General features: G+C 71.5%; 86 protein-coding genes, 3 pseudogenes and 1 riboswitch (1 of these 90 cut by a window edge). Of the genes and pseudogenes, 46 read left to right on the top strand and 43 right to left on the bottom strand.

Features of this window, described 5'->3' with window-relative positions; translation table 11 throughout:
• Positions 1–9 precede the first annotated feature (9 nt).
• Positions 10–561, bottom strand: coding sequence for an HD domain-containing protein (locus tag ACFZCP_RS21630; protein ID WP_391428923.1), 552 nt, complete (start codon positions 559–561; stop codon positions 10–12).
• A 282-nt stretch (positions 562–843) separates the two neighbouring features.
• On the opposite strand from ACFZCP_RS21630, the gene ACFZCP_RS21625 reads away from it, so the two are divergent.
• Both ACFZCP_RS21625 and ACFZCP_RS21620 read left to right on the top strand, forming a co-directional pair.
• A complete protein-coding gene (locus ACFZCP_RS21625; RefSeq protein WP_391428921.1) occupies positions 844–3,180 on the top strand; it encodes a Tat pathway signal sequence domain protein in 2,337 nt (778 codons plus the stop codon).
• A gap of 155 nt (positions 3,181–3,335) precedes the next feature.
• A complete protein-coding gene (locus tag ACFZCP_RS21620) occupies positions 3,336–4,385 on the top strand; it encodes an endonuclease/exonuclease/phosphatase family protein (protein ID WP_391428919.1) in 1,050 nt (349 codons plus the stop codon).
• A gap of 76 nt (positions 4,386–4,461) precedes the next feature.
• Here the strand turns inward: ACFZCP_RS21620 and ACFZCP_RS21615 are convergent, their stop codons facing one another.
• Positions 4,462–5,343, bottom strand: coding sequence for an IS5 family transposase (locus ACFZCP_RS21615; RefSeq protein WP_391428979.1), 882 nt, complete (start codon positions 5,341–5,343; stop codon positions 4,462–4,464).
• A gap of 159 nt (positions 5,344–5,502) precedes the next feature.
• On the opposite strand from ACFZCP_RS21615, the gene ACFZCP_RS21610 reads away from it, so the two are divergent.
• Positions 5,503–6,264: a methyltransferase domain-containing protein gene (locus ACFZCP_RS21610; protein ID WP_391428977.1), complete on the top strand. Its 762-nt coding sequence runs from the start codon at positions 5,503–5,505 to the stop codon at positions 6,262–6,264.
• A 76-nt stretch (positions 6,265–6,340) separates the two neighbouring features.
• Here the strand turns inward: ACFZCP_RS21610 and ACFZCP_RS21605 are convergent.
• Positions 6,341–6,487 (bottom strand): annotated as a pseudogene (locus ACFZCP_RS21605) (transposase); the annotation flags it as partial.
• A 181-nt stretch (positions 6,488–6,668) separates the two neighbouring features.
• On the opposite strand from ACFZCP_RS21605, the gene ACFZCP_RS21600 reads away from it, so the two are divergent.
• Positions 6,669–6,872 carry a cold shock domain-containing protein gene (locus ACFZCP_RS21600; RefSeq protein ID WP_391428917.1) on the top strand — a complete coding sequence of 68 codons (204 nt, stop codon included), beginning with the start codon at positions 6,669–6,671 and terminating at the stop codon, positions 6,870–6,872.
• 398 nt (positions 6,873–7,270) lie between these two features.
• On the opposite strand, the gene ACFZCP_RS21595 is transcribed toward ACFZCP_RS21600, so the two are convergent.
• The 3 genes from ACFZCP_RS21595 to ACFZCP_RS21585 form a co-directional block, all read right to left on the bottom strand.
• Positions 7,271–8,950, bottom strand: a complete 1,680-nt coding sequence (locus tag ACFZCP_RS21595; RefSeq protein WP_391428915.1) for an Imm49 family immunity protein — start codon at positions 8,948–8,950, stop codon at positions 7,271–7,273.
• Positions 8,951–9,175: 225 nt separating this feature from the next.
• Complete coding sequence (gene argG / locus ACFZCP_RS21590; protein ID WP_391428913.1) at positions 9,176–10,627, bottom strand: argininosuccinate synthase; 1,452 nt, start codon at positions 10,625–10,627, stop codon at positions 9,176–9,178.
• A 174-nt stretch (positions 10,628–10,801) separates the two neighbouring features.
• On the bottom strand, positions 10,802–11,320 hold the full coding sequence (locus ACFZCP_RS21585) for a MarR family transcriptional regulator (protein ID WP_391428911.1): 519 nt from the start codon (positions 11,318–11,320) through the stop codon (positions 10,802–10,804).
• Between the two features lie 94 nt (positions 11,321–11,414).
• Here ACFZCP_RS21585 and ACFZCP_RS21580 point away from each other — a divergent pair, with 94 nt between their 5' ends.
• Entirely contained in the window at positions 11,415–12,719 is a 1,305-nt protein-coding gene (locus ACFZCP_RS21580; protein ID WP_391428909.1) for an MFS transporter, read from the top strand.
• A 247-nt stretch (positions 12,720–12,966) separates the two neighbouring features.
• Here the strand turns inward: ACFZCP_RS21580 and ACFZCP_RS21575 are convergent, their stop codons facing one another.
• The 4 genes from ACFZCP_RS21575 to ACFZCP_RS21560 form a co-directional block, all read right to left on the bottom strand.
• Positions 12,967–13,128 carry a hypothetical protein gene (locus ACFZCP_RS21575; RefSeq protein WP_362695424.1) on the bottom strand — a complete coding sequence of 54 codons (162 nt, stop codon included), beginning with the start codon at positions 13,126–13,128 and terminating at the stop codon, positions 12,967–12,969.
• An 86-nt stretch (positions 13,129–13,214) separates the two neighbouring features.
• A complete protein-coding gene (locus ACFZCP_RS21570; protein ID WP_391428906.1) occupies positions 13,215–14,000 on the bottom strand; it encodes a helix-turn-helix domain-containing protein in 786 nt (261 codons plus the stop codon).
• 682 nt (positions 14,001–14,682) lie between these two features.
• Positions 14,683–16,341 carry an amino acid permease gene (locus ACFZCP_RS21565; RefSeq protein ID WP_391428904.1) on the bottom strand — a complete coding sequence of 553 codons (1,659 nt, stop codon included), beginning with the start codon at positions 16,339–16,341 and terminating at the stop codon, positions 14,683–14,685.
• Positions 16,342–16,389: 48 nt separating this feature from the next.
• The gene (locus tag ACFZCP_RS21560) at positions 16,390–17,628 is read right to left on the bottom strand and encodes an FAD-dependent oxidoreductase (RefSeq protein WP_391428902.1); all 1,239 of its coding nucleotides are present in this window, start codon (positions 17,626–17,628) and stop codon (positions 16,390–16,392) included.
• Positions 17,629–18,202: 574 nt separating this feature from the next.
• Here ACFZCP_RS21560 and ACFZCP_RS21555 point away from each other — a divergent pair.
• A complete protein-coding gene (locus ACFZCP_RS21555; protein ID WP_391428975.1) occupies positions 18,203–19,327 on the top strand; it encodes a SpoIIE family protein phosphatase in 1,125 nt (374 codons plus the stop codon).
• A gap of 118 nt (positions 19,328–19,445) precedes the next feature.
• A riboswitch (guanidine-III (ykkC-III) riboswitch) is annotated at positions 19,446–19,513 on the top strand.
• A gap of 12 nt (positions 19,514–19,525) precedes the next feature.
• Complete coding sequence (locus ACFZCP_RS21550; RefSeq protein ID WP_391428900.1) at positions 19,526–20,404, top strand: MBL fold metallo-hydrolase; 879 nt, start codon at positions 19,526–19,528, stop codon at positions 20,402–20,404.
• Between the two features lie 59 nt (positions 20,405–20,463).
• On the opposite strand, the gene ACFZCP_RS21545 is transcribed toward ACFZCP_RS21550, so the two are convergent.
• The 4 genes from ACFZCP_RS21545 to ACFZCP_RS21530 are packed head-to-tail and all read right to left on the bottom strand — an operon-like array spanning position 20,464 to position 25,352.
• Complete coding sequence (locus ACFZCP_RS21545; protein WP_391428898.1) at positions 20,464–21,609, bottom strand: XdhC family protein; 1,146 nt, start codon at positions 21,607–21,609, stop codon at positions 20,464–20,466.
• Positions 21,602–23,734, bottom strand: a complete 2,133-nt coding sequence (locus ACFZCP_RS21540; protein WP_391428896.1) for a molybdopterin cofactor-binding domain-containing protein — start codon at positions 23,732–23,734, stop codon at positions 21,602–21,604. The genes ACFZCP_RS21545 and ACFZCP_RS21540 overlap by 8 nt, the downstream gene beginning before the upstream one ends.
• A complete protein-coding gene (locus ACFZCP_RS21535; protein WP_391428894.1) occupies positions 23,731–24,723 on the bottom strand; it encodes an FAD binding domain-containing protein in 993 nt (330 codons plus the stop codon). Before ACFZCP_RS21535 ends, ACFZCP_RS21540 begins: the two co-directional genes overlap by 4 nt.
• Positions 24,720–25,352: a 2Fe-2S iron-sulfur cluster-binding protein gene (locus ACFZCP_RS21530; protein ID WP_391428892.1), complete on the bottom strand. Its 633-nt coding sequence runs from the start codon at positions 25,350–25,352 to the stop codon at positions 24,720–24,722. The genes ACFZCP_RS21535 and ACFZCP_RS21530 overlap by 4 nt, the downstream gene beginning before the upstream one ends.
• Positions 25,353–25,764: 412 nt before the next feature.
• Here ACFZCP_RS21530 and ACFZCP_RS21525 point away from each other — a divergent pair, with 412 nt between their 5' ends.
• The 4 genes from ACFZCP_RS21525 to ACFZCP_RS21510 all read left to right on the top strand — a co-directional run bounded on the left by ACFZCP_RS21525 (position 25,765) and on the right by ACFZCP_RS21510 (position 33,444).
• Positions 25,765–26,343 (top strand): TetR family transcriptional regulator, encoded by a 579-nt coding sequence (locus ACFZCP_RS21525; RefSeq protein ID WP_391428890.1) that lies wholly within the window; start codon positions 25,765–25,767, stop codon positions 26,341–26,343.
• 280 nt (positions 26,344–26,623) lie between these two features.
• Positions 26,624–28,276: an FAD-dependent monooxygenase gene (locus ACFZCP_RS21520; protein WP_391428888.1), complete on the top strand. Its 1,653-nt coding sequence runs from the start codon at positions 26,624–26,626 to the stop codon at positions 28,274–28,276.
• 459 nt (positions 28,277–28,735) lie between these two features.
• On the top strand, positions 28,736–31,963 hold the full coding sequence (locus tag ACFZCP_RS21515; RefSeq protein WP_391428886.1) for a BTAD domain-containing putative transcriptional regulator: 3,228 nt from the start codon (positions 28,736–28,738) through the stop codon (positions 31,961–31,963).
• 68 nt (positions 31,964–32,031) lie between these two features.
• Entirely contained in the window at positions 32,032–33,444 is a 1,413-nt protein-coding gene (locus ACFZCP_RS21510) for an FAD-binding protein (RefSeq protein WP_391428884.1), read from the top strand.
• A gap of 23 nt (positions 33,445–33,467) precedes the next feature.
• On the opposite strand, the gene ACFZCP_RS21505 is transcribed toward ACFZCP_RS21510, so the two are convergent.
• The 9 genes from ACFZCP_RS21505 to ACFZCP_RS21465 form a co-directional block, all read right to left on the bottom strand.
• Complete coding sequence (locus ACFZCP_RS21505) at positions 33,468–34,790, bottom strand: hypothetical protein (protein ID WP_391428973.1); 1,323 nt, start codon at positions 34,788–34,790, stop codon at positions 33,468–33,470.
• A gap of 247 nt (positions 34,791–35,037) precedes the next feature.
• Positions 35,038–35,649, bottom strand: a complete 612-nt coding sequence (locus ACFZCP_RS21500) for a TetR family transcriptional regulator C-terminal domain-containing protein (protein WP_391428882.1) — start codon at positions 35,647–35,649, stop codon at positions 35,038–35,040.
• A gap of 47 nt (positions 35,650–35,696) precedes the next feature.
• The gene (locus ACFZCP_RS21495; RefSeq protein ID WP_391428880.1) at positions 35,697–36,599 is read right to left on the bottom strand and encodes a 3-hydroxybutyryl-CoA dehydrogenase; all 903 of its coding nucleotides are present in this window, start codon (positions 36,597–36,599) and stop codon (positions 35,697–35,699) included.
• Between the two features lie 208 nt (positions 36,600–36,807).
• Positions 36,808–37,980 carry an acyl-CoA dehydrogenase family protein gene (locus ACFZCP_RS21490; protein ID WP_391428878.1) on the bottom strand — a complete coding sequence of 391 codons (1,173 nt, stop codon included), beginning with the start codon at positions 37,978–37,980 and terminating at the stop codon, positions 36,808–36,810.
• Between the two features lie 70 nt (positions 37,981–38,050).
• Positions 38,051–39,223 (bottom strand): acyl-CoA dehydrogenase family protein, encoded by a 1,173-nt coding sequence (locus tag ACFZCP_RS21485; protein WP_391428876.1) that lies wholly within the window; start codon positions 39,221–39,223, stop codon positions 38,051–38,053.
• Between the two features lie 61 nt (positions 39,224–39,284).
• Positions 39,285–41,339 (bottom strand): acetate--CoA ligase family protein, encoded by a 2,055-nt coding sequence (locus ACFZCP_RS21480; RefSeq protein WP_391428874.1) that lies wholly within the window; start codon positions 41,337–41,339, stop codon positions 39,285–39,287.
• 1 nt (position 41,340) lies between these two features.
• The gene (locus ACFZCP_RS21475; RefSeq protein WP_362695384.1) at positions 41,341–41,532 is read right to left on the bottom strand and encodes a ferredoxin; all 192 of its coding nucleotides are present in this window, start codon (positions 41,530–41,532) and stop codon (positions 41,341–41,343) included.
• A gap of 238 nt (positions 41,533–41,770) precedes the next feature.
• Positions 41,771–43,054: an NADH-ubiquinone oxidoreductase-F iron-sulfur binding region domain-containing protein gene (locus ACFZCP_RS21470; protein ID WP_391428871.1), complete on the bottom strand. Its 1,284-nt coding sequence runs from the start codon at positions 43,052–43,054 to the stop codon at positions 41,771–41,773.
• On the bottom strand, positions 43,051–43,749 hold the full coding sequence (locus tag ACFZCP_RS21465; protein WP_391428869.1) for a hypothetical protein: 699 nt from the start codon (positions 43,747–43,749) through the stop codon (positions 43,051–43,053). The genes ACFZCP_RS21470 and ACFZCP_RS21465 overlap by 4 nt, the downstream gene beginning before the upstream one ends.
• A 446-nt stretch (positions 43,750–44,195) precedes the next feature.
• Here ACFZCP_RS21465 and ACFZCP_RS21460 point away from each other — a divergent pair, with 446 nt between their 5' ends.
• From ACFZCP_RS21460 to ACFZCP_RS21430, 7 genes are all read left to right on the top strand, one after another.
• On the top strand, positions 44,196–45,410 hold the full coding sequence (locus ACFZCP_RS21460; RefSeq protein WP_391428867.1) for an SRPBCC family protein: 1,215 nt from the start codon (positions 44,196–44,198) through the stop codon (positions 45,408–45,410).
• A 171-nt stretch (positions 45,411–45,581) separates the two neighbouring features.
• Positions 45,582–46,706: an extracellular solute-binding protein gene (locus tag ACFZCP_RS21455; RefSeq protein ID WP_391428864.1), complete on the top strand. Its 1,125-nt coding sequence runs from the start codon at positions 45,582–45,584 to the stop codon at positions 46,704–46,706.
• 1 nt (position 46,707) lies between these two features.
• On the top strand, positions 46,708–47,610 hold the full coding sequence (locus tag ACFZCP_RS21450) for an ABC transporter permease subunit (RefSeq protein ID WP_391428862.1): 903 nt from the start codon (positions 46,708–46,710) through the stop codon (positions 47,608–47,610).
• On the top strand, positions 47,607–48,488 hold the full coding sequence (locus ACFZCP_RS21445; protein ID WP_391428860.1) for an ABC transporter permease subunit: 882 nt from the start codon (positions 47,607–47,609) through the stop codon (positions 48,486–48,488). Before ACFZCP_RS21450 ends, ACFZCP_RS21445 begins: the two co-directional genes overlap by 4 nt.
• A 3-nt stretch (positions 48,489–48,491) precedes the next feature.
• Positions 48,492–49,562, top strand: a complete 1,071-nt coding sequence (locus ACFZCP_RS21440; RefSeq protein ID WP_362695370.1) for an ABC transporter ATP-binding protein — start codon at positions 48,492–48,494, stop codon at positions 49,560–49,562.
• Positions 49,563–49,589: 27 nt separating this feature from the next.
• Positions 49,590–50,909, top strand: a complete 1,320-nt coding sequence (locus ACFZCP_RS21435) for an FAD-dependent oxidoreductase (protein WP_391428857.1) — start codon at positions 49,590–49,592, stop codon at positions 50,907–50,909.
• On the top strand, positions 50,902–52,335 hold the full coding sequence (locus ACFZCP_RS21430; protein WP_391428855.1) for an aminobutyraldehyde dehydrogenase: 1,434 nt from the start codon (positions 50,902–50,904) through the stop codon (positions 52,333–52,335). The genes ACFZCP_RS21435 and ACFZCP_RS21430 overlap by 8 nt, the downstream gene beginning before the upstream one ends.
• Before the next feature lie 59 nt (positions 52,336–52,394).
• On the opposite strand, the gene ACFZCP_RS21425 is transcribed toward ACFZCP_RS21430, so the two are convergent.
• Both ACFZCP_RS21425 and ACFZCP_RS21420 read right to left on the bottom strand, forming a co-directional pair.
• Complete coding sequence (locus tag ACFZCP_RS21425) at positions 52,395–52,805, bottom strand: SRPBCC family protein (protein ID WP_391428853.1); 411 nt, start codon at positions 52,803–52,805, stop codon at positions 52,395–52,397.
• Entirely contained in the window at positions 52,802–53,269 is a 468-nt protein-coding gene (locus ACFZCP_RS21420; protein WP_391428851.1) for a MarR family transcriptional regulator, read from the bottom strand. Before ACFZCP_RS21420 ends, ACFZCP_RS21425 begins: the two co-directional genes overlap by 4 nt.
• 171 nt (positions 53,270–53,440) lie before the next feature.
• On the opposite strand from ACFZCP_RS21420, the gene ACFZCP_RS21415 reads away from it, so the two are divergent.
• The 3 genes from ACFZCP_RS21415 to ACFZCP_RS21405 all read left to right on the top strand — a co-directional run bounded on the left by ACFZCP_RS21415 (position 53,441) and on the right by ACFZCP_RS21405 (position 57,522).
• Positions 53,441–54,232 carry an SDR family NAD(P)-dependent oxidoreductase gene (locus ACFZCP_RS21415; RefSeq protein WP_362695360.1) on the top strand — a complete coding sequence of 264 codons (792 nt, stop codon included), beginning with the start codon at positions 53,441–53,443 and terminating at the stop codon, positions 54,230–54,232.
• A 130-nt stretch (positions 54,233–54,362) separates the two neighbouring features.
• Complete coding sequence (locus ACFZCP_RS21410; protein ID WP_362695358.1) at positions 54,363–54,563, top strand: DUF6229 family protein; 201 nt, start codon at positions 54,363–54,365, stop codon at positions 54,561–54,563.
• Positions 54,564–54,690: 127 nt separating this feature from the next.
• Positions 54,691–57,522, top strand: coding sequence for a type 2 lanthipeptide synthetase LanM (locus ACFZCP_RS21405; RefSeq protein ID WP_391428848.1), 2,832 nt, complete (start codon positions 54,691–54,693; stop codon positions 57,520–57,522).
• A 24-nt stretch (positions 57,523–57,546) separates the two neighbouring features.
• Here the strand turns inward: ACFZCP_RS21405 and ACFZCP_RS21400 are convergent, their stop codons facing one another.
• The 3 genes from ACFZCP_RS21400 to ACFZCP_RS21390 all read right to left on the bottom strand — a co-directional run bounded on the left by ACFZCP_RS21400 (position 57,547) and on the right by ACFZCP_RS21390 (position 62,197).
• On the bottom strand, positions 57,547–58,503 hold the full coding sequence (locus ACFZCP_RS21400; protein ID WP_362695354.1) for a hypothetical protein: 957 nt from the start codon (positions 58,501–58,503) through the stop codon (positions 57,547–57,549).
• 349 nt (positions 58,504–58,852) lie between these two features.
• Entirely contained in the window at positions 58,853–61,237 is a 2,385-nt protein-coding gene (locus tag ACFZCP_RS21395) for an ATP-binding cassette domain-containing protein (RefSeq protein WP_391428845.1), read from the bottom strand.
• 180 nt (positions 61,238–61,417) lie between these two features.
• Positions 61,418–62,197, bottom strand: coding sequence for an SDR family oxidoreductase (locus tag ACFZCP_RS21390; protein WP_391428843.1), 780 nt, complete (start codon positions 62,195–62,197; stop codon positions 61,418–61,420).
• A gap of 200 nt (positions 62,198–62,397) precedes the next feature.
• Between ACFZCP_RS21390 and ACFZCP_RS21385 the strand changes: the two genes are divergently transcribed.
• Both ACFZCP_RS21385 and ACFZCP_RS21380 read left to right on the top strand, forming a co-directional pair.
• Positions 62,398–63,276 carry an aquaporin gene (locus ACFZCP_RS21385; protein WP_391428841.1) on the top strand — a complete coding sequence of 293 codons (879 nt, stop codon included), beginning with the start codon at positions 62,398–62,400 and terminating at the stop codon, positions 63,274–63,276.
• 720 nt (positions 63,277–63,996) lie between these two features.
• Positions 63,997–64,152 (top strand): DUF6131 family protein, encoded by a 156-nt coding sequence (locus ACFZCP_RS21380; RefSeq protein WP_362695346.1) that lies wholly within the window; start codon positions 63,997–63,999, stop codon positions 64,150–64,152.
• Positions 64,153–64,201: 49 nt separating this feature from the next.
• Here ACFZCP_RS21380 and ACFZCP_RS21375 read toward each other — a convergent pair whose 3' ends face one another.
• Complete coding sequence (locus ACFZCP_RS21375) at positions 64,202–64,675, bottom strand: carboxymuconolactone decarboxylase family protein (protein WP_391428839.1); 474 nt, start codon at positions 64,673–64,675, stop codon at positions 64,202–64,204.
• Between the two features lie 325 nt (positions 64,676–65,000).
• On the opposite strand from ACFZCP_RS21375, the gene ACFZCP_RS21370 reads away from it, so the two are divergent.
• From ACFZCP_RS21370 to ACFZCP_RS21335, 8 genes and pseudogenes are all read left to right on the top strand, one after another.
• A complete protein-coding gene (locus tag ACFZCP_RS21370; RefSeq protein WP_391428837.1) occupies positions 65,001–66,701 on the top strand; it encodes an AMP-binding protein in 1,701 nt (566 codons plus the stop codon).
• A complete protein-coding gene (locus ACFZCP_RS21365; RefSeq protein ID WP_391428834.1) occupies positions 66,698–67,564 on the top strand; it encodes a ferritin-like domain-containing protein in 867 nt (288 codons plus the stop codon). The genes ACFZCP_RS21370 and ACFZCP_RS21365 overlap by 4 nt, the downstream gene beginning before the upstream one ends.
• The gene (locus ACFZCP_RS21360) at positions 67,561–68,112 is read left to right on the top strand and encodes a PaaI family thioesterase (RefSeq protein ID WP_391428832.1); all 552 of its coding nucleotides are present in this window, start codon (positions 67,561–67,563) and stop codon (positions 68,110–68,112) included. The genes ACFZCP_RS21365 and ACFZCP_RS21360 overlap by 4 nt, the downstream gene beginning before the upstream one ends.
• Positions 68,109–68,384, top strand: a complete 276-nt coding sequence (locus ACFZCP_RS21355) for an acyl carrier protein (protein ID WP_362695336.1) — start codon at positions 68,109–68,111, stop codon at positions 68,382–68,384. Before ACFZCP_RS21360 ends, ACFZCP_RS21355 begins: the two co-directional genes overlap by 4 nt.
• The gene (locus ACFZCP_RS21350) at positions 68,381–69,250 is read left to right on the top strand and encodes a class I SAM-dependent methyltransferase (protein ID WP_391428830.1); all 870 of its coding nucleotides are present in this window, start codon (positions 68,381–68,383) and stop codon (positions 69,248–69,250) included. The genes ACFZCP_RS21355 and ACFZCP_RS21350 overlap by 4 nt, the downstream gene beginning before the upstream one ends.
• Positions 69,247–70,119, top strand: coding sequence for an acyl-ACP desaturase (locus ACFZCP_RS21345; protein WP_391428828.1), 873 nt, complete (start codon positions 69,247–69,249; stop codon positions 70,117–70,119). The genes ACFZCP_RS21350 and ACFZCP_RS21345 overlap by 4 nt, the downstream gene beginning before the upstream one ends.
• A 24-nt stretch (positions 70,120–70,143) precedes the next feature.
• Positions 70,144–77,094, top strand: coding sequence for a type I polyketide synthase (locus ACFZCP_RS21340; RefSeq protein ID WP_391428826.1), 6,951 nt, complete (start codon positions 70,144–70,146; stop codon positions 77,092–77,094).
• Positions 77,095–77,161: 67 nt separating this feature from the next.
• Positions 77,162–83,233: pseudogene (locus ACFZCP_RS21335) on the top strand (type I polyketide synthase); the annotation flags it as partial.
• A gap of 60 nt (positions 83,234–83,293) precedes the next feature.
• On the opposite strand, the gene ACFZCP_RS21330 reads toward ACFZCP_RS21335, so the two are convergent.
• From ACFZCP_RS21330 to ACFZCP_RS21320, 3 genes are all read right to left on the bottom strand, one after another.
• Positions 83,294–84,484 (bottom strand): cytochrome P450, encoded by a 1,191-nt coding sequence (locus tag ACFZCP_RS21330; protein WP_391428824.1) that lies wholly within the window; start codon positions 84,482–84,484, stop codon positions 83,294–83,296.
• A gap of 128 nt (positions 84,485–84,612) precedes the next feature.
• Positions 84,613–85,347 carry a hypothetical protein gene (locus ACFZCP_RS21325; protein WP_391428822.1) on the bottom strand — a complete coding sequence of 245 codons (735 nt, stop codon included), beginning with the start codon at positions 85,345–85,347 and terminating at the stop codon, positions 84,613–84,615.
• Positions 85,348–85,482: 135 nt separating this feature from the next.
• Positions 85,483–86,700 (bottom strand): MFS transporter, encoded by a 1,218-nt coding sequence (locus tag ACFZCP_RS21320; protein WP_362695322.1) that lies wholly within the window; start codon positions 86,698–86,700, stop codon positions 85,483–85,485.
• A 216-nt stretch (positions 86,701–86,916) separates the two neighbouring features.
• Here ACFZCP_RS21320 and ACFZCP_RS21315 point away from each other — a divergent pair, with 216 nt between their 5' ends.
• Genes ACFZCP_RS21315 through ACFZCP_RS21305 form a run of 3 tightly spaced genes read left to right on the top strand, consistent with a single transcriptional unit; the run spans position 86,917 to position 88,835 of the window.
• The gene (locus ACFZCP_RS21315) at positions 86,917–87,978 is read left to right on the top strand and encodes an alpha/beta fold hydrolase (protein ID WP_391428819.1); all 1,062 of its coding nucleotides are present in this window, start codon (positions 86,917–86,919) and stop codon (positions 87,976–87,978) included.
• A gap of 42 nt (positions 87,979–88,020) precedes the next feature.
• Complete coding sequence (locus ACFZCP_RS21310; RefSeq protein WP_391428817.1) at positions 88,021–88,593, top strand: ABATE domain-containing protein; 573 nt, start codon at positions 88,021–88,023, stop codon at positions 88,591–88,593.
• On the top strand, positions 88,590–88,835 hold the full coding sequence (locus ACFZCP_RS21305; protein WP_391428815.1) for a Smr/MutS family protein: 246 nt from the start codon (positions 88,590–88,592) through the stop codon (positions 88,833–88,835). The genes ACFZCP_RS21310 and ACFZCP_RS21305 overlap by 4 nt, the downstream gene beginning before the upstream one ends.
• A 41-nt stretch (positions 88,836–88,876) precedes the next feature.
• Here ACFZCP_RS21305 and ACFZCP_RS21300 read toward each other — a convergent pair whose 3' ends face one another.
• The 3 genes from ACFZCP_RS21300 to ACFZCP_RS21290 all read right to left on the bottom strand — a co-directional run bounded on the left by ACFZCP_RS21300 (position 88,877) and on the right by ACFZCP_RS21290 (position 94,171).
• Positions 88,877–89,626, bottom strand: coding sequence for a transposase family protein (locus ACFZCP_RS21300; protein ID WP_391428813.1), 750 nt, complete (start codon positions 89,624–89,626; stop codon positions 88,877–88,879).
• 150 nt (positions 89,627–89,776) lie between these two features.
• The gene (locus tag ACFZCP_RS21295) at positions 89,777–92,473 is read right to left on the bottom strand and encodes an NB-ARC domain-containing protein (RefSeq protein WP_391428811.1); all 2,697 of its coding nucleotides are present in this window, start codon (positions 92,471–92,473) and stop codon (positions 89,777–89,779) included.
• 429 nt (positions 92,474–92,902) lie between these two features.
• Positions 92,903–94,171: an alpha/beta hydrolase family protein gene (locus tag ACFZCP_RS21290; RefSeq protein WP_391428809.1), complete on the bottom strand. Its 1,269-nt coding sequence runs from the start codon at positions 94,169–94,171 to the stop codon at positions 92,903–92,905.
• Positions 94,172–94,745: 574 nt separating this feature from the next.
• On the opposite strand from ACFZCP_RS21290, the gene ACFZCP_RS21285 reads away from it, so the two are divergent.
• From ACFZCP_RS21285 to ACFZCP_RS21275, 3 genes are all read left to right on the top strand, one after another.
• Positions 94,746–96,665, top strand: coding sequence for a cellulase family glycosylhydrolase (locus ACFZCP_RS21285; protein ID WP_391428807.1), 1,920 nt, complete (start codon positions 94,746–94,748; stop codon positions 96,663–96,665).
• Positions 96,666–96,784: 119 nt separating this feature from the next.
• Positions 96,785–97,582, top strand: coding sequence for an SAM-dependent methyltransferase (locus ACFZCP_RS21280; RefSeq protein WP_391428805.1), 798 nt, complete (start codon positions 96,785–96,787; stop codon positions 97,580–97,582).
• A 551-nt stretch (positions 97,583–98,133) separates the two neighbouring features.
• Positions 98,134–99,927 (top strand): coagulation factor 5/8 type domain-containing protein, encoded by a 1,794-nt coding sequence (locus tag ACFZCP_RS21275; protein WP_391428803.1) that lies wholly within the window; start codon positions 98,134–98,136, stop codon positions 99,925–99,927.
• Positions 99,928–100,090: 163 nt separating this feature from the next.
• On the opposite strand, the pseudogene ACFZCP_RS21270 reads toward ACFZCP_RS21275, so the two are convergent.
• Positions 100,091–100,578, bottom strand: a pseudogene (locus ACFZCP_RS21270) (class I SAM-dependent methyltransferase); the annotation flags it as partial.
• Between the two features lie 101 nt (positions 100,579–100,679).
• On the opposite strand from ACFZCP_RS21270, the gene ACFZCP_RS21265 reads away from it, so the two are divergent.
• Complete coding sequence (locus tag ACFZCP_RS21265) at positions 100,680–101,171, top strand: peptidylprolyl isomerase (protein WP_391428801.1); 492 nt, start codon at positions 100,680–100,682, stop codon at positions 101,169–101,171.
• A 108-nt stretch (positions 101,172–101,279) separates the two neighbouring features.
• Here the strand turns inward: ACFZCP_RS21265 and ACFZCP_RS21260 are convergent, their stop codons facing one another.
• Both ACFZCP_RS21260 and ACFZCP_RS21255 read right to left on the bottom strand, forming a co-directional pair.
• Positions 101,280–101,609 carry an AzlD domain-containing protein gene (locus ACFZCP_RS21260; RefSeq protein ID WP_391428799.1) on the bottom strand — a complete coding sequence of 110 codons (330 nt, stop codon included), beginning with the start codon at positions 101,607–101,609 and terminating at the stop codon, positions 101,280–101,282.
• Positions 101,602–102,351 (bottom strand): AzlC family ABC transporter permease, encoded by a 750-nt coding sequence (locus ACFZCP_RS21255; protein WP_391428797.1) that lies wholly within the window; start codon positions 102,349–102,351, stop codon positions 101,602–101,604. The genes ACFZCP_RS21260 and ACFZCP_RS21255 overlap by 8 nt, the downstream gene beginning before the upstream one ends.
• Before the next feature lie 62 nt (positions 102,352–102,413).
• Here ACFZCP_RS21255 and ACFZCP_RS21250 point away from each other — a divergent pair, with 62 nt between their 5' ends.
• Both ACFZCP_RS21250 and ACFZCP_RS21245 read left to right on the top strand, forming a co-directional pair.
• Positions 102,414–102,872, top strand: coding sequence for a winged helix-turn-helix transcriptional regulator (locus ACFZCP_RS21250; protein ID WP_391428795.1), 459 nt, complete (start codon positions 102,414–102,416; stop codon positions 102,870–102,872).
• A gap of 167 nt (positions 102,873–103,039) precedes the next feature.
• Positions 103,040–103,831 (top strand): ribonuclease BN, encoded by a 792-nt coding sequence (locus ACFZCP_RS21245; protein ID WP_391428793.1) that lies wholly within the window; start codon positions 103,040–103,042, stop codon positions 103,829–103,831.
• Positions 103,832–103,928: 97 nt separating this feature from the next.
• Here the strand turns inward: ACFZCP_RS21245 and ACFZCP_RS21240 are convergent, their stop codons facing one another.
• Together ACFZCP_RS21240 and ACFZCP_RS21235 are read right to left on the bottom strand one after the other, a co-directional pair.
• Positions 103,929–104,819: an NmrA family NAD(P)-binding protein gene (locus ACFZCP_RS21240; protein ID WP_391428791.1), complete on the bottom strand. Its 891-nt coding sequence runs from the start codon at positions 104,817–104,819 to the stop codon at positions 103,929–103,931.
• A gap of 277 nt (positions 104,820–105,096) precedes the next feature.
• Complete coding sequence (locus ACFZCP_RS21235) at positions 105,097–106,548, bottom strand: cytosine permease (protein ID WP_362696400.1); 1,452 nt, start codon at positions 106,546–106,548, stop codon at positions 105,097–105,099.
• 254 nt (positions 106,549–106,802) lie between these two features.
• On the opposite strand from ACFZCP_RS21235, the gene ACFZCP_RS21230 reads away from it, so the two are divergent.
• Complete coding sequence (locus ACFZCP_RS21230; protein ID WP_391428789.1) at positions 106,803–107,690, top strand: serine hydrolase; 888 nt, start codon at positions 106,803–106,805, stop codon at positions 107,688–107,690.
• An 87-nt stretch (positions 107,691–107,777) separates the two neighbouring features.
• Here ACFZCP_RS21230 and ACFZCP_RS21225 read toward each other — a convergent pair whose 3' ends face one another.
• A complete protein-coding gene (locus ACFZCP_RS21225; RefSeq protein ID WP_391428786.1) occupies positions 107,778–108,488 on the bottom strand; it encodes a DUF4232 domain-containing protein in 711 nt (236 codons plus the stop codon).
• A 248-nt stretch (positions 108,489–108,736) separates the two neighbouring features.
• Between ACFZCP_RS21225 and ACFZCP_RS21220 the strand changes: the two genes are divergently transcribed.
• The 3 genes from ACFZCP_RS21220 (at position 108,737) to ACFZCP_RS21210 (ending at position 111,532) form a co-directional block, all read left to right on the top strand.
• Complete coding sequence (locus ACFZCP_RS21220; RefSeq protein ID WP_391428784.1) at positions 108,737–109,810, top strand: NAD(+)/NADH kinase; 1,074 nt, start codon at positions 108,737–108,739, stop codon at positions 109,808–109,810.
• A gap of 193 nt (positions 109,811–110,003) precedes the next feature.
• The gene (locus ACFZCP_RS21215) at positions 110,004–110,579 is read left to right on the top strand and encodes a hypothetical protein (protein WP_362696392.1); all 576 of its coding nucleotides are present in this window, start codon (positions 110,004–110,006) and stop codon (positions 110,577–110,579) included.
• A gap of 149 nt (positions 110,580–110,728) precedes the next feature.
• A complete protein-coding gene (locus tag ACFZCP_RS21210; RefSeq protein WP_391428782.1) occupies positions 110,729–111,532 on the top strand; it encodes a maleylpyruvate isomerase family mycothiol-dependent enzyme in 804 nt (267 codons plus the stop codon).
• A 221-nt stretch (positions 111,533–111,753) separates the two neighbouring features.
• On the opposite strand, the gene ACFZCP_RS21205 is transcribed toward ACFZCP_RS21210, so the two are convergent.
• Together ACFZCP_RS21205 and ACFZCP_RS21200 are read right to left on the bottom strand one after the other, a co-directional pair.
• On the bottom strand, positions 111,754–111,987 hold the full coding sequence (locus tag ACFZCP_RS21205) for a hypothetical protein (RefSeq protein ID WP_391428780.1): 234 nt from the start codon (positions 111,985–111,987) through the stop codon (positions 111,754–111,756).
• Positions 111,974–112,264, bottom strand: coding sequence for a DUF6400 family protein (locus tag ACFZCP_RS21200; RefSeq protein ID WP_362696386.1), 291 nt, complete (start codon positions 112,262–112,264; stop codon positions 111,974–111,976). Before ACFZCP_RS21200 ends, ACFZCP_RS21205 begins: the two co-directional genes overlap by 14 nt.
• 343 nt (positions 112,265–112,607) lie before the next feature.
• Here ACFZCP_RS21200 and ACFZCP_RS21195 point away from each other — a divergent pair, with 343 nt between their 5' ends.
• Together ACFZCP_RS21195 and ACFZCP_RS21190 are read left to right on the top strand one after the other, a co-directional pair.
• Positions 112,608–115,190, top strand: coding sequence for a Pls/PosA family non-ribosomal peptide synthetase (locus ACFZCP_RS21195; protein ID WP_391428777.1), 2,583 nt, complete (start codon positions 112,608–112,610; stop codon positions 115,188–115,190).
• A gap of 18 nt (positions 115,191–115,208) precedes the next feature.
• Positions 115,209–115,343 carry the 5' portion of an amino acid adenylation domain-containing protein gene (locus ACFZCP_RS21190; protein ID WP_391428775.1) on the top strand. It continues 3,117 nt past the right edge of the window, so 135 of the gene's 3,252 nt are visible here — the first part of the coding sequence; the start codon lies at positions 115,209–115,211; its stop codon lies off the right edge, out of view.

The following is a 115,343-nucleotide window of genomic DNA, read 5'->3' as shown; positions in this document are numbered from 1 at the left end:
CGAGCTGTCTCAGCGGGCGGCTGCGGCGACGCGCTCGACGACGGGGCGCCAGGACTCCAGTGCCGCCACCCGCAGGCCCACCACCTTGCCCGCGTCGTCGGCGCGGCGCAGCGCGACCGCCGCCCCGAAATCGGGGTCGGCCTCGAAGTCCGCGACCTCCTGCCGCGTCATCGGGCCGCCCTGGCAGCCGAGCGTGCGGGCGCTCTCCGGCGACAGCACGAGGTCCGGATCGGCGGCGGCGAGATAGCGCTTGGCCGGAATGTGCAGGGCGACCAGACGGGCCACCCGCGTCCCCAGCAGGTCTTCGACCGCCTTCGCGGCATGCGTGCCGTGGCCCGCCTCGTCGTCGGGGACGAGGTGGTGGCCGATGTCGTGGACGAGCCCGGCCACCTGCAGCGGTTCGTCCTGCGGGTGGCGCTCGGCCAGCACGGCGGCGACCTGGAGGCCGTGGTCGAGGATGTCCACCGGGTCACCGGAGCGGTCCGGGCGGTCCCAGACGTCCTCGCAGTCGGCCAGCAGCGCCATCAGCGCGTCGACGGAGGGAATACGGTCGTGCGTCATGCCGCCACCGTGCCTCAACCCGGGATACGGCAGGTAACGGCAAGGTGTTCTCTTCTTCCTGCCGCCGCCCTCTCAGGTCATCACCGCCCTCCTCATATACATCGGATGAGTCCTCGGACTTAATGCACGCATTCCCACAGGAAGAAGTCTGAATTCGCCAGCAAATAAGGCCATAGCGGACCTCTACGCTCGCCGCCGGAGTCGTTGACAGGTGTACGCGGCAACCCTAGGTTCCCCGATACACCCGATGTCTCGACGATCCGTCAGCTCTGGAGGACGATGATGACCTCGCAGTCGGGGAAGCGCTCGCCGGTGCCCCGCAGAACGGTGCTCGGCACCGCGCTCGGCACAGCGACAGCGGCGGCCCTGCCCGGGACGGCTCATGCCGAACAGCCCGCGCAGACGGCCCGCGGCGACGGCACCGGCCCCGCGGCCGAGGCCGGCAGAAGCCCCTGGACACTCCACGACACGATGACCGGCGACGGTGCCTGGGAGCGGTTCCTGCGCGACCAGGACCTGTTGTGGGCCAGGCTGCCCACCCTCTGGTACGAGGGCCCCTTCCTCGGTGACGGCCTGCTCGGCAGCATGATCTACCAGGAGCCAGGCACCCACCAGGTCCGCTTCACGGTGCAGCACGGACGTGTCCAGGACCACCGGCCCGAGTTCGGAAGCGGCTGGGGCACCTGCCGCCTGCCGGTCGGGCATCTCACCCTGGAACCGGCCGGTACCGTCACCGCCGTCGACTGGCGGCTGAGCCTGTGGAACGCCGAACTCACCGGCACCGTCACCACCACCGCGGGCACACTCACCCTCGCCGCCCTCATCCACGACGAGGTCCTGGCCGTCCGTGTGACGGCCGACGGCGGCGAGCAGGTCGTCTGGACGTTCCATCCCGAGGAAGCGGTCAGTCCCCGACGGATCAGCGAGGCCCCGCCTGCCGGTTACACCCCCCATCCGCCCTGGACCACACGCACCGCCTCCGACGGCACCCGGCAGGTGCTCCAGTCACTCACCGGCGGCGGCCAGACCGCCACCGCGTACCGGCACACCGGGGACGACCTGCTCCTCAGCGTCGGGCACAGTTCGCCCTCCGGCACCGCCGCCGAGGCCGCCACGCTGCGCAGTGTCCGGCGCGCGGCGTCGTACACAGCGCTGCGGCGGCGGCACACGCGCTGGTGGCACGACTTCTACCGCAAGAGCTTCGTCTCGTTCCCCGACCAGCGGCTGCAGAGCTTCCACTGGATCCAGCTCTACAAGGTCGCCTCGGCCAGCCGTGCGAACGGCCCCGTCATGGCCACGTCCGGGCCATGGCTGGAGCCCACGCCGTGGCCCGCCGTCTGGTGGAACCTCAACGTCCAGCTGGAGTACTGGCTCATCCACGGCTTCAACCACCCGGAGCTCGACTCGCTCGCCACCACCCTGCGGCAGAGCCAGGAACAGCTCATGGCCAACGTTCCCGCCCCCTACCGCTCGGACAGCTCCGGCATCGGCCGCAGCTCCGACATGTTCGCCGACCGCGGTGTGGGAGAACCGGGCACCGGCGCCGAGACCGGCGACCTCACCTGGGCCCTGCACAACGTGTGGCTGTCCTACCGGCACTCCATGGACAAGAGCCTGCTGCGCGACACCGTCTTCCCGGTGCTCCGCCGGGCGGTCAACTACTACCTGCACTTCCTCACCCCGGGCAGCGACGGAAGGCTCCACCTGCCGAGCACGCTCTCGCCCGAGTACCCCGTCGTGCCGCCGCAGGACACCAACTACGACCTCGCCCTGATCCGGTGGGGCTGCCGGACCCTCGTCGAGTCGGCCCGGCTCCTCGGAATCGACGACGAGTTGCTGCCGCGCTGGCAGGAGGTGCTGGCCAGGCTCACGCCGTACCCGGTCGACGAGAACGGCTTCATGATCGGCGCCGGCACCCCGTACGCGCAGTCCCACCGGCACTACTCGCACCTGCTGATGGTGTATCCCCTGTACCTCGTCAACTGGGACCAGCCCGCAAGCCGCGACCTGATCGCGAAGTCGGTGGCCCACTGGCACGCGCTGACCGGCGCCCACCGCGGCTACAGCTACACCGGGGCCGCCTCGATGTACGCCATGACGGGCGACGGCGACACGGCGATCACGTACCTGCGGAAGTTCTTCGACCCCGCCGGCCGCTTCCCCTGCCGTGCCAACACGCACTACACCGAGGCCGGTCCGGTCATCGAGACGCCGCTGTCGGCCTCACAGTCCCTGCACGACATGTTCTGCCAGAGCTGGGGCGGTGTGATCCGCGTCTTCCCGGCCGTCCCCTCCGCCTGGGCGGACGTCACCCTGCACAACTTCCGCGCCCAGGGCGCCTTCCTGGTCAGCGCCGTGCGCAGGGCCGGGACGACCCGCTTCATCCGGATCAGAAGCCTGGCGGGCGAGCCGCTGGCGCTGCGGCACGGGCTCGGCGGGACGCCCACCGTGCTGCTGGACGACGGCACCCCGGCCCGCACCCGGGACCTGGGCGAGGGCACCCTCGCCATCGATCTGCCCCGGGGCCGCGAGGTGCTCGTCCACTCCGGCTCCCGGCCCGCTCTCGTCATCGCGCCCGTCACCGTCAGCGAGCCGGGGCCGGCCTGGGGCCTGCCCTAGGACGTGTCTGATAGGACGCATTCGTGCCAGGAAAGCCGCGCAGGGTATCACGACCGGACACTGCGTGCGCCACCTGCGCCCCTGTGAGGGTGGTTTTCATGATCCTCCTGCGGCCCATGCTCAGGACAGACGTCTCTGCGCAGCAGGAGGAACCCATGCTCGTACGTACTGGTATCGCCGCAGTCGCCCTGATGACGGGTATGGCGGCTGCCTCCCAACACGCCGTCGCAGTCTCGGAACCCGCACATGCTTCAGCCGACAGTTTCAAGGCCGTCAACTACGACACGATGCTGCTGTCAAATCTGATGCAGGTGGTCACCGGGACCAACTCCGTGAACACCGCGCGGGTCAAGGAAATGCTCAGCCAGGACTTCCTCCGGGACGAGGACGTCGACGTCATCGTCTTGGAGGGTTTGTTCCACATCGATTCCTCCAAGCAGCTCCTGAACGGCCTTCTCGACCTCGGCTACATCTACCAGACCAGGGTGGTCGGTGCCTCTGAGTGGGGCGGAACCTATGCACAGGACTGGGACGCAGAGCACTGGCACAGCACCGGGACCGAGCCGGAGAACGGCGGCGTGGCCATCGTCAGCAGGTACCCGATCCAGGTCGCGGAACAGACAGTGTTCCAGGACGGCTGTGGCTCAGACAAACACGCTGCCAAGGGCTTTGCCTATACAAAAATCAACAAGAACGGGCGGCAGTTCAGCATCATCGGCACGCACCCGCAGTCCACCGACTCCGGCTGTGGAAGCAGCAAGGGCGCAGCCGACATCCGTGCCAAGCAGTTCCGGGAGATCGACGAATTCCTCACCTACAAGGAAAAGAAGAACCAGATCTCCCAGGACGAACCGGTCCTCTTGCTCGGTGACATGAACGTCGACCGCAGTACCGCCGAATACGAGAACATGCTCCGGCTCCTCCAGGCTGGCGACGGCAGCCGCAGCGGCGAGCGATACTCCTTCGACACTCACAACAATGACATCGCACGACTGCGATACCCCACCGATGCAGCTGAGGATCTCGACTTCGCCCTCCAGCGCACCAGCCACACCAGGCTGACCGGCTGGGCGAGCCAGGTTGTCCGTCCCCGCGGCAGTCAGCCGATCAGGCTCACAGCCGGCGGGCGCCAAACCGACACCACCGACCTCAGCGACCACTACGCCCTCACCGCCAGCGGGGCGTTTCCGCAGGATCGCCCCTGACGCACCATCAACGAGCGTCACTCCCGACGACGCCTCTGACGGACAGATACGGAAGTGCTGCTGGAGTTGCAGCGAGTCAGGAGCGGAGCCAGAGACGTACGGCGGCAACGGTCACGGTGCCGTGAAAGACGTACGCCCTCCTGTCAAAGCGTGTGGCGACGGCCCGGTAGATCTTCAAGCGGTTGATCAGGCGCTCGACCTCGTTCCTGCGGGCATAGCGTGCCGGGTCAAAGCCGATGGGCCTGCCACCGCAGCTGCCACGGCGTTGGCGGTGAGCCTGTTGATCACGGCGTTCGGGGATGGTGTGTTTGATCTGTCGACGCCGCAGGTAACGGCGATTTCGGCGTGATGAGTACGCCTTGTCTCCGCTCAGGTGGTCCGGCCGGGTGCGAGGACGGCCGCTAGCCGGACGGGGCACACGAATGCGCTCCAGGACCGGGATCATCTGCGGGGCGTCGCCCCATTGTCCGGGCGTGATCAGCATGGCCAACGGTCGTAACCCGCCCTCACCGGCCAGGTGGATCTTCGTCGTCAGCCCACCGCGTGAGCGGCCAAGGGCTTCATCTGGACGATGCTGGGCGGGCTGGGCGCGCTTCCCAACATTGCGCGGCGCCTGCTTGCGTGCGACAGCAGCGTGCTGGTGAGCACGGCACACAGTAGAGTCCACGCTCACCATCGACCAATCGATACGGCCTTCCGCGTCGGCATCGGTCTGGACGGCTCGCAGAATTCTGTCCCACGTTCCATCCGCCGACCAGCGGCGATGCCTATCGTATACCGTCTTCCACTTCCCGAATCGAGTCGGCAGATCCCGCCATGGGATTCCGGTCCTTAGCCGGAACAGGATCCCGTTGATCACCTGACGATGGTTCTTCCAACGCCCGCCACGGCCAACATTCTTCGGTAGGCAGGGCCCCAGCCGAGCCCATTCCTCGTTCGATAAGTCGCCCCGTCCCACGCCGACTGGAACGATCAGCACGCTCAGCAGTCACGCGACTCGTCGGACAGGGCCTAGCTCCAGGGTGTATGGCGGCGCGGCAAGGAAGAGGTTTCCTGACGCGGCGCTACCGTCATGAGGGTGGCAGGAATCAATGCCGACCGGCGATGGTCCGAATCCATGCCGGCGGCCTATGAGCGGTACCTCGTGCCGGTGGTCTTCCGGCCGTTTGCCGAGGACCTGACCGCCCGGGCGGCGGCACTCCATCCTCGGCGAATCCTCGAGCTCGCTGCGGGGACTGGCGTGTTGACAGCGGACCTGCTCGCAGCGGCACCCTCGGCCGAGGTGACGGCCACCGACCTGAATGAGGCCATGGTCGCTTTCGGGTCGACCCGGGCTCCGGGCGCGGTGTGGCGGCAGGCCGACGCGCAGCAACTGCCGTTCCCGGACGGAGGCTTCGACCTGGTGGTCTGCCAGTTCGGTGTGATGTTCTTCCCCGACCGCATCGAGGCCTTCACCGAGATCCACCGGGTGCTGGCCCCGGGCGGCCGATTCCTGTTCAATACCTGGGGCCCGCTCGGGACGCACGCCTTCGAAGTCGCGCTGCAGGCTGGGCTGGAGCGGGCCTTTCCGGTCGACCCGCCACGGTTCTTCCAGACGGTTCCGCACGGCTATGCCGACCCCGCTGTCGTGGCCGCTGATCTGGTGGCCGCTGGGTTCGCCGTCGAGGACGGGCAGGAGTTGACGCTTCAGGGCTGGGCCGCGTCGACCGTCGACCTTGCCACCGGGTACCTCACCGGGACACCGGTGCGCGCGGCCATTGAGGAGCGCGGCGACGGACAGGCTGTCCGGGACATCGTCATCGAGGAGATGACGGCACGGCTGGGCCCGGGGCCGGTCACCGCCCCGATGATGGCGTACGTCTTCCGTGCCGCGGCCTGAACGCAGGACGCGCCTGCGCAGAGGATGTGCGTGAGTCGATCTCGACGGGGCGCGTCGCACGGACGCCTGGTGCTCATCAGGCAGCGTTCGCCCTGGTGACGACCTTGCGTAGCCGTTCGTCGGCGGCGTGCTTGTTCCGCCAGATGATGCAGCGGCGGATCATGCTGCCCTGCTCTTTGTGGCTGGCGTGGTCGGTGCCGTCGAGGGCGAAGTAGCGGAGTGCGGCGCGGCCCCGGCATGCCCGCGCTGCGCGCACGTGTCGGTGCGTCCGACACATCCGGCAACCCTCTCCTCCCGTCGCGCCCGTTCGGGTGAGTCCCGCTCGGTCACCGACTCAACGGGGAATTCTTCAAGCGTCATCTCAGAAGGCGCCTGAGCGCCACCCAGCAGGAAGACGCACACCTATGGCTCAAGGCACAGTGAAGTCCTTCAGCGCGGAGAAGGGGTACGGGTGGATCACCGTGGAGGACGGAGGCCCGGACATCTTCGTTCACTACAGCGAGATCCAGGGAAACGGCTTCAGGACCCTCGATGAGGGGCAGAAGGTCGAATTCGAGGTCGGGCAGGGGGGAAAGGGGCCGCAGGCTCAGAACGTTCGATCACTCTGAATCCAGGTCGGTCGCACATGTCCACCGGGGAGACCCGGTGGACATTCTCTTGAAGGCGGGTGCAGGGGCAGCGGAGACGAATGCGAGTACGACTGAGGGGCTGGACGCGGTGTGCACGCGTCTGACGACAGACCCGTCGGACAGGTCCTAGCGCCCGTGGCCACCTCGTCGAGACTCTGGAGGGCGTCGGCGGCGAGGAGAAGCGCAGCAGCACCGCCGTCCACCTCACCACCCTGCCCTTGACCCGTGCTGTCAGCGGGTCGACATGTCGTCGTGCCAATGGACTTCGCGCCCGGCGGTTCCAGCGCGCGGGACAGCACCCCGACTCCCAGGCGGCCGGGGCCGGGGTCACCGTCCCTGCTACCGGCCGGAGGTCCACCCGGACCGGACGTGGGGTGTCAGGGGATGTCCTCGATCCGTTCGCGGTTGAGCAGGTACAGGGGCAGGTACCGCTCGTCCTGCGCGACCGGGAACCCGTGGTCGTAGGCGAGGCTCGCCATGGCGAGCGGTCCGAGGGCCACCCGGGCGCGCGGCGCCTCCGATGCGCCCCAGTAGCCGGCGTGGTCCTCAAGGGCTTCGGCGAGTGCCTTGGCGAAGGCGTCGTGGTCGCCCGCGACGAGGCGGTGGAAGAGGGCGGTCGGCTGGTAGTCGACGCGGTTGACGTAGTCCTTCGGCGCGTGGGTCAGGGCCTCGGGCATGGACGTCTGCATCGTGGCGAGCAGCTTCTGCACGACGTCGTCCATGGAGCGGCGGGAGAAGTAGGTCTGCAGCGTGTCGATCCAGTGGAGGACGTACTCGTCCACGGTGTCGTCCTGGCGCAGCGTCTCCAGCGGGACCTGGCACAGGTGTCCGATGCGGTCCTGGCGGCGGCACACGACGGCGAGGTAGAGGGCGTCGAGCCAGGCGCGGGCGTCGGCGGGCGGTTCGGCGGACATGGCGGGCAGCTGCCTGACCAGGTCCTCGCCCAGATGACAGTCCTGAGGCTGAGCGCCGGTGAACAGTGCGGAGCCGAGCTGGACCGCGGTGGCCCAGGCGTCCCACGTGTCGACGTGTGCCGCCCGGGGGTCGGCGGCGCAGCGGGCGTGGGCGAGGGCGACGGCGGAGGCGAAGGCGTCGCCCAGTCCTGCCGGGTCCTGCCCGAGGCGCGCTATCGACTCGGCTGTGGTGCGGGTGAGTTCGGCGGGGTCGGGGGCTGTGGCCCCGGCGCGTGTGGCGAGGCGGCCGGCGCGGTCGAGGCGGACCAGGCCCTTCATCAGGCCGAGGAGCTGGGGCGGCGGCTGGAGGGAGAAGGTGAGGGTCTCGTGGTCGATGACCGTGAGCGAGGTCAGACCGCCGCGGTGCCACCAGTACACCCGTGGTGACAGTGCGCCCGGCCCGTCCTCGTGGGCACCCAGGGCGTATGCGGCAAGGCTGTTGACGGCGTACACGACCGATCCGTCGGCGATGGGATGGTACACCAGGTTGTGCCGCGTCGGGACGACGACGAGGGCGCCGGCGTCCGGCAGCGGCTCGCCGACGGCCTGTCGGGCCGCCGCGGACAGGAACAGTGCCTTGCTCGCGACGAACGGCGAGTCCCCGTACAGGGAGTGGAGTGTGGCCTGCCCCTCGACGGGCACTTCGTCGTGCTCGACCGGTACGCGCATCAGGTTCTCGTAGGCCGCCTGCCCGAGCTGCTCGGTCCCGGCGCGCTCCACGTCGCTGTCGGTGAGGATCCGCACGCTGGTGGGCCCGTCGAGGGCATAGGCGAAGACGAGCCCGTCGGCCACCACGCGTGCGTAGCGCAGGGCGCCGGCCAGTTCGGGGGTGAGCGGCTCGGCGGGCAGCAGCCGGGCGTGCACGCCCCGCAGCAGTTCGTCCGCGCTCTCGCCGCCTTGGCTCGCCTGCTGCAGGCGGGCGAAGTGTGCGGCGACCAGGTCGGGCCACTGTTCCTCGGGCACCTTGCGGCACAGGTGAGCGAGATTGTCCAAGGGGTGGAGGTGGCCGTCCTGGGCGTAGGGGGCAGCGAGTGCCCTCAGATGCGAGGCCTGCGCCGAAGTCAGCATCGTCAGGCCGGAGTCGGGTGCGTCGTCTGCATTCATCACCGCGACTCTACGAGGCGTGTGCGCGACGCCGTGACCGAGGCCGGTCCTCGCGGACCGAGGCGCAGCGGGGCCCGGCGGAACACGACCGCCGGGACCCGCTGCCCACCCACAGGTGACTGCCTGTCACAGGGCCACTCTTTCGGATCTTGCCAGGGCCGCGAGCCCGCCCGGGCCCGCCATCAGGCGCCGTGCCCCGAAGCCGGCCTGATCCGAAAGAAGCACCTAGTCGGTGCCGGACTCCATCGCGGCGCGGTCCAGCATCGTCTCCTCTTCCTCCGCGGACTCGCCGCGCGAGGCGATCGCCTCGGCGCCGCCCCGGTCCATCGCGCCGATCAGACCGGTCGAGGCGGCCTGGGCGGCACCGATCAGCGGCGGGTGACCGACGCCGACCATGCCCAGGACCGCGTACTGTTCGAGCCGCGCACGGGAGTCGGCGATGTCGAGGTTGCGCATGGTGAGCTGGCCGATGCGGTCCGAGGGGCCGAACGCCGAGTCCTCGGTGCGCTCCATGGAGAGCTTGTCCGGGTGGTAGCTGAACGCGGGGCCCGTGGTGTCGAGGATCGAGTAGTCCTCACCGCGCCGCAGCCGCAGGGTCACCTCGCCGGTGATCGCGGCTCCCACCCAGCGCTGCAGGGACTCGCGCACCATCAGCGCCTGCGGGTCCAGCCAGCGGCCCTCGTAGAGCAGCCGGCCGAGCCGCCGGCCCTCGTTGTGGTACTGGGCGACGGTGTCCTCGTTGTGGATCGCGTTGACCAGGCGTTCGTACGCGGCGTGCAGCAGGGCCATGCCCGGCGCCTCGTAGATGCCGCGGCTCTTGGCCTCGATGATCCGGTTCTCGATCTGGTCGGACATGCCCAGGCCGTGGCGGCCGCCGATGGCGTTCGCCTCCATCACCAGGTCGACGGCGGAGGCGAACTCCTTGCCGTTGATCGTCACCGGTCGGCCCTGCTCGAAGCCGATGGTCACGTCCTCGGTGAGGATCGTGACGTCGGGGTCCCAGAACCGCACGCCCATGATCGGCTCGACGGTCTCGATGCCGGTGTCCAGGTGCTCCAGGGTCTTGGCCTCATGGGTGGCGCCCCAGATGTTGGCGTCGGTGGAGTACGCCTTCTCCGTGCTGTCGCGGTAGGGCAGCTGGTGGGCGAGGAGCCATTCCGACATTTCCTTGCGGCCGCCGAGTTCGGTCACGAAGTCCGTGTCCAGCCAGGGCTTGTAGATCCGCAGGTGCGGGTTGGCGAGCAGGCCGTAGCGGTAGAACCGCTCGATGTCGTTGCCCTTGAAGGTGGAGCCGTCGCCCCAGATCTGCACGTCGTCCTCGAGCATCGCCCGGACCAGGAGAGTACCGGTGACGGCGCGGCCGAGCGGCGTGGTGTTGAAGTAGGGGCGCCCGCCCGAGCGGATGTGGAAGGCACCGCAGGAGAGTGCGGCCAGCCCCTCCTCGACCAGCGCCGCGCGGCAGTCGACCAGTCGCGCGACCTCGGCGCCGTAGGTCTTCGCACGGCCGGGCACCGAGTCGATGTCGGGCTCGTCGTACTGGCCGATGTCGGCGGTGTAGGTGCACGGGACGGCGCCCTTGTCGCGCATCCAGGCGACCGCGACCGACGTGTCGAGGCCGCCCGAGAAGGCGATGCCGATGCGCTCGCCGACGGGGAGGGAGGTGAGGACCTTGGACATGGGAAGACTATGCCATGAATTGCATCTTTATGCAAAGCGGCTGGTCGCCGGCCCGGATCCGCCTTTGACGGCCGGAGCCTGGCACCACCGCCGGCCACCGGGTGCTTCGGTCGGCCCGGCCCGCCGGGCCGACCGCGAGTGGTTCGTCGGCCACCCGGGCGTCACGGCCGGGCGTCAGGAGGCGTCGTCGTACGCCTCCGCGGCCAGCGCGACGCGGCGCAGCATGTCGGACAGAGCACGGCGCTCGTCCGGCGAAAGGACGCCGAGAAGCCGGTATTCCTCGTCGCCGACCACGTCCATCGCGCTCAGCCAGGTCGCGCGGCCGGAGTCGGTCAGCTCCACGTCGACGCGGCGCCGGTCGGCCTTCGACGGGGTGCGGCGCACGAAGCCGCGGCGCTCCAGAGCGTCGAGGCGGCCCGTGATCGAGGCGGGAGCGAGGTCGAGATCGGTGGCGAGCTCGGACGGTGTCGCCCGGCCCTCGCGGGCGGCGAGCTTGTGCAGCGTGTCGAACTCGTGGCGCTCCAGGGCGTAGTTGGCCAGCGATCGCTCGCGGACCTTGCCCAGATGCCAGGTGACCTTCTTCATGCGGGTCACCGCGCCCTCGATGTCCGGATCGAGGTCGGGCAGCACCGTCATCCAGCGGGTGACGTGCTCGTCCGTCCAGTCGTGCGCCCCGGGCTCCCTGTGCTTCATGGCTCCCAGCCTACGTCGCGACGCTTCGGCATCAGATATTTCGGAGCCTTATATTTCGTTGACGAATGTTTGACGCCGAAATACATTCGGCGGCATGTCACACCGACTGCTGCGCAACCGCGCCTTCCGGCTGCTCTTCCTGGGGAAGTCGCTCTCCCTTGTCGGCGACGCCGTCGTGCCCGCCGCGCTGTCCCTCGCCGTCCTGCGGGCCACCGGCTCCACGTCCGCCCTCGCCATCGTCCTCGGCTGCGCGATGGTGCCGAGACTCCTGTTGCTGCCTCTCGGCGGTGTCGTCGGCGATCGGTTCAATGCTCGGACCGTGGCGCTCACCACCGATCTCGTACGCTGTGCGGCGCAGCTCTACGTCGGCCTCCAACTCTTGGGCGGAGTAAGCGGGTTGTGGCAGATCGCCCTCGCGGAGGCGGTCGGCGGGGCCGCCTCCGCATTCGCCATGCCGACGCTGCCGCGGCTGATCACCGGCTCGGTGACCGGCGACGACCGGCAGGCCGCCAACTCGGCGCTAGGCGCCGTCAAGAGTGTCACCGGTCTCGGTGGACCGGCCCTGGCCGGCGCGCTGATTCTCATCGCGGGACCCGGTTGGGCGTTCGTCCTGGACGCCGCGTCCTTTGCGGTCAGCGCGGGGCTGGTCGCCGCGATCCGCATCGGCCACGTCCCGGCAGAGCGCCGCTCGCTGCGTGTCGATCTCGTGGAGGGCTGGCAGGAGGTCCGCAACCGGGACTGGTACTGGACGAGCCTCGTCGCGCACGCCGCGTGGAACGGAGCCGCAGCCGTGCTGATGACGATCGGCCCCGCCCTGGCCGTACGTCAGCTGGGCGGCGAACGGACCTGGGTGGCGATCCTCCAGGCCGGAGCCGTGGGACTGCTGCTCGGCTCCCTGCTCGCCGGGCGCGCCCGCCCCCGCCGCCCCGTCCTCGCGGCCAACCTCGGCCTGGCGACCTACGCGCTGCCGCTCGCCCTGTTCGCGGCCGGCACCCCTGCTGTCACCGTCATCGCCGCCTACGGCCTCGCCATGGCGGGCCTCGGCTTCCTCAACCCCGTATGGGAGACCTCCGTCCAGGCCGCCATCCCGCCCGGCGTGCTGGCACGCGTCACCTCGTACGACTGGCTGCTGTCCCTGAGCGCCATGCCCCTCGGTTACGTCCTCGCCCCGCTCGCGGCGAGCGCGTGGGGCCCGCAGGCGCCGCTCTGGGCCGCGGCGATCGCAGTCGGCCTGGCCTGCGCGGGAACCGCAGCCGTCCCGGGAGTCCGCCGCTTCACCGTCACGGACGGCGCAGCCGGCGCCCTCCCACCGAAGACCGCGACCCGCGGCCACGACGGGGACGAGCACTCGACCGAGCAGGCGGACCTGTCGACCGGACGCGACCGAGTGACCAGGTGACCGCCGGCCCCTCATCGACGTTGATCCTGAGGCGCTCGCGAGCCACTCGGCACTGGAACAACAGCATGGCCGACTGCGGTGCTCGACCGGCCGACCGAGGCGGTCGGTCAGGGCGGCCCGACGGCCAGGGGCACCGGCGGGCGCCACCGGGGCCGCCCGGACACCGGCCGGCCCCGCCGGGCCTGCCGGGACGGCCAGGACTGCCGGGGCTTGCGGGGCCGCGGGGGCCGATCAGGTGGTGTCGCGGCTAGATCCTCTGCTGGATCCACCAGAAGACCAGGCCGACGGCTCCCGCGCCGGACGCGTAGGCGGCGCCCCGCAGAGCACTGGAGAGCATCGCGCTCGAACGGCGGCGGCTCCAGGCCCAGGCCTGCCGCGCACGTCCGCGCCGAGGGCTTGGGGTGGACATGGTGATCTCCTCGTTCTCGTGCCGCGCCCGGGAGCCTGGGTCAGGTCTCCCGGCGGGCGCGGCGCCGGCCTCGGCGGCCGAGTCGGTCAGGCGATGATCCCGGCGCAGATCCGGCAGCCGTAGGCACTGGCCACGATGTCCGCGTAGCGGATCCGGCTCACCTGGCGGCACACTCGCCGCCGGCAACGCACGGTCCAGGGGGCCAGCCGGCCGGGAAAGCGTTCCAGAGGGGTGAGGCCGGCCTCGCGCAGATGCTGCGCGGCCTCCGCCGCCTCCAGCCACTGCCGACGGGCCTCGCCCGTGCCGTCGCCCCGGGACTTCGCCTGCCGTACCCGATGCCAGGTGTCGGACCACAGGGGAAACCGCTTCTCCGGCTCCTGACAGGCGACGAGGTAGGCGAACAACTGCTTCTCCGAGGTGACGGACTGGTCGCGCTCGCGGATCCGCCACGCCGTCGACCGGGACAGCGGAACGAAGTCATGGGCGCGGGCTCTGGCCCGCCGTTCCATCTCGTCCGCGGACGGGCAGCCGTTGAGTTCCCAGGCCTGCCGGAGCGCGAGCCCCAGTTCCGCAGTGTCCACGATCTGCGGCAGCGGTCGTGCCCGGGTCAGGGGCTGGTTGCGCCCACGCTGGGCGGCCTTGCGCCACAGTGCTTCGATCCGCTCCACGTCCAGGTGACAGGCAGCCGCGAAGGCCTGTGCCGTCTCCAGTGTCGGCAGGTCTCGGCCCGACTCGGCGCGCTGGACGGTACCGATCGACGTGCCGGCCTTGAGGGCGATCTCCCGGCGGCTCAGGCCCTTTCGGGCTCGTGCCGTCCGCAGCGCCGCGGCCAGCTTGCCCACCGCACTGCCCGGGTTGGGAATGGGCGCCATCGGGCGCCCCGTGCGCGCCACCGGGCTACCCCAGTGGCGGGGCAGGCCGCCGTCCGCCTCCGGCAACGGGGGATATCGAGGAGTGATGCAGCATGAGCGGCCCTTCTTCGTGTCGATGCGCGTGGGCGCTTCGCACCCCACGCGGCGTTCCGGGACGGGACGACCCGGACCTGGCTCCAACCGGCACCGTCGGCGCAGCGGGTGGCTCCGCTGCGCTCTGGTGGACAGAATGGTGCCAGCGATCGGAGCGCGCGAAAGCGGGCCGCGGTGATTAAGTTCGGATCTGTCGCGCGTGCAGGAGACGGGGCGAAGTGGCAAGTGCGCCGCAATGATTGGCCATGACTGAACGCTACGGTGATGCCACCCCGGGAAAACCCAGGCTGCACCCGAGCACCGCACCAGGTCCCGGGAGGAATGCCGCGTTCACCGGCGTTCTTTCTTCAAATCCGTCCCAGATGCATTTGCTGTCGCTCGCATCGGGCTGCGACGATCCGCACACCTACCCGTCCGAACGGCAGGTAGGCCCTGTCTTCTTCTGGCTCCAACCAGCGAACAGGGACCAGTGGACCGGGTGGTGGCTCACCTCTCCACACATGAGCGAAGGCCGGGACCCTGTGGCCCTGGCCTTCGTCCATGTTGTCGTGGCGGGTCCGCCGGCCACCGCGTCCGCGGCCCACCGCCCTCACAGGATGTTCTCCTCCTCGGGGACGACGACATGGTCGATCAGCCGCTGGATCTTCTCCGTCGGCAGGGCGACCGCGAGGGCCCAGTAGTAGATGGCGAGGCTGAAGGCCGCCGTGACGCCGATGTCCCACCACAGCGGGAACCAGGGGTGCGCCAGGGGACCGAAGTCGCTGAGGTAGACGATCAGGCCCATGCCGACCAGGTAGGCGGGCAGCCACTGGGCGGCACGCAGGTCGAGTTGAGGGGTGATCGGGTTCATCCTGAACACCCGGTTGGCCACCAGGACGACGTAGCCGATGAGGATCGCGACGCCGAGCTTCCAGTCGGTCGTCCACCCCGACCACAGGATCAGCAGATTGGCGACGACGAAGGCCAGCGGTGACATCCAGCTGCCGCCGGGCAGGCGGTAGGGGCGGTGAGCCTGCGGCAGCCGGTTGCGGAACACCCCGAAGGAGAGCGGCGCTCCGGCGTACATGAGCACGCTGGCGCTGGTGATCAGTCCGACGAGGGAGCGCCAGCTGGGGAAGGGCAGGAAGCAGACGCAGCCGATCACGAAGGCGGTGACGAGGCCCGCCCAGGGGACACCGCGCCGGTCGGTGACCTCGAACACGGAGGGCACGTAGCCGTTGCGGCTGAGGCCGTAGGAGACGCGGGAGGAGCCGGTGATGTAGATCAGGCCGGTGCCGGCGGGTGAGATCACGGCGTCGAGGTAGAGGACCGTGGCCAGCCAGCCGAGGCCGATGAGGGTGGCGACCTGGGCGAACGGGCCACTGAGCGCGTTGAATGCGGAGGTGGCCCAGTGGCTGCCGATCTGCGAGGCGGGCAGTGCCGCGAGGAAGGCGATCTGGAGGAGGATGTAGATCACGATGCCGAGGACGATCGACCCGATCACCGCGCGCGGGATGTCCCGCTTGGGGTCGGCGCTCTCCCCGGCGAGCTGGTCGGCCTGTTCGAAGCCGAGCAGCGCGAAGATGATGCCGCTGGTGGAGACGGCGGACAGGATGCCCTTGGCTCCGTAGGGGTCGAATCCGTCGGCCGCCGTGAAGTTGCTCGCGTGGAACTGGGCGACGGCGAACACGAAGATCGTCAGCAGCGGGACGCCGACCTTCCACCAGGTGGCCGCGCTGTTGGTGCGTGCCAGCAGCCGGATGCTGAGGAAGTTGACGGCGGTGATGACCGCCATCAGGCCCACCGCGACGGCGATTCCGGGTGGGGTCAGCACGTGCTCGCCGCCCTGGATCTTCTCCCAGCCGCCCGCCCAGGAGTAGTGCTGGGCGTAGGTGATCATCGCCAGCACTTCGATGGGTGCGACCGTCGCCGCCTGCAGCCAGGAGAACCAGCCGAAGGACGCGCCCGCGGCTCCGCCGAACGCGTAGTGCGGGAAGCGAGCGGTGCCGCCCGAGACCGGATACATGCCGCCGAGTTCGGCGTGGACCAGCGCGAGAATGAGAATCGCGAGGCCGCCGATGACCCAGGAGATGATCGCCGCGGGTCCGGCCGCGCCCAGGGCGCCCTGGGCGCCGAACAGCCAGCCCGATCCGATGATCGAGCCCTCCGACGCCCAGATGAGTCCGACGAAGCCGATCTCGCGCCTCAGCCCCGGCCGATGGGATGCGGAAGCGGAGGCCGAAGCGGGCGACGATGGTGGTACGGACATGCCCAACACCCCCTGTCCAGGGTGATGCTCACCACCATCGTGCCACGGTCAGGGCCGGCGGAGGGCCACGGCGGGCGGGCGTTCTCGCAGTGCGCCGTACCCGATGAAGTAGGCGGGCAGACGGCGTGCCCAGCGCGACCGGGTGAGCAGGCGCGCCAGGCGTGCGGCCCGCTGTGCGCTGCCGAACGGTGGCCGGCCCTGCAGGACGGGAGCGATGACACGGGCATGGGCCGCCCGCTGAAGTGCCTGTGTGGCAACCGTGGTGGGACGGCGGCGGCGCTGGATCCCCCGCAGGTCGTACGGGGTCACCGTCCCGCGGCGCAGCGGCCCGGCGAGATGGCGGGCGGCGGCCACGGCGTCCTGGACCGCGAGGTTGATCCCGATGCCGAAGACCGGGGACATCGCGTGCGCGGCGTCGCCGATGCACAGCAGGCCGGGGCGGTACCAGCGGCGCAGGCGGTCCAGGCGTACGTCGAGGAACCTGACGTCGTCCCACGAGTGCAGGACGTGGACGCGGTCGGCGATCCAGGGGACGGCGGCGGCGAATTCGGCCCGGAAGCGGTCGAGGCCCGCGGCTCGGCGCTCGGCGTCGGTGCCCTTGGGGATGAGCACGGCGCACTGCCAGTAGTCGCCACGGTCGATCATCGCGGTCAGGAAGCGGTCCCCGGCTCCGCCGACGAGTCCGCGCGGGTCGTCCTCGTTGCGCGGCAGGCGCAACCACCAGGCGTCCATCGGGCAGGTGAAGCCGTGCAGTGCGAGTTCCGGACGGGAGCGCGCCAGTGATCCGCGGCCGTCGCAGGCGACGGTGAGGAGGGCGCGCAGCTCGCCGGTACGGCCGTCGCAGGTGCGGTAGCGCACCCCGGTCACCCGTCCGGACTCGATGAGGAAGGACGTCGCCTCGGTGTTCATTTGCAGCTGGAAGGCCGGTTCGCGCCGGGCCTCCTCGGCCAGCAGGTCCAGCAGGTCCCACTGGGGCACCATCGCCACGTAGTTGTAGGGGCCGGGCAGCACGGAGAGGTCTCCGACCGTGGCCATGGAGCGGCCGGCTCCGACGGGCAGCTGGACGGTGCGCACGCGGCGCTGCGGCAGCCGGGCGAAGCGCTCGGCCAGGCCCAGGTCGTCGAGCAGGGCCAGCGTGGAGGGGTGGACGGTGTCGCCGCGGAAGTCACGCAGGAAATCGGCGTGCTTCTCCAGCACGGTCACCGCGACACCGGCCCGTGCCAGCAGCAGGGCGAGCACCATGCCCGCGGGTCCGCCTCCGACGACGCAGCAGGTGGTCCGTTCCATGGCAGTTCCGCCCTTCACGAGACCATTAATTCATCGGTCGATGAATACTGTACTCCTCGGGACGCGCGAACGACTGCCGACGGGCGCGCAGCGGCGGGTGAGCGCGTGGGGGCGGGCAACGACCGGTGAGCGCGTGCGCGTCGGTCGCCGCCGGGTGCGCAGGCGGCTGCAGGCACGCCGCGGCCGACGGGCACGCCAGCGGCCTGCGGGCGCGTCGGCGTGCCGGGCCGGGACGGATTCCAGGGCCGCGCGGGCGACCGCCTGCGTGCCGCAAGGACAGTGCGGCGGAACATGCCGCCAGGCGGAGCAATCGCCGGTGTGCCGCGACCGGGCGCAGGAGGCTGGACCTCTGGTCGGGGATCGTGTGACAGGAGTCCGGAGTGCGAAGGCCGCGTAAGCCGAACCGTCAGGCCTGTGGTCCGTCTGTGCATCTCGCCGTCCGGGCCGTCCCGACAGCCTCGGCGACGCCCGCGCACAGGAGTGACGGGTGAGGCACGGGTTCGGCAGACGCATCGGCCGGGAGCCGGAGTCCGGCGCCGTCGTGCGGTCCCGGCTTCCCGCACCCCCGGCATGGATGCGCTGGCTTCCGGTCCTGTACGTCGTGGCCCTGCTGGTGATCGAACCCTTGACGCCCGCGGACTGGCCGGTGAGCTTCGCGCTGATCGCCGTGCCACTGGTGACCGCTTTCGCACACGGGCCCTTCGTGGTCGCCGGTGCAACGGTGTTCTCGGTCCTGTTCGAGGGGGTCCTGGCCGGCACCCCCTGCTGCGCGGGCCGGTCGGTCGGATATCTGTGGGACCGCCACTACGTCGCCTCGTACATCTGCACCGCCCTGGTGGGGGCCCTCGGCACGATCCTGGCCGCCCATCGGATCCGCCGCGAGCGCACGCTCGCCGACGTGCGGTTCGTGGCCGAGATCGCACAGCGCGTCCTGCTCAGACCGGTGCCGCACCGGATCGGCAACCTCCGTCTGGAGAGCCTCTACCTCTCCGCCGACGCGGAGGCACGCATCGGCGGCGACCTGTACGAGGCCGTTCCCACGGCGTACGGGGTCCGGCTGCTCATCGGTGACGTCCGCGGCAAGGGCCTGCTCGCGGTCGAGACGGCCGCCGCCCTGCTCGGAGCGTTCCGTGAGGCCGCTCACGACGAAGCCGACCTTCCCACCCTGGCGGGCCGGGTGGAGAAGAGCATGGACCGCAGGGCGACCCAACTCGGCGGGACCGAGCTGGGCGAGCGGTTCGTGACCGCCGTCTTCGCCGAGGTCCCCGCCGACGGCCGGGTCGTCCGGGTCGTCAACTGCGGCCATCCGCCGCCGGTCCTCATCCGCCGGGACGAGGTACGCGAACTGGACCAGGGGCGGTCGGCCCCGCCGCTGAACCTCGGCATGCTCGTCGAAGACCCCTACCAGGTCGACGTCTACGACTTCCTGCCCGGCGACCAACTGCTGCTCTACACGGACGGCATCACGGAGACCCGCGACCCGGCCGGCTCGTTCTATCCCCTTCTGCAGCGCCTGCGTTCCTGGGGTCCTCTCCCGCCCCGCGAACTGATGGAACAGCTCCACAACGACCTGCTCGCCTACAGCGACCACCAGTTGCAGGACGACACCGCGGCGCTCACCGCCTGCCTGCTGGCCGACGAGCGGGCCGCGCCGACGCCGCCCGCGGGCACGTCGGGCGGGCACGTCGCGCCGGGATGACGCCGGCCGGGCCACCCACTCGGCCGCTGCCCATGGGCGCCGGGTGGGCGCCCGGGCTGCACCGACCGGGCTGCCGGTGCCTGCCCGTTCGTGCGCCCGGGGGCGTGGTAGCGTCCCGGCGGAGGCCCGGACGTGCCTGCCCCGGACGAGATGTGCGCCGTACCCGGCCCGCCAAGACGACGCACGCACGGAGGCATCGTGGACCCGGGCACGCAGCTGATCGACTTCACCCGCACCTCTCCCGAGGCGCGCCCGCTGGACGTGCGGTGGATCCACGGCTCGCCGTCGGCCAAGCACAACACGGACCCCGACATCCAGGTCCACGCCTACGACGAGCACACGTTCATCCTCCGGCAGAACATGGCGGTCCACTACGAGGCGCCGTTCCTGTTCCTGCTGTGCGGCAACGAACGGGCCGTGCTGATCGACACCGGCGCCACCGAGTCCGCCGCGTTCTTCCCCCTGCGCCAAGTGGTCGACGGACTCCTCGCGGACTGGCTCGCCCGGCATCCGCGGGAGGGCTACCAGCTCCTCGTGCTGCACACCCACGGGCACGGCGACCACGTCGCGGGCGACGGCCAGTTCGCCGGCCGTCCCGGCACCACGGTGGTGGCCGCCGACCGCGCCACCGCCTGGCGGTACTTCGGGTTCGACACCGACCCGGACGCCGTCTCCCCCGTCGACCTGGGCGGCCGGGTGCTGGAGTGCCTGGCCACCCCGGGCCACCACGACGCGGCCGTCACCTACTACGACCCGGCCACCGGCCTCCTGCTCACCGGTGACAGCGTCTATCCGGGCCGGCTGTACATCCAGGACGTGCCCGCCTTCACCCGCAGCATCGACCGCCTGATCGAGTTCGCCGACCGGCGGCCGGTCACGCATGTGCTGGGCTGCCACATCGAGATGACCACCGAGCCGGGGGTGGACTACCCGGTACGCACCACCTACCAGCCCGACGAGCCTCCGCTCCAGCTGACCCCCGCGCACCTTGGGCGGATCCGCGCGGCGCTCACCGGTCTGGGCGACGACCACACCCGGCGCCCCCACCCCGACTTCGTCCTCTGCCCCCGCGGCTGAGCCGTTGCCACCACGCCGGAGCCGTCCGGCGCCATCCTCCCGGTCCGTCGGCCGGGTGCTCAGGCGGCCGTCACCCCGCCGTGTTCCTGCCGGTCGCGGTGGATCGGCGTCCTCGACCCGGTCAGGGGAACGCCCGTGCCGCCGCGCCGGGCTGCGACGATCTCCGCCACGATCGACAGGGCGGTCTCCTGCGGCGTACGGGCCCCGAGGTCCAGGCCGATCGGGGAGCGCAGCCGGGCCAGCTCGCGCTCGCTCACGCCCTCGTCCCGCAGGCGCCGGTTGCGCTCCTCGTGCGTGCGGCGCGAGCCCATCGCGCCGACGAACGACACCGGCATCGCGAGCGCCGCCTTCAGCAGGGGGACGTCGAACTTCGCATCGTGGGTGAGCACGCACAGGACGGTGCGGGTGTCGGTCCCGGTGCGCCGCAGGTAGCGGTGCGGCCAGTCGACGACGACCTCGTCCGCGTCGGGGAAGCGCGCCCGGGTGGCGAACACGGGGCGGGCGTCGCAGACGGTCACGTGGTAGCCGAGGAACTTGCCGGCGCGCGCCAGCGCCGACGCGAAGTCCACCGCACCGAAGACGATCATGCGTGGGGGCGGCACGTTCGACTCGACCAGCAGGGTCAGGCCGCCGGGACAGTGCGACCCGTCGGCGGCGATGTCCACCGTGCCGGTGCGCCCGGTCTCCAGCAGGGCGCGGGCCTCGGCCGCCGCCGTCCGGTCCAGCTCGTCGTGCCCGCCCAGACCGCCCTCGTACGTGCCGTCCTCCCGCACCAGCAGGGCCCGGCCGAGGAGTTCGGCCGGGCCGCGGGCGACCCGGGCGAGGGCCGCCGGTTCGCCGCGGGCGGCGGCGAGGAGGGCCGATGCCAGGACGGGACGGGCCGGCGCCTGCCCGCCCACCACCGGTGTGATCAGCACGTCGATCGTGCCGCCGCAGGTCAGTCCTACGGCGAAGGCGTCCTCGTCGCTGTAGCCGAACCGTTCCGTCACGGTCCCGCCCGTCCGGAGCGCCTCCTGGCACAGGTCGTACACGGCGCCCTCCACGCAGCCGCCGGAGACCGAGCCGACGACGGTGCCCGCGCTGTCGACGGCGAGGGCCGCGCCGGGACCGCGCGGCGCGCTGCCGCCCACCGCCAGCACGGTGGCGACGGCGAAGTCCCGGCCCTCCTCGGTCCAGCGGAGCAGTTCCCCGGCGATGTCAAGCACGCGGTGCCCCCGCCAGGATGACGCGGTCCGGCCTGATCGGCAGACTCCGGTGCCGTGCGCCGGTCGCGTGCCAGACCGCGTTGGCGATGGCGGCCGCCGCGCCCACGATGCCGACCTCGCCGATACCCTTGATCCCGACGGGGTCCTGCGGGTCCGGGTCGTCGATCCAGTCGGCCTCGATGTGCGGTACGTCCGCGTGCGTGGCGACGTGATAGCCCGCTAGGTCGGCGCCGACGGGACCGCCGAAGGCGCTGTCGCGGACGGCCTCCTCGTGCAGGGCCATGGAGATGCCCCAGATCATGCCGCCCAGGAACTGATTGCGTGCGGTGAGCGGGTTGACGATGCGGCCCGCCGCGAAGATGCCGAGCATGCGCCGCACGCGCACCTCTCCGGTCGTGACGTCCACGGCGACCTCGGCGAACTGCGCGCCGAAGGAGTGGCGCTCGGCGGGCGCGAGGGCGCCGATGGCAGCGGTGGTGTCCGACCGCACGGTGATCCCCTCCGGGGGGATGTCGCCGCTCAGGGCCAGCCGCTCGCGCAGGTCGTCGGCCGCGGCGGTGACCGCCCAGGCCCAGGAGCGGGTGCCCATGGAGCCGCCGGCGATCATCGCAGGTCCGAAGGCGCTGTCGCCGATGCGCACCTCGACGCGCTCCGGCGGCACACGGAGCGCGTCCGCGGCGATCAGGGTGAGGGCCGTACGGGCCCCGGTGCCGATGTCGGCCGCGGCGATCCGGACGGTGAAGGTGCCGTCCGGGTGCGCGGTCGCGGCCGCGGTGGACGGCATGGCACCCGCGTGGAAGGAGGCCGCCGCCGTACCGGTGCCGAGCAGCCAGCGACCGTCCCGGCGCAGGCCGGGGCGCGGGTCCCGGTCAGCCCAGCCGAACCTGCGGGCGCCCTCGCGCAGGCAGGCGGGCAGATTGCGGCCGGCGAACGGCAGCCCGGAGACCGGCCCCTTGTCGGGTTCGTTGCGCACCCGCAGCTCGATCGGGTCGATGCCGACCTTCTCGGCGAGTTCGTCGAGCGCCGCCTCCAGCGCGAACGACCCCGGCGCCTCGCCCGGGGCGCGCATCCACGTCGGGGTCGGTACGTCGAGCCGTACGACGCGGTTGGCGGTGTGGTGCGCGTCGGCGTCGTACATCACCCGTGCCACCGCCGCGCTCGGTTCGACGAACTCGTGCACGGTGGAGGTGAGGCTGAGCGAGCGGTGCTCCAGCGCGCGCAGCCGTCCGTCGGCGTCGGCACCGAGCCTGACGTGCTGGACGGTGGGACTGCGGTAACCGGCCAGCGAGAACATCTGGCGGCGTGTCAGGACGACCCGCACGGGGCGTCGCAGGACGCTCGCGGCCATCACGGCGGCCACCTGGTGGGCACGGACGCCCTTGCTGCCGAAGCCCCCGCCGACGTGCTCGGAGCGGACGCGCACGGAGGCCGGGTCGAGCGAGAACAGGCTCGCGAGTTCGCCCACCACCCAGGTGGCACCCTGGTTGGAGTCGACCACCTCGAGCCGTCCGCCGTCCCAGCGGGCGGTCGCCGCGTGCGGTTCCATCGGGTTGTGGTGCTCTTCGGGCGTCGTGTACTCGGCGTCCACGACGACGGCCGATGCCGCCAGCTCGGCGTCGAGGTCACCCTTCGCCGTCACCGCCGGCGCATGGCTGTCCAGCGGGTAGGCATCCGGGTGCCCGCCCGTGAAGCCGATGTCGTGGGGCTCCTGCTCGTAGTGCACCACGAGCGCCTCGGCAGCTTCCCTGGCCTGCTCGGACGTCTCGGCGACGACGAGCGCCACCGGCCAGCCCAGGTGCGGCACCCGGTCGTGCTGGAAGACGGCGCAGGTCGGGTCGGGTTTCGATCCCATCAGGCCGGTGTAGTCGGTCTCGACCCGCGGGGCGTTGCGGTGGTCCAGGACGGCGAGGACGCCCGGCATGGCGAGGACGGGCGTGCTCTCGACGGCTCGGACACGGCCGCGGGCGACCGTGGAGAGCACCAGCCAGCCGTGCGCGAGGCCGGCGAACGGTATCTCCCCGGCGTAACGGGCCGCTCCGGTGACCTTGTCCCTGCCCTCCACGCGCGTGTGCGCGGAGCCGACGGAGGGCACCGACGTGGGTGTCCCGGTGGTGACGGTGGTCATCGGGCCGCCTCCTCGGCGAGTTCGGTCAGCACGGCCACCATGAGGTTGCGCATGAGGGTCACCTTGTATCCGTTGTGCGGCAGGGGCCTGGCCGCGGCCAGTTCGGCGTCCGCGGCGGCCGCGTAGGTCTCGGTTCCGGCCGGTGCGCCGGTCAGGACGCGTTCGGCCGCGACGGCACGCCAGGGCCGGGAGGCGACGGCGCCGAGGGCGAGGCGCACGTCCCGGACGACGCCGTCGCGGACGTCGAGCGCGGCGGCGACGGAGCCGAGGGCGAACGCGTACGAGGCGCGCTCGCGCACCTTGCGGTAGCGGGAGTGGACGGCTGCCGGCACGGGCGGCAGCGTGAGGCCGGTGATCAGCGCCCCCGGCGGCAGGGCGGTCTCGTGATGCGGGGTGGCGCCTACGGGCAGGTAGAACTCGCGAAGCGGCAACTCCCCCGGCCCGTCGGCGGTTTCGTAGTGGACGACGGCGTCGAAGGCGGTGAGCGCGACGGCCATGTCCGAGGGGTGCACGGCCACGCAGTGCTCGGACGCGCCGAGGATCGCGTGCTGGTGGTGTTCGCCCGCGACGGCTGGACAACCGCTGCCGGGGACCCGTTTGTTGCACGGCTTGGTGACATCGGTGAAGTAGCCGCAGCGGGTGCGCTGGAGCAGGTTCCCGCCGACCGTGGCCATGTTGCGCAGCTGCCCGGACGCTCCGGCCAGCACCGCCTGCGCCAGCGCCGGGTAGCGGCGCCGGACGTCGGGGTGGGCGGCCAGGTCGCCGTTGGTGACGGTGGCGCCGATGCGCAGACCGCCCTGCGGCGTCGACTCGATCGCGTCGAGCGGGAGTTCACGGATGTCGATGAGCCGGGCGGGCCGTTCGACGCCGGTCTTCATCAGGTCGACGAGGTTGGTGCCGCCCCCGAGGAAGCGGTTGTCCGGATCCGCGCCGAGCAGTGCGACGGCACCCGCGACGTCGGACGCCCGCTGATAGCCGAACTCCCTCATGCCACGGCCTCCTTCGCCTTGACTGCGGGACTGACGCGCGCCGCGGGAACCGTGTCCGTCTGCGTCCCGCCCCCGGGCGCGTGAGCCGTGTCCGTCTGCGTCTCACTCCCGGCCGCCCGGGCCACCGCCTCGACGATCGAGACGTACGCACCGCAGCGGCACAGGTTGCCGCTCATCCGCTCCCGTATCTCCTCGGCGGTCAGGGGCGCCGGCTCCGCTTCGGGCCGGACGTCCGCGGTGACGGCGCTCGGCCAGCCCGCCGCGTGCTCCTGGATCATCCCGATCGCCGAACAGATCTGCCCCGGGGTGCAGTAGCCGCACTGGTAGCCGTCCAGGTCGAGGAAGGCCTGCTGCACGGGGTGCAGCCGCTCGCCGTCGGCCAGGCCTTCGACCGTGGTGATCTCGCGGCCTTCGGCGGCCACGGCCAGTTGCAGGCAGGCGACGGCCCGGCGCCCGTCCAAAAGGACGGTACAGGCACCGCATTGCCCCTGGTCACAGCCCTTCTTGGAGCCGGTCAGATCGAGGCGTTCACGCAGTGCGTCGAGCAGGGTGGTGCGGTGGTCGACGGGCAGTGTGTACTTCTCGCCGTTGATCTTCAGGGTGATGACACTGGACGTCGATAGGTCCATGGGTGGCTTCTTTCGCGTTTCCAGGACGGAGGGGGATCCGGGACGAAGGTGGGGCAGGTCGGTCCGGCGGCCGGAGCACCGGACGCAGGCGGGTCAGGACGGTCCGGCAGCCGGAACCGCGGACCAGGTGGTGCGGGACGGTCCGGCGCCGGAGCAGCGGACCGAGGTGATGCTGGGCAGGCCGGCGGCCGGAGTACCTGACGGCGCCGAGAACGCGTCGTACGAGCCCAGGGGCGAGGGCTGGCCGAAGGTGCGGGATGCTGGGGCCGAAGGTGACAGCCGACGGCTGCCCCGGGGCACGGCCACGGCTATCGTGGACACAACCGGACAGCTGTCCGTTACCCGGAAACCTAACGGACAGCTGTCCGGTTAGCAAGGGTGGGGTTCGGCCACGAACCCTTGAGGAGGACGAGTGCCGCACAAGAAGGACGCACCCCTGCGCTCGGACGCGCAGCGCAACCGCGAGCGCATCCTGGAAGTGGCACTCGCCGAGCTGACGCGGTGCGCGGACTCCCCGTTGAGCGTGATCGCCAAGAAGGCCGGCGTCGGGCAGGGCACGTTCTACCGCAACTTCCCCAACCGCGAGGCACTCGTCCTGGAGATCTACCGCCACGAGATGCAGCAGGTCGCCGAGAGCGCGGCCCATCTGCTCGACACCCTGGCGCCCGAGCAGGCCCTGCGCGCCTGGATGGACCGCCTCGCCGAGTTCGCCATGGCCAAGGCCGGCCTGGCCGACGTGATACGGCAGGTCACCAGCACACCGGGAAGCCCGGCGAAGCCGGCGCACACACCGGTGATCTCCGCCGCGGAGCTGCTCCTGCGCGCCAACGAGGAGGCCGGCACCATCCGCCCCGGAGTCACCGCGGACGACTTCCTCCTCGCCATCGCAGGCCTCTGGCAGCTCGACCCGCACGACGACTGGCAGCCGCGCGCCACCTGGCTCCTCGACCTCGTCATGGTCGGCCTGCGGGCGGGGGCGCCCGGCCGGTGAGACGGCTGACCATGCCGTCGCACGTTGACGCGGCGGAACGAGTACCGAAATCCAGCTCGCCCCATGACGGCAGCGGTCGCTCCGTGGGCTTCCACAACACCCCCGGCCCTGACGGGTGACGCCCCGGCGTTCCCGCAGGTCGACTCGCGGTCGTGGCCTCCCGTTCGCCGACCGGCGGGCCGAGGAGAGATGCTGGATCACGTTCGGGCGGGCCACCGGGCGGCCCGAGGGAGCACAGGCCGGCAGGAGACTGGTCCGAGGCCGGCCGGAGGGGTTCGACATGGCCGTGGCCGACAGCGGGGTGGAGGTCCTGATCGTCGGTGGTGGGCCGGTCGGACTCACGGCCCGGGCGCTCCTGGAACGCTGGGGCGTGCGGTCCTTACTGATCGACAAGCGCCGCAGGCTGTCGCCCTTCCCACGGTCCCGGCTGGTCAACGTGCGCTCCATGGAGATCTACCGCCGGCTCGGGCTCGCCGACACGATCGCGGCCCACGCGTTCGCACCCGAGTACGGCCGCATCCGCTTCCGCGACACCCTGCGGGACCGCGATTTCGCGACGGCGGCGATGATCGGCATCAACGCGCCGGTGCCGGAAAGCCCTGTGACCGGGGTGGTCACCTCGCAGGACCGCCTGGAACCCACCCTGCTCGCCGCGGCGGACGCACCCGTACGGTTCGGGGTCGAGCTCGTCCATGTGACCGAGGAGGCCGACGGCGTCCTGGCTCTCCTGGTCGACCACCAAAGCGGCGCACAGACCCGCGTCCGTGCCCGTCATCTGCTCGCCGCCGACGGTGCGAACTCCACCGTCCGGGAACTGCTGGGGATCGGCACCACGGGCCCGGGCGCGCTGGGAAGCTTCACCACCGTCGTCTTCGATGCCGACCTCGACCGCTGGTGCGCCCGCCGGCCCGCCGGGGTCTACTTCACCGCCCACGGATCGTTCGCCCCGCTCTACCCCGAAGGCGGCTGGTCCTGGTTCGGTCCGACACCGGAAGACGACGCGGGCGACGACTGGCCCGGTCTCGTCTCGCGCGCCCTCGGACCCGGCGCCGACGTGCGGGCCGACGTGGTGCGGGTGCACCACTGGGTGATGAACGCGTTCGTCGCCGAACGCTTCCGCCAGGGCCGGATCCTGCTGGCAGGCGATGCGGCACACGCGCTGCCCATCATCGGCGGCCTCGGGATGAACGCCGGCCTCGCCGATGTGCACAACCTGTGCTGGAAACTGGCGGGGGTTCTGCGCGGGTGGGCCGGACCGGGCCTGCTGGACTCCTACGAGGTGGAACGGGAACCCGTCGCCCACGAGACGCTGCGTCAGGCGGTGGCCAACACGCGCCTGATGCTTCAGGTGCAGGGCCGACGCCGCGAACAGCTCCGGTCCGGCGAGGCGGAGTCGGCCCGGGTCGAACTGCCCTGGTCCGAGCGGTTCTTCGCCCAGCTCGGTCTGGTGCTCGGCGTCGCCTACCGCTCCCAGGCCGTCCTCACCGACAGCAGCCCCTCACCCGCGCAGTCCGACACCAGCACCGACACAGGCACAGGCACAGGCACAGGCACGAGCGCCAGCACCGACACCGTTCCGACCGCCGGCACCGACTACGTTCCCACCGCAGAGCCGGGCCGTCGCATGCCGCATCTCTGGCTGGCCCACGACCGCTCCACGCTCGACGCCTTCGGCGAATGGTTCACCCTGCTCACCCCGGACCCCGCTTCATGGACGCCCCGCACCACCATGCGATTGCCCCTGCGCGTCGAGCCCCTTCCCGGAGAGCACAGCGGCCTCTGCGGTCTCGGCCCCGGCGGAGCACTGCTCGTCCGGCCGGACGGCCACATCGGCGCCCGCTGGCGCGACCGGCCACCGGCCGACGCCACCCTCCAGACCGACGCCATCCTCCACGACGCCCTCACCGCGCTCACCATGCCGACGCTCCCGTGAAACGCCGGACGGGCTTCCCCGAACGGACATGACGTCAGCCGGCGGCCCGGAGGCACTCGGTGACGCGTCGTGACGGGTGGGCCCCGCTGTCGATCCCTCCGCGACGACCGTGACCATGCCGAGGCGGCCGGTCCGCCCTGCTGCCCTCGGCGCTCTGCCCACTGGCCCCGCAGGTCCGCCCTGCTGCCCTCGGCACTCTTCCCACCGGCCTCGCCGACCTGCCACTGCTGGCCTCGGCGCTCTGCCCACCGTCTGCCCCTGCTGCCTCCGCCAGTCCGCCCTTCGGCTCTCGCCGGCCAGGCCCTGTGGGCTCGCCGCACGGGCCTGCGGCTCTCGCCCGCCTGCCTGTGGTCCACCCGGGCACTCTGCAGCCCTTCCGGTCGGCCCCGTCGGCCCCGTCGGCCCGTTCGGCCCGAGCCCCGGCGAGCGGGCGGCGGTAGCCTGCTCGTGAGGGCAACCATGGCCGACGACGTGCACATCCGGCTCCTCGGCGGCTTTGCCGTGGCGGTCGCGGACCACCCGGTCGCCGCCGGGGCGTGGCGCCTGCGCAAGGCCCGGAGCCTGCTGAAACTGCTGTGCCTGTCACCGGGCCACCAGCTGCACCGGGAGCAGCTCTACGACCTGCTGTGGCCCGATCTCGACCGGACGGCCGCGTCGAACAACCTGCACCAGGTGCTGCACGCCGTGCGGCGGGCGCTGGCCTCCACCGGTGCGCCCGGCGACGTCGTCGTACTCCGGGACGACCTGGTGCTGCTCGGTCCCGACGGCGGTGTGCTGATCGATCTCGACGCGTTCGACGAGGTGGCCCGGCGGGCCTGGGACGACGGCCGGACCAGGGACTACCGTGCGGCGCTCGCCCTGGCCGCTCCCGGTCTGCTGCCCGAGGACCGGTACGAGCCCTGGGTGAGCGAGGCGGCCGAGGCACTGGAGACACGGCGCACCGCACTCCGGCTGGGGCTCGGCGAGGCGCTCGAACACGATCACCACGCGGCCGAGGCCATCGACGTCCTGCGCACGCTGGTCGCCGAAGACCCGCTGCACGAGCCCGGCCACCGGGCGCTGATGCGGGTCCTGGCCGACGCCGGGCGGCGTGGGGAGGCGCTGGCCTGCTACGAGCAGCTGCGGGACAGGCTGCGCCGTGACACCGGCGCCGACCCCGACCCGCAGACCCGCCGCCTCTACCGTGAGCTGCTGGCCGACTCGGTCGAGCAGCAGCAGGAGGAGCGGCCGGGGGCCCGGCGGCACAATCTGCCCGCCCCGGCGACGGCCCTGATCGGCCGCGAGCGCGAGATGGCCGAGGTGGACAGGCTGCTCGGGCGGAGCAGGCTGCTGACCCTCACCGGGGCCGGCGGCTGCGGCAAGACCCGGCTCGCGTTCGCCGTGGCGGCCCGGCGGCGCGACGACTTCCGGGACGGGGCGTGGTTCGTGGACCTCGCCGGGCTGGCGGAACCGCACCTCGTACCCGAGGCGGTCGCCGCAGTCCTGGGGGTGCAGCTCCCCCGGTCCGGCGGCGGCCGGGAGGCGCTGGTCGCACAGCTTGCGGGACGGTCGATGCTGCTGGTGCTGGACAACTGCGAGCACCTCGTCGAGGCATGTGCCGCCCTGGCCTCACAGGTCATGGCCCGCTGCCCGGACGTCTTCGTGTTGGCGACCAGCCGGGAGCCGTTGCGCAGCTATGGGGAACGTACGTTCAGAGTGCCCTCCCTCTGCCTGCCCGATCCGCGCCGGCTGCCGGGCTTGGACGAGGTGGCCCGCTTCGCCTCGGTGCGGCTGTTCACGGAACGGGCCGCCGAAGCGTCCCCGGGATTCCGGCTGACAGCGGGCAACGTGGAGGCCGTGGCACAGATCTGCTTCCGGCTCGACGGAATGCCCCTGGCCCTGGAACTCGCCGCGGCCCGGGTGCACGTGCTGGCGCCGCGCCAGATCGCCGAGCGGCTCGACGACGCCCTGGCCCTGCTCGGCCGGGGCAGCCGGCGCGGCGTGACCCGCCAGGAGACTCTGCTGGCCACCCTGGAGTGGAGCCACCGGCTGCTCGACGACGAGGAACGGCGCCTGTTCCGCCGGCTAGCGGTCTTCGCGGGCGGGTTCTCCCTGGCCGCGGCCGAGGAGGTGTGCGCGGAGGAAACGCAGGACGCCTCCGTGCTGGACCTCCTCGGCCGGCTGGCCGACAAGTCCCTGGTGTGGGTGGAGCCACGACAGGACGAGGCCCGCTACCGGCTGCTGGAGACGATCCGGCAGTATGCCGCGGAACGTCTGCGGGCCGCCGGGGAGCACGCGGCCACCGAAGCACGGCACCGGCGCTTCTATCTGGCACTCGCCGAGGCACAGGACCGCGAACCGCCCACCGGAGTCCGCGGGACGACGTCGCTGGAGCTGGAGCCCGAGTACGGCAACCTCCGGGCCGCCCTGCGGTCGTTCCTGCGCCACGCACCGGACGACGCGTTGCGGCTGGCGGTCGCCCTGCACTCGTTCTGGCCCGAGCGAGGGCGTCTGGCCGAGGGCCGACGCTGGCTGGAGGACATCCTGGCCGCCGCACCGGAACCCACCCCTTTGCGGGCGAGCGCGCTGATGGGGCAGGCCGTGCTGGCCGTCCGCCTCGGCGACGGCTCCCCGCTGGAGGACATCGCCGAGCAGATCGTCGGCATCCACCGGCTTGGGCGGGCCCCGGCGGCGCTGGCGTCCGCCCACTGCCAGCAGGCGATCCTGCTCTGGATGCGCGGCGCGTGGCACGGCGCCCGCGGCGCTCTCGACCGGGCCCGCGCCCTGGCCCGCGACGCGAGCGACCCCTCGGTCCTCGCCGTTGCCGCGCACCTCGACGGTGTCTGGGCCGTCTGCCGCGGCGAGGGCTCGGCGGCCCGCGAGTCCTGCGAGGAGAGTCTGCGGCTGCTCGACGACGTCGACGCCGGGAGCGAGCCGTTCTTCCCGGTCATGACACCGGGTTACGCGGTCGAGGACGACGGGGCGGGACAGGTGTCGCTGTTCTTCGAGGAGACCGTGCTCGCCGGCCGTACGGTCGGCCCGTCCCGGGCACGGGGATACGCCCTGGCGAATCTCGCGTGGGCGAACCGGCTGGCGGGCGACACCGGCGCCGCCACCGAGGCGGCCGGACGCAGCGTCGACTGTTTCCGCACGCTCGCCGACCCGCACGGGGAGTCCCTCGCCCTCACCGCGCTGGGCAACGTCCGGCGCGGCCGGGGCGATCACGACGCGGCGCGGAAGTACCTGGAGGCGGCGCTGGAGATCCGGCGCCGGGTCGGCGACCGCCGGGAGGAGGGCATCACCCTGGGCTGCCTCGGCCTGCTCCGGCTGGCGGACGGGGACACCGCGGGCGCGCGGGCGACCATCGCCCGGGTCCTCGCGGACTTCGAGGAGACCGACGACATCCCCGGTGCCGTCAACTGCGTGCTCCACCTCGGGCTCGTCGCCCGCGCCGCGGGGGACCGGGCGCGCGCCCGCACGCTGCTGACCCGCGCCCAGCGCCTGGAGGACGTCGCCGGATCGACCTCCGCCACCGGATGGGTCTCCCTCGTCCTGGCCCGGCTGCTCCTGCAGGAGGGCGACCGCGCCGCCGCCGAAGCGGCCGCCGTCCGGGCCGGTGAGCTGTTCACCCGGCTCGGGGACACCCGTGGCACGGCCGTCCTGCGGCACTCCCTGCCGGCGGCACCCACCGGTCAAAGCGGCTGCTGAGTGAGTGCTAAGAGGCACTGCCTAGGGTCCTGAACATCAGCGCAAGCACTCATACCGAGGAGCCGACCATGTCGATCGACACGGCAAAGGGCATCCTGGGGGACGCCACCGTCGCCGAACTGGAGGCAGGTCTGCGCGGCACCGTCGTCCGCCCCGACGATGCCGGCTACGACCAGGCCCGCGCGGTCTGGAACGGGGCCCACGACAAGCATCCGGCCCTGGTCGTGCGGTGTGCCGGGACCGCGGACGTGATCCGCGCCGTCGAGTTCGCCCGCAGCCAGGACCTGCTCGTCGCCGTGCGCGGCGGCGCTCACAGCATCGCCGGGTTCTCGACCTGCGACGACGGCATCGTCATCGACCTGTCGCAGATGAAGGGCGCCGTCGTCGACCCCGAGCGGCGCCGGGTGGTCGCCCAGGCCGGGATGACCTGGGGCGACCTGGATCACGAGACCCAGGCCTTCGGCCTCGCGGTGACCGGCGGCCTGATCTCCACGACCGGTATCTCCGGCTTCACGCTCGGCGGCGGAGTGGGCTGGCTGCTGCGCCGCCACGGTCTGACCTCGGACAACCTGACGGCTGCCCAGGTCGTCACCGCGGACGGCCGCGTGGTGCGGGCGGACGCGCACGAGCACTCCGAGCTGTTCTGGGCCCTGCGGGGCGGCGGCGGCAACTTCGGAGTCGTGACCTCGCTGGAGTACCAGCTGTACCCGGTGGGACCCCAGGTCCTCGCCGGGCTGATCGTCTATCCCCGGGAACAGGCCGAGCAGGTGATCAAGGGCTGGCGCGAGCTGACCGGCTCCATGCCCGACGACCTGACGACGGTGGTGAACCTGACGACGGCTCCGCCCCTGCCGTTCCTGCCCGAGGAGGTCCACGGCACCCGCGTCGTCGTGGTCCTCGGCATGTACGCGGGCGACCCCGCGGCCGGCGAGGCGGCCGTCGGCCCGCTGCGGACACTGGGCACGCCCATCGCCGACCTGATGGGCCCGATCACGTACACGGCCATGCAGTCACTGCTCGACCCGCTGTGGACGGCCGGCGCCCACAACTACTTCACGTCGGCGTTCATCGAGCCGTCCGACGCCGCGCTCGACGCCGTCCTGCGACGCCATCTGACGACACCCACGCCCTCCAGCGAACTGCATCTGCACCAGCTGGGCGGCGCCTTCGCTCGCGTGCCCGCCGACGCCACCGCCTTCAGCCAGCGGGATGCGAGCGTGCTCTGCAACGTGGTCGCGCGCTCCCCCGACGCGACGGACTTCGACGCGCACGTCGCCTGGGCCCGCGCCACCCGCGAGGAGATCGCGCGCCACGGCCACGGGGCCATGTACGTCAACTTCACCGGCGATGCCGCCGAGGACAAGGTGCGCGCCTCGTACCCCGGCGCGGTCCACGAACGGCTGGTGAGGGTCAAGGACACCTATGACCCCACGAATCTGTTCCGGCTCAACCAGAACATCCGCCCGTCGACCGCGGCGTAGCGGACCCTGCGACGCCCAGCCGGCTAGGGCCGCCGCCGGCACACGGACCAGACCTGCTGGAGCAGGGTCCGGTGGTCCTCGCCGTAGGTGGCCACGGCGGCGTAGACGGCGTCGAGAGCCGCCTGGAGGGGGTCTGCTTCGGCGGCGCCGAGCAGGGCGGGGACGGCCATGTGCGGCTGGGAGACGGGCAGTGAACGGTCCGGCTCGCCGAGCGTGGCCACGAGCCTGTAGGGCGCCTCGGGTCCGGGCTCGCCCGGTGACTCCGACGACTGCGGCAACTCCAGCGGCTCCGAGGACTCCAGCGACTCCGGAGGCGTCTGCTCCGTCGTGACGACGATCGGGAGCACGATCTCGTACAGGGCCCCGTGCGCGTCGTCCCGCGCGGGCGGCTGGAAGGGAGGCCGCTCGGGCGGGACGGCGCGGCCGACGGTTCTGTCGGGGACGCGCGGATCCGTCTCCAGGGCGTGCCACACCCGGTCCGGGTCCTCGAACAGCGGGGGCAGCGGGCGTCCTTCCGCCAGGGCGGTGAGTCCTTCGGCCACCCAGTCGAGGCCGGCGAGGCCGGCCGCTTCGCACGCCCGGCGGGCCGCCAGTACGGCCACCTCACGCTGGACCTCGGGACCGGCGGCGTCGATGGCGTGGACCAGGTCCGGGTCGAAGTCCAGCACGCCCCGTACATTGCCGTCGACACAACGCAGGGCCCGGCTCGGCAGCCGGCCGCCCCACTCCCATCGCTCGAGGGCGAGGCGGCGTTCTTCTTCGGCCTGTTCCTCCGCGAGGCGGGCGAGACGCTCGGCTTCGGCGCGTTCGGCGGGCGTGGGGGGAGGCGGGAGCCGGCGGGCGTAGTCGTGCCAGTAGGCGGCGGTTTCGGAGGTCTGCTTGAGGACTCGGTCCGGGGCGGGCGGGGCGGGCCAGAACTGCAGCAGATAGCAGTCCAGTTGGGCTTCCTCCTCCAGGAGGGTGTCCTGTTGTCTCGCCTCGTCCATGCCCTTGGCGCTGTAGCGCACCCGGTAGTCGGTCTCGTCCAGGTCCAGGTCCCACACGCCCCCGCCTCCCCACTCCACGAGCGCGCCACCGGCCGAGACCGGGCGGAAGGACACCTCGACGACGTCGTCCCAGCCCGCGTCCAAGGGCGGGGCCTCCTCGTGCACCTCGGCGGTGAAGCCGACGTGTCCCGTGTGCAGCCCGGTCGTCAGCCACAGAGCGCCGGGAACCGCCGCCCCGCACAGCCCACTGCTCTGCCCGGCAAAGGCCTCCGCAAGATCCAGGCCCCAGTGGTCCGGATCGGTCTCCACATAGATCTGACCGTAGTGAACATCTACTTCGCCCTCGACCTGCCTGCGCACCACTGCCCCCCCCCATCGCCACCAGGAACGAACCAGTCCCGGGCACCCTACGACCCGGCACTGACAACGCCGGGTCACCTGCGGCGATCGCGAAGGCACTGCCATGCGTGCGGCGAGGACGCGGGCGCGGACGTGACGAGAGCACGGACGCGGAGACAGCACCGGCGCGGTGAGAGCACAGGCGCCCCGGCTCACTCCGCGCCGGCTCCCTGCGTCGGCGCGGAGTCGTTCGGTGGGGGCGGGCCCTTCATTCCGTCGGCAGCACGGCCGGCAGTCCCAGCGCGGCCGCCACCTGGCGCCAGACAGAGGTGAGGGCCGAGTCCAGGGTGACCGTCGGATCGCGCAGCATGAGGCGGATGCCGTAGCCGTCGCTCAGCGACAGGACGAGCGTGCTGAGGTCGTCCACGTCGGTCGGTGTGAACTCGCCGGACTCGATGCCCCGCCGTACCGCCCCGGCCACCCAGCCGTGCAGTTGCGCGTACAGGTCCACGGCGAAGGTGCGGGTCGTCTCGTCGCGCAGGGCCCGGGCCCACAGCTCCTGCCACAGCCGCCAGTCCTGCTGCAGTTCGGGGTCGGTCGGCAGCAGGCTGCGCAGGATCCGGGCCAGGATGACCGCCGCCGACGCGGTCTCCGCGTCGTGTTCGAGGCCGACGGCGGTGTTGGCGAACGAGTGGGTCATCGCCTCGGTGAACAACTTCTCGCGCGTGTCGAAGTGGTAGTGCAGCAGGGCCGTCGACACCCCGGCCCGCTCGGCGACCATGCGCATACGGATCTTCTCGAAGCCGATCTCGGCGATGACCTCGCACGCGGCGGTCAGGATGCGCTCGCGTGTGTCTGCCGTGCGCACCTTGGTGGACACCCTGCCGCTCCCCTCGTCCGGTGGTCGTACGCCATGACCATCTTCCCTCACCGCGGCCCCGCCGGTGCAGCCGCCGCTCGCTGTGGCTCTGCGTCGTAGCTGTGGAAGCCCCGCCCGGACTTCCGCCCCAGCAGACCGGCCTCCACCATCCGGGACAGCAGCGGAGGCGGCGCGTACTGGGGCTCGCGGAACTCGGCGTACAGCGACTCGGCGATGGCGCGCGTGGTGTCCAGGCCGATCAGGTCCGTCAGGGCCAGCGGACCGAGCGGGTGCGCACAGCCGAGGACCATGCCGCGGTCGACGTCCTCGACGGTCGCGCTGCCCGACTCCACCATGCGGACGGCGGCCAGCAGATAGGGGACGAGCAGCGCGTTGACGACGAACCCCGCCTTGTCCCGGGTCCGGACGACCTCCTTGCCCAGGGTGCCGGTCACGAAGTGCTCGGCCCGGGCCGCGGTGGCGGGCGACGTGAGCAGCGACGGGACGAGTTCGACGAGCCTGAGGACCGGTACGGGGTTGAAGAAGTGCACGCCGACGACACGGTCGGGACGGCTGGTCGCCGCGGCGAGCCGGATGACCGGGATGGAGGAGGTGTTGGTCGCCAGGATGGTGTGCTCGCCGGTGACAACGGCGTCGAGGCAGGTGAAGACGTCGAGTTTGAGCGCCTCGTCCTCCGCGACGGCTTCGACCACCAGGTCGTGGTCGCCCAATGCCTCGATCCGGTCGGCCACCGTGATCCGGGCCATGGCGGCATCCCGCTGCTCGGCGCCGAGCTTGCCGTGTGCGGTGGCCCGGTCGAGCGAGCGGACGATGCGGAGCCGGCCGGCACGGGCCGCCTCCGCATCGCGCTCCACGACCGTGACGGGCATCCCGGCGCGTGCGCAGACCTCGGCGATGCCGGCGCCCATCAGGCCGCAGCCGACCACTCCCACCCGTTCGATGTCGGTCATCCGTCGTCCTCTCCGCTGTATGTCGATTCCGGGGCGGCCGGATCCGCTGCCCGGCCGAAGAGCCGACCCGCCGGACGGGGGCGGCCCGCCGGTCGGAAGGCGTCGGCCGCAAGGGGCCGGCCGGAAGGGGGCGGCCGGAAGGGGGCGGCCGGAAGGGGGCGGCCGTCGCGGGCCGGGGCGTGTGGCAGGCCCCGGCCCGTGCCACCTGTCACGCGACCGACAGGTCCAGGACGCCCGTGCCGCGCCTGATCAGTTCGTTGGCGATGATCAGCCGCTGGATCTCGGAGGTGCCCTCCCAGATCCGGTCCACGCGCAGCTCGCGGTAGAGCCGCTCCACGGCGTAGGACCGGTCGTAGCCGCGGCCGCCGTGGATCTGCAGGCAGCGGTCGATCACCCGGCCCGAGGCCTCGCTCGCCGACAGCTTGGCGATGGCCGCCTTGGCGTGCAGCGTCTTGCGGTCCTCGGCCGACGCCTGGTCGATCTCCCAGGCGACCTGGTGGGTGTAGGCCCGGTTGACCGCGATGTCCACGGCACAGTCCGCGAGCATGCCCTGGATCAGCTGGTACGACGCGATCGGCGCCCCGAACTGCTCTCGCTCCACGGCCCAGTCGCGGGACAGCTCCAGGGCCCGTTCGGCGGCGCCCGTCGTGCGGGCCGCGATCATCAGGCGCTCCTCGGTGAACCAGGAGCGGGTGATGTCGTATCCCTCGCCGATGCCGCCGAGCACGGCGTCGTCGCCGACCTGGACGTCGGTGAAGGTGAATTCGGGGTGCTCGTAGACGAAGGTGTGCATGAACCGCGGCACGCGTGTCATCTCGATGCCGGGGGTGTCCTTGTCGACGAGGAACAGGGTGGGCGCGCGGTCCGGGCCCGCCGCGGCGAGCACGATCATGAAGTCGGCATGGTCGCCGACGGTGACGAACCACTTCTCGCCGTTCAGCACCCAGCCCTGGTCGTTCTTCGTGGCCGTCGTGGCCAGGTTCTGCGGGTCCGAGCCCGCGCCGGGCTCGGTGACGGCGTAGCAGTCGCGCCGCTCGCCCTTGATCACCGGGACGAGGAAGCGCTCGCGCTGCTCGGGCGTGCAGAACCTGAGGGCGTTGGCGGGACGCCACACCATGTCCCACAGGGCACCGGTGAGCCGCCCCAGCTCCTCCTGCACGGTGACCTGTTCGGCGATGGTGAGTCCGGCGCCGCCCCACTCGGCCGGCATGTTGACGGCCTGGAGCCCGGCGTCGAGGACCGCGTCGCGGATCGTGGCGTGGGCGTCGGCGGGCAGGCCGTTGTTGTCCTCGCACTGCAGCTCGTAGGCGGCGATGACGTCGGTGAGGGCGCGCGCGTCGGCCTTGAGCTGCGCCTGGCGCGGGGTGAGGCGGAAGTCCATGGAAGTCCTCGCTGTGGGTGGGCCGTGGGGTGGGCTGTGGGGTGATGGACGGGCAGGGCGCGGGGCGGGCTCAGTGCGTGGGCAGCGCGAGGGCGCGGGTGCCGCGCTTGATCAGTTCGTTGGCGATGATCAGCCGCTGGATCTCGGAGGTGCCCTCCCAGATCCGGTCCACGCGCAGCTCGCGGTACATGCGCTCGACGGGGTACGTGCGGTCGTAGCCGCGGCCGCCGAAGATCTGCAGGCAGCGGTCGGCGACCCGGCCGGCGGCCTCGCTGGCGGCGAGCTTCGCGGTGGAGGCCTTGGCGTGCAGCGTCTTGCGGTCGGTGTGCGGCTGGTCGGCCTCCCAGGCGACCTGGTGGGTGTAGGCCCGGTTGACCGCGATGTCCACGGCGCAGTCCGCGAGCATGCCCTGGATCAGCTGGTACGACGCGATCGGCGCCCCGAACTGCTCCCGCTCCACGGCCCAGTCGCGGGCGAGCCGGAGCGCGCGCTCGGCGGCGCCGACGGTGCGGGCCGCGATCATCAGGCGTTCGTCGGTGAACCATTCCTTGGTGAGCTCGTAGCCGTTGCCGACGCCGCCGAGCACATCCTCGTCGGCGACGAAGACGTCGGTGAAGGTGAACTCGGGATGCCCGTTGACGGCGGAGTGCATGAAGTGCGGGACCCGTGTCATCTCCACGCCGGGCGCGGCCCGGTCCACGAAGAACAGGGTGGGCTGCCGTTCCGGCCCCGCGTCCGCCTGCACCAGCAGGAAGTCGGCGATGTCGCCGCAGGTGACGAACCACTTCTCGCCGTTGAGCAGCCAGCCGCCGTCCGTGCGGGTGGCCGTGGAGGTGCCGGAGGACGGGTCGGATCCCGCGCCCGGCTCGGTGACGGCGAACGCGTCGAACTTCTCCGCGCGGATGACGGGCAGCAGGTACTTCTCGCGCTGCCGCTCGTCGCCGTACGCCAGGACGTTGGCAGGCCGCCAGGGGATGTCCCACAGGCAGTTGGTGACCTTGCCGAACTCCTCCTCGACGATGACCTGGTCGAGGAGGCTGAGGCCGGCTCCGCCCCATTCCGCGGGCATGTTGATGGCGTAGACGCCGGCGTCCATGGCGGCCCGGGTCAGTTCGGTGACGAGCTGCTGAGGCAGGGGGCCGCCTGCCTGCTCGGACTGGTCCTCGTAGCGCATCAGCAGGCGCGCGTAGTCGGTGGCGCGGCGCTTGAGGTCGGCTTGCTCGGGGGTGTAGCGCATGTCCATGGGGGCCTCTTCGGTCGGCTGGAGGGGCGGGGGCGGACGGCCCGGGCGGGGCGGGGCCGGGTCAGGCGAGCACGGCTCGGGAGTCGAGGGCGAGGACGCCGTGCGGGCCGACGAACAGGGGGTTGACCTCCATCTCGGCGATCTCCGGGTGGGCGGCGGCGAAGGCCGTGATCGTCTCGACGGCGGCCGCGGCGGCGGCGACGTCGACGGGCGGGCGGCCGCGCACGCCGTCGAGCAGGGCGGCGGTACGCAGTCCGCGCAGCAGGCTCAGGGCACGGTCGGCGGGTACGGGGGCCAGGGTGAAGGCGACGTCGTGCAGTGCCTCGGCGAGCACGCCGCCGAGGCCCACCATGGCGACCGGGCCGAACCGCGGGTCGCGGTTGACACCGACGATCAGCTCGACGCCGTCGGTCAGGTCCGCCATGGCTTCCACGGAGTAGGAGGGGGCGCCGAGCCGGGCGTGCATCTCTCGGAAGGCGGTGAGGAGTTCGCCGGGTCCGGCCAGGCGCAGGGCCACACCGCCGGCGTCGGACTTGTGCAGCAGATGGAGCGCCTTGAGCACGTAGGGGCCGGTGAACTCATCGGTGACCGCGCCCAGTTCGGCCTCGTCGTGGATCTCCCGGGCGGCCGGGAAGGCGAGTCCGGCCGCTTCGAGGGCCCTGCGGGTCTCCAGGTAGCCGACCTCCCGCAGCGCGGCCGCGGGCACGGGCAGGGGCGTGACGCCGGTGGCCAGTGCGCGGGGTGCCGTCGCGGCCAGGGCGCGGGCGGCGTCCTCGGTGGCGGCGAAGACCGGGATGCCGGCCGCCGTGAGGGTGCGGCAGCTGGGTGAGTCGGGATACATCGACTGCACCACGAGGGGTTTCGCGGTGGCGCGGTGCCGGGCGGCGATGAGGCGTGCGGCCTCCTGTTCCCCGTCCGCGAGCGCCGTGCCTCCTCCGCCGAGCCCGCCGTCGGCGGCCGCGTAGCCGCCGAAGTACCCGGTCATCAGGACGGCGTCGGTCTCCTCGGCGGCGAGCAGCGTGGCGACCGTCTGTGCGTAGGAGCCGGGGTCCTGCTCGCCCATCCCGGCGAGGTCCACCGGGTTGGCGACGGCCGACTGCTCCCACAGCGCCTCGCGCAGACTCCGCCGGGTCGCGTCCTGGAGTTCGGGCACGTGCAGGCCGGCCGCCTCGGTGGCGTCGGCTGCGACGACGCCGTGGCCGCCGCCGTCGGTGAGGACGGCGACCCGGCGTCCGGCCGCCCTGCGCCCGCCGTTCAGCGCGGCCAGGACCACGGTGAGTTCACGAGGGGTGGCCACCAGTTCCACACCGGCGTCGCGGCAGGCCGCACTCACCACGTCGGCCGAGGTGGTCAGTGCGCCGGTGTGCGACTGGGCGCTGCGCGCGGAGGCGTCGCCGCGTCCGGCGGTGAGCAGCACGACGGGCTTCCCGGCGTCGGCGGCCGCCTCGGCGAAGGCGCGGCCGTCGGCGAAGTCCTCGGCGTAGACGGCGATGGCCCGGGTGCCCTCGTGCCGGGCGCAGTCGGCGAGCAGGTCGACGAGGGTGACGTCGGCCTGGTTGCCGAGCGAGACGAACCGGGAGAAGCCGAGGCCGTGCGGGCGGAAGCGGAGCTGGAGTTCGAGGGCGAGGTTCCCGCTCTGGCTCAGGAGCGCGACGCCGCCGGATGTGAAGGTGTCGGAGGCCAGGAAGAGGTCGGTGGTGTTGTCCGCCAGGCCCAGGCAGTTGGGCCCGATCAGCACGGCACCGGCGGCACGTACGCGTTCGGCCACGGCGCGCTGGCGAGCGCGCCCCGCGTCGCCGGTCTCCGCGAAGCCGGCGGTGATCGCCACGATGGCCCGGGCCCCGCAGCGCAGTGCCTCGTCGACGGCGTCCTCGAAGCCCGCGGCGGGCACCGAGACCACCGCCAGGTCGACGGGCTCGCCGATCGCGCTCAGGCTGGGTGCGACGGTACGGCCGAGCACCGTGCCGCCACGCCGGTTGACCAGGTGCACGGGGCGGCGGCCGTTGGCGCGGAGGGCCTGCGCGGCGATGGCGTGGCCGTACTTGGCCGGGTCGTCGCTGGCTCCGACGACGGCGACGGAGATGGGGTCGAAGAGAGCCGACAGGTCGCGTCCCATGTCACTTCACCAGCCGCAGGGCGGAGTTCGGGCAGGCGGCGACGGCCGCCACGGCGGCGTCCTCGCCCCCCTGCGGGACAGTGCTCTCGCGCACCTGCGCGTAGCCCCACTCGTCGAGGTCGACCAGCTCGGGGGCGGGTTCCTGGCAGAGGCCGTAGCCCTGGCAGCGGGTGGAGTCCAGCAGGAGTTTCACGGCGCGTTCCTTTCGGTGCGGCGGGTGCGGGCGCGGTGTGGGGCGGGCACGGGCTCGGTGGCGAAGTGGGGGTGAGGGCAAGGTCGATGGGCGGGGCACAGGCTCGGTGGCGAAGTGGGGGTGAGGGCAAGGTCGATGGGCGGGGCACAGGCTCGGTAGCGGAGTGCGGGTGAGGGCAAGACCGTGGGGGGACGGGCTCGGTGACGGAGTGGGGTGAGGGAGAAGGCCGGGATACGGGTCAGGGCACCGGCACCGTGAAGCGGCGTCCGTCGGCGGGTGCGGGGTCCGCGCACGCCGGGCACACGGCGCTCCGGTGGGCGTCGACCCGGTCGGGGAAGTGGGTGAGGAGGCTGGCGACGACGCGGGCGGCGGCATCGAGCAGCCCGCAGGCTCCGCGGCCGGGCAGTTGCTGCGACCAGCGGCGCAGCCGGCCGGTCGCGTCCCCGTCCGCGTGACCGCGTGCGACGGCCGTGAGGGTGTCGGTCAGTGCACCGGTGCCGGAGACACACACTCCGCACTGCCGGGCGCTCTGTGCCGCGAGATAGGCAGCGGCCTCGGTGGCGAGGGCGACCGGGCAGTCCTCGGGGTGCAGGAAGTGCAGTGCTCCGCAGCCGAGCGCTCCGCCGGCCGCGCGCAGCCGGTCGTGATCGAGCGGGAGATCGGTCCAGCCCGCGCCGTGCAGGCCGCCGAACAGACCGCCCAGCAGCACGGCTTCGGCCCTGCCGTGGCCGCACAGATCGGCGAGGACCTTCAGGTGCGTACCGGCGGAGACCTCCGCCAGGGCCACCGTGCCGCCGGCGCCCGCCTCCGCGTGAGGACGGGTTCCGGCGCCCGACACGGTCACCAGATGGGCGCCGGCGACGGCCTCCGCGGCCTCGGGGTGCGTATGCGTCAGCGCGATGCGGGCCAGCGTCTCGACGTTGGCGACGAGGGTGGGTGCACCGCCGACTCCGCTCTCGAAGGGGCGCGGGGGTTTCGCCGTGGGCAGCGCCGGCCCGCCGTCGATGCGCCGCACGACCGCCGTCTCCTCCCCCGCGACATAGGCGTGCTCCGTCCTTACGACGTCGACGCGCAGCTCGGAGGGGCGCTCGTCGAGCGCTCGGCGCACGGCCCGCTCGGCGGGGGCGTCGGAGAGGTACACACAGCCACGCTCGGCACCGGTCATGGCCGCCGCGAGCCTGACGCCGTCCAGGACGACATGGGGTCGGTGACGCAGCAGCCACCGGTCCTTCACCGAGCCCGGCTCGCCCTCCTCGCCGTTGGCCACGACGACGGACGGGCCCGGTGCGTCCCGTACGGCACGGAGCTTGACGGCGGCGGGGAAACCGGCGCCGCCGCGGCCGCGCAGCCCCACGGCATCGATCCGGTCGAGCAACCGGCCGGGCACGGGCAGCGGCGCATAACCACCCGCGGCGAGGTATCGGGCGTGGTCCTCGCTGCCACCGGCCGGCCAGGCCCCGGACAGCAGGGGGGCGAGGAGGCCGGGCCGTCCTTCTGGGAGGAGGGAGAAGACACCGGTCATGCGGGGCTCCCGGGCTCGGAGTGGCCGAAGACGTCGATGGGGGCGGTGTGACCGCTGGGATCAGCAGGATCAACGGGACCGATGGGGCCAGTGGATCGAGAAGGATCGGATGATCCGGAGGCGTCGGACGGTCCGGAGGAACCAGATGACCGGGAAGGGCCGGACGGTCCGGAGGAACCGGATGGCCGAGAGGAACCAGACAGCCCGGAAGAACCAGATGACCGGGAAGGACCAGAAGGCCGGGAGGCCCCAGGCGGTCCGCAAGGGTCCGAAGGGCCGGACGGTCCGGGGACAGCTGCGCGGCCGGGCCCGCCGAGGGACCTCAGCCGTGCCAGCGCCTCCTCCAGATCCCGTCGCTGTGCGGCGGTGCGCGTGTAGCCGGCCCCGGGCAGGCCGATCAGCATGCGGTGGTGATCGAGGACGACCTCGCCGGCGACCAGCGCCGCGCCGGGATCGGCGCTCACCGGTCCCGCCGCCGCTTCGACCACCAGCTCGGTGACCTCGCCGAGGTAGCGCAGCCAGCCGCGCTGTGTGCCGCGCAGCACGAGCCGCTGTACACGGTTGCGTTCGGCGGCGAGGAGGGCCGCCCGCGGGCGGCCGTCCGCCGGGGACCGCAGGGCGGCCACCGCGGCGGGCAGTTCCTGTTCGGGCTCCGGCGTGAGCCCGAGCCATACGAGACTTCGGCGAGCGCTCATGCGTGCCTCCGGGGTCGCACCGTTCCCGGGCCCAGCAGGGACGGGACGGCGCGGCGATGGCATGGACGGGGAGGACGGCTCGGCGCCTGACGAGAAGGGCGGGGAGCCTGCGGGACGGGGTGGGTGCGCGGCCGGGGCCGTGCACCGCCCGGGGACCGAGGCGTCCGGATCCGGACGCCCGGTGTGGCGCGGACCGGGGGTCCGCGGGCTTGGGGAATGCGCCCGGGGCCCGTCTGCGGGCCTGGGCCATTCGCCTGCTCCGAGACTAACTAACTAATTAGTCAGGCCACAAGTCTTGACTTGATCCCGCCCTCGGCCCACTCTGACTAACCAATCAGTCAGCCGGATCGCGGCAGGTCCCGACGCCTGCTCAAGCCGCACCTGCCGCCCTTTCCGGGCACAGCCTCACCGCCCGTCGCCGCCGTCGCGGCGCGGAGGAGGACCTCATGAACCCGCCGACCACCCGGGCAGCCGACCCCGTCTCCCCTGCCCCGTCGCCGCCACCCCCTGAGCAGCCCGTACAGCCCGAGCAACCCGGGCACCTCGGACTCCCCGGGGAAGCGCTGCCCGCGCGCTACTACACCGACCCGGCCGTCTCCGAGGCCGAGACCGACCGGATCTTCGCCAAGTCCTGGCAGCTCGTCTGCCACGAGTCCGACCTCCCCGAACCCGGCGCACGGCTGACCGCCACCGCCGCCGGCCGGGAAGTGCTGGTCGTCCGCACGGAGGACGGCGGACTCGCAGCCCACCTCAACGTCTGCAGGCACCGCGGCACCCGTCTGGTCACCGGGCCCGAGCCGTCCGGCAAGGCGATCCGCTGCCCGTACCACGGCTGGACCTACAAGCTGGACGGACGGCTCGTCGGTGCCCCCGAGGCGCGCCGCATCCCCTGCCTCGACAAGCCCAAGCTCGGGCTGCATCCCGTCAACGTGGAGTCCTTCCTCGGCTTCGTCTTCGTCAACCTCGACATGGAGGCGACGCCGCTGGCGGAGAGCTGCGCCGGTCTCGCCGAAGCCGTCGGCCGCTACGCCGGGTCCGGCCTGGTCCCCATCGGCAAGCACCGCATCCACGACCTGGCGGGCGGCGAGGAGCAGAACGCCAACTGGAAGGTGATCGTCGACAACTACCTGGAGGGCTATCACGTCCCCGTGGCCCACCCCGCGCTCATGCGACTGCTCGACTACCAGGCGTACACCGTGGACGTTCAGGAGAACTACGTCCTGTTCGAGTCCCCGCTGCGCGACAAACCCTCCTCGAACTGGACGGAACGCCTCTACCAGCGCCTCGCCACCCCGATGCCGGGACTGGACGAGGCCGACCGGCGTGTGTGGCGGTACGCGGTGATCTACCCGAACACGCTCATCGACTTCTACCCTGACCACGTGCTCGCGTGGACCGCCCTGCCCACCGCCCAGGACCGGGCGGCGATCCCCGGTGGCTTCTACACCCGGCACGGGGAGAGCATGCGCACCCGGCTGGCCCGTCGGCTCAACATCCACATCGGCTGGGTCACCAACGACGAGGACGCCGAACTGGTGGAGCGCGTGCAGGCCGGACTCACCACGCCCGGTTTCGAGCCCGGGCCGCTGTCGCTGCGCGAGGCCGCCGTGGGCTGGTTCGCCCGCCGGGTCCGGGACGACCTCGAGGCGGCCACGCAGTGACGTCCTCGCGCATGCCCGACGCCGCACGCCTGCGGTCGGGCTTACCCCTCCCCCGCTGACGCACGTCGCACCCTCCCCAGACCGGTCTTCACTACGGAGTCAGGGCCTCCGTGAGCCGACCAGCCGGTCCCGCCCTGGAGTTGTGCCGTTCCTCGACGGAGAGGACGTTCCATGTCCCCCGAGGTACCACCGCCGAACCGACGCGCCGTGCTGCGGGCAGGCGCCTTCGGCCTGCTGGGCGCCGCGGCCGGCGGCTGCGGGTTCATGCCCGCGAAAACCCCCGACGCCCGGCAGCTCGCCCCCGTCCGGCCGCACGTCGACGGCGATCTCGTCTACTTCAACTGGGCCGACTACGTCGACCCGTCCGTCTTCAAGGGCTTCGAGAAGGAATACGGCGTCAAGGTCATCCAGTCGAACTTCGACTCGATGGAGGGCATGGTCGCCAAGCTCAACGCCGGCAACCGCTACGACATCGTCTTCCCTACGGCCAAATGGGCCCAGCGCCTGGTCCGGGGCGGCCGGCTGCGGCGCATCGACCACTCCCGGCTCACCCACGCACACGCGATCTTCGGCAAGTACGCCTACTTCGCCGACCCCTGGTACGACCCCGGCTCCGCGCACACCGTCCCCTTCACGGCGTACAAGACCGGCATCGGCTGGCGCCGCGACAAGATCGGCGATCTGACCGGCTCCTGGAAGGACCTGTGGAGCGACAAGGCCAGGGGCAAGGTCTTCCTGCTGGACGACCGCGACGAGGTCCTCGGCATGGGCGCCCTCGAACTCGGCCTGAAGGTCAGCACCGGCGACAGGGGCGACCTCGACCGCATCACCTCCCTGCTCGGCACCCTGCGACCGCGCCTGCGCGGCTTCTCCAGCGACAGCTACAACAACCTCCTCAACGGCAACGCGTTCATGACGCAGGCGTGGAGCGGCGACATGGCCGCCATGCTCAACCAGGCCAAGGACCCCTCCGTCTTCGGCTTCCAGGCGCCCCGGGAGGGCACGCCGATCAACTCCGACTGCTACGCCATCCCCTGGAACGCCGCCCACCCCGGCACCGCGATGCTCTTCATCGACTACATGCTGCGGCCGGAGAACGTGAAGAAGAACATCGAGTACATCGGCTATCCGATGCCGGTGGCCGGCACCGAGAAGACGTACGCCGACCTGGTCAAACCCTTCCCGGAGTGCCTGGTCACCGAGGACGACCTGAAGGCGGACCTGTTCTTCCGCAACGGCAGCCGCGCGGCGGAGGACGCCCGCGACACCGCCTGGACCCATGTGAAGGCGGGCTGACATGGCACTGCTGCGTCACCGCTCCTCGCCCGCCCGCCGTCGCGGCCCGGACGCCACCGGCACCCGCATATGGACCTGGTTCATGCTGCCCGGCACCCTGTGGATGACCGGCTTCCTGATCGCCTCTCTGGTGCTCGTCGCCGTTCTCGCGGTGGGGACCACCGACGACCTCGGCAACCCCCGCTTCGGCTTCGACCTGTCCGGCGTGCGCGCCCTCGCCGACCCCGCGTACACCGAGGTCCTGGCCCGCTCCCTCGGCTACGCCCTGCTGACCTGCGCGATCTGCCTGCTGATCGCCTATCCGGTGGCGTACACCATCGCCCTGCACGGCGGACGGTACAAGCACGCGCTGATCGCCGCGATCGTGGTGCCGTTCTTCGCCAACTACCTGGTCCGGATGTACGGCTGGTCGGCGGTCCTGTCCGACGACGGCCCCGTGCTGCGCGCCCTGCGCGCCGTGGGAGTGGCCGACGGCGGCACGAAGATCCTCAACACCGGCGTCGGCGTGGTCGCGGGACTCGTCTACGGCTTCGTCGTCTTCATGATCATCCCGCTGTACGCAGCTCTGGAACGGCTGGACGTCTCGCTCATCGAGGCGGGCCGCGACCTGTACGGCGGTCCGGTCCGCACCTTCTTCTTCGTCACCCTGCCCGCGACCCGGCAGGGCGCGGCGGCCGGGCTCGTCCTGGTCTTCCTGCCGGCCATGGGCGACTTCGTCAGCGCACAGCTCATGGGAGGCCCGGACCAGATCATGATCGGCAACCTGATCCAGGACAAGTTCTTCCAGGGCCAGAACTGGCCGCTGGGCTCCGCGCTCACGATGCTGCTGATGCTGGTCCTGCTGGTCGGCATGTTCGGTTACCTGCGGCGCACCCGCAAGGACGAGGCGGAGGCACGCCGATGACCCTGCTGCGCCTGCCCTCCGCCACCGCCCCGGCCCGTCCGACCGCCCGGACCCGTACGCGACGTGGCCGTGCCGCCCGCAAGCCCCGCGTTCTCATCGCCGTGACAGCGGTCTTCTTCGCGCTGCTCTACCTGCCCATCGGCGTCGTCGCCCTGTTCTCCTTCAACTCCAGGAAGTCCCTGACCGTCTTCGGCGGGTTCAGCCTGCGCTGGTACCGGGCCTTCGCCCACGACGACGTCCTCATCTCGTCGCTGGGCACCAGCCTGCGGATCTCGCTGGTGGCGATGGCCGGTTCGGTGGTCCTCGGGGTGGCGCTCGCGCTCGGTCTGGTCCGCTGCCGCACCCGGCTCGGATCGCTGGCCGGACTGGTCATGCTGGTGCCGCTGATCACGCCGGAGATCGTCACCGGTGTCGCGTCGATGCTGCTCTTCAAGGGGCTGGGCGTCGCCCTGTCCACCGGCACGGTGATGCTCGCGGAGATCACCTTCTCCATCTCCTACGTGACGGTCATCCTCCGGTCCCGGGTGGCCGCGCTGAACCCGGAGGTGGAGGAGGCCGCGATGGACCTCGGCGCCACCCGCTGGCAGGCGGTACGGCTGGTCACCCTGCCGGCCCTGCTGCCCGCGGTCCTGGCCAGTGCCGTACTGGTCTTCGCCCTGGTCTTCGACGACTTCGTCCTCGCCTACTTCACCACCGGCGTCGACCCCCAGCCGCTGTCCGTGCGCATCTACTCGGCGATCCGCTTCGGGGTGCAGCCCACGATCAACGCGGTCGGCACGCTCATGCTCGCGGGCTCGATCTGCCTCATCGCCCTGGCCCTGTTCATCCCGCGCCTCTTCGGCCGCCGCGGCGGCCTCGACATCCTCTCCGGAGAGTGACCCATGGACGCGACCCCTGCCGTCCGGCTCGACGGCGTCTCCAAGCAGTTCGCCGACTCCTACGCCGTCCACCGTCTCGACCTCGACATCGAGGCCGGCCACTTCTTCTCCCTGCTGGGCCCCTCCGGCTGCGGCAAGACCACCTCGCTGCGCATGATCGGCGGTTTCAGCAACCCCACCGAGGGGTCGGTGCTGCTCGCCGGAGAGGACGTGACCGCGCTGCCGCCCAACCGGCGCAACGTCAACACGGTGTTCCAGAGCTACGCCCTGTTCGACCATCTGAGCGTCGCCGACAACGTGGCCTTCGGTCTCAAGCGCAAGGGCGTCACCAAGACCGAGATCCGCCAGCGCGTCGGCGAGATGCTGGAGCTGGTCCAGCTCGCCGGGCTCGCCGACCGGGGGCCCCGCACGCTCTCCGGCGGCCAGCGCCAGCGCGTCGCGCTGGCCCGCGCGCTGGTCAATCGTCCGGCCGTCCTGCTCCTGGACGAGCCGCTGGCCGCCCTGGACCTGAAGCTGCGCCGGCAGATGCAGGTGGAGCTGAAGCAGATCCAGCGCGAGGTCGGCATCACCTTCGTCTTCGTCACCCACGACCAGGACGAGGCGCTGACGATGTCCGACCGGATCGCGGTGATGAACGAGGGGCGCATCGAGCAGTGCGGCACCCCCGAGGACGTCTACGAACACCCCGCCACCCAGTTCGTCGCGTCCTTCATGGGCACCTCCAACCTGATGACCGGCACCTACCGCAGCGGTGAGGTCGCGCTGGACCAGGGGCCCGCCCTGCCCGTCGGCGCCCGCACCGGCATCGCGGACGGCACCGCGGTGAGCGTGTCCGTGCGCCCCGAGAAGATCTGGCTGTCGGACTTCGAACCGGGCATGTCGATGCTGAGCGGTGTCGTCCGCGACACCGTGTACAGCGGCCCGACCACGACCTATCTGATCGAACTCGCCCCGGGCGTCACGCTGTCGGTGCTGGAGCAGAACACGGCCCGCGCCCGCATGGAGGACCGCTGGAACGGCGGCGAGACGGTGGAGTTCGGCTGGCGGCCCGAGCACTGCCTCGTCCTGGCCTGACCCCACCCCGGAACGGAAGCGAAGCTCATGCATCACGACGTGATCGTGCTCGGCGCCGGGCTCGCCGGGCTGTCGGCCGCCCGGGACCTGGCGGCCGCCGGCACCGACGTGCTCGTCCTGGAGGCCCGGGACCGCGTCGGCGGCCGGGTCGAGCAGACCCGGACGTCCGACAGCCGCACCGTCCAGCTGGGCGGCGAAGTGGTCGGCCGCGGGCACACCGCCTATCTCCGACTCGCCGGGGAACTCGGCCTGAAGCTGGTCCCCAGCTATGTCGAGGAGCCCGGCCGCATCACCCGTGCCACCCCTGAGGGCCGCTCGGCCGGCGAGCCTCCGCACTGGTTCGGCCCCGGGGACGCGGCCCTCCATGAGCGGCTCGGCGCGGAGTTCGCCGCCCTGGCCGCCACGGTCGACCCCGACGCCCCCTGGTCGCACCCGGACGCCGCCGTCCTGGACCGGCTGTCCGTGGCCGACTGGCTGCGCTCCCAGGAGGCCACGCCGACCGTGGTGCGCCTGTGGGACATCGGCCAGCTCGCCCTGGCCGGAGGTTCCTACGAGCGGATCTCCCTGCTGGCCGCGCTCCGCAAGAGCGCGGCGGTCCCCGGCTCGGGCACGGGCGACTACGACTACGACGACTGGGAGGGGCTCCGGCTGGAGGCGGGCTCGGCCACACTCGCCGAGGTCATGGGCCACGAGCTGGGCCCGCGCATCCGGCTCGGCTCCCCCGTCGCCGCCCTGACGATACGCCCCGGGCGCAGCGCGGTGCGCCTGGTCACCGGCGAGGTGCTCACCGCCGGGGCCGTGATCAGCGCCCTTCCGGCGGGTCCCCTGCGGTCCGTCGCCGTCAGCGGTGTGAGCGAGGCCCGCCTCGCCTCCCTGTACCGGCAACGCCATGCGACGGCCGCGAAGTTCGCCGCCGTGTACGAGCGTCCCTTCTGGCGGGACAGCGGGCTGAACGGCCTGTCGGAGTGCGAGGGGGTGCTGGGCAGCACCTGGCCGCAGAGCGAGGGTGTCCTCTCGGCGCTGATCCCGCCCGAGCGCTACGGCGTCCTGCTCGGCACCCCGCCCCACCGGCGCACCCCCGAACTGCTCGGCGAGATGGCCGCCCTGTTCGGTGACGAGGCGCTCCGGCCGACCGACTGCCACCTGCGGCTGTGGGGCACCGATCCCTGGGCGCAGGGCTACGTCACCCAGTGGCCGCCGGGCGAGGTGATGGCGGTCGGCCCGCTGCACGGCACCCATGAACCGCCGTTCTACGTCTGCGGCTCCGACCAGTGGGTCGCCGGATACATGGAGGGCGCGGTGCGCACCGGCCGGGCCGCCGCCCAGGAGGCCCTGCGCCGTGGCTGACACCGAACGCCCCACCACCGTCCTCAACCACGTCGGCGGCAAGGACCTGCCGGCCCTCTCGGGGGCCACCACCGGGCTGATCGACCCGGCCACCGGCCGCGAGCACGGCACGGCCCCGCTGTCCGGTCCGCAGGACGTGGACGCGGCCTGCGAGGCGGCCCAGGAGGCGCTGCCCGGCTGGTCGGCCCGGACTCCGGCCGAGCGCCAGTCCGCGCTGCTGGGCATCGCCGACGCCCTGGAGCGGGAGGCCGATGCGCTGGCGGACGCCGAGGTGGCCGACACGGGCAAGCCGCGTGCCCTGTTCCTGGCGGACGAACTGCCCGCGATCGTGGACGTGCTGCGGTACTTCGCCGGGGCCGCCCGGAACCTTCCGGGTGCCGCTGCCGCGGAGTACACGCCGGGGCGCACGTCCGTCCTGCGGCGCGAGCCGGTCGGTGTGTGCGCCCAGATCACCCCGTGGAACTACCCTCTGATGATGGCGGTGTGGAAGGTCGCTCCCGCGCTCGCCGCCGGCAACACCGTCGTCCTGAAGCCGTCCGACACCACGCCGTCGTCGGCCGTGCTGCTGGCCCGGCTGGCCGCCGCGCATCTGCCGCCCGGCGTGCTCAACGTGGTGTGCGGCGACCGAGGCACCGGGCGCCACCTCGTCGCCCACCCGTACGTCCGGCTGGTGGCCCTCACGGGCAGTGTCCGCGCCGGGCAGGAGATCGCCGCGGCAGCGGCCGGTGACCTCAAGCGGCTCCACCTGGAGCTGGGCGGCAACGCACCGGTGCTCGTGCACGAGGACGCCGATCTCGACGACGCGGTCGAGCAGTTGTCGTCGTTGGCGTTCTACAACGCGGGGCAGGACTGTACGGCTCCCAGCCGGATCCTGGTCGACCGGCGGATCCACGACACCTTCCTGAACCGCCTCGCCGTCCGGGCCGCCGGGCGGGCACCCGGCGGTCCGGACGATGCCGACGCCGCCTTCGGTCCGCTGGCGCACGCCGCCCAACTCGCCTCGGTGAGAGGTCTGCTGGGGCGCCTGCCGGACCATGCGGAGATCGTCGCCGGCGGCGCGGTCCTGGACCGTCCCGGCTACTTCCACGAGGCCACGGTGGTCGCGGGGGTCCGGCAGGACGACGAGATCGTGCAGAGCGAGGTGTTCGGCCCGGTCGTCACCGTGCAGCCGTTCACCGACGAGTCCGAGGCGCTCCGCCTGGCGAACGAGGTCGTCCAGGGGCTCGCCGCGAGCGTGTGGACCCGCGATCACGACCGCGCCATGCGCGCGAGCCGTGCGCTGCGTACCGGCATCGTCTGGGTCAACACCCACGGCACGACGGTCTCGGAGATGCCGCACGGCGGCGTGCGCCACTCCGGCTACGGCAGCGACCTCTCCTTGGCCGGTCTGCTCGACTACACGCAGGTCAAGCACGTCATGCTGTGACCCCGACGTGCGCAGGCGGCGGTACCCGGCACGGGTGCCGCCGCCCGGGTGCGGCTTGTTCACGCCTGGCCGGACTCCAGGATCTTCTTGAGGGCGGCCAGTTCGGTGTCGACCAGGTCGACCTGCTTCCTGAACTCGGCTTCGGCCAGGGTCGGCGGCCGATAGAAGGTGATCATGAATTCGGCGCCGTCGCCGTTGGGCACCACGCGGGCCGGGACGCTCCAGGCGGCGGTGTCGTCCACGAAGTCGTGGTCGAGGATGCCGTACTCGGCGTCGGGGCGCAGGCGCAGCCTGGCCGGGCCCAGCGGGGTGGACATGCGCCACCAGTCGGGGTCGTCGGTGGCTTCGATGGCCTGGACGTTGACCACGGCCCACTTGGGCCAGTTCGCGGGGTCGGCAAGAAAGGCGAAGACCTGCGCGCAGGGGCACTCGATGCCCACGGTCTTGGTGATGGAGGTCGCGATGCTCATCGTGTGCTCCTGTCAGAGGGTGTTGTGCTGTGCTGTGGGACGGGCTCGCCCACCAGGCGCCGGATCCACTCCTCCAGCTGCCCGCGCTGACCGGGGTCGAGCGTGCCGAAGAAGTGGGCCTCGTTGAGGTCGGCGATGGCGGCCAGGACCGGCACGAGGTCGCGGCCCTCGGGGGTCAGGACGAGCCGGACGGTGCGCCGTGAGGCGGGGTCCGGCTCGCGGCCCATCAGCCCCTTGGCCGCGAGACGGTCGACCAGGCGGGAGACGGCCCCGGGGTCGATGTCCATGTGTGCGGCCACGGCCTTGGTCGTGTCGTGGCCGTGGAAGACGCTGGTCATCACGCCCCACTGGGAGACCGTGACGTCATGCTTGCCGAGTTCGGCCTCGAACCGGCTGTGGACCTCGTCGGACAGGCGACGAAGCCAGTAGCCGAGATGGTCATGGAGTCCACTTGTCGTACTCACACCTCCACGATGATTGTCGCGACAACTCTTGTCAAGGCAATCTTGCATGAGCATCGATCCGCGACCGACACCTCCACCCCTCGCCGGCCCGGACGGACGGGCCGGATCCGGTGGACAGGATCCCCCGCCCTCCCTATTGTTCGTTCGAACGAACAGAACTGGAGGGTAGCTGTGCACATTGCCGGGGCAACCGTTCTGCTTACCGGAGTCACGGGCGGCATCGGCGGCTCGATCGCCGCCGAGATATCCGCCCGCGGTGCGGATCTCATCCTCACCGGGCGGCGGCGCGAGGCGCTGGAACCGCTCGCCGAGCGCTATGGCGCGCGCACGGTCCTGGCCGACCTCGCCGACCCGGACGACGTCCAGCGCCTCGCGCACGAGGCGGCCGGCACGGACATCCTCATCGCCAACGCTGCCCTGCCCTCCAGCGGCGACGTGCTCGACTACACGCCCGCCCAGATCGACCGGGCGCTCGCGGTGAACCTGCGGGCACCTGCGGTGCTGGCGCGGCTGCTCGCTCCGGGCATGGTGACGTCGGGGCGGGGACACCTCTGCTTCGTCGGATCCCTGTCGGGGATGGCGGCCACCAAGTCGTCGTCCATGTACAACGCGACGAAGTTCGGGCTGCGCGGCTTCTCGCTGGGCTTCCGCCAGGATCTGCACGGCACGGGCGTCGGCGTCTCGATCGTCCAGCCGGGCTTCGTACGCGACTTGGGGATGTTCGCGAAGACGGGGTCACCGACGCCCGGCGGTGTCCGCACGGTGTCGCCCGAGCGGGTCGTCAAGGGCGTGATTCGGGCGATCGAACGCGATGTCGCCGAAATCAACGTGGCTCCCCCCGAGTTGAAGTTCCTCACCCGGATCGCCTCGCAGTTCCCGGGATTCGCCGAGCGTGTGCAACGGCTGGCGGGGGCGGACCGGACCCTGAACGCGATCGTGGCGGCGCAGCGGTCGAGTCGCTGAGCCGTCGGCGACGGCCGCCCGTACCAGGGCATCTCACTGTGGCCAGATTAGTCGTCTGACGGGCGTCAGAACGCCGCAATACTCAGGGCTGGGCAATCCGTCCCAAACTCCCGCCTTCGGAAGGCACCTGATGTCTCAGCCCAGTGTTCCCACGACCGCAGTGCTCGACGCCTGGCTGTCGGGCGCCGAGAGCGCCTTCGGCCGGCCCAACCCCGCCGGGCCGCTCTACGTCGGCGGCAGAGCCGCCGAGGCCGCACTGACCGACCCGAGCGACTCCCTCTACGGCTTCTGCTCCAGCCCGAGCGGGTCGCACGGCAGCTGGTGCTGCTGATCGCCCGTCGCGCCTTGAGGTTCGCACGACCTGAGCGCGGTGGAACTGCTGCTCACGCAGTTCCACCGCGCCTTCTTCTCCGGGCGCCCGGCGGGGCGCGAACGCACGGCGATCGGGAGGGTGCACGGTGAGCGGTTCGGTGCCGCAGGGCGGGGACGAGTCGGAGTGGTTCGCACGGCCGGTAGGGACCCTGGCCCGGCCCTGGCGGGAGGAACTGGCCCGGCGGCTGGCCGCCGTCGACGGCCTGGCCCCGGAGGAACGGGACACCCTCCTGGAGGCCGGCCACACCGCTCTGCTCAGATCACTGCACGCCAAACTCTCCCGGCTGTTCCTGATCGAACTGCATGCACTGCGCATGGCCCAGGGTGCGGCGTGCGATGCCGAGGGGGCCGGGGACGACTCCGACAGGCGGACATGGGCCGCGTTCATCGAACTGGCCGACGAGGAGGGCTACCTCGACAAGCTGACCGGACGGTATCCGACCGTAGGTGCGCGGGTCGCGTCGGTGGCGCGGCTGTCCGTGGCGGCGACGGCCGCGTTCGCGGGGCGGCTCGCGGCGGACCGCGCACTGCTGACCCCGCTGCTCGGCCGGCCCGCGGGGCGCATCCGTGCCGTGGAGTTCGGGGCGGGCGACAGCCACCGGGGCGGCCTCACCGTCAGCCGTGTCGACTTCGCCGGCGCGCACGTCATGTACAAGCCCCGGCCGTCGGAGGCCGACGTGGCGCTGGGCGCGCTGCTGGACGAGCTGTTCGCGGACTTCCCCGGTGCCCCCGCGCCGGACGAGCGCATCCGGGTGCCGCGGACGCTGGCGCGTGAGGGCTACGGCTGGACGGAATTCGTTCGCCATCGCTACTGCGCCGACGACGCCGAACTCGCGGCGTTCTACCGCAACATGGGCCACTGGCTGGCGGTCCTGCGCTTCTGCGGCGGCACCGACATGCACGCCGAGAACATGATCGCCACCGGCCCCGTGCCGGTCATCGTGGACGCCGAGACGCTCTTCGACGCCCCGGCGCCCTTTCCGCCCAGCGGCCGGGGCGACGCGGTGGACGTGGCGGCGGCGGCCATCCGCCGCACGGTGCTGCGCACCGGGCTGCTGCCGGTACGCGGCACGGGCTTCGCCCTCGGGGGCGTGGACATCTCCGGTGTGGGGGCACTGCCCGGCCAGCAGCCGCTGATCCCGAACCCGGTGATCGCCGACGGCGGCACCGCGGCCGCCCGTTTCCAGGTGGACCTGGTGGCGATGCCCACCGCCGGCAACCATCCGCACCCCACCCCCGTGCTGAGCCGGTACTGGGACCGGATCCTGGCCGGCTTCCGGGAGATGACCGCGCATCTGCGCCGCCCCGGCGTCGACCCGTACCGGCTGCTGTCCCGCTTCGAGGGCGCCCGGGCCCGGCGCATCCTGCGGCCGACGCAGGCATACGTCGACATCGGCCGGATGCTGTGGCACCCGGCGTCGCTGCACGACGAGGCGGCGGCCGTCGAGCGGGCCCGCGACATCCTGCGGCGCAACGCCGAGGTGCTGCCCGGCGCGCCGACGGACCGCGCGGCCATCGACGAAGAGATCGCGGACCTGCTGGCCGGTGACGTCCCCATGTTCGGCTTCACCGTGGACGCGACCGCCGTGCGCGCCACGGTCGAGGACTGGCGCACCGCCGACTTCCCGCTGGAGGAGTCGGTGATCCAGGACGCGCTGGTGGGCGCGTACCTCAACGAGCGTTCGCTGCCCGCGCGGGTGCAGGCCGCGGCCCGCGACCCGCACGCCCGGAACCGGGAGCGGCGCCGGCGCACGCTGGCCGCCCACCTGGTGCGGCGGCTGTGCGACGGCGCGGTGCGCGGCGAAGACGGTACGGCCACCTGGATCAGCCCCGTCTTCACCCCCGCGGGGTGGTCGATCAGGGTGCTGCCCGCCGACCTCTACACGGGACAGGGCGGGGTCGCGCTGACGCTGGCGGAGTACGGTGCCGAGGTGCGGGCCGGGCGGGCGGACGAGGTACCCGGCGTGACCGAGACCTTCGAGGGCGCCCTGCGCGTGCTGATCAGCACCGAGGACTCGACGCCGACGCCGTCGGCCGGGGCGTTCAGCGGCGCCGCGTCACAGGTGTGGACATGGCTGGCCCTGCACCGGGTGCTCGGTGAGGACCGGATGCTGGAGCGGGCCGCCGCACGGGCACTGCTGCTGGAGGGCCCTCTGGTCGACGACGACGTGGAGGTGGACCTCCTCAACGGGGCGGCCGGCGGCGTCGTCCCGCTGCTCGACCTGGCCTCGGCGACCGGACAGGACCGCTGGCTGGGCACGGCGGCCCGCATCGGCCGCCGACTGGCCGCGACCGCCACGGTCGATGCCGCCGGCGCCCGCTGGACGACCCGGCTCAACCCCGAGGGCATCGGCGGCTTCGCACATGGCGCGACCGGCATCGGCTGGGCGCTGGCCCGGCTCGCCCTCAGCGGGGCGGGGTCCCCGGTCGAGCGGCGCGACTGGAAGCGTCTGGCCGAGCTGGCCTTCGCCTACCAGGAGTCCCTCTGGCAACCCGCCCACGGCAACTGGCTCGACGTCCGCATCGGCGCCGAGGAGGACTTCTTCACCAGCTGGTGCCACGGCAGCGCGGGGATCGGGATCGGCATGCTCGACCTGCACCGGCGCACCGGCGATCCCGCCCGCCTCGACATGGCCCGCCGCGCCGCGCGCGCCTGCGCCGCCGAGGGCTTCGGCTGGAGTCACACTCTGTGCCACGGCGACCTCGGCCTCTGGCAGTTCCTCACGGCCCTGGACTTCGGTGACCCCGACGATCTCGACGGTGAGATCCTCACCAGCCTCGAGCAGCGCGGCCCGGTCGGGGGCCTGGCCCGCGAGGCGTTCTCCCCCAGCCTGATGTCGGGACTGTCGGGAGTCGTCCACACCCTGCTCCGCATGCACCGCGGGACCCGCCTGCCCGATCCCCTCCTCCTCGACTGACCGGCCCGCCCGCCGGGAGGCGGATCACGCGCCGGCGGCGGCCCTGCGCTGTGCCTGCTCGAACTCGGTCAGCGCGTCGCCGCCGGCCTGCCAGGGCCAGGGGGTGGCGATGCCGCCGAGCGCCTCGAAGGCCGCACGGGCTTCGTGGCGCCGGTCGGCGGCCATCAGCGCGTAGGCGAGGATGTTGAGGTCGGCCAGAGCCCTGGCGTGACGGAGGAATCCGGGCTGCACCCAGGTGTGGGCGACGCGGTCGAGGGCCTGGGCCGCCATCGCCTGGGACCAGTGGTTGCGTGCCACCAGCGCTTCGAAGCCGCCCCGGTCGAGGACGGAGTGGTACTGGAAGACCTGGGCGGTCAGTTCCGTCGCCGCGCAGGGCATGTTGGCGGGCATGCGCGCGCACAGGGCGTCCACGAACTCCAGGACCTGGATGCGCGAGCCCGCTTCCTGCGGGGTGAGGTAGCCCAGCATGTTCAGGTAGGCCTCGCGGTTCCAGCGGTCGCGCGCCAGCACCTCGTTCCACACGCCGAACACCTGCGGCTGCTCCCAGCGTTCCAGGCGTGCCGCTCCCAGAACGACGACCCAGGGGGTGGGGTCCTGCGGAGCGAGCTCGGCCGCCCGAAGACAGCTGTCGATGACACCGGCCGCGTCGTCCAGGCCCCCCTGGGCGCGGGCGCGGGCCACCTCGCTCCAGGCGTACAGCATGAGTGCGTCCGCGCTGCGCGGCTCGCGCGTGGCCCAGGAGCGCGGCAGATGCGATCCGGCCAGGAAGTCCGCGAGGACGCCCATGCGGTGCGCCCGGCGGTCCCAGTCGCCCGGGTCGCGCTCCAGCAGACGGGAGATCTGCGCCACGCACAAGTCCGTGGTCGCGATCGTTCCCGTCCTCGTGGTCGCCAGCAAGGACTTCAGGAGTTTGCCCAGTTCCTGGTCGTCGAGTTCCAGGGCAAGGCGGGACCTTCTGCGGCGACTGGAAAGAAAAGCCATGACCGGAGACTAAAGAGGACGGGGATTCGCACAAGACCTGAGCCAAGATCGTTATGAATTACACGTCTCATCTGGGGTTACTCGCTCGTATGCCGATACGGAAGCCCATGGATCCACCCGTCGCCGGCCCACCACGAAAATGCGCTCGGTGCACTTGTTGCATGGGTGTGCTCTTCTGCTTCGGTCCGCCCGGGCTGATGCGGCCGCCGCCGCTGAACGCCCACGGAGCGACGCCTGCCGTGCGCCGTGCCGTGCCGGACGGCGCGTGCGCACCGCGTCGGGGAGGCGACGGACCAGGCAGTGGCCCGGGTCGTCCGGGCCACTGCGCGCCGTCCCGGCGTGACCTCGGTCAGGCGCCGATGTAGGCCGCGAGGTGCTCGCCGGTGAGGGTGGAGCGGGCGGCGACGAGGTCGGCGGGGGTGCCCTCGAAGACGATCCGGCCGCCGTCGTGGCCGGCACCGGGGCCGAGGTCGATGATCCAGTCGGCATGCGCCATGACCGCCTGGTGGTGCTCGACCACGACGACCGACTTCCCGGAGTCCACGAGCCGGTCGAGCAGGCCGAGCAGCTGTTCCACGTCGGCGAGGTGGAGGCCGGTGGTCGGCTCGTCGAGGACGTAGACCCCGCCCTTGTCCCCCATGTGGGTGGCCAGCTTGAGCCGCTGCCGCTCGCCGCCGGAGAGCGTGGTGAGCGGCTGGCCGAGAGTGAGATAGCCCAGCCCGACGTCGGCGAGCCGTTCGAGGATCTTGTGCGCGGCCGGTGTACGCGCCTCGCCGGCGCCGAAGAACTCCTCGGCCTCGTCCACCGACATGGCGAGCACCTCGCTGATGTCGCGGCCGCCGAGACGGTATTCGAGGACCGAGGCCTGGAACCGCCTCCCCTCGCACTCCTCGCACGGGGTGGCGACACCGGCCATCATCGCCAGGTCGGTGTAGATCACGCCGGCACCGTTGCAGGTGGGGCAGGCGCCCTCGGAGTTGGCGCTGAACAGCGCCGGCTTGACGCCGTTGGCCTTCGCGAACGCCTTGCGGATCGGGTCGAGCAGGCCCGTGTACGTCGCCGGGTTGCTGCGCCGCGAGCCGCGGATGGGGCTCTGGTCGACCGAGACCACCCCTGCGTCGGCGGGGATCGAACCGTGCACCAGCGAACTCTTGCCGGAGCCCGCGACACCGGTGATGACGGCCAGCACGCCGAGCGGGATGTCCACGTCGACGTCGCGCAGGTTGTGCGTCGTCGCGCCGCGGATCTCCAGGGCGCCGGCGGGCTTGCGCACCGACTCCTTGAGGCGGGCCCGGTCGTCGAAGTGGCGGCCGGTGATGGTGCCGCCGGCCCGCAGCCCCTCGACGGTGCCCTCGAAGCAGACGGTGCCGCCGCCCGTACCGGCGCCGGGGCCGAGGTCGACGACGTGGTCGGCGATCGCGATCGTCTCCGGCTTGTGCTCCACGACGAGCACCGTGTTGCCCTTGTCCCGCAGCCGCAGCAACAGGTCGTTCATCCGCTGGATGTCGTGGGGGTGCAGGCCGATGGTGGGCTCGTCGAAGACATAGGTGACGTCGGTGAGCGAGGAGCCGAGGTGGCGGATCATCTTGGTGCGCTGCGCCTCACCGCCCGACAGGGTGCCCGCGGGCCTTTCGAGCGAGAGGTAGCCGAGGCCGATCTCCACGAACGAGTCGAGGGTGTGCCGCAGCGCGCCGAGCAGCGGCGCCACCGCCGGCTCGTCGAGGTCGCGGACCCAGGCGGCCAGGTCGCTGATCTGCATCGCGCAGGCGTCCGCGATGCTGATCCCCTTGATCTTCGACGACCGGGCCGCCTCGCTGAGCCGGGTGCCCTCGCACTCGGGACAGGCGGTGAAGGTGACCGCCCGGTCGACGAACTCCCGGATGTGCGGCTGCATCGCCTCCCGGTCCTTGGAGAGCATCGACTTCTGGATCCGCGGGACCAGACCCTCGTAGGTCATGTTGATGCCCGCGATCTTCATCCGGGTCGGCTCGCGGTGGAGGAAGTCCTGCAGTTCCTTCTTGGTGAACCTGCTGATCGGCTTCTGCGGGTCGAAGAAGCCGGACTCGCTGTAGAGCCGCGAGTTCCAGCCGCCTCCCGTGTAGCCGGGAACGGTGATGGCGCCCTCGGCGAGCGACTTGGAGTCGTCGTAGAGCTGGGTGAGGTCGATGTCGGTGACCGCGCCGCGGCCCTCGCAGCGCGGGCACATGCCGCCGGTGATGCTGAAGCTGCGACGCTCCTTCACGCTCTTCCCGGCGCGCTCCACGGTGACCGCGCCCGCTCCGCTGATCGAGGCGACGTTGAAGGAGAACGCCTGCGGGGAGCCGATGTGGGGCTTCCCGAGCCGGCTGAAGAGGATGCGGAGCATGGCGTTGGCGTCGGTGGCGGTGCCGACCGTGGAGCGGGGGTCGGCGCCCATGCGCTGCTGGTCGACGATGATCGCGGTCGTCAGCCCGTCGAGCACGTCGACATCGGGCCGGGCCAGATTCGGCATGAAACCCTGCACGAAGGCGCTGTACGTCTCGTTGATCAGCCGCTGCGACTCCGCCGCGATCGTGTCGAACACCAGGGAGCTCTTGCCCGAGCCGGACACGCCGGTGAACACCGTCAGCCTGCGCTTCGGGATCTCGATGCTGACGTCCTTGAGGTTGTTCTCGCGCGCGCCGTGCACGCGGATCAGATCGTGGCTGTCGGCGAGGTGCTGCGCGGGCGACTGTGTGTCCGTCCTCGTGCCCATGGTCTTCGTGTCTCCATCCCTCGTGACGAGACCGGGGTCTCGTTCGGCGTCGCCCGGCTCGGTCCGACCGGCCTCGGACAGTGCGTCCGGCGACACGCTAACCGGCGGCGCGACGATCGTGCTTCTCGATTCCTGACCGATCGCGGCGACACGCATGGAGACCGTCCGTCCGACGGCGGCTCAGTGCACGGAGAACCCGCCGTCGACGAAGATCGACTGGCCGGTGACGTAGGCGGACGCGCCGCCGGCGAGGAAGACGGCCGCGCCCGCGAAGTCCTCGGCCAGCCCGTTGCGTCCGATCAGGGTGCGCTCGGCCAGCGCCGCCACCCTGCCGGGGTCGGACGACAGCCGTGCGTTGAGCGGCGTCATCACGAAGCCCGGCACGAGCGTGTTGCAGGTGACGCCGTGGGGTGACCACGCCTCGGCCTGGGAGCGGGCCAGCGACTCCAGCGCACCCTTGGACACGCCGTAGGCACCGCTCTGCACGAAGGCCCGGTGCGCCTGCTGGGAGGTGATGTGGATGATCCGGCCGAAGCCGCGCTCGGCCATGCCGGGCCCGAACCGCTGCCCCAGCAGGAAGGGCGCGTCCAGGTTGAGCGCCATGGTGGTGTCCCACACGTCCTCGGCCAGCTCGCTCATCGGCGGCCGCAGGTTGACCCCGGCGCTGTTCACGAGGATGTCGGGTTCCCCGAACACCTGGGCCGCCTCGTCGGCCGCGGCATGCACGCCGTCGCGGGTGCTCAGGTCGGCGCTGACCCAGGCGGCCCGGCAGCCGTCGGCCACCAGTTCGTCGACCGTGGCAGCCAGCTCCGCCTCCTTGCGTGCCACGACCACCACGCTCGCCCCGGCACGCGCCAGTGCCCCGGCGATCGCCCGGCCGATGCCGGAACTGCCGCCGGTCACCAGGGCGATGCGCCCGTCCAGCGAGAAGAGCTCGGAGAGGTACGCCTGTGAGGTCATACCCGCAGCGTAGAGGGCCCGTGCGTGCGCCGTCCGCGCCGGGCAGGGTTCTCCCCGCGCGGCGGTGCGGGCACACCTCGGACGACCGACCGGCGGCCACGACCCGCTGGCCGGTCACCGTTCGATCGACGGAAAACCCCGGCCAGGATGGGGTGTTTCTCCACTGTCCTCACGCCCGGGGCCCACGGAGACTGCCCGTCATGACGAATGAAGCGCCGCCCGCCGGGCCGGGCGCCGCGGCGGACGCCGTGCGGCAACCGCCGAACCGAGAGGCCCGGAACGCCGGTGCGCGGTCCGAGGCCGCCCGGCAGCCTGATTGCACCGGCTGCACCGGCTGCACCGACCCCACCGACCGCCGTACTACCGGCTCGCTGGGCCGCCGCGTCGCCGCCGAAGCCGTGGGGACGGGGCTGCTCGTGGCCGTGGCCGTCGGCTCCGGCATCCAGGCGTCCCAGCTGTCGCACGACGCAGGCGTGCAGTTGCTGGCCAGTTCGCTCGCCGCCGTCTTCGGCCTGGGCGTGCTGATCGCGCTCCTGGGGCCGGTGTCCGGAGCACACCTCAACCCGGCCGTCACCCTCTGCGTCTGGTACGCCGGCCGCCGCCACGGCTGCGGACCGGCCCTGCGTGAGGTCGCGGCGTATGCAGCGGCGCAGGTGGTGGGGGCGGTCGGCGGCGCGGTCCTGGCCGACGCCATGTTCGCGAGGCCGCTGGTGAAGCTCTCCACCCACGAGCGTTCCGCCGGACACCTCTGGCTCGGCGAGGCCGTCGCCACCGCGGGTCTGATCCTGCTCGTCCTCGGCCTGGAACGGGCCGGCCGTGCCCGGCTCGCGCCGGTCTCCGTGGCCGCCTACATCGGGGCCGCCTACTGGTTCACCTCCTCGTCCGCCTTCGCCAACCCCGCGATGACCATCGGCCGCTCCCTCACCGACACCGCGGCCGGGATCGCCCCCGCTTCCCTGGTCCCGTTCATCGCGGCCCAACTGATCGGCGCCGCAATCGGGTTGGGCGCCGTGGCGGTGCTGTACGGGCGACCCGTGCACGGCGAGAGGGACGGGGCGGCAGCCGTGAGCGGCTCCTGACCGGCCGTCGGCCCCGCATCCCGTCTCCGGGCCGGCCCCTGGCCGCCGGACGACAGCACCCCGACGTCGGCCCTGGCCCCGTCCGAGGCCCGGGTGACCCGGCAGCTAGCCGGCGGCGGCCTCGGACGGTCCTGCCAGGCCGGCCCGAGCCCCCCGGCACGAGAGCCAGAACGGCCGGGACCGCAGACGTCTTTCCGCGCATCGTCTGCTCCTCGAAGGACGGGACGTGCTTCCAACAGGGATGCATGACAACCGAGTTCGGTTTCGTGGCGACCGTTGCAGAAGCCACGGGCGATGGTCGGTGACGTCAAGAATTGTTGCTTCAGACTTATTTGAAGTTCTGGATGTGTCGGGTTCTGTTCGCTCGATGAAAGGGGATCACCGTCGAGCACCACAGGAGACACAGGTGACGCAGGAGAGGCAGGAGCCGCAAGAGACGCGAGAAGTGGGCAGCCCGTGCGGCCGCGGTCAGTCCGCGGCCGGCGCGATCGCCATCGGTCCGCGGCCGGTGCGATCACGGTCGGCCCATGGTCGCGCAAACCCGTTCAAGTGCGGCAGCAGGCCGACCCGGCACCGCGCCCCACCAGGGTTACGTTCGGCAGTCGCGCCGTACCTCCCTGCATCCGAACCGCGTCCAGATTTTCCGGAGGGAGAAGGAGAATATGTCCGGCTTTGGGGCACTAGGAACGGAGAAGCTCTCCCGTCAACAGGAGGCACATCATGATCGCCCTCGGCGTCATCCTGCTCATCGTCGGCTTCCTCACCGGCATATCCATTCTGTGGACCATCGGCATCATCCTGCTGGTGGTCGGAGCGGTCCTGTGGATCCTCGGCTCCATGGGCCACGCGGTCGCCGGCCGCCGCCACTACTGGTGACCGGGCATGCGGCACGGCCGGGACCGTCACGGCGCCCGGCGGAAAACCCCTATCCGAACTGCCCGGGCTGATAGTCACCGGCCGGCTGCCGGACGATCACGTTCAGACGGTTGTAGGCGTTGATGAGCGCGATCAGGGAGACCAGGGCGGCGAGCTGGTCCTCGTCGTAGTGCCGGGCCACATCGGCCCACGCCTCGTCCGTCACGCCGCCGCCCGCGTCGGCGATGCGGGTGCCCTGCTCGGTCAGCTCCAGGGCAGCGCGCTCGGCATCGCTGAAGACCTTGGCCTCCCGCCAGGCCGCGACCAGGTTGAGACGCACCGAAGTCTCCCCGGCGTGTGTCGCGTCCTTGGTGTGCATGTCGGTGCAGAAGCCGCAGCCGTTGATCTGGCTGGCACGGATCTTCACCAGCTCCTGGGTCGCGGCCGGCAGCGCCGACTCCGAGACCGGCTCGCCCGCCGAGTTGAGGTACTTCAGGAACTTCCCCGCAACCGGGTTGCCGAAGAGGTTCAGTCGAGCATCCATGGTGTCTCCTGTGCCGTTGTCGTTGACTGCACCCCTGTGACGAAACAGCTCGCAGAGATGTGACAGCACATCCGGCGTGACCCACGTCACCTCGCGGGATGCCGGTTGAACACCGGGGCCGGCTGTTCAAGTGCGGCCGCGGAGGGCCGTTGACATGCGTCCGCGCGGGCAACTAATTTTCTGTAAACCCTTCCGCAGTGAAATAGTCAATTCAAACGGCGATATCCGCGGTACGCGCCGCGCCTCCTTTACTTCCCACTTGATATAACCCGGCGAAAAGGGTTCAGCCCTCCTGACCACGAGGGGAATCACCTTGCATCGACGCATGCGCTCCGCCCTGCTTGACGGGGAGACCCTGGGGGAAAGTCTCACCCGATTAGCAAAAGCCTCACCGGATTCCCGCGCGACATTTCCCACCGCGGGCGACGACATCTCCGCCGCGGACCTCGATGCCGCATCGGCCGCAGCCGCGCACGAGTTCCTGCGCGCCGGGGTACGGCCCGGCGACATCGTGGGCGTCCTGGTGCCCACCGCGGCCCGCTTCTTCACCACGATCTTCGGCCTCTGGCGGGCCGGTGCCGCGATCAGCGTGCTGCCGGTCCAGGCGGGATTCGGCGATGTGCGCGCGATCTCGCACCGTCTGGCACGGATCGCGGACGTCGCGGGCATGAGACACCTCGTCCTGGACTCCGACTACGGCGATCTCGGCCGCGAGCTCACCACCGTGCGGGCCGACCTGACGCTCGTACCGGCGCCTTCGCCCAGCGGGGTGGGCACCGGACGCACCCTGCCCGCCGTCGAGCCCGACGCGCTGGCCGTCGTCCAGTTCACCTCCGGCAGCACGAGCCTGCCCAAGGGCGTCATGTTGCCGCACCGGACCACCATGGCCGGCCTGCGCTCCTGCGTGGTGTCGGGCGCCTTCAGCCCGGACGACGTGTTCGTGCAGTGGGTGCCGACCTTCCACGACATGGGCCTGATCGGGCTGCAGTCGCACTGGCTCAACGGCGCCGACGTGCACGTCTTCGCCCCGGTCTCCTTCCTCCGCCGCCCCGGTGCGGTGCTCGAACACTTCGCCGAGCACCGCGGAACCGTGATGACCGGGCCCAACTTCTCCTACGACCATCTGCTCGACGCCGTGCCCGCGGAGCAACTGGCCGCGCTCGACCTGTCCAGCTGGCGGCTGGCGTTCAACGGCGCCGAACCGGTCAGCTCGGCCACCGTCCGGCGGTTCACCGAGGCGCTGGCGCCCAGCGGCGTCGGCCCGTCCGTGATGTACCCGGTGTACGGCATGGCCGAGGCCACCTTGTCGATCAGTTACCCCGAACCGGGCACCACCGCCACGGTCCGCGCGGTGGACCGTGGCGAACTCGCCAGGACCGGCGTGGCACGTGCCGTCGACGAGACCGCGCCCGCGGCCAAGCCGGTCGTCTCGGTGGGACGCGCGGTGCACGGCATCGACCTGCGCATCGTCGACGAGACGGGGGCGACGGCCACGGACGGTGTGCTCGGGGAGATCCAGATCGCCGGAGCATCGGTGACCACCGGCTACTTCCGCGATCCCGAGGCGACGAAGGCGGCGTTCGACAACGGCTGGCTGCGCACCGGCGATCTCGGCTTCCTGCTCGACGGCGAGCTCTACGTCACCGGGCGGCGCAAGGAGATGATCGTGGTGCGCGGCCAGAACTTCTTTCCCGACGACGTCGAGAAGGTCGCACGCACCGTACCGGGCGTGTACCGCCGGCGCTGTGTCGCGTTCTCCGACAACGATGCCGAGGGCGGCGAGCGCATCGGCGTCATCGTGGAGGCCGACGGCGATCCCGCCACGGTGCACCAGGAGGTCCGCAGACGGGTGGCGGCCGACCTGGACCTGTCCCAGGTACAGGTCTATGTGGTCAGACCCCGCTGGATCCCGCGCACCACGAGCGGCAAGTGGCAGCGCGTCCTGGCCGCGCGGCGCGTCACCACCGATCTCGACGCCCGTGTCTTCCCCACCGCCAAGAGCTCAGACCAAGGAGAACGGGTGTGAACAGCAGGACGGAGTCGGCTGCGGGGGTGCCGCTCCTCGCGGACGACCGTATGCACAGTGCCCGGGTGTTCGCCGGCTATCAGCACGCGACCTGGGAGCTGCACCACATCCCGTGGGACGAGTTCCGGGCCGACCGGGTGCTGCCCGAGCACATCGTGTTCGCCAAGGGCGCCATCGTGGGCGAGTCGAACGTCGTCGCCGCGACCCACGGGCTGCTCAACGAATTCGCCGACGACTACGACTTCTCGCAGTTCGCCTCCATCTGGGGCTACCAGGAGATCCAGCACCACATCGCCTTCCAGACCTGGCTCCAGCTGGCCGGACACAGCATCGACCACGGCACGATCGCCGCCATGCGCGAGGCCTACCCGCCGGGGGTGACCAGGGCGGCCACGCTGGCCACCAACGTCATCTGCGAGGTCCTCGCCACGCATGCGTACAAATGCGTCGCCCGCAGCATCGAGGAGCCGGTCCTCGCGGCCATCCTGCAGAAGGCCAGCGGCGACGAGGCCCGGCACGCACGCGAGTTCGTCCACTACACCGCGCAGCAGCTGGCGGCGCGGCCCGAGGAGCGCGCGTCGGTGGTGGAGACCCTGTACGTCTACATGGGCACCACCCGCGAGCTGTACCGCCATCCGGTCAGCCGGTTCAAGGGGAACCTGCCCGAGCTGGCGAACCACGAGACCATCGACGAGATGTTCGCCTACTTCGCCGAGGTCGACGAAGACGGCAGTGAATGGGCCAAGTGCTGCGAGCAGTTGTTCAAGTACTTCTCCGCGCTCACCGGCCACCGGCTGACGAAGATGGCCGACGTGCGGCGGGCCATCGCCGAGGAGTCGTCGCGGGAGAAGGTCTCCGCGTGAGCACCGCCGGGCACACCGCCGCCGGCGCTGCGCACACCGCCGGCGAGACGATCGAACTCCCCTGGCACGCGGAGCCGTCCTTCAACTGCTTCGGCTGCTCGCCCCGCAACCCGATCGGTCTCGGGCTGCGTCTGAAGCAGCTGCCGAACGGGGACTACGCGGCCGAGACGGCGTTCTCGGAGAACTACGCCTCCTACCCGGGGATCGTGCACGGCGGCATCGTGAACGTGCTGGTGGACGAGGTGATGGGGGACGCCCTCGCGCTGACCCACGGTCTGCTCGCGTTCTCCGTGACCCTGCGCAGCAAGATGCTGCTGCCGCTCAGGGTGGCCGAGACGTATCTGACCGTCGCGAGGGTCAGCGGCCGCGGCAACGGGGTGCTGCACACCGAGGCGGAGATCACCGGGCCGGGCGGCGAACTGCACGTCATGGCCACCGGTACCTACCAGCCGATCCGCTCCGAGCAGGCCAAGACCCTCATGGAACTGGACGACGCCGCCTTCGGACGCGTCCGCCACTACTTCGACCACGGGACAGGAGAATCATGACCAGCGAGCCCATAGGCCGCGAGCAGATCGCCGCGATCACCACCGAGATTCTGGCCACCGAGCTGGAGATCTCCCCCTCCGACATCGACGTCTACGACGTGCTCAAGGGACTGCCGGGCGCCGACTCGATGAAGCTGCTGCGCGTGGTGTCCAAGCTGGAGCGGCACTGGAACGCCGAGTTCGACGACGAGGCCATCTTCGCCTCGGAGACCGTCGACGACCTGATCACGCTCGTCCAGAAGTACATCGGCGAGGAACCGGCCACGTCATGACCGCCCCGACCCCCCACGAGGCATACCAGGCGACCAACCGGCACTACGAGCTGCCTGCCGAACTGTTCGGCATCTACCTCGACCGGCGGCTCAAGTACAGCGCCGGGCTGTACGCCGACGAGCACACGGACCTCGATCAGGCACAGACGGACAAGCTGCACTTCGTGGCGCGGCAGCTCGGCCTCACCGGCGGCGAGCGGCTGCTCGACATCGGCTGCGGCTGGGGCAGTCTGATCCTGTTCATGGCGCAGGAGTACGGCTGCCGGGTCACGGGCGTCACACCCTCACGCCCGCAGGCCGAGTACATCCGGGCGCAGGCCGAGAAGACGGGCGTGGCCGACCTGGTGACCCTGGAGCTCGGTGCGTTCACCGACGTCGAGGTCGCCGGGCCGTTCGACGCGGTCACCCTGCTCGGCTCCATCGTGCACATGCCGAACCGGACCGCCGTGCTGCGCAAGGTGTACGGGCTGCTGCGGCACGGCGGGGCGATGTACCTGTCGGAGAGCTGCTTCCGGGACCACGCGGCCTACGAGGAGTTCTCGCGGCGGCCGGGCACCCGGCACGTCACCGAAGGGATCTTCGGGTTCGCCGACATGGTGCCGCTCTCGGTGCTCGTGGAGGCGGTGGAATCGGCCGGCTTCAGCCTCACCGGGCTCACCGACCTCACCGCGCACTACCACCGCACCATCGAGGAGTGGGAACGGCGGGCCGAGGCCGCGCGCGACCGGGTCGAGCTGGTGGCCCCGGGCATGGGCGAGCCGCTCGTCCGCTATCTGCGCACGGCCAACGCGGGCTGGGGCTACACCACGAAGCACTACGCGCTAGGCGCGATGAAGTCCCGGATGGGTCCGACGGAGGCACCGTGAACGACACCCCGCCCGAGGCGGCCGGTGCGCAGCGGTCACGGCTGCCCGTCGAACCCGGGGAGATCCGGGACCTGACCCGGAGCGCGGTGGGTCGCGCCGCGGCGCGTCAGTGGTCGGCCGACGAGCTGGCCTGGACGACGCTGCGGCCCGAGCAACTCACCGACACCGACCGGTCGGTGGTCCGGTTCATCACCTTCATCGAAGACCACATCCCCGGCTATCTCACCTACTTCCTGGACGCGTTCCCGGTGTCCGGCACCGACCTGGCGATCGAGGAGTTCTGCTTCAACCGGGAGTACTTCCGGTTCCTGATCTCCTGGGCGAACGACGAGGAACGGCACGCGTCGGTCCTGACCCGGTACCAGATCGAGGCCGGCATCAGCGAACCGGAGACGCTGATGCGGGAGCTCGCCGAGGAGGGCCGCAAGAAGTTCGCGCTGCCCTACGAGAACCCGGTGCAGGCCTTCACCTACACGCTGGTGCAGGAGAAGGCCACCCAGCTCTTCTACCAGCGCTTCAGGACGGTGGCGAGGGAACCGGTGCTGCGCGACCTGCTGCACCGGCTGGCCAGGGACGAGGCCCGGCACTTCGCCTTCTACAGCGAACTCGTCGACGCCTACATCGGGCGGCACGGGCTCGCGGCCACGGTGCCGGATCTCAAGGACGTGCTGTCGACCTTCCGCATGCCTCTCTCGGACACCCTGGGCGGCTACTGGCGGTGGTCACTGAAGATCGCCGACGCCACCTCCTACGACCACACCGAGGCGTACGAGGCGCTGGTCCGGCTCGTCAACGGCTTCGCCACGTCCGGCGGCAGGGCGTCGGCGGCCGACCTGGCCGAGTTCGTCCACCGGATCCGCGGGATCTGACCACCCACTACAGGACAGGGTCCTATGCAACCGAGCAGTACTGCCGGTCCGGCGTCCGTCGCGGTCATCGGCATGTCCCCCTGTTCCGCGGCGGTTGCGCCGTCCGAGGCGGCGCTGCGGGCGCTGGAGAACGCGGGTGTCGTACCCGAACGGCTGCGGGACACCGCGGCCGGGGTGTTCGCCATGGCGCAGGCCGACGCCGTCGCCGACGGACTCGGCGTGCTCGGGCCCGTGCTGACGGTGGACACCCTGCCCGCCGGGGTCGTCCACCTCGCCTGCCAGAGCATCCGCGCGGGCGAGTCCCCGCTCGCGCTCGCCGGGATCGTCGCACCTGACGGAAGCTCCGCCTTCCTCGTGCTGAAGCCGGCCGTGACGGCGGTGGCCGACGACGACCCGGTCCACTGTGTGATCGAGGGCGGCGCGCTCGGCCGGGGTGACGTCGTACGACAGGCCTGCGCACGCGCCGAAGCCGACCCGGACGACGTCCGGTTCGGGTGGCGGCGCGGCTACCACGCGGGCGGGACCGTCCTGGACGGCCTCCTCGACGACGCCGGGCCGGGCGAGGAGCAGGACGCGGCGACGGCGCTGCTGGAGGTGCCCCTGCTGCTCGCCAGGAGACACGTTCCGGTGCCGGGCGTCGCGCTCGGCCCGGACGACCGTCTGACCGCGCTGTTCGCATCCGCCGACGCCTCGGGCACGGCCTGCGCGCTCGTGCTGTCGGAGCCGCCCGCACGGATGCGGGAGCCGGCCAAGGCCGACGTCCCGGTGGTGCCGGTGCTGCTGTCGGCGGACAGCGAGGAGATGCTGCGCGGCAAGGCGGAGAGCCTGCGCGTCCGCCTGGCCGAGCCCGGCGGCCCGGACCTGCTCGACACCGCGCACACCCTGGCGGTCGCCCGGCAGCACCGGGAGCACCGGGCGGTGCTCCTCGCCGCCGACCGCGCGGAGCTCGCCGAGGGGCTCGGTGAACTCGCCGCGGGCCGGGGCGCCGCGGCGAAGGCCGCCACCGGGCGCAAGGTGGCCTTCCTCTTCCCCGGTGAGGGCGGTCAGCGGCCGGGCATGGGGCGCCGTCTGTATCCGCTGTTCGACGTGTTCGCCGACGCGCTCGACGAGGTGTGCGCCCACATGGAGGCGGTCTCCACCTGGTCGGTGCGTGATCTGCTGCTCGGCGACGCCCCCACCGAGGTCGCGCCCGCCGACCAGCCGCTCTACACGCAGGACGCGCTGTTCGCCCTCCAGGTGGCGCTGTTCCGGCAGTTCGAGGACTGGGGGGTGCGCCCGGACTACCTGGCGGGGCACTCGGTCGGGGAACTGGCCGCGGCGACGGTGGCCGGAGTGTTCTCCCTGCCCGACGTCTGTGCGCTGCTTGCCGAGCGGATCCGGCTGTTCCGGGAGAAGACCCCCGTCGGCGGGGTCATGGTCGCGATGCGCATCTCGGAGGCCGAGGCGCTGGAGTCGCTGGCCGGGTCCGGGCATCTGGCCGGGATCTCCGCGGTGAACGCCCCGAACTCCGTGGTGCTCTCGGGCGACCGCGACACGGTGCTGCGCATCGCCGCACTGTGGGCGGAGCGCGGACGCAAGGTGAAGCAGCTGCCGGTCGACCGGGCCTTCCACTCTCCGCACGTGGCGGCGATGGCCGGCGACTTCGAGCAGTTCGCCCGTGGTCTGTCCCGGCGGCCGCCGGACATTCCCCTGATCCCGGTGCACAACGGGCTCGGATCGGATCCCGGCGTGGTCGGCCTGCCCGAGTACTGGGGTGCGCAGGTGCGCGGCACCGGGCACTTCCTGTCCTGCGTGACCGGTCTCGACGCGGCGGGCGTGGACACCTATGTGGACATGAGCGCGAACGGGGTGCTCGCCGCGCTGGTCGAGGAGACGCTGCCCGAGCCGGCCGCGGCGGCCGCGCTGGTCACCGCAGCGCTGCGCGGTGGCGACCAGCAGTCGGACCTGCACGCCGTCCTCGGCACGCTGGGCGAGTTGCACACCCATGGTGTGCCCGTGCAGTGGCCCGCGGTCCTGCGTGGCTGGGGCGGCAGGCGCACCCATCTTCCCACCGGCGTGGCCCGGCCGCCCTCCCCTGCCGTGTCCCGGCCCGCGGATCTGCTGCGGGTGATCCGCACCGAGACCGAGGCAGCCATCGAGGGCGGCTACGGTCCGGACCGCTCGTTCTTCGATCTCGGGCTGGACTCCCTTGCCGCTGTGGAGCTGGTGAAGCGGCTGCGGAAGCGGACCGGGCTCAAGATCCCCACGGCTGCGCTCTTCGACCATCCCACGCCGAACCGGCTGGCCGCGTACCTGGAGAACCGCGCGCCCCGGCCGGTGGCCGCGCTCCCCCGCCGCACCGGTTCGGACGAGCCGGTCGCCATCGTCGCGATGAGCTGCCGCTTCCCCGGCGGGGTGCAGACACCCGAGGACCTGTGGCGGCTGATCGTCGCGGACCGTGACGCCGTCTCGGCCATGCCGGAGGACCGCGGCTGGGACCTGGCCGCTCTCTACGACCCGGAACGGGAACGACCGGGCACGAGCTATGTGCGCGAGGGCGGTTTCCTGCACGACGCCGCGGAGTTCGATCCCGCGTTCTTCGGCATCGGCGGACACGAGGCGCTCGACATGGACCCGCAGCAGCGGTTGCTGCTCGAACTGTCCTGGGAGGCGTGCGAACGGGCCGGGATCGACCCGGCCACGCTGCGCGGCAGTGACACCGGGGTCTACGCCGGGTTGTCCCACGGCGACTACGGCACCGGTCCCGGGCACGGGGACACCTCCCTACGACCGCATCTGGCGATCGGGACCGTGACCAGTGTGGCCTCCGGCCGGATCTCGTTCGCACTCGGTCTGCAGGGCCCCAATGTCGCGATCGACACGGCGTGTTCGTCGTCGCTGGTCGCGCTGCACCTCGCCGCCGCCGCACTGCGCCGCGGCGAGTGCTCGCTGGCCCTTGCAGGCGGGGTGACCGTGCTGTCGTCCCCCAACGTGTTCATCGAGTTCAGCCGCCAGGGCGGGCTGGCGCCGGACGCGCGGCTGAAGCCGTTCGCCGAGGACGCCGACGGCACCGTCTGGGCGGAGGGCGGCGGGATGTTCCTCGTGGAGCGGTATTCCGACGCGCGCCGCAACGGCCATCCGGTGCTCGCCCTGATCGCGGGGTCCGCGGTGAACTCCGACGGAGCGAGCAACGGGCTCACCGCGCCCAACGGGACCGCGCAGCAGCAGTTGCTGGTCTCCGCGCTGGCCGACGCCCGGCTGCGCCCCGGTGACGTGGACGTCGTGGAGGCGCACGGCACCGGCACGAAACTCGGCGACCCGATCGAGGCAGGCGCGCTGCTGGAGGCGTACGGGGCACACCGGCCGCCCGAGCGACCGCTGCTGGTCGGCTCCGTGAAGTCCAATCTGGGACACACCCAGGCCGCGGCCGGCGCGGCGGGGGTGATGAAGATGGTGCTGGCCATGCGGCACGGGGTGGTCCCGGCCACCCTCAACGTCGGCCGGCCCAGCCCGCACGTCGACTGGGACGCGGGGCTGCTGCTGGTCACCGAGCGGACCGCGTGGCCCGATGCCGGTCCCGTACGACGGGCGGGCGTGTCGTCGTTCGGGATCGGCGGTACCAACGCGCACGTGATCCTTCAGCAGCCGCCCGCCGGGCCGGCGGCTGCGGTGGAGCCCACGAGGACCGTCGCACCCGTGTGGACTGTCTCCGGAGGTTCCGAGGCGGCTCTGCGCGCCCAGGCCGGACGGCTCGCGGCGCACTGGGACGCCCGTCCGGAACTCACCGCGCACGACCTGGGATTCTCCCTGGCCACGACCCGGTCGGCGCTGACCCACCGGGCCGTCCTCACCGGCGGTGACCGGGACGGGCTGCGGCGCGCGCTGACCGCGCTGGCGGCGGGCCGCACCGACCCCGCTCTCACGGCCGGCACGGTGACCGAGGGCGGCCTGGCCTTCCTGCTGACCGGTCAGGGCAGCCAGCGGGTGGGCATGGGGCGCGCCCTGCATGCTGCACACCCGGTCTTCGCCGAGGCCTTCGACGAGGTGTGCGCCGGGCTGGGCCTGCCGGTGAAGGAGACGGTGTTCGGTGCGGACCAGGAGGCCCTGGACCGGACCGAGTTCGCGCAGACCGGGCTGTTCGCCTTCGAGGTGGCCCTGTTCCGGCTGCTGGAGAGCTGGGGTGTCCGCCCGGACCTGCTGCTCGGGCACTCGATCGGCGGGCTGACCGCCGCCCATCTGGCCGGGGTGCTCTCCCTGCCGGACGCCTGCCGGCTGGTCGCGGCACGGGGCTCGCTCATGCAGGCGTTGCCCGCCGAAGGGGCCATGTACGCGGTGGCGGCCTCACCCGAGGAGATCGGACCGCTGCCCGCCGGCGTGTCGTTGGCGGCGGTGAACGGGCCCCGGTCGGTGGTGCTCTCCGGTGTCGGGGAGGCGGTCGCCGCACTGGCGGAGCAACTGCGTGCGCAGGGACGGCGGACCAAGCGGCTGCGGGTCAGCCACGCGTTCCACTCCTGTCTGATGGATCCGCTGCTCGACGAGTTCCGCGCGGTGGCCGAGAGCCTGACGTACAGTCCGCCCGAGATCCCCGTCGTCTCCGATGTGACCGGGCGTCTGGCCGCCGCGGACGAGTTGTGCTCCCCCGAGTACTGGGTCCGCCATGTGCGCGGCACGGTCATGTTCCTCGACGGGATGCGCACCCTGCAGGACGCGGGTGTCACCACGTTCCTGGAGCTGGGACCGGAGACGACGCTCACCGAGATGGCCGCCGACTGCCTCGCCGAGCCCACCGACGCGGCCGTGATCCCCGTCCTGCGGCACGACGACGTGCTCGGCGCCGTCGCGGCCCTGCAGGTCCGCGGCCATGGACCGGACTGGTCGGCGTGGTACGCCGGGAGCGGGGCACGCCGCGTCGACCTGCCCACGTACGCCTTCCAGCGCAAGCGGTTCTGGCTGCTGCCCGACAGGGTGGACAGGGAGCCCGGACAGCCGGACTCGGCGTTCTGGGCCGCGGTGGAGAGCCAGGACCTCCAGCGCCTGGCCCACCTGCTCGGCACGAGCACCGACCGGACGTTCGGCGAGGTGCTGCCAGCGATGGCGCAGTGGTGGCGCACCCGTGAGCGGAAGGCCGCGACGGACGCACTGCGGTACCGGATCAGCTGGCAGCCGGCCGCCGACCAGGTCGCGGTCCGGCGGAACTGGCTGATCGTGCACGGCGAGGACCTGCCGGTACCGGAACCGCTCCAGGAGGCCCTCGGCACCAGGACACTTGCGCTCGGCAGCGGCGCGGACCGCGCGGAGATCACCGAGCGGCTCACCGCCCTGACGAACGGCGGGCCCGGCGTCGTCGACGGGGTGCTGTCCCTGCTGGCCCTGGACGAACGGGGGCGCCCCGGAGCGGCCGGTGTCCCCGCGGGGCTCGCGCTGAGCACGGCCCTCGTCCAGGCCATGGGAGACGCCGGACTCGACGTGCCGTTGTGGTGCGCGACGCAGGGAGCGGTGTCCACAGGCCTGGGCGACCGGCTCCGCAGCCCGGCGCAGGCCATGGTGTGGGGGCTCGGCCGGGTCGCGGCGCTGGAGCATCCCCAGCGCTGGGGCGGGCTGGTCGATCTCCCGGCCGTGGTGGACGCGCAGGCCGCCGAGCGGGTGGCCGGCGTGCTGTCCGGCACCGAGGACCAGGTCGCCGTGCGCGCCTTGGGGGTGTTCGTCCGGCGGCTGCTGCACGCGCCGGCCGCGGCCGGCCCCCGGCGCGGCTGGCCCCTGCGCGGGACCACGCTCGTCACCGGAGCGTTCGGCGCGCTGGGCAGGCGGGTCGCCCGGTGGCTCGCCGAGGAAGGCGTCGAGCGGCTGCTCCTGACGGGCAGGAACGCGCACGACCCCGAGCTGGTCGCCGAGCTGACCGCGCTCGGCGCCGAGGTCGACGTCGCCGCCTGTGACGTGGGCGACCGGGACGAGGTGGCGGCCCTGCTCGCCGCCGTCCCCGAGGCCCGCCCGCTGACCGCGGTCGTCCACGCGGCCGGAGTACTCGACGACGGCGTGATCGACGCCCTGGACCCGCAGCGGTTCGAGCAGGTCCTGCACGCCAAGACCGGGGGTGCCCGGCACCTCCACGAACTCGCCGGCGACCTCGCGGCGTTCGTGCTGTTCTCCTCGGCGACCGGCGCCGTCGGCAATGCCGGCCAGGCCAACTACGCGGCCGCGAACACGTACCTCGACGCCCTGGCGGAACAACGCCGGTCCGACGGGCTCGCGGCCACGTCGGTGGCCTGGGGACCGTGGGGAGCCGCCGGCATGGCGGTGGACGGGACGGACGCGGACACCGTCGGTGCACGGCTGCGCCGCAACGGCATGACGGTGCTCGACCCGGACCTGGCGATCGCCGCGCTGGCGCTGGCCTTCGCGCAGGACGAGTCCGGGCTGGTGATCGCGGACGTCGACTGGGCGCGGTTCCTCTCGGTGTTCGCCACCACCCGGCACAGCCCCCTGCTCGCCAACCTGCCCGAGGTGCAGCACAGCAAGGCCGACACGCCACAGACGGACGCCTCCTCGCTCGTACTGCGGCTGGGGGGAATGTCCCCGGCCGAGCGGGGCCGCGCGCTGCGCGACCTGGTGTGCCGGCACGCCGCGCGGGTGCTCGGGCACGACTCGGCCGCGCAGATACGGCCCGGCAAGCCCTTCCACGAACAGGGGCTCAACTCCCTGGGTGTCGTGGAGTTGCGCAACCTGCTGAGCAGGGAGACCGGGCTGCGGGTGCCGGCGAACGCGATGTTCGACCATCCCACGCCCTTGGCGCTGGCCGGCTATCTCGACGCGGAACTCGCCCCGGACGCCGAGGAGCCCGAGCACACCGGGGAGCCCAGGCGCCCCGGGGAATCCGGGCACATGAGGGAATCCGTGCAGACCGCTGGGGCGGGTGCCGGGGAGGCCGATCTCGACACCATGCTCAGCCGCGCCGAAGAGGAGCTCTCCTTGATGCTGAAGGACCGGCTCGATGACTGACGGCAAGGTGCTCGACACCCTGCAACGCCTCACCGCCGCGCTGCGGGATACCCGGGAGCGGCTGCGTGCGGCCGAGGCCGACGCCCATGAGCCGATCGCCGTCGTGGGCATGGGCTGCCGGTACGCCGGTGACGTGAGCGATCCGGACGGGCTGTGGCGGCTGCTGCGCGAGAGCCGGGACGCGGTGACGGCGTTTCCCGGCGACCGCGGGTGGCCGGACGAGTTCACCGGCGCGGGCGCGTTCCTGTCCGACCCGGCCTGGTTCGACGCCCGCTTCTTCGGGATCGGCCCCCGTGAGGCCCTGTCGATGGACCCGCAGCAACGGCTGATGCTGGAGATCTCGTGGGAAGCGGTGGAGCGGGCCGGAATCGACCCGGTCTCCCTGCGCGGCTCCCGGACCGGCGTGTTCACCGGCACCAACGACCACGACTACCGCAGGCTGCTGGGCGAGGTCAGCAACCACAACGAGCACGGTGACCATCTGGCGACGGCCACCGCGGCGAGCGTGCTGTCCGGACGCGTCTCCTACCTGCTCGGCCTGGAGGGCCCCTCGGTCTCCATCGACACCGCGTGCTCCTCCTCCCTGGTGGCCCTGCACATGGCCGTTCGCTCGCTGCGGTCCCGGGAGTGCGATCTCGCGCTGGCCGGGGGCGTCCTGGTGATGGCCACGCCCGGTATCTTCGCCGCCTTCCACGGCAACGGCGGGCTGGCCGCGGACGGCCGCTGCAAGGCGTTCGCCGAGGCCGCGGACGGGGTCGGCTGGGGCGAGGGCGCCGGGGTCGTGCTCGTCGAGCGGCTGACGGACGCCCTCGCACACGGTCACCCGGTGCTGGCGGTGGTCCGGGGCACCGCGATCAATTCGGACGGTGCGTCCAACGGACTGACCGCGCCGAACGGGCTGTCGCAGCAGCGGGTCATCCGCGATGCGCTGGCCGACGCCGGTCTGCGGGCCCGGGACGTGGACGCCGTGGAAGCCCATGGCACGGGGACCCGGCTCGGCGACCCCATCGAGGCATCGGCCCTGCAGGCCGTCTACGGCCGCGACCGGGAAACCCCGCTGGCCATCGGCTCGGTGAAGTCGAACATCGGACACACCCAGGCTGCCGCCGGCATCGCCGGAGTTCTCAAGACGGTGCTGGCACTGCGGCACCGGACCCTCCCGAGGACCCTGCACGTGGACAGCCCCTCGCCCCATGTCGACTGGAGCACGGGCGCGTTGGAGCTGCTCACCGAGAGCCGCCCCTGGCGGACGGGCGCGGGCCGGCCCCGGCGGGCCGGGGTGTCCGCGTTCGGGATCAGCGGCACCAACGCCCATGTGATTCTCGAAGAGGCTCCGCCCGTCGACGCGCCGGATGCGGCCCCGTCGACCGAAGTCACCTCGGCGCCCGGAGCCACCGTTGCGCCGGAGGCCGCCGGGGCGTCGCCGGCCGTCGGGACACCGGATGCCGTCGACGTGCCGAAGGCCGCCCCGTCGCAGCCGCTGCCCTGGGTGCTCTCGGCGCACACCGAATCCGCACTGACGGCCCGGGCGAGACAGCTGCTGCCGCACCTGGACGGCAGGGATCCGGCCGCTCTCGCGTACGCGCTGGTCACCACCCGCAGCACGTTCGAACACCGCGCGGTGGTGCTGGATGCCGACCCCCGGGACGGGTTGACCGCACTGAGCCGGGGCGGCACCGCGCCGGGCCTCGTCACGGGCATGGCCGACCGGACGGGCAAGGTGGTGTTCGTCTTCCCCGGCCAGGGCGGTCAGTGGGCGGGCATGGCCGCCGACCTGCTGGAGTCGTCGTCGGTGTTCCGCGAACACCTCGACCGCTGTGCCCGAGCGCTGGCCCCGCACGTCGACTGTGACCTGCCGGCGGTGCTGCGGCAGCAGCCGGGGGCACCCTCGCTGGAGCGCGTGGACGTGGTGCAGCCGGCGCTGTTCGCGGTGATGGTCTCCCTCGCCGGCCTCTGGCGCGCCGGCGGGGTCGAGCCGGATGCCGTGGTCGGCCACAGCCAGGGCGAGATCGCCGCCGCGCACGTCGCGGGCGCGCTGTCCCTGGAGGATGCCGCGCTGGTGGTCGCCCGGCGCGCCAAGGCGCTGACGGAGCTGTCCGGCCGTGGCGGCATGGCCTCGGTGGAACTGCCCGCGGAGGAACTGCGGTCCCGGCTGGATGAGCGGCTGTCGATCGCGACGGTCAACGGCCCCGGGTCCACAGTGGTCGCCGGAGCCGACGACGCGCTCGACGCGCTGCTGGAGGACCTGGCCGCCGCCGGTGTGCGGGCCCGCAGGCTGGCCGTGGACTACGCGTCCCATTCGCCCGAGGTCGAGGTCGTCCGCGACCGCGTGCTCGCGGAGCTGGCACCGGTTTCGCCGAAGGCCACGGACATCCCCTTCCACTCGGCGGTCTCCGGCGGGGTACTTTCCGGCACGGAGCTGGACGCCGGGTACTGGTACCGGAACCTGCGCCTGCCCGTGCGGTTCCACGAGGCCGTCACCTCGTGTGCGGCGCCGGAGCACTCGTTCTTCGTCGAGGTCGGCCCGCATCCCGTCCTGGTTCCGGCGGTAGTGGAAGCCGTCGGCGACAAGGCGGTGGTCGTCGGTTCGCTGCGCCGCCGGGAAGACGGGCGCAGGGCCCTTCTCCGCTCCTTCGCCGAGCTGTACGTCCGCGGCCTCGAACCGCGCTGGACCGCGTGGGCGGGGCCGGACACACCCGCTCACGCCGAACTGCCCACCTATCCCTTCGAGCGCAAGCGGTACTGGCTGCTGCCGGGCGAGGCTCGCAGCGGTGGCCATCCCGTCCTCGGGACCGCCGTCGAACTGGCGGACAGCAACGAGTTCGTACTGACCGGGCGTCTGTCGGTCACAGCGTTCCCGTGGCTGGCCGACCACCGGGTGCTGGACGAGGTGATCCTGCCCGGCACCGCCTGGCTCGACTTCGCGCTGTGCGCGGGCGCTGCGGCGAACTGCGCCACCGTCGAGGAACTGACCCTGGAGAGGCCCCTGGCCCTGCCCGACGACGAGGGCGCCGTGACGGTGCAGCTGCGCGTCGGTGCGCCGGATCGCTCCGGGCGCCGCAGCCTGGACCTCCATGCGCGGGCCGAGGATACGGGCTGGGTGCACCACGGCCGGGGTGTGCTGAGCCCGGCGCCCACCGAGCCCAGCGAGCCCTCCGAGCCTGAGTCCTCCGAGCCCGAGGCGTCCGAGGCGGCCAGGACGTCCGAGGCACCCAGGACTTCCGGGCTGCCCGAGGTGTCCGAGAGGTCCGAGCGGTGGCCACCCGCCGGTGCGGAACCGGTCCCGCACGCCGGGCTCTATCCCTCGCTCGTGGACCGCGGTCTGCGCTACGGCCCGGCGTTCCAGGGACTGCGGCAGGTGTGGCGGCGGGGCGACACGGTCTACGCCGAGGTGGCCTGCCCGGTGGACCCCCGCGGTTTCGTGGTCCATCCCGCGCTGCTGGACTCCGCTCTGCACGCACTCGCCTTCGGCGGCGTCGCGCCCGCCCCCGTTGGTGAGGCGGAACGGAACGCGCAGGGCAGCCTTTCGACGGCGCCAGAAGGTCCCTTGCTCCCGTTCGCCTGGACCGGGGTGAGCGCAATCGCAGCCAGCGCAACCGGGGTGAGCGCAATCACGACAAGCGCAACCGGGGCAAGCGCACGCGCGGCCGCGCCGTCCACGCTGCGGGTGCGGCTGCAGGGGTCCTTCGCCGACGGGATACGCCTCTCGGTCACCGACGGCGAGGGCGAGCCGGTGCTGTCCGTGGACTCGCTCGTGCTGCGCCCGGCTGCCGCGCGGACGGAGGGGGCGAACGCCCCGCGGGACGCGCTGTTCCGGAACAAGTGGGTGGAGGTGCACCCGGCGAGCGGCGTGGCACCGGACGGCATCGCTGCCGTCGGGTTCGAGACCGACCGGTTCACCTGCTTCCCGGATCTGCGCGCGCTGGAGAAGGCGCTCGCCGCGGGGCTGCCGGCACCCGGCGCGGTGCTCGTCGACGGCTCCGCGGGTTCGGTACGGGAATCCGCGCACCGCGCACTGGGGCTGGTCCAGGCGTGGATCGCCGGCCCGCAGTTCGCCGGCTCCAGGCTGGTGTTCCTCACCTCGGGCGCCGTGGCCGCCAGGACCGGCGACGACGTCCCCGACCTGGCCGGCGCGGCCGTCATCGGCCTGGTGCGGTCGGCGCAGACCGAGGAACCCGGCCGGTTCGTCCTGCTGGACGCGGACGAGATCACCCCGCAGACGATGGCCGCCGCCCTGGCCGCGGACGAACCGGAGGTCGCGTTACGAGGCGGACAGGTACTGGCCCGTCGGCTGGTGCGGGCCGTCCCCCGGGGCGCCGGGAGGTTCGGCGGACCGAAGGACACGGTGCTGATCACCGGCGGCACCGGAACGCTCGGCCGGCTGCTGGCCCGCCACCTGGTCACCACGCACGGGGTGCGCAACCTGGTCCTGGTCGGCCGGAGCGGACAGGCACCCGGGCTCCAGGATGAACTCGCCGCGCTGGGCGCAGCTGTCACCGTGGCCGCCTGCGACGTCGCGGACCGGACGCAGCTGGCCGGACTCCTCGCCGCACACCGGCCGACCGTCGTCGTCCACGCCGCCGGGGTGCTCGACGACGGTGTGGTGACGGCCCTGACACCGGACCGCGTCGACGCCGTCCTGCGCCCGAAGGCGGAGGCCGCGCTCGCCCTGCACGAGCTGACCCGGGACCTGCCGCTGAAGTCGTTCGTGCTGTTCTCCTCGGCCGCCGCCACCGCGGGCAGTGCGGGGCAGTCGAACTACGCCGCCGCCAACGCCGTACTCGACGCGCTGGCGCACCACCGGCGCGCACGGGGGCTTCCCGGACTCTCACTCGCCTGGGGGCTGTGGGCGCAGCGCAGTGCCATGACCCGTCATCTCGACGCGTCGGCGGACTCCCTGTCCACGGCTCAGGCCCTGGCGCTCTTCGACGCCGCCGTCGCGCTCGGGGATCCGGTGCTGGTACCCGCCCGGCTCGATCTGAGCGGGCCGGAGCGGCCGCTGCTGCGCGAGCTGGTGAGCCGGCCACAGCTCCCGGAAGCCGGTCTGCGTCGGCCGCTGGACGGCCTCGACGAGGCGGAGCGGCGACAGGCGCTGCTGGACCTGGTGCTGAGCCGGACCGCTCTGGCCCTCGGGCACCAGAACGCGGACGAACTCGGTGCGCACGCCGGGTTCCTGGAGATGGGTGTGGACTCGCTGGCCGCCGTCCGTATCCGCAACGACCTCAACGAGGCACTGGACCTGCGGCTGCGGCCGACGGTGGTCTTCGACCAGCAGAGCCCGCTGGTGCTCGTCGGGCATCTGGAGGAGGTGCTGGACCGCCCGCGGGACGGCACGGCGGCCGACGAGGAGCGCGAGACCATCAGCCAGATGCTCGTCCGGATCGCCGCCACCGACTGGGCGCAGCGGCGCTCCTACTACACCTCGCTGGGCGAACTGCCGGGCATCCCGCGGCCCACCCGGCTGGCGCGTGGCCCCGAGGGGCCCGCTCTGGTGTGTGTCACCTCGGCCGTGGGCACGTCGGATCCGGTGCAGTACGCGCGCCTGGCGAAGCCGTTCCAGGGCGAGCGGGACGTCTGGGTGCTGCGGCAGATGGGCTTCCGCGACGGCGACATGCTCCCGCGGAGCGCGGACGTGCTGCTGGAGACGCATGTCGCCGCTCTGCGGGAGGAGCTGGGTGACAGGCCCTTCGTGCTCACCGGCCTGTCCTCCGGCGGGCTGATCGCGCACATGCTCGCCCGGTACCTCCACGACCTGGGCACCCCGCCCGCCGGTGTCGTCCTGCTGGACAGCTACCCCCCGGGCGACGACGAGCGGCTGGCCTTTCTGGCTCCGGGTCTGCGCGGGGAGTTGCAGGACCGGGCCGACGACGCGGGTGTCGCGATGCCCGAGGACGACAGCTGGATCACCGCCATGCTGCACTACGAAACGTTCGACTGGCCGTTCCAGGACCTGCCGGCTCCGGTGCTGTTCGTGCGTGCGGGCTCTCCGCTGGAGGGCTGGCCGGCCGACTGGGCGCCCGTCTGGCCGTTCGAGCACACCGGCGTCGTCACACGCGGCAACCACTTCACCATGCTGGAGGAGGAAGCCCCGTACACGGCGGGGCTGATGCGTGACTGGCTGCGGGAGACCTTCGGCTGACGCCGGTGGGCCGGGGGACGGTTCGTGACCGTCCCCGGCCGGTCCTCGTCCTCGTCCCGGTCAGTGCATGAGCCTGAGGGGCATTTCCTGAAGGCCCCGGAAGCTGACGTTCGGCCGCCAGACCAGATCTTCCGTGGTGAGCTCGATCTTCGAATAACGGCTCAGCAGCTCGGCCAGCACGATGGAGGTCTCCATCTTTCCGAGTCCGGCGCCGAGGCAGTAGTGGGGGCCGCCGCTGAAAGCCAGCGTCTTTGTTCCGGTGCGCGTCACATCGAGTCGATCGGGGTCTGCATAGCGTTCCGGGTCGCGGCCGGCCGCGCCGAAGAGAAGCATGACCTTGGCGCCCTCGGGGAGCGTGACGTCCCCGAGTTCGATGCTTCCGGTCAGAATTCTGGAGGCGATCTGCACGGGAGGATCGTAACGGGACATCTCATCGACCGAGTTGGCGATCAATTCCGGACGCTCGCGCAGTGTCCGCAGCTGTTCGGGGTGCCGCAGGAGCGCCAGGAGGCCGTTTCCGATCAGATTGACGGTCGTCTCGTGACCCGCGACGAACAGGAATTGAATGTTGGCGATGATCTCTTCGTCCGTCAGCCGGTCGCCATCGACATCGGCATGCACGAGGAGGGACAGGATATCGTCACGCGGGACGGCCCTGCGTTCCCCGATGTGACCCGATACATATTCCCTGAACTCCACTTCGGCCGCGTTCATGTCGGCGGTGTCCTCGACGGTTATCGAGGGGTCGATCACCCGGCTGATGTGTTCCGTCCAATGACGGCACCGGTCGCGGTCGTCCGTGGGCAGGCCGAGAAGTTCGCAGGTCACGGTCACGGGAAGGGGCAGAGCGAGACTCTGGATGAGGTCCGTTTCACCTTCGCCCACGGCGTCCAGTAACCGGTCGGTCTCCGCGGATATACGCGGCCTCAGCCGCTCCACCGCGGCACGGGTGAAGACCTTGCTGATCACACCGCGGATCCGCCGGTGGGCGGGCCCGTCGAGCATGAGCATCCAGTTCTGCACGCTTCGGACGAGCGGACTCTCCGGCCCGCCACGGCGGTTGGCCCAGGTGGTGTTCCGATAGAATTCGCTCGACGCCTCGGGTGCTCTCAGTACGGCATCGACATCGGCGTAGCGTGAGAGAATCCAGTAACCGAAGTCCGATCGGTGGATGGGATCCGTCTCACGCAGACGTCGGTAGATCGGATAGGGGTCCGTGCGCACTGACGGATCGCGCGGATCGAAAGTCACGGTCATTTCCATCCCGTCCCGGGGTACGATTGCCCGTCCATCTCCACGCCGCTCATCATTCCACAGGGCGGGACGGGAAGTGAAGACGTTTCAAATGCGTGGCGGAGCATGCCCTTCGGATCCTTCTGCTACTTCAGGATGTTGACCGCCCGGGCGACCACGAGGACCACCGTCACCAAGGACACCGAGGACTGGAGCATCATCAGCATTTTGGCCCACCGCGACAGCGGTATGACGTCGGTCGGGCTGAAGGCGGTGGAATTGGTAAACGACAGGTACAAGTAGTCCAGGAAGGCCGGTTCCCAGTCCGCTGCAGCGACCTCCGGACTCTGCATCTGCACGAAGAGGAAGTCGGCGAACTGCTCACGGCCCAGAGCCCGCGCCATCGGGCCGCCGCGGTCCCACTCCCAGTACCACAGGGCGAACACGATGACGTTGGTCAGCCAGATGCCTCCGCCGGTCAGCAGCAGCGGCACCGCGTCGGCGCCCGCCCGGCCGTTCACCAGTTCCGCCACGAGCCGGACCGCGGACAGCCCGTTGGCCAGGCTGATGACGCAGATCAGGGCCAGGCCCAGCCACCGCAGGCGGCGCGTCCGGGGCTCGACCCGTCGCGGGTTCGCGGCCGTCAGTCCGGCCAGCAGCACCAACTCCAGTACGGGCAGCGCCCAGTACGGCGGGAGCGAGAGCCGGTGGGGCAGCATCAGCTGGAGGGCCACCGCCACCAGGATCACCGCGGTGACCGCCCAGCGCGGTTCACCGCGCGTCGCCCGCTGCCACGCCGGGGCGAGTTCGCGTTCCCCGCTCTCCAGCAGCCGCTCGATCCTGACCAGGCGGCTCTCGGCGTTGTCCATGTCTTCCGTCATGGCGACGATTGTCCCGGGTACCCTCGGCCCGCCCGCGGGGGCAGGGCCCGACGCCGGCCGCCAGGCCCGCGCGGCTTCACCTCCCGTCCTCCGCTCGGCTGACGCCCAGGGGCCGGGCACTTGGCCTGCGCCGGGTCACGACCGGACGGCGGCCGGGGGCAGGTTGCGTCTCACCCATGCACCCACCGCCGTCACGAGCAGGACCGCACACGCCGTGAACACCACACCGGCGGTGCGCACCCCGAGTCCCACCGCCATGGCGCCCACTCCCACGACCGGCAGGGAGATCCCCACGTAGGCGACGACGAAGAACGCCGAGATGGTGGCGCCCCGGTGTGACCCGGGCGCCGCGTCGCTCACCTCGGTCAGCCCGGCGCGGAACGCCATGCCCTGCCCCGTGCCACCGGTCAGCGCGCCGGCCAGCAGCAGCGGAAAGGACTTCAGGAGCAGCGAGGCCCCGATGAGGAGAAGCCCGGCGACCAGCACCGCACAACCCCAGGGCAGGGCTCGCCGCGCGCCGATCCGTCCCATGAGCAGCTGTCCACCGGTCGAGGCGCAGAACACGCAGAAGACGACGGCACCGGTGACGGCCAGGTTGCGCTCCCCGAGCGTCTGCGTGAGGAAGGCAGGGGCCACGGCGGTGAACAGGCCGAGCAGGGAGAAGCCCGCGAAGGCGGCCAGGGCGCAGGGCCCGAACACCCCCCGCACCTGCGGCGGAACCTTCATGCCCTGGGGCCGAAGCGCCGGTCGCGGGTCGGCGCGCGGCACGGTCTCGGCCAGCAGACACACGACGGTCCCGGCGCCCGCGAGGAGTGCCAGGTGGACGAGGAAAGGCAGCTTGAGCGGCCAGGGCGCGTACTGGGCCAGGACGCCGGAGACGAGCGGGCCGAGGCCCAGACCGCCCATGTTGGCCGCGGTCGCCGCCAGTCCGGCACGGCCGCGCAGGCCGGGCGGCGCCAGTTCGAGAACGGCAGCGGTGCCCGTGCCGCTCAGCAGGCCGGCGGAGAAGCCCGACAGCACCCGTCCCGTGTACAGCAGCGGCAGGCCGGCCTCGGCCAGGAAGCAGACGGCACTGAGCGCGGCCAGCCCGAGCGCGGCGAGCAGCACCGGCCGCCGGCCCAGCACGTCGGAGAACCCGCCCGCGACCAGCAGGGCGGCGATGACACCCACCGCGTAGACGGCGAACACGACCGTCACGATCAGTTCCGAGAACCCGATCTGCTGCCGGTACAGCCCGTACAGCGGGGTGGGCAGCGTGGTTCCCATCATCCCGACGGCGAAGACGGCCGCCGCGGCCTTGTATCCCGGCCGTCGCCGGTCCCGCTGCCGGGGCTCGGTGTCGCTGTTGATCACACTCCACGATAGACATCGCGCCTGCGTCCGTGCCCGAGGACGGGGCGGTGCGATCGACCGGTTCCCGCCGACCCATCCGTCACCTGTTTGACCGGTGACGCGCCTTGTGGAACAGTCATCGCGCACGCACACCCCGACGGGACCGCGATCCGACGGCCGGCCTGCCCGGCCCTGCGGCGCGCGGGCTGGCACACTGAGAGGCACGGAGGGCTTGGGATGATCAACAGGCGCACCTTCAGCAAGGCACTGGGCGTGGGTACGGGCGCGACCGCCGCTTCGCTGTCCGGCTTCCAGGGCCTTCCCGCAGCCGCCGCGGCCGGGCAGGACGCGACCGGGTCACCGACGACGCCCGCACTCACCCCGGTCACACACACTTCGTTCGACTCGTTGAAGCAGGTCAGGGCGGGCCTGCTGGACGTCGGCTACGCCGAGGCAGGCTCCGCGCACGGCCCCGTGGTCATCTGCCTGCACGGCTGGCCGTACGACATCCACAGCTTCGTGGACGTGGCTCCCCTGCTGGCGTCGCAGGGCTACCGGGTGATCGTCCCCCACCTCCGGGGGCACGGCAGCACGCGGTTCCTGTCCGCCCGGACGTTCCGCAACGGTCAGCAGTCGGCCGTCGCGCTCGACATCATCGCCCTGATGGATGCCCTGAAGATCGACAAGGCCGTCCTCGCCGGCTTCGACTGGGGTGCGCGGACCGCCGACATCATCGCGGCCCTCTGGCCCCAGCGCTGCAAGGCCCTGGTCTCGGTGAGCGGCTACCTGATCACCAACCTCGAGGCGAACCTGAAGCCACTGGCACCCAAGGCCGAGTACGCCTGGTGGTACCAGTACTACTTCGCCACGGAGCGGGGGCGGCTCGCCATGGAGGACAGGACCAAGCGCCACGAACTGACCAGGCTCGTCTGGGACACCGTCTCCCCGACGTGGGACTTCGACGACGCCACGTTCGAGCGCACGGCCGCGGCCTTCGAGAACCCCGACTACGTCGACATCGTGATCCACAACTACCGCTGGCGCCTGAGCCTCGCCGACGGCGAGCGACGCTACGACGGCATCGAGAAGCGACTTGCCGCACGGCCGGTCATCGCGGTCCCGGCCATCACGCTCGACGCCGAACGGGATCCCTTCACCGCTCCGGGCGACGGCACGGCGTACCGGGACAGGTTCACGGGCGCCTACGACCACCGCAGCCTGGCGGGCATCGGCCACAATCTGCCGCAGGAGGCACCCGCCGCCTTCGCGCAGGCCGTCGTCGACGCGGACCGCCTGTGACGGTTCTTGCGAACGTTCGCCGTCACCTGTCAAGATGGTGATGTGAACCTGGAGCATGTCTTCGTCTGCGGGAATCCGGCCCTGGATTTCGCCGCGACCCTCCGCGCGCGTCGCACCATGGGCTTCGAGATGTTCGTGTCACCCGAGCGCCTGGACGCGTGGTACGTGGAATCCGGCATCGTGGACGCCATCTCCCCCAGCCAGGACGGCGACGTCGAGCAGGCCGTCACCGTGCGCGAGGCGCTGTACCGTCTCATCACCGCCCGCCGCCTCGGCGAGCCGTACGACGACGAGGCCCTCGCCACGGTCAACGGAGCCGCCCGCAGGCCCGCAGCCACACCCCAGCTCACCGCGACGGGACGGTGGACCGTCGCAACCCCGGAAGCCGCCCTGTCGACTGTCGCCCGGCACGCCGTCGAGTTGCTGAGCGGACCGGACGCACCGCTGCTCAAGGAGTGCGGCAACCCCGAGTGCACGCGCATCTACATCGACCGGTCCCGCGGTATGCGCCGGCAGTGGTGCGGCATGGAGTCCTGCGGGAACAGGATCAAGGCGGCCGCCTACCGCGCCCGCAGGAAACAGGCGCAGTCGGCAGCGGGAGGAGACGCCGCATGATGTCGCTCGACCTCCATCCCCTCTTCCGCAACAACCGTGACATCGAGCTGGCACTGCGTCAGTTCCTCTTCCGGGCCAACCACTCGGGCGAGACGGTCGTGGAGATCATTCCTGGCAAGGGGTCGGGGCGGCTCAAGGCCCGCGTGCTTGCGTTCCTCGACCAGAAGCACATCAAGAGGCTGTACGTCCGCCGGGAGGTCGACTCCGGCAACACCGGCCGCATCCTCGTCTACTTCCAGTGAGGTCCGTCCGGCTGAGCCGCCCCGTGGATCAGTGAGCCTCTTCAGCGTTGCCGCTCCAGTGTGAGGATGGCCTTGGCGATTGACGTCATTCGATTCGGGCTGCATCGGGACCTGCGGAAGATGCGCCAGGACTTCAAGCGGGCGACGCCGCGCTCGACCGGCGCTCGTGCAGAGGCAAGTGCCCGGTTGACGGTCTTCTCGGTGGGAGTGAGTTCCCGCAGGGGCCTGCGTTTGATACCCGTGGTCAGCCACGGGCCGGCACCTTGGTAGGCGAGATCGGCCAGGATAGGAACGCCCTGGCGCTCGCAGATCCGGATGATCCGGTGGGTACGGGCGGCGGTCAGGTCATGCGTGCGGCCCGGCATCGCGGGTGAGAGCCACAGCAGCCGGCCGCCGGGGTCGGTGACGACCTGCACGTTCACGCCGTGGCGTCGGTGTTTGTGGGAGTAGTCGCCCCGTCCGTCGCCGACCCGGTCGCACTCGGCGAGCGTGCCGTCCAGCAGGACGAAGTCCGCGTCGCTCTCGCGCAGAACCTTGAGCAGACCCGGTGCTCGTTCGGCGAGCAGGTGGACGACCGCACTGGTGTAGGCGTGGGCAGTGGACTCGCAGATCCCGAACCCGTCAGCGATCTTCGCCAGAGTGGTGTGTTCGCGCAGGTACACCAGTGCCACCATCGCGCGCCGAGATGGGCGCAGCTTGCACCGGCGGTCGCCCTCACGGGTGACGATCAGCATGGTGACCCACTCCACGAGCGCATGCCGCAGGTCGAGTGCGGCAGGATGGATGACCAACGAGGCCCACGAGCAATGTGGTTGAGACGTCAGACATCTCGATCAACAGCCCGGGGGCCTCGCTCGTTGCGCTTCACGGGCCATCGCCTGATCGACGGCCCACTCGAAGAAGCTCAGTGATTCCTAATGCGGTCTGTCAGGCCGCAGGAATCACTGATGTCGGCGGAAGCGGCGGGCTCGGGGTACGGGGCGGGTGAGTGTCCTGGAGAGTTCGGTGTCGGCAAGGTCGGGGAAAGGCATTCCGGCGGCGTGGTGATGGGTTCGGGACTGCTGGAGTGTGCGGAGGACGTCTTGGTGCTGGCCGGCGGCGCCGTAGAGGCGGGCCAGGCGGAAGCTGGCCTGAGCGGCGCCGACGTGGTCGCGGGGGCCGGAGAGGGCTTGTTCTGCCAGTGCGATGGCGTCGCTGAGGCGGTTTGTCTCAGCGCGTAGCAGGGCCAGCACGGTCAGAGCCCTGCTGTGGCCTCGGTGGTCGCCGCAGGCTTCGGTCTCCCGGAGCGCGTGGCTGATCAGCTCGGCGGCGGCATGGTCGCCCTCGTAGAGAGCCATGTCGGCGAGCCCCAGTGTGGTCCAGGTGTGCCCGCGGTGGTCTCGGACGGCGTGCAGGAGCTGGGCGGCGTGCTCGTAGTGGGTGCGGGCTGCGGCCCATCGCGGATCCTGTTCGGGACGGCTGGTGGCGTGATGCCCGGGCCAGGGGCCTGCATACCAGCGGCGAGGAAGCGGGCAGCCGTCCACCGCGCTCTCCTTTTCCGTATCGGCGCGGGTGCGTAGGACCCAGCCGATGCCGCGGGCTTCTTCGTTGGCTGCGAACAGGGTCTGCGCTTCGTCGAGTTGGGCGAGGGCTTGTGTGTAGTGAGCCTGGTGCCGGCTGATCACCGCTTTTTCCCGCAGGGTCCAGGCCAGCCCACGCTCAAGCGGCAGGGCCCTGAAGAGCATCTCGGCCGCGATGAGCGTTCGCGTGGCTTCCCTCAGTACGCCCTGCTGGCGCTGCAGGATTCCCAGGTTGCCCAGGGCGTCGACCTCGCCGTGTGCGTCGCCCGAGCTTTGGAAGAGAGCGATCGCTTCCCTGAAGCACTCCGCGGCCCTGCCCACGTCACTGCCGCCGTCACGCAAGGCTTCGCCGAGATTGCGCAGCAGAGCGGCACGGGCCCGGCCGTCCCCCAGACGGTCGGCTGCATCCAAAGCGAGCGCATGGACCTGACTGCTGATGTCCCAGCGCCACTGGTGCTCAAGAGCGATACTCATCGCGTCGGTGATCTCCCAGCACAGTTCCCACCACCCGCGAGCGTGGGCATGGGCGACAGCTGCCACCAGCACGACCCGCTCGGCTTCGAACCACTCGACGGCCTCCCACACATCACCCGCCACAGCCTCGCCCGGCGGCGGATGGCGAACCGCCCCGTCACGGCCCCTGTGCCGGGCACCGGCCGGCCGTAGCTGAGCGTCGGCTACGTCGGCCGCGCTGAGGAGGGCGCCCAGCAGACGCCGCACGGCGCGGTCGGCCTCGTCCGCAAGATGCTCGGCCGCTCGCTCCTTGGAATACCCGCGCGTGAGATCGTGCAGCACGATGCGCTGGCCCTCTGTCGTGCCGCGCCGAGCCTGCACGAGATGCGCCAGCAGCAGTCCCTCCAGGCACGCGTCGGCCGCATCGGCGTCCACGTCCAGCAAAGGCGACAGCGCCCAGGCCGGCAGGTCGGGAGTGTCCAGGGCCGACAACAGCCTGAATGCACGCCGCTGCAACGACGGGAGCGCCTGATAAGCGGCGCGGAAGACCGCGCGGACGCTGCGCTCGCCCAGGCTCAGCACATCCAGCCGCCGGTGGTCGTCGGCGAGATCGCGGGCGAAGGAGCCCACGGTGCGCGCGGGAAACGTGGCCAGCCGCGCTCCCGCGAGGCGCAGGGCCAGCGGTAGCCCGCCGCACAGACGGACCACGTCCCGACCCGAATCGGGATCCTCGTCCACCCGGTCCGCGCCACCGATCCGTCGCAACAGATCCCAGGCGGTGCCCTCGTCCAACCCGGACAATACGACGCGCTCATCCACCGCCAGCGAAGCAAGGGCCTGGCGGCTGGTGACCAGGACAGCGCACGAAGACCCACCCGGTATCAGCGCACTTACCTGCTGTTCACTGGCCGCGTTGTCCAGGACCACCAGGACACGCCGGTCGGCCGACTCCGTCCGGAACTGCCGTGTCCGGCCGACCTCGTCGTCGGGGATTCTTCCGCGCGGTACTCCCAGCGCCACCAGGAAGTCGCCAAGGACCTCGGCCACAGCAGCGGGGCGTTCCTCCGCCCCGTTCAGATCGACGAAGAGCTGGCCGTCAGGATAAGACGCCATCAGCCGATGAGCAGCCTGCACCACGACAGATGTCTTGCCGATCCCGCCTGGGCCGTGCACCAGGCACATCCTGCACCCGCCTGGACGCTCGGCAGACTCCACCAGCCGTGCTATCTCCTGACCGCGGCCAGTGAAATCCGCCAATGCCGGCGGCAGCTGACGCGGGATGCCGGGCGATCTGGAGAGAAGGAAATCGCCATGGGCGAGGGCCGACGCGTGCGGCGACAGCAGCAGCCGCAGCTCCTCGACGCGTGCAGGATCCTCACCCAGAGCCAGTACCAGCCGCCGTCGCAGCAGTGCCTGGGCAGCAGGAGAACGGCTCGCCTCTTCGACCAGGGCCGCGCCCTCCTCACCGGGCAGCCGTCCGGCGATCCACCGGTACAGCCGCCCCAGCCGGTCGGCCACCGACTGCTCCAGCCCCTGCACCGCGCGATCCGCCAGACCGGAGCCCAACCTCTTCGCAGACACGATTACCAAGGCGACGACTGCCGCCACGACCTCCTCGACCGTCATCGACCGCCCCCCGTCCTGCGCTGTAGCATCCGCGCCGTCCCCAAACGCGCTACCGCCGCCCCGACGTCAGTCATGCCCAGAACGCCTCCACACGGCACCTGGCCGCTCTTTCAACGACCACCGAAGACGGCTCCCTCGGGCACCGCACGTTCCAGCGCGCTGTCAGCCGGCGCGCTCGCCGAGAGGGTCACCGGGCTCCCCCGGCCCCCTGCCGACGGCACAGCGGTCACCGGCAGAGACACGCTCGAGATCGCCGAGGGCAGCGCATGGTCAAACAGGCGTTCTCCGCAGCGAGAGCGCCTGTTGAACGGGGCATGCGCGGCCCGTCTGAGGTCTTGGCACATCTTCGGAAGAGCCTGGTGCAACACGAATCGAGTGTCGTCAACTGCCGAGGCCCTCCTCACCCTGGAGCGGTAACGCTGAAAACGCTCAGTCGACGAACTTCATGTCCGGGTACCGGGGTGAGGGACCGTCCAGCAGATGGCCGTCGGTCCCGCGCAGCCAGTGGTCGAAGAACGCGGACACATAGGCCTCGTCGGTCCGCACGGCGTTCGCCGGATCGATCGTGCCGATGTCCTTCTCCCGGACGGCGCGCCGCAGGTGCAACTGCGGGAGCAGGGCCTCCGCGTCGGTGAAGGAGGCGTGCTCGGAGCCGAGCAGCTTGAGCTGGCGGGTCCAGCCGGGTGTATGAGCCCGGAACGCGTCCCAGCCCGGGCCGGTGTCGGTGTCTCCGTCCTTCCCCATCAGCAGGAACGGTCGGTCGAGTCCGTGCTCGGCCACGGGCATCGGCGTGCCGTCGAAGTTGGTCAGATTGCCGTCCAGATCGATTCCGGCGCGGATCCGCGGGTCCCTGTCCATGGCCGTGGCGGCAGCGGTGCCGCCCAGCGAGTGGCCGAACATGCCGACCCTGGACAGATCGAGCGTGCCGGCGAGGCCACGGGGCAGCGGCTTGCCGTCCACGTCGGGATTCCGGCCGGCGTTCACCAGGCCCATCTGGTCCAGCACGAAACCGGTGTCGGCGTCCCTCACCGTCAGGGCCTTCTTGATGAACGCGTCGGCGTCGTCGGAGAGGTCCAGCGTGGCCAGCGCCCCGTCGGGGAACTCCACCTCGGGGGATTCGTAGGTGTTGTCGATGGTGACCACGACGTAGCCGCGACTGGCGAGATCCGTCACGAGCGTGGTGCCCCAGGTCCGGGGTTCCCCCAGCCCCGGCGAGTAGAGCAGCACGGGCCGCTTCCCGTCGCCCCGGGCGACCGGGGCCCCCTGTGCGGCGTGCGTGACGGTGGCCGCCCAGTCGGCCCGCCCGGTCGGCACATGCATCCCGAGGTAGTTGTTCGCGGTCACCGAGTCGAAGTGTGCCGCGGCTTTGGGCAGCATGTAGGGCGCGGCAGGACGGCCGGTCACGTGTGTCGTGGGGTAGTACACGCCGACCATCAGCTCGCGGTCGGGCTCGTCGGTGTGCCAGGGGTCGCGGCGGGAGGTGTCGGCGAGATGCAGCGTCGTCTCGCCGACCTGGAACCTGCCGGTCGGGAGCGGCAGCCGCATCCGGGTCTGCTGCGCGGCGGGCGCAGAGGATGTCGCGGCCTGAGCAGGAAGGGCAGCAATCGCGAGGTTCGCGAGCAGGGCCGTACAGAGTGCGGCGGCACGCAGGCCACGCCCCCGCCGGACCCGGTTCCCGCTCGGCTGTGTCTTCGTCATGTCCCCATGCTGCAGGCCCGCTTCCCACCGCCACCATCAGGAACAACCCCGGCTGGGACCGGAGTCGTCCCCTAGGGGCCGAGCGCATCCGGTGCGGCGGCTCCAACCGGAAGGGCCGGGCAGTCATCGGCACCGCAGCGGGGGCTGACCCGCCCGAAGGCCGTCCGCCCGTGTGCCGCAAGGCGGTTCGCCGTGGTATGCCCAGCCTTTCGCCGTGGTACAGACAGCCGTTCGCCGTGGAACACATGGCCACTCGCCGTGTTGCACATGGCAGTCCGCTGCTGTTCGGCGCCTGCTCCTGTTCGGCTGCGGCGTCCGCTCGCGTTCCACGCAGGCGCCGCTCGTTTGCGACACTGCCGCCCACTCGTGTTCGACACTGCCGTGCGCTCGTGTTCGACATTGCCGTGCGCTCGTGTTCGACACTGCCGTGCGCTCGTGTTCGACTGATTCCTGCCGACGAGCTGGACCTTACGCGCCCCACCGTGCACGGTACTGCCCCGGAGACACACCGCCCGCCCCTTGCGGCTCGTCTCCACCGCCACCCGTAATCCCCCGACGACCGAGGGCTGCCCCCATGTGGATTGCACCAGCTGTGCTGCGTCTGACCGGAACGGCCGCGGGGCTCCTGCTCCTGACGGCGCAGACGACACCGGCCTTGGCCGCGCCGCCGCCCGCGTCACGGGCAGCCCGGGCCACGGACCCGGCACCCGCCCCGGACACCTGGACCGCGCCCCTGTCCACACAGGGCCGCTACATCGTCGACGCCCACGGCGACCGCTTCCGTCTGAAGGCCGCCAACTGGGACGGAGCCCAGGGATCGTGGACGGGCAGCGGCAGCATCACCGACCCCGCCAACCATCACGCCGGCCAGGACTCGTACGGCATCCCCCTCGGGCTGGACCGCGTCCCGCTCGACCGGCTGCTCTCCGACTTCCGTCAGCTGGGGATCAACACCGTCCGGCTGCCGTTCTCCAACGAGATGATCCACAGCACCACCCCCGTCCCGGACGCCGCGGTGGCGGCCAACCCCGAGCTGCGGGGCCGGACGCCCTTGCAAGTCTTCGACGCCGTGGTCGACGCGCTCGACCGCGACGGTTTCGCCGTCATCCTCAACAACCACACCCATACGTCCCGATGGTGCTGCGGCGTGGACGGCAACGAGCGGTGGAACAGCGGTCTGTCCACCCAGCAGTGGGCCGACGACTGGGTCTTCATGGCCCGCCGCTATGCGCATGTCCCCCGCGTGGTCGGAGCCGACCTGTACAACGAGGTCCGACGCGACGTGCTGGACGATCCCAACTGGGGCCTGGGCGACTCCCACGACTGGTACGCCGCCGCCCAGCTCGCCGGCGACCGCATCCTCACCGAGGCCAACCCGCGTCTCCTCATCGTCATCGAGGGCATCAACTGGACCGGCGTACCGGTGGACGGGCTGCCCCACGGCCGGCCGGTGCTCACGCCGGTGCGCACCCTCTCGCACACTCTCGTCGACGCCCACAAGCTGGTGTACTCTGCCCACTTCTACGGCTACACCGGTCCGCACCACAGCGGTGCCACGGGTCTCGGCGAGACCCATGACCCGCGCTACCAGGATCTGACCCGCGACCAGTTGGACGCGGCCCTCGACGACGAGGCCTTCTACGTCGAGGAGACCGGCCGACACTACACCGCACCAGTCTGGGTCAGCGAGTTCGGCATCGGCGCGAACGAGACGAACGCGGTGGCCCGTGCCTGGTTCGGCAACGTCACCGACTACTTCGCCGACCACGACGCCGACTTCGCCTACTGGCCGCTGGTCGGCTTCGAGGGCCACGACGACTGGGCGCTGCTGCGCTACGACAGTGCAGGGCACCGCACCGGCCTCCTCGACTCCGGCGACTGGCGCGATGCGGCATGGCAGCACCTGATGACCGCGCCGAGCGAGACCGGTCCCGTGGCGGGCGTTCCCACCTGGCGCATGCTCAGCACCGACCACGGGGACGCGGTGGAGTCCCTGCGCGTGCGGGACACCGGCGACTGGGATCGCGGGGCGTACAAGGCCGCCTGCCCCGACGGGCTGCGTCTGACCGGCCTGAGCCACACCAGCGGTCGCGGCCTGTGCACCGACACCGGTGAGCCGGACCTGCGGGCCTCCGGCACGGCTCAGACGGTCGTCGTCGACGAGCGCCACGTCCCGGCGGGCGGCGACTGGGCGTCGGGATACACCAAGTTCCAGTGTCCGGCGGGTTCCTTCCTGATCGGCTACAGCGTGCGTGGGGAGCGTCTGTCGGCGGCCCTGTGCGTGCCGGGCCGGGTGCCGCTGTCGGGGGCCGGGCGCACGGTGTGGTTCGACCGGTCCGACAACCGTCCCGGTGACGCGGCGGGCGGCGACTTCGCCCACGGCGACTACAAGGGCCAGTGCGCGGCGAACGAGTACGCCGCCGGGATCGCCTTCACCACCCGGGTGGGCAGCCGGCCCGGTCCCGCCGCCCTGCTGTGCCGCACCCTGCCCTGACCGCAAGGCCGCCGGTGCGACCCAGGGGCAACTTCTGGCCAAAGCAACGGAGTTGATGTGAGAGGCTGTCGTCGGCCGGTCACGGGCGGGACCGTGCCGGCCGTCGAGAGGAGCGCAGCGTGGGACAGGACGGTTTCCGGGGCACGGAGATCGACACCAGCAGACCGCACCCTGCGCGGATCTACGACTACCTGCTGGGCGGCAAGGACAACTACGCGGTGGACCAGCGGGCCGGCGACGAACTCGCCGCCGCCGCGCCCGAGGTCCGCATCGGCCTGCAGGCCAACCGCGCGTTCCTGCAGCGCGCCGTCCGGTACGTCGTCGCCCACGGCGTACGCCAGATCCTCGACATCGGCACCGGACTGCCCACCTCGCCGAACGTGCACGAGGTCGCCCACGAGACGGCTCCGCAGGTGCGGGTCGCCTACGTCGACAACGACCCGATCGTGGCCGCCCACGCGAACGCGCTGCTCAGCAAGTCCGGCGCGACCAGCGTCGTGCTCGGCGACCTGCGCGACCCTCGGGCCGTCGTGGACCACCCCGACGTCCGTCGCACCATCGACTTCGACGAGCCGGTCGCCCTGCTCCTCGTGGCCGTCCTGCACTTCCTCACCGACGCGGAGCAGCCCGCGCAGATCGTCGCCGCCCTGCGCGACGCCCTGCCGGCCGGCAGCTTCCTGGTGCTCTCGCACGCCACGGGCGACTTCGCGGACCGCAGCGCGGCCCAGGCCGTCTACAACAAGGCGACGGCCACCCTGAACCTGCGCTCCCGCACCGAGGTCGAGCGGTTCTTCGACGGCTTCGAGCTGGTCGAGCCGGGCCTGACCCAGGTGCCGTTCTGGCGCCCGGACACCACGCCACCGCCGAGGTCCCAGGAGATCGGTGTCTACGGAGGCGTGGCCCGCAAGACCGTCTGACGGCGACGACCACTGCCCCTGCCCACCGGCCTCCACCCACTCCCCGCTCCCCTGCCCGCTCCGGCCACCACCCGCGACGACCGAAGGAGCGTGGCGAGCCGCAGCGCAGGGCGCCGGCGGTCCGAGAACATCGCCACCCCGTCTCCGTACCACCAGTGCCCAGACGCACACGACCGCCGTCGTCCCGGTACGGATACCGCGGACGTGCTCGCCGTGCAGACGGCCCAAGTCCGCTGCCCCTTTCGCAGCCAAGTCCGCAGCCGTGTCCGCCTCCTGTTCCGCAGATCAGTCCGCCTCCTGGTATGCCGCCATGCCCACCGCCCGGTGTACCGCCACGCCCGCCGACCGGTATGCCGCCATGTCTTCCACGGCAGCCTCTTTCCCTCACTTCTCGAAGGTGCCACCGTCCGACCATGACGCCAACTCCGATGCAGCGAACGGTAATTCGGCCGTAACCCTTGACGCATCGTTCAGGCCAATGAAGCATCCAACGTCGAGAGAGCGCTCCCCAGCCCCCACTTCGTTCATTTCCTGAACAAGGAGAGCCGCGCATGCCCAGCTCCTCCCCCTCCTCCCCTTCCGCGCCGCGCTTCGGTCGCCGGGCTGTTCTCGGCGCCGCGGCGGCCGCCGTGCCCGTACTCGCGGGCGTGTCCACACCGGCCCGTGCCGCGACCGCGTCCCGCACGTCACCCCGCGCCCTGCCCGGCGGGGGCGACCTCGGTCCGAACGTGCTCGTCTTCGACCCGTCCACGCCCGGCATCCAGGACAGGCTCGACCAGGTCTTCCGGCAGCAGGAGTCGGCCCAGTTCGGCACCGGCCGCTATGCGCTGCTGTTCAAACCGGGCACCTACAGCGGCCTGAACGCCCAGCTCGGCTTCTACACGTCCGTCGCGGGTCTCGGCCTCTCCCCGGACGACACGACGATCAACGGCGACGTGACGGTCGACGCGGGCTGGTTCAACGGCAACGCCACGCAGAACTTCTGGCGTTCGGCGGAGAACCTGGCCCTGGCCCCCGCGAACGGCACCGATCGCTGGGCGGTGGCGCAGGCCGCCCCCTTCCGCCGTATGCATGTGCGCGGCGGGCTCAACCTCGCGCCGTCCGGCTACGGCTGGGCGAGCGGCGGCTACATCGCGGACAGCCGGATCGACGGTCAGGTCGGGCCCTACTCTCAACAGCAGTGGTACACCCGCGACAGCGTCATCGGCAGCTGGCTCAACGGCGTGTGGAACATGGTGTTCTCCGGCGTCCAGGGCGCCCCCGCGCAGAGCTTCCCGAACCCTCCGTACACCACGCTCGACTCCACCCCGGTCTCCCGGGAGAAGCCGTTCCTGTACGTCAGCGGCAGTGAGTTCCGGGTCTTCCTGCCGGAGCTGCGGACCGACGCCCGCGGTGTCACCTGGGGCAACGGCACACCACGGGGCGCCTCCGTGCCGCTGTCGCAGTTCTACGTCGCCAAGCCGGGCGTCAGCGCGGCGACCCTCAACCAGGCGCTGGCCCAGGGACTCCACCTGCTGCTGACGCCGGGCATCTACCACGTGGACCGGCCGATCCAGGTGAGCCGTGCGGGCACCGTGGTGCTGGGCCTGGGATACGCGACCCTCGTACCCGACAACGGGACGACGGTCATGAAGGTCGCCGACGTCGACGGGGTGCGGCTCGCCGGCTTCCTCATCGACGCCGGGCCGGTCAACTCCCCCACGCTGCTGGAGGTCGGCCCGATGGGTGCGTCCTTGGACCACTCAGCCAATCCGACGACCGTGCAGGACGTCTTCGTGCGCATCGGCGGCGCGGGCGCCGGCAGGGCGACCACGAGCATGGTGGTCAACAGCCGGCACACCATCGTCGACCACACCTGGGTCTGGCGCGCCGACCACGGAACCGGCGTCGGCTGGGAGACCAACCGCGCCGACTACGGCATCGTCGTCAACGGCGACGACGTCCTGTGCACGGGCCTGTTCGTGGAACACTTCAACAAGTACGACGTGCAGTGGAACGGCCGGCGCGGCCGCACGATCTTCTTCCAGAACGAGAAGGCGTACGACGCCCCGAACCAGGCCGCGATCCAGAACGGTTCCGTCAAGGGCTACGCGGCCTACAAGGTCGGTGACGACGTCACCACGCACGAGGGCTGGGGCCTGGGCAGCTACTGCTACTACAACGCCGATCCCTCGATCGTGCAGCACAACGGTTTCGCCGCGCCGAACCGCCCGGGGGTGAGGTTCCACAACCTGCTGGTGGTCTCGCTCGGTGGCAACGGCCAGTACGAGCACGTCGTCAACGAGACGGGATCACCGACCTCGGGCACGTCCACCACGCCCTCGACCGTGGTGTCGTACCCGTAGGGCGGCCCGTCCCGGCCGGGCCGTCCCCGTCGACCGGATCGGCGCGGGTCGTTCAGGTCCTCTCCGCCGGCTCGTCCGTGCGGGACACGGACGGCTTGCGCCACACGAACACCGCGGGGCCGGGCCTGCGTTCGCAGAACCGGCCCGTCGGGGAGGGTTCGCCGATGGCCGGGTACGGCGCAACGGGATACGGCAGGCCCTCGGTGCCGAGCCGCTCGCCCTTCAGGTCGGAGACGTGCACCAGCGCGCCGCCGGGCCCGAGCATGCCGAACACGGTGGCCGCCACGCGGTCTCGGACCATCCAGTGGAAGGACTGGGCGAAGACGGCCACGGTGAAGGCGCCCAGCCCGGCGGGAAGATCCTCGGCACGCATCCGCACCCAGCGCACCGTGCCGGCCCCTGTTCCGGCGGCGGCCCGGCGTGCGGCCTCGGCGAGCATCCCGGGGTCGGGATCCACGCCCACGACCTCGTCGAAAGGGGGGAGAGGGGAAGGGTCAGGGTCCCGGGCCCGCAGCCCACGTCGATCAGCCGCCCGGTCCCGTCCGGCCCGAGCACCTCGGCCAGCCCCGGGGCGTACGGAAGCCGGCCGCGCGCGTAGTACGGGGCCGTCCCGGCGCACAGGGTCTCGTCCCACTCCCAGCCCTCGTTCACCTCGGGTTCCTCCCCTTCGTTCCCGGGCCCGGCGCACGACACAGACGTTCAAACCGACCCTTCTGCACATCGCGGCACTGGTCAACGGTAAGTTGATCGCCATGAGTGACAACGTGTACTTCGACATCACCATCGACGACCAGCCGGCCGGCCGGATCGTCTTCAAGCTGTACGACGACGTGGTCCCCAAGACCGCGAAGAACTTCCGTGAGCTGGCCACCGGCGAGCACGGCTTCGGATACGAGGGTTCCTCCTTCCACCGCGTCATCCCGCAGTTCATGCTGCAGGGCGGCGACTTCACGCGGGGCGACGGCACCGGCGGCAAGAGCATCTACGGCGAGAAGTTCGCCGACGAGAACTTCGAGCTCAAGCACACCCGCCCGTACCTGCTGAGCATGGCGAACGCAGGCAAGAACACCAACGGCTCGCAGTTCTTCATCACCACGATCGTCACCAACTGGCTGGACGGCAAGCACGTCGTCTTCGGCGAGGTCGTCGAGGGCCAGGACGTCGTCGACGCCGTCGAGAAGCTGGGCAGCCAGAGCGGCAGGACCAGCGCGAAGGTCACGATCGCCAAGAGCGGCACGGTCTGACCGACGCTCACCCGCGCACACAGCGGGTGACGACAACGCCCCGGTGATGACGCCGGTCGGTTCTCTTCTGACCGGCCGTCTCACCGGGCGTCCTGTTTTACGGCGGTCTCAGCGAGCGAAGACCGTACTGGCCAGCGCCACGTGGACGGCGGTGCCGCCGAGGATGCTCAGCAGGGCGTTGCGACGCCACAGGTGCAGTCCCACGGTGACGGCCAGAGCCGCGAGCGGGGCCGCCGCACCCGCGTGGGTCAGCGGTAGGTCGCGTAGACAGTAGACGACCAGGATGACCATGATCCCGACGGGCATGCGGGTGCTGAGGTACCGGACGGTGCCGCTCGCGCGCATCGGGGCGAGGACGGCGAACGGCAGGGCACGCAGGGACCAGGTCACGGTGGCTGAGACGAGGACCGCGGCGACGAGGTAGGTCGTGTCAGGCATGGCTGGGCCTCCTGCCGGTGGCGAGGTACCGGACCAGGAGCCCGGCGGTGAACAGGGCGAAGGCGACCGGCAGCAGCCGGCCGGGGTCGAGCAGCCGGGCGGCGAGGGCGCTGAGGAGCGCGAGCACGGGGGTGGGCAGATCGCCCCGCCGGTCGCGGACGGCGTCGAGCAACAGCACCGTGAACAGCGCGGTCAGTGCGAAGTCCAGCCCGGTGACGCTGTCGGGTACGAGGGAACCGAGCAGGGCACCCGCGGTGGCGCCCCCGGCCCAGTACAGGTGCAGGAACAGCTGCACCCACAGGATGCGCGGGCCGGACCAGGAGCGGCCCCGGTGCCCGGCAGCCAGCGCGTACGCCTCGTCGCACAGGGCGAACGTGCTGTACGTCCTCCCGAGCCGCCCCTTGACCCGGTCGAGCGGGAAGGAGAGGGCGTAGAACATGTGCCGCAGGTTCACCAGGAACGCGGAGACGGCGACGGAGAACAGCGGTGCGCCGGCGGTGACCAGTCCGATCAGCAGGAACTCGAACGATCCGCCGTAGACCAGCGCGCTGGACAGGCTCGCCCACCACCAGCCGACGCCGGCGTGGGTGACGAGCACCCCGAAGGCGATGCCGAGCGGGACGAAGCCGAGTCCCACGGAGGCGGAGTCCTCGAACGCGGCCCGTGCCTCGGAGGCCTTTGGGGGTGGAGGTGTGGGACCGGTCCGGGCCAGGCGGTCGGCGACGGCGGGGGAAGTTCGCATGGAGACATTTTAGGAAGAATTCCACGCCATTTGGTTGCCGATAATGTCTCTACGATGGGTGGATGCGCAATGAAGTGAAACTCGATGCCATCGATCGAGACATTCTGTACCACCTGCGTCAGGACGGGCGGCTGACCAACGTCGAGCTGGCCCAGCGGGTGGGGCTGACCCCGCCGCCGTGCCTGCGGAGGGTCAAGCGGCTGGAGGAGGCCGGTGTCATCGCCGGGTACCGGGCCGTCGTCGATCCCGGGGCCGTGGGCCGCGGGCTGGAGGTCCTCGTCGACGTCGAGGTCAGCGCCAACGACCGGACGACCTTCCTGGAGTTCGAGGACACGGTGGCCTCGTACGAGGAGGTGATCGAGTTCCGGCGCATGTACGGCCGCCCCGACTATTTCGTCCGCGTGGCCGTCGCCGACCACGCCGCCTACGAGTCCTTTCTCACGGAGAAGCTGAGCGGGCTGCCCTGCGTCCTGCGCATCGACTCCCACCTGACCATGAAGACGATCAAGTCCGGTACCTGAGCCCGGTCTCCCGCCCGGGATCGCGGGGCCCTGCGGCATGTCCGGCCGGGCGAGTCGGCGTCTTTCGTCCGATCATGGCTGCAGAGACTCGTCGCGGGCCGCCCGCGCGATGCCGGCGGCGCACGAGACCCTCGACGAGCACGGTGCGGCGAGCACGGGAGGGACCCGTGAGGCAGTGGCGGCGCGGCCTCCACCGCGCTTGGGAGTGGCTCGGAGTGCGCATCCTGTTCCGGCGCGGCCGTGAGCTGGAGCTGATGCACCGGGCCATGGGGTTCGCCACGCTGGCCCTGGTGACGCTGGCTCCGCTGCTGATCGTGGTCGCCGCGGCCGACCCGCTGGTGCGGGGCGGCTTCGCCTCGTGGCTGTCGGACGGCATGGGGCTGTCCGGGCAGTCCGCCGATGCGCTGACCGGGATCATCAGCCCGCCGCGCGAGGTCGTCGGCACCACCAGTGTGCTGAGCCTGGTCCTGCTGGCGGTGTTCGGCGTGTCGTTCGCGGGCAGCGTGCAGAACGGTTACGAGCGGGTCTGGGCTCTCGCGGCCGGCCCCTGGCACCGTGTCTGGCGGCAGGTGACCTGGCTGGCCGTGCTGACCGCCTACCTCTACCAGGAGGTGCAGACCCGGACGGCGCTGCACGGGATGCAGCGGATCGTGGTGTCCGTGCTCAGCGCGGTGGCGTTCTTCTGGTGGGGCCAGCGCTTCCTGCTGGGCGGTCAGGTCCACTGGCGCACCCTGCTGCCTGGCGCGCTCGCGACCGTCGTCGGCCTGGCCGGCCTCCGGGCCTTCTCCTCTCTCGTCTTCGCCCCCCTCATCGTCACCAATGCGCTGAGCTACGGCGGGGTCGGGACCGTGCTGGTGGTGGAGTCATGGCTGATCGGCGTCGGGTTCGTGGTGTACGGGGGTGCGCTGTTCGGGCGCTGGTTCTGTGACCACCACTGGACGCCGTCCCACGAGGAGTGAGCGGCTCCTCCGGACGCCGCGGCCGTGCCCCGGGGCCGCGGCGCGGCTCCGGGGCACGGCAGGTGGGCTTCCCGCGGGGCCGGGGCGCGCTTGCGGGTCACGGCAGAGGGGTTTCCCGCGCGGCCGGGGCCAGCAGGACGGGCCATTCCTGGGCTGCGGCCCAGTCGGCGAAGGTGTGCCAGCCCACCTCCGGGTGGGCGCGGCGCAGACCGGTGACATCGACGTCGAGGCCGGTGCTGCCGAAGTAGGCGAACATCGCGGCGAGGTCGTGCGAGTGGGTGCGGACCTGGGACAGGGGCACCTCGTGGTGGGTGATGGGGCGATCGGTGGCGGCCGAGAGGACGGCGGCGATCCGGGCGGCGCTGAGTTCGTCGGAGGCGATGTCGATCCTGCGGCCGGTGAAGGCGGCGCGGCGCTGCAGGACCAGGGCGGCGAAGGCGCCGATGTCCTCGGCGGGTATCAGCGTCAGGGGGCGGTCGGCCGGCATGGGCCAGGCGAAGGTGTTCTCGCGCAGGCCCTCCAGGGTCCACCCGGAGGCGAAGTTGTCCATGAAGGCCGCCGGGGCGATGACCGTCCAGGGGATGTCCGTGGCCCTCAGGTGGCACTCGATCTCGTCCTTGCTGTCGTAGTGCGGGATGCCTGTGCCCCGGTCGGCGTGCGCGGCCGAGGTGAACACGATGTGGCCGACGCCCTCGGCCACCGCCGCGTCCAGCAGGGCCTTGCCCTGGCGGACCTCGGTCGCGGTGTCCGTGCCGAACGGGGTCGTCACCGCGAAGAGCGAGTCGGCGCCCGCGAGGGCGGCGTCGAGGGAGAGGCTGTCGTCGAAGTCGGCGCGACGGACGTCGGCGCCGAGCCGGCGCAGAGCCTCGGCCTCCGGTGCGGCGGGGGTACGGGTGAGGGCTCGGACCTGGTGGCCGGCGGCCAGCAGGGCACGGGCGGTGGCACCGCCCTGGGCGCCGGTCGCACCGGTGACGGCGATGGTGAGCATCGGGGCACTCCTGAAGGGAGGGTTCGCGAGAGGGCGAACACACGGGGGGACATACGTCTGCGTCGCACATTGATTGCGCGGCGAAGACAAATATAGCGACACTTCCCTGCGCCGCGCAGATAATTGATCGGGGGAGGTGGATCACCCCCCTCGGACGCCCCGGCGATGCCGGAGCGGGCCGCGCACCGCGACGGCGCAGCCCGCTCACCGGTCCACGTGCCCACGGCCAACATGGCGGCTGTCGTCCCGCACCCCGCGAACCCGGGGCTACGGCAGGTCAGGGCTCCCGGTGCTCGTGTGCCGCCTGCTCCAGGGCCGCGGCCTCCGCCTCGGCCACGCGCGTCTCGGCCGCCACGTCGATCGAACGGGTCAGCCACCAGTACAGCGCCGCGGCGACCGGCAGCCCGATGAACAGGGAGATGTCGGCTCCGCCGAGCGCCTTGGCGACGGGGCCGACGTACAGGGTCCCGACGGAGAAGAACGGGACCATGACGGCGAAGCCGACCAGGTACGAGATGATGCCGTGCCAGCCCCAACGCCCGTAGATCCCGTTCGGGTTGAAGATCTCCGCGACGGCGTAGTGCCCGCGGCGCACGACGTAGTAGTCCATCAGGTTCACCGCGGTCCACGGGATGAACAGGTAGAGCACCAGCAGCAGGAAGTTGTTGAAGTTCGCAAGGAAGTTGGAGGTCGCGGCCAGCGCGCCGACCAGGGAGAGCGCGGCGGTCAGCCCGATGGTCAGCAGGCGTGCGCCCAGCGTCGGCCGGACCCGCTTGAACGAGTCGATGGCACTGATGAGGGTCAGTGAACCGCCGTACATGTTCAGCGCGGTGACGGACACCAGGCCCAGGGTGGCGAAGAGCAGGACGAGCGCACCGAAGCCGTCGAAGACCTTGTCGCCGGCGGCGTTGATCGACGCGATCGTCTCGAAGTCCTTTCCGGCCCACGCGGCCAGCATCGCCCCGAGCACCATCAGCCAGATCCCGCCGAGCGCGGAGCCGAAGTAGGTCCAGTAGAAGGTCTTCCTGACGGTCACGTCGGGCGGGAGGTAGCGCGAGTAGTCCGAGACGTAGATGGCCCAGCTGATCTGGTAGCCGGCGACCACGCCGAACTGGGCGAGGAACGGCGTCGCCTTGAAGGCGCCGAGGTCGAAGGAGCCCGCCGGATAGTGGAGGGTGACCAGGACGCCCACGGTGAAGATCCCGAAGACGACGAGGAAGGTGTACGTCAGGATCCGCTCGGCCTTGTGGATGATGTCGTAGCCGACCAGCGCGACGACGAGCGCGACCGCGGTGACCACGACCACCCAGAGCTTGACGCTGCCGTGCAGCGTGGTGTGCAGCGCGTCGGCGGCGAGGATGCTGTTGAAGACGTTGAATCCCGCGTACTGCACATAGGCGAAGAGCCACACCAGCAGGGCACCGACATAGCCGAACTGGGGCCGCGACTGGATCATCTGCGGCAGTCCCAGCTGGGGGCCCTGGGCCGAGTGGAAGGCCATGAAGAAGGTGCCGATTACGGTTCCGGAGACGATGGCCAGCAGCGACCAGATGAGGTTGCCGCCCTCGGTGATGCTGATCAGTCCCACGGCCAGGGTCGCGATCTGGGCGTTGGACATGAACCACAGCGGGCCCAGATGCCAGAGCTTGCCGTGCCGCTCGCTCAGGGGGACGTAGTCGATCGACCGGACCTCAAGGCCGGACACCCTTGGCTCCGCTGATGTGCTCATGCCGCCTCCTGAGGCCGGGTCGCCCCTCTGGTCACATTGTTCCCCCGCCAATGCGGCGGACACCGCAACGGAGCCACCGGACGGCGTCCGGGAACCCGGCCGGTCACCGCGCGCCACGGCCGGTGACGGTGTCGCTCTTGTCACAAACGGCACCAAAGGGGCGTTCTCGTGGCAGCGGTCACTTCGCCTCGCGGGCGTTTTGTTTACGTTCGCCGTGCCGAGTTCGCTCCCCCGACCTGCTGAGGCCCCTCACCATGCCGTACCGCACTCCTCCCCCGTCGCGTCCGCGGATACCGGGAAGGCGCACCGCTCTCACCGGGGGGCTCGCGGCCGCGGTGGCGGCGCTGTTCGCGGCCGGAGCGCTCGCCCCCGCGACGGCGGCCGCCGCGTCGGGACCGGCCGGATCCACCACGGCCGACTTCCCCTCCACGGTGCGGGCACAGGGGAAGGCCCGGGTGACGGCCGCGGTGCTCGATCTGGACGGCACGGGCCGGCAGCCCGCGCTGTACGGCGCCGACGCCCCCTACGACACGGCGAGCATCATCAAGGTCGACATCCTCGCGGCGAGGCTGCTCCAGGCGCGGGACTCCGGGCACGGCCTGACCGCGCAGGAGCGCGCCCAGGCGGAGAAGATGATCGAGCACAGCGACAACGCGGCGGCGAACGACCTGTGGCGGCGCATCGGGCTCGCCCCGGGTCTCCAGAAGGCGAACAAGCGGCTCGGACTGACCTCCACCACGGGCGGCCCCGGCGGCAAATGGGGACTGACCCGGACCACCGCGAGCGACCAGATACGCCTGCTGCGCACGGTGTTCGACACCGGCGCGGCCAAGGGGACGGGGTCCGGGACCGCGCTCGACGACGCCTCCCGGGCCTACATCCGCACGCTGATGGGCAAGGTCGCCGACGAGCAGTCCTGGGGCGTCTCCGCGGCCGCCGGATCCGGGTGGGAACTGAAGAACGGCTGGCTGCAGCGCAACACGACCAACCTGTGGGACGTGAACAGCGTCGGCCGGATCACCACCGGCGGCCACCACTACCTGGTCGCGGTGCTCTCGGACGGCAACAAGTCGATGAAGGACGGGGTCGCACTGGTGGAACGGGCGGCCCGGACAGCCGTCTCCACCACCCGGGCCCGCTGACGGCCCGCCCCGAGCCGTCCGGCGGCGCACCCCGCACCGTCGGGGCCGCCCCCGGCGTCGAGCCGGGGGCAGTCCCGAGCGGGCGCGTCAGGCGGGCTTCACAGCCGAGACCGCGGTCGCCGTGACCTTGTTGTCGCACTCGGCGAACAGACCGTCGGACAGAGCGACCTGGTGGGAGCCCGCCCCGGGCAGACCGACCACCAGCGTCGGGTACGCGACGGGCTTCGCGCCGGACACGCAGTAGCCGTCGCCCTCTCCCTGCACCTGCACGAAGGTCAGCTTCACCCATGCCTTGCCGCCGGGCGCGACCCGGACCGCCGAGGCGGCACCCTTGCGGGTCACCGTCAGCGGGGCGTTGTGCGCGGGCGAGCCGTTGCCCGCGCCGGCCACCGTCGGGAATCCGCTCAGGACGCAGGTCCGGCCGGAGACGTTGGTGAACTCCACCACCGCCGCTCCGACGCCCGTGCCGTCCGGGCGCTCGGCGGCCTGGCGGGCACCTGCCTCGACGGCCGACGCCGCACAGGCCGGCGCGGAGCCGGTCGACGTGGCGGACGCGGGAGAGGCCGGCGCGCTCCCCGCGGTCGAGGCGGTCCCGGAGGGCCGCGAGCCACCGGTGCCCGGGCTCGTCGAGGAAGCCGAGGAGGAGGCCGTGGGCGAGGGTGCCGCCGTGGTCGGGGCCGGAGACGACGTACCGGCCGCCGGATCGCCGCCGCCCGACTGGCAGGCCGACAGCGAGAGCGCGGCCGCGATCACGGCCGTCGCCGACACGGCGACGCGGATGGTGTTGCGGTACTGCATGGGGTCCCCCGATGTCCGAAGTGCACAGGTCCACCGGCTCCGGGCCGGTGTTCACCGACGGAGACAGGGTTGCCGGACCAGGAGTTCCGCCGTGGATCACCTGTGACACGGCGGTGACGAGAACCGGGCCGGACCGGCACGAACGCCCGGGCGGCGGTCCGGGACCCGGAGCGGCGGCGTGGCGTATGAGGTGCGGGGCCGGTTCGCGGTGAGGATGGCTCCCTGGGCGAGCCAGCTGGGAGTCGGGTATGACGGTGAACCGTATCGGCCTGGTCGTGCACAGCGGACGGGCGGAGGCCGTGGCCGCGGCGCAGGCCGTGCGCGAGTGGTGTGCCGAGCATGCCGTGGGGTGCGCCGACATCGACGTGTGGCGCAGCGGCGCACGGCACAGCGCCCGGGAGGAGATCGACACCGCGGGCGATCCGGAGCTGATCGTCACGCTGGGCGGCGACGGGACCTTCCTGCGCGGGGCCCGGCTGGCGGCCGAGAGCGACGTCATGGTCCTCGGCGTCGACCTCGGGCGGGTCGGGTTCCTGACGGAGGTGCCCGCCCCGGCCGTGCGCACGGCGCTGGACGCCGTGCAGGAGGGGCGGATCACCGTCGAGAGCCGGATGCTGCTGACCCTGCGGGCCTCGTGCCGGCTGAAGGTGCCCCAGCAGATGGAGGCACTGGTGCGGTCCGGCCGTAACCCGATGCTCCCCCCGCCCCCGGTGCGTATGGAGTGCGTGAGCGGTGACGACTGGGGCGTCGCCCTGAACGTCACCGCGCTGAACGACGTCGTCGTGGAGAAGCTGGCCCGGGACCGGCAGGTGTCGGTCGGCGTCTATCTGGCCGGCCGGCTCCTCGCGTCCTACTCCGCGGACGCGCTCCTGGTGGCCACCCCCACGGGCTCGACCGCGTACAGTTTCGCCGCCGGCGGCCCGGTCGTCTCGCCCCGCGCGGAAGGCCTCGTCTTCACACCGGTCGCCCCGCACATGACCTTCAACCGGTCCGTGGTGGCCGCCCCCGACGAGCCCATCGCCCTGCGTGTGCTCGAACGGTCGGGCCAGGCCGCCGTCAGCATCGACGGCCAGCTGCGAGGGGTGCTCGACCCCGGGGACTGGATCGGCGTGTACGCCGCCCCCCGCCGGCTCAAAGCGGTCCGCCTGGGCCCGATGGACTTCTACGGCCGCCTGCGCGAGCGCATGAACCTCACCGACGCCCCGGCCGCGCTCGCCGACGGGACCGCCGCGCCCCTGTGGCCGGTGAAGTCACCGCCGCCGAGCGATCTCGCCCACCTCGCCCTGCCCGCCGCTCCCGACGAGCCGTCCGGGCAGCCCTGAGCTCCGCAGGCCCCGGCTGCCGGCTGCCGTCAGGACCGGGACGGCGGGCCCGCACGAGGGCGTGCGAGCCGTGGGGGCGACCGGTCGACACGACGGCCGCAATTCCCGGAAATCCGGCCGACTCCGCGTGCAACCATCCCCCACACCCATATGTCTCCTCCCATAACAGGATGGCTCGACCAAGGGGGACATCATGCAACGAATCGGAGCCGCGATAGCCGCACTCGTGCTCGCCGGAACCGGGTGGGCCGCGGCGACGACCACGGCGGGCGCCGCACCGGCGGCCGTCGCGCAGGCCGCGGCCTGTCCGACCGGCTGGGGCAGTGGCGCCAAGGGTGGCGCAACCGCCGGGGCCGTACCGCTGAAGGACATCAGGACCGGCCGGCACGACTGCTTCGACCGGCTGGTGATCGACGTACCGGGCGGCGGCCGCATCGGCTACTACGTCAGATACGTCGACCGGCTCCACCAGACCGCGAGCGGCCGGTACATCCCGGTCGGCGGCGGGGCCGTGCTCGACATCCATGTCGGTGCGCCGAGCTACGACCCGGCGACCGGCGCGTCCACCTACCCGGGGCGGGCCGGACGGCCCCTTCCGGGCGTCCGTCTGAGCGGCTACCGCACCTTCAGGGACACCCGTTTCGCGGGCAGCTTCGAGGGCGAGACCCAGATCGGTCTCGGCGTCCGCGCCCGCCTGCCGTTCCGGGTGCTCCAGCTGTCCGACCGTCTGGTGATCGACGTGGCCCACACCTGGACGGGCAGCCGCTGAGCGGCGGGACCGGCCGAGGGGCGCGCGGGGTCTTGCCGCGCGCCCCTCGGGTCTGGTTGGGTACCGGCTCCACGGGCGCGTGACGCGTGCCCGCCGGGAGGGGATCGGACAGCGTGCACGGGACAGTACGACAGGACGGCTCAGCGGCATTGCCCGAGGGGCTGGGACAGGCGATCCGAGGGACCGCCGAGGAGATCGCCGCATTGCTTCGGGGCGCACCCGACACGGGCCTCGCGGTGCCGGGATCGGAGTGGACCGTCGGCGAGGCGGCCGCCCACCTGGCCCTGGCCAACGAACTGATGGCCGACCTGGCGGCCGGGCGTGAGCGCCCCTACGGGGACGGCACACCCCAGAGCTTGGCCTCGGCCAACGCACAGTCCCTCGACACCTTCGGGGAGCGCCGCGCGGAGCCCCTGGCAACGATGATCGCGGACCAGGCCGGAGCATTCCTGGACGCCGTGGCACGGCCCATGGCCGACGAGGCCTCCGACGGCCCGGTACCGGACTCGCCCCTGGGCCCCATGCAGCGGTCCGTTCTCGCGTCCTACCTGCTCACGCACATGCTGGGCCACGGGTACGACCTGGCCCGCGCCATGAACCGTCCGCACATGCTGGACCGCGTGCGGGTGAGCCTGTGCATGCCGTTCATGCTCTCGGTCATGCCGCGCGTCGCCGACGCCACGGCCACGGCCGGCCTCACGGCCCGCTACCGGATCCGGCTGCGCGGGGGCGAGGAGTTCGGCGTGTCCCTGGCGGACGGCGCCGTGCAGGTGACGGCCGGGGCGCCCGCGTACCGCGCCGACTGCACCATCCTGCTGGAGCCGGTCGCGTTCCTGCTCATCGCGCTGGGCCGGCTCAATCCCTGGCGTGCCATCGCCCAGGGGCAGATCCTCGCGTGGGGTCCCAAACCGTGGCTGGCGCCACGCTTCCCGACCCTGTTCACCGCGCCCTGACGCCCCTCACGGGCCACCGCACACCGACGTTTCACGCCGACGCCCCTGCACCGACGCCGCACGCCGCGCCCTCACGCCGATGCCTCACGCCGACGTCGCACATCGGCCGTCCGACGCCCGGGCCCGGCATCCCTGCCGGGCGGCTCGGGCCGGCCGGCGCCTCAGGCCGGCGGGTCGGACCGGGTGGCGTCTCAGGCCGGTGGGTCGGACCGGGTGGCGTCTCAGGCCGGTGGGTCGGACCGGGTGGCGCCGAAGTACGTCTCGTGGGTCCAGACGTGGGTGCAGGACGGGCACTGCAGGTGGAGCAGGCTGCCGGTGTTGGAGAGCAGGTAGCGCCAGTGCCCGTGGCACGTCCGCCCCTCCTGGCACGTCCTGCACCTGCGGCGGTCGTCGCAGTTCGGACAGGCCACCCAGGCCCGGCGGCCGATGTCGGCCTGCGGGTCAAGCGGCAGCATCGCCGCCCCCACGGGCCGGGAGCACACCGGCCGCGACGAGTTCGTCGTAGATGCGCTGCTGCTCCGCGCTGAGGCCGGAGTACAGCAGGTCGTACGCCTCCTCCTCGCCGCGCAGAGCCGCGACGGGGTCCCAGTCGGGTCCCAGGGCGGCCAGAACGTGCGTCCGCCGGAGCATCTCGTGGCCGCTCAGGTCGAGGGAGAACTCGACCGGCGCGGACCCGCCCTCGGCGGCGTTTTCATCCGGTTCGTCAGGAAGGGTGGGGTGATGGGAGGACATGCCATCGAACGTAGGTACGCCTTACCCGCCAGGGCAAGAGGAGGTGGGAGAACTCACAGCGGCCCTGCCGCAGAGGCGGCCATTCGGGTGATCGCTCTCATGCCCCGGTCCTGGGGGGAACCAGGGAAAACGGGCCCGTCGGGCATTCCGCGCCCACCCAGGGAGTCGATCCGAAGTGGCAGCCTCCCGATGACGGACCGAAACTGAAGCGAACGGTTCGTGATCAGAAAAGAGCACGCGCCTTGAGCTTCCGATGGTTCCGCGGGCTTTTCTTATGCCCTTGAGGGCCCCCAGACCCGCCACCGGCGGCCGTCGGCGACCCAGACGTCCTCCAGGAGATCGAATGGTGGAGCAGTCCTCCGAGGTCCCTATATCCCGGCCGGACGAAAGCACCGTCACCCGGCGGAGCGGGTCCGGCACTGCGACAGATGTCGAGAGAAGACTCGCGGATGCACTGGCCGACGTCGTGTCCGCCGAGCGCGTTCCGGTCGACAGTCACTTCTTCACCGACCTCGGCGCCAACTCCCTGGTCATGGCCCAGTTCTGTGCACGGGTGAGGAAACAGCCGGACCTGCCGTCCCCGTCCATGAAGGACATCTACCGGCACCCCACGATCCGCAGCCTGGCGGCCTCGTTCGCCCAGCAGGCTCCCGCTGATGCGTCGGCCCCCGTCGCGACGTGGGCGCCCGAGCAGCCGGCGGCTCCGGTGACCCGCGCGAGCAGGCTCACCCATGCAGTCTGCGGTGCAATCCAGTTGCTGGTATTCCTGGGATATTCCCTGGTCGCGGGATTTGTCGCCGACAGCGGATACGGATGGATCGCCGCCGGTAAGGGACTGGCCGACATCTATACGCGGTCGCTCCTGTTCGGAGGGATCGGGTTTCTCGCTCTCTGCACTCTTCCGATCGTGGCCAAATGGGTTCTCATCGGCCGTTGGAAACCGGGCGAATTTCCCCTGTGGGGACCGAGATATCTGCGCTTCTGGCTCGTCAAGGTACTGCTGCATGCGAATCCGATGATTCTGTTCGTCGGAAATCCGCTGTACGTGATGTATCTCCGGGCCCTCGGTGCGCGGATCGGCAAGGGCGTCACGATCCTCTCCCCGTCCGTCCCGGTCTGCACCGACCTGCTCACGATCGGTGCCGGGACGGTCATCCGCAAGGACTCGTTCCTGCTCGGCTACCGGGCCCACGCCGGACGCATCCAGACCGGCCGGATCACCCTCGGCCGCGACGTGTTCATCGGCGAGAAGACCGTCCTGGACATCGACACGACGATGGGCGACGGCGCACAGCTCGGCCATGCCTCCGCCCTGCACCGCGGCCAGACGGTCCCGGACGGCGCCCACTGGCACGGCTCCCCTGCGCAGCCCACGCAGACCGACTACGTGCGGATCGCGCCGGCCAGGTGCGGCACCCCGCGCCGGGCGTGGTTCGCCCTCGCCAGCCTGCTCCAGCTCTTCCTCCTGTACATCCCGATCGCCGTCGGCGGAATCTACATGCTGTTCACCGAGGTACCGGCGATCGGCCAGCGCCTCGACCCGCAGACGGCCGCGCTCAAGCGGACGGCGCTGATCCCCGACGCGCTGGAACTGTCCCTCGTGCTGTTCCTCGGCTTCGTCGTCCTGGGGCTCGTCGCCCTGTGCACCGTTCCGCGGCTGCTGAGTCTGGCTCTGGAGCCGGACCGGGTCTATCCGCTCTACGGATTCCGCTACGCGGTGCACCAGGCGACCGCCCGCATGACGAACATCAGGTTCTTCGCCTGGCTCTTCGGCGACAGCTCGTACATCGTGCACTACCTCCGTGGCATCGGATACGACCTGTCACGGGTCGAGCAGACCGGGTCGAACTTCGGTACCGAGGTGCACCACGAGAACCCGCTGCTGGTGTCCGTCGGCAGCGGAACGATGGTGGCCGACGGGCTCTCCATCCTCAACGCGGACTTCTCCAGCACCTCCTTCCGGCTGTCCCGTACGTCGATCGGGGCGCACAACTTCCTCGGCAACAACATCGCCTATCCCTCGGGCGGCAGAACGGGGACGAACTGCCTGCTCGCGACGAAGGTGATGGTGCCCCTCGACGGCGAGGTCCGGGAGAACGTGGGGCTGCTCGGATCACCGTGCTTCGAGATTCCCCGGACGGTGGAGCGTGACACGCGGTTCGACGACCTCAGGGCCGGTGACACCTTCCGCAGTCGTCTCACCGCGAAGAACCGTTACAACATCCGCTCGATGGCACTCATGCTGTTCGTGCGGTGGCTGCACACCTTTGCGCTCACGCTGTTCGGGCTCGCGTCCGCGGATCTGTACGGAGTGGTCGGTCACGTGGTGATCGCCGGATACCTGGCCATCACGCTGACCTTCAGCACCCTGTACTTCGTGCTGCTGGAGCGGTGCATCGCGTCGTTCCGTGCACTGCGTCCCCGGCTGTGCTCCATCTACGACCCCTACTTCTGGTGGCACGAGCGCCTGTGGAAGGTGCCGGACCACTACCTCAACATCTTCAACGGAACGCCCTACAAGGCGCTGGTCTGGCGGCTGCTGGGGGTACGGATCGGCCACAGGGTCTTCGACGACGGCTGCTATCTGACGGAGCGGTCGCTCACCACCATCGGCGACGACTGCACCCTCAACGCCGGCAGCAAGATCCAGTGCCACTCGCAGGAGGACGGCACGTTCAAGTCCGACGGCACCACGGTCGGTGCCGGCTGCACGCTGGGCGTCGGCGCCCATGTGCACTACGGCGTGACGGTGGGCGACTGCGCCGTGCTGGCGCCCGATTCCTTCCTCATGAAGGGCGAGGAAGTCCCCCCGTACGCACGGTGGGGCGGCAATCCGGCCGTGGACATGCCGGACGCCGCCGAACAGGCCTCGGACAACGGCCGGGCATGTCACCGTCTTCGGCCGGCGCGACTGCCGCGACCGTGAGTTGAGGAAGGCCAATCGATGGGAACGCGTGTGGAAGCGGACCGGGAGTTCTGGAGCCGTGTGCTGGCCGAAGGCGGTACCACCACGGTGCCGCGGTGGGTCCTGGAGCCGGCTGCGGGAACGGCCGAGCACGAGGCTGCGGTGCCGGACGAC

Origin of the sequence: Streptomyces sp. NPDC007971 (assembly GCF_042958635.1) — a bacterium.
Lineage (GTDB): Bacteria > Actinomycetota > Actinomycetes > Streptomycetales > Streptomycetaceae > Streptomyces.
The sequence above is the reverse complement of the archived record's forward strand: the minus strand, read 5'-3'. Positions and strand labels throughout refer to the sequence as shown.

Excerpts from the sequence above, each read along its gene's own strand:
- ACFZCP_RS21565 (WP_391428904.1), bottom strand. The coding sequence starts at position 16,341 with ATGTCCGTACCACCATCGTCGCCCGCTTCGGCCTCCGCTTCCGCATCC.
- ACFZCP_RS21215 (WP_362696392.1), top strand. The coding sequence starts at position 110,004 with ATGCAACGAATCGGAGCCGCGATAGCCGCACTCGTGCTCGCCGGAACC.
- ACFZCP_RS21350 (WP_391428830.1), top strand. The coding sequence starts at position 68,381 with ATGACCGCCCCGACCCCCCACGAGGCATACCAGGCGACCAACCGGCAC.
- ACFZCP_RS21375 (WP_391428839.1), bottom strand. The coding sequence starts at position 64,675 with ATGGATGCTCGACTGAACCTCTTCGGCAACCCGGTTGCGGGGAAGTTC.
- ACFZCP_RS21395 (WP_391428845.1), bottom strand. The coding sequence starts at position 61,237 with ATGGGCACGAGGACGGACACACAGTCGCCCGCGCAGCACCTCGCCGAC.
- ACFZCP_RS21600 (WP_391428917.1), top strand. The coding sequence starts at position 6,669 with ATGGCTCAAGGCACAGTGAAGTCCTTCAGCGCGGAGAAGGGGTACGGG.
- ACFZCP_RS21220 (WP_391428784.1), top strand. The coding sequence starts at position 108,737 with ATGACGGTGAACCGTATCGGCCTGGTCGTGCACAGCGGACGGGCGGAG.
- ACFZCP_RS21450 (WP_391428862.1), top strand. The coding sequence starts at position 46,708 with ATGGCACTGCTGCGTCACCGCTCCTCGCCCGCCCGCCGTCGCGGCCCG.
- ACFZCP_RS21465 (WP_391428869.1), bottom strand. The coding sequence starts at position 43,749 with ATGAGCGCTCGCCGAAGTCTCGTATGGCTCGGGCTCACGCCGGAGCCC.
- ACFZCP_RS21485 (WP_391428876.1), bottom strand. The coding sequence starts at position 39,223 with ATGGACATGCGCTACACCCCCGAGCAAGCCGACCTCAAGCGCCGCGCC.
- ACFZCP_RS21435 (WP_391428857.1), top strand. The coding sequence starts at position 49,590 with ATGCATCACGACGTGATCGTGCTCGGCGCCGGGCTCGCCGGGCTGTCG.
- ACFZCP_RS21400 (WP_362695354.1), bottom strand. The coding sequence starts at position 58,503 with ATGGCTTTTCTTTCCAGTCGCCGCAGAAGGTCCCGCCTTGCCCTGGAA.
- ACFZCP_RS21515 (WP_391428886.1), top strand. The coding sequence starts at position 28,736 with ATGGCCGACGACGTGCACATCCGGCTCCTCGGCGGCTTTGCCGTGGCG.
- ACFZCP_RS21355 (WP_362695336.1), top strand. The coding sequence starts at position 68,109 with ATGACCAGCGAGCCCATAGGCCGCGAGCAGATCGCCGCGATCACCACC.
- ACFZCP_RS21575 (WP_362695424.1), bottom strand. The coding sequence starts at position 13,128 with ATGTCCACCCCAAGCCCTCGGCGCGGACGTGCGCGGCAGGCCTGGGCC.
- ACFZCP_RS21460 (WP_391428867.1), top strand. The coding sequence starts at position 44,196 with ATGAACCCGCCGACCACCCGGGCAGCCGACCCCGTCTCCCCTGCCCCG.
- ACFZCP_RS21225 (WP_391428786.1), bottom strand. The coding sequence starts at position 108,488 with ATGCAGTACCGCAACACCATCCGCGTCGCCGTGTCGGCGACGGCCGTG.
- ACFZCP_RS21495 (WP_391428880.1), bottom strand. The coding sequence starts at position 36,599 with ATGACCGACATCGAACGGGTGGGAGTGGTCGGCTGCGGCCTGATGGGC.
- ACFZCP_RS21425 (WP_391428853.1), bottom strand. The coding sequence starts at position 52,805 with ATGAGCATCGCGACCTCCATCACCAAGACCGTGGGCATCGAGTGCCCC.
- ACFZCP_RS21510 (WP_391428884.1), top strand. The coding sequence starts at position 32,032 with ATGTCGATCGACACGGCAAAGGGCATCCTGGGGGACGCCACCGTCGCC.
- ACFZCP_RS21235 (WP_362696400.1), bottom strand. The coding sequence starts at position 106,548 with ATGAGCACATCAGCGGAGCCAAGGGTGTCCGGCCTTGAGGTCCGGTCG.
- ACFZCP_RS21250 (WP_391428795.1), top strand. The coding sequence starts at position 102,414 with ATGCGCAATGAAGTGAAACTCGATGCCATCGATCGAGACATTCTGTAC.
- ACFZCP_RS21530 (WP_391428892.1), bottom strand. The coding sequence starts at position 25,352 with ATGGACCTATCGACGTCCAGTGTCATCACCCTGAAGATCAACGGCGAG.
- ACFZCP_RS21340 (WP_391428826.1), top strand. The coding sequence starts at position 70,144 with ATGCAACCGAGCAGTACTGCCGGTCCGGCGTCCGTCGCGGTCATCGGC.
- ACFZCP_RS21290 (WP_391428809.1), bottom strand. The coding sequence starts at position 94,171 with ATGACGAAGACACAGCCGAGCGGGAACCGGGTCCGGCGGGGGCGTGGC.
- ACFZCP_RS21195 (WP_391428777.1), top strand. The coding sequence starts at position 112,608 with ATGGTGGAGCAGTCCTCCGAGGTCCCTATATCCCGGCCGGACGAAAGC.
- ACFZCP_RS21470 (WP_391428871.1), bottom strand. The coding sequence starts at position 43,054 with ATGACCGGTGTCTTCTCCCTCCTCCCAGAAGGACGGCCCGGCCTCCTC.
- ACFZCP_RS21285 (WP_391428807.1), top strand. The coding sequence starts at position 94,746 with ATGTGGATTGCACCAGCTGTGCTGCGTCTGACCGGAACGGCCGCGGGG.
- ACFZCP_RS21260 (WP_391428799.1), bottom strand. The coding sequence starts at position 101,609 with ATGCCTGACACGACCTACCTCGTCGCCGCGGTCCTCGTCTCAGCCACC.
- ACFZCP_RS21560 (WP_391428902.1), bottom strand. The coding sequence starts at position 17,628 with ATGGAACGGACCACCTGCTGCGTCGTCGGAGGCGGACCCGCGGGCATG.
- ACFZCP_RS21255 (WP_391428797.1), bottom strand. The coding sequence starts at position 102,351 with ATGCGAACTTCCCCCGCCGTCGCCGACCGCCTGGCCCGGACCGGTCCC.
- ACFZCP_RS21630 (WP_391428923.1), bottom strand. The coding sequence starts at position 561 with ATGACGCACGACCGTATTCCCTCCGTCGACGCGCTGATGGCGCTGCTG.
- ACFZCP_RS21540 (WP_391428896.1), bottom strand. The coding sequence starts at position 23,734 with ATGACCACCGTCACCACCGGGACACCCACGTCGGTGCCCTCCGTCGGC.
- ACFZCP_RS21205 (WP_391428780.1), bottom strand. The coding sequence starts at position 111,987 with ATGCTGCCGCTTGACCCGCAGGCCGACATCGGCCGCCGGGCCTGGGTG.
- ACFZCP_RS21265 (WP_391428801.1), top strand. The coding sequence starts at position 100,680 with ATGAGTGACAACGTGTACTTCGACATCACCATCGACGACCAGCCGGCC.
- ACFZCP_RS21620 (WP_391428919.1), top strand. The coding sequence starts at position 3,336 with ATGCTCGTACGTACTGGTATCGCCGCAGTCGCCCTGATGACGGGTATG.
- ACFZCP_RS21370 (WP_391428837.1), top strand. The coding sequence starts at position 65,001 with ATGCGCTCCGCCCTGCTTGACGGGGAGACCCTGGGGGAAAGTCTCACC.
- ACFZCP_RS21535 (WP_391428894.1), bottom strand. The coding sequence starts at position 24,723 with ATGAGGGAGTTCGGCTATCAGCGGGCGTCCGACGTCGCGGGTGCCGTC.
- ACFZCP_RS21380 (WP_362695346.1), top strand. The coding sequence starts at position 63,997 with ATGATCGCCCTCGGCGTCATCCTGCTCATCGTCGGCTTCCTCACCGGC.
- ACFZCP_RS21610 (WP_391428977.1), top strand. The coding sequence starts at position 5,503 with ATGCCGGCGGCCTATGAGCGGTACCTCGTGCCGGTGGTCTTCCGGCCG.
- ACFZCP_RS21595 (WP_391428915.1), bottom strand. The coding sequence starts at position 8,950 with ATGAATGCAGACGACGCACCCGACTCCGGCCTGACGATGCTGACTTCG.
- ACFZCP_RS21385 (WP_391428841.1), top strand. The coding sequence starts at position 62,398 with ATGACGAATGAAGCGCCGCCCGCCGGGCCGGGCGCCGCGGCGGACGCC.
- ACFZCP_RS21570 (WP_391428906.1), bottom strand. The coding sequence starts at position 14,000 with ATGGCGCCCATTCCCAACCCGGGCAGTGCGGTGGGCAAGCTGGCCGCG.
- ACFZCP_RS21305 (WP_391428815.1), top strand. The coding sequence starts at position 88,590 with ATGATGTCGCTCGACCTCCATCCCCTCTTCCGCAACAACCGTGACATC.
- ACFZCP_RS21555 (WP_391428975.1), top strand. The coding sequence starts at position 18,203 with ATGCGCTGGCTTCCGGTCCTGTACGTCGTGGCCCTGCTGGTGATCGAA.
- argG (WP_391428913.1), bottom strand. The coding sequence starts at position 10,627 with ATGTCCAAGGTCCTCACCTCCCTCCCCGTCGGCGAGCGCATCGGCATC.
- ACFZCP_RS21585 (WP_391428911.1), bottom strand. The coding sequence starts at position 11,320 with ATGAAGCACAGGGAGCCCGGGGCGCACGACTGGACGGACGAGCACGTC.
- ACFZCP_RS21490 (WP_391428878.1), bottom strand. The coding sequence starts at position 37,980 with ATGGACTTCCGCCTCACCCCGCGCCAGGCGCAGCTCAAGGCCGACGCG.
- ACFZCP_RS21325 (WP_391428822.1), bottom strand. The coding sequence starts at position 85,347 with ATGACGGAAGACATGGACAACGCCGAGAGCCGCCTGGTCAGGATCGAG.
- ACFZCP_RS21240 (WP_391428791.1), bottom strand. The coding sequence starts at position 104,819 with ATGCTCACCATCGCCGTCACCGGTGCGACCGGCGCCCAGGGCGGTGCC.
- ACFZCP_RS21390 (WP_391428843.1), bottom strand. The coding sequence starts at position 62,197 with ATGACCTCACAGGCGTACCTCTCCGAGCTCTTCTCGCTGGACGGGCGC.
- ACFZCP_RS21230 (WP_391428789.1), top strand. The coding sequence starts at position 106,803 with ATGCCGTACCGCACTCCTCCCCCGTCGCGTCCGCGGATACCGGGAAGG.
- ACFZCP_RS21440 (WP_362695370.1), top strand. The coding sequence starts at position 48,492 with ATGGACGCGACCCCTGCCGTCCGGCTCGACGGCGTCTCCAAGCAGTTC.
- ACFZCP_RS21410 (WP_362695358.1), top strand. The coding sequence starts at position 54,363 with ATGTCTCAGCCCAGTGTTCCCACGACCGCAGTGCTCGACGCCTGGCTG.
- ACFZCP_RS21520 (WP_391428888.1), top strand. The coding sequence starts at position 26,624 with ATGGCCGTGGCCGACAGCGGGGTGGAGGTCCTGATCGTCGGTGGTGGG.
- ACFZCP_RS21480 (WP_391428874.1), bottom strand. The coding sequence starts at position 41,339 with ATGGGACGCGACCTGTCGGCTCTCTTCGACCCCATCTCCGTCGCCGTC.
- ACFZCP_RS21625 (WP_391428921.1), top strand. The coding sequence starts at position 844 with ATGACCTCGCAGTCGGGGAAGCGCTCGCCGGTGCCCCGCAGAACGGTG.
- ACFZCP_RS21295 (WP_391428811.1), bottom strand. The coding sequence starts at position 92,473 with ATGACGGTCGAGGAGGTCGTGGCGGCAGTCGTCGCCTTGGTAATCGTG.
- ACFZCP_RS21275 (WP_391428803.1), top strand. The coding sequence starts at position 98,134 with ATGCCCAGCTCCTCCCCCTCCTCCCCTTCCGCGCCGCGCTTCGGTCGC.
- ACFZCP_RS21200 (WP_362696386.1), bottom strand. The coding sequence starts at position 112,264 with ATGTCCTCCCATCACCCCACCCTTCCTGACGAACCGGATGAAAACGCC.
- ACFZCP_RS21580 (WP_391428909.1), top strand. The coding sequence starts at position 11,415 with ATGTCACACCGACTGCTGCGCAACCGCGCCTTCCGGCTGCTCTTCCTG.
- ACFZCP_RS21445 (WP_391428860.1), top strand. The coding sequence starts at position 47,607 with ATGACCCTGCTGCGCCTGCCCTCCGCCACCGCCCCGGCCCGTCCGACC.
- ACFZCP_RS21455 (WP_391428864.1), top strand. The coding sequence starts at position 45,582 with ATGTCCCCCGAGGTACCACCGCCGAACCGACGCGCCGTGCTGCGGGCA.
- ACFZCP_RS21315 (WP_391428819.1), top strand. The coding sequence starts at position 86,917 with ATGATCAACAGGCGCACCTTCAGCAAGGCACTGGGCGTGGGTACGGGC.